The sequence below is a fragment of the Achromobacter sp. Root565 genome, assembly GCF_001427425.1.
Classification (GTDB): Bacteria; Pseudomonadota; Gammaproteobacteria; order Burkholderiales; family Burkholderiaceae_B; genus Achromobacter; species Achromobacter spanius_D.
In genome coordinates this window covers 57,672-167,270 of record NZ_LMGO01000006.1, presented here as the reverse complement: position 1 = coordinate 167,270, position 109,599 = coordinate 57,672, and the positions used below count along the sequence as shown (strand labels likewise).

General features: G+C 66.7%; 115 protein-coding genes, 1 tRNA gene and 1 pseudogene (2 of these 117 running past the window's edge). 61 read left to right on the top strand and 56 right to left on the bottom strand.

Translation table 11 applies throughout. From position 1 onward, the window contains the following. A protein-coding gene (locus ASD71_RS22205; RefSeq protein ID WP_056569865.1) for an SDR family oxidoreductase crosses the window boundary here: on the bottom strand, positions 1-552 show its 5' portion. 360 nt of this gene lie to the left of the window's left edge; only the first 552 of its 912 coding nucleotides appear in the window; it begins with the start codon at positions 550-552; the stop codon falls past the left edge of the window. 139 nt (positions 553-691) lie between these two features. Between ASD71_RS22205 and ASD71_RS22200 the strand changes: the two genes are divergently transcribed. The 5 genes from ASD71_RS22200 (at position 692) to ASD71_RS22180 (ending at position 5,628) form a co-directional block, all read left to right on the top strand. Continuing rightward, positions 692-1,486 carry an enoyl-CoA hydratase/isomerase family protein gene (locus ASD71_RS22200; RefSeq protein ID WP_056569864.1) on the top strand — a complete coding sequence of 265 codons (795 nt, stop codon included), beginning with the start codon at positions 692-694 and terminating at the stop codon, positions 1,484-1,486. Positions 1,487-1,548: 62 nt separating this feature from the next. Continuing rightward, entirely contained in the window at positions 1,549-2,826 is a 1,278-nt protein-coding gene (locus ASD71_RS22195; protein ID WP_056569863.1) for a Zn-dependent hydrolase, read from the top strand. Between the two features lie 13 nt (positions 2,827-2,839). Continuing rightward, complete coding sequence (locus tag ASD71_RS22190; protein ID WP_056569860.1) at positions 2,840-3,175, top strand: co-chaperone YbbN; 336 nt, start codon at positions 2,840-2,842, stop codon at positions 3,173-3,175. A 2-nt stretch (positions 3,176-3,177) separates the two neighbouring features. Further along, positions 3,178-4,146: a DMT family transporter gene (locus tag ASD71_RS22185; RefSeq protein ID WP_056570563.1), complete on the top strand. Its 969-nt coding sequence runs from the start codon at positions 3,178-3,180 to the stop codon at positions 4,144-4,146. Between the two features lie 117 nt (positions 4,147-4,263). Beyond that, positions 4,264-5,628: a carotenoid oxygenase family protein gene (locus ASD71_RS22180; protein WP_056569859.1), complete on the top strand. Its 1,365-nt coding sequence runs from the start codon at positions 4,264-4,266 to the stop codon at positions 5,626-5,628. Here ASD71_RS22180 and ASD71_RS22175 read toward each other — a convergent pair. Beyond that, positions 5,613-6,497, bottom strand: a complete 885-nt coding sequence (locus tag ASD71_RS22175; RefSeq protein ID WP_056569858.1) for a DMT family transporter — start codon at positions 6,495-6,497, stop codon at positions 5,613-5,615. The genes ASD71_RS22180 and ASD71_RS22175 overlap by 16 nt on opposite strands. Next, entirely contained in the window at positions 6,488-7,240 is a 753-nt protein-coding gene (locus ASD71_RS22170; RefSeq protein WP_056569856.1) for a GNAT family N-acetyltransferase, read from the bottom strand. The genes ASD71_RS22175 and ASD71_RS22170 overlap by 10 nt, the downstream gene beginning before the upstream one ends. 127 nt (positions 7,241-7,367) lie before the next feature. On the opposite strand from ASD71_RS22170, the pseudogene ASD71_RS22165 reads away from it, so the two are divergent. Continuing rightward, positions 7,368-8,809, top strand: a pseudogene (locus ASD71_RS22165) (PLP-dependent aminotransferase family protein). A 6-nt stretch (positions 8,810-8,815) separates the two neighbouring features. Here ASD71_RS22165 and ASD71_RS22160 read toward each other — a convergent pair. Continuing rightward, the gene (locus ASD71_RS22160) at positions 8,816-9,112 is read right to left on the bottom strand and encodes a hypothetical protein (protein WP_056569854.1); all 297 of its coding nucleotides are present in this window, start codon (positions 9,110-9,112) and stop codon (positions 8,816-8,818) included. Next, positions 9,112-9,744 carry a LysE family translocator gene (locus ASD71_RS22155; protein ID WP_056569853.1) on the bottom strand — a complete coding sequence of 211 codons (633 nt, stop codon included), beginning with the start codon at positions 9,742-9,744 and terminating at the stop codon, positions 9,112-9,114. The genes ASD71_RS22160 and ASD71_RS22155 overlap by 1 nt, the downstream gene beginning before the upstream one ends. Positions 9,745-9,896: 152 nt before the next feature. Between ASD71_RS22155 and ASD71_RS22150 the strand changes: the two genes are divergently transcribed. After that, a complete protein-coding gene (locus tag ASD71_RS22150; protein WP_082579021.1) occupies positions 9,897-10,718 on the top strand; it encodes a DUF72 domain-containing protein in 822 nt (273 codons plus the stop codon). 12 nt (positions 10,719-10,730) lie between these two features. Here ASD71_RS22150 and gorA read toward each other — a convergent pair whose 3' ends face one another. Continuing rightward, positions 10,731-12,089, bottom strand: coding sequence for a glutathione-disulfide reductase (gene gorA / locus ASD71_RS22145; protein ID WP_056569849.1), 1,359 nt, complete (start codon positions 12,087-12,089; stop codon positions 10,731-10,733). 222 nt (positions 12,090-12,311) lie between these two features. Here gorA and ASD71_RS22140 point away from each other — a divergent pair, with 222 nt between their 5' ends. Beyond that, on the top strand, positions 12,312-12,935 hold the full coding sequence (locus ASD71_RS22140) for a LysE family translocator (RefSeq protein ID WP_056569847.1): 624 nt from the start codon (positions 12,312-12,314) through the stop codon (positions 12,933-12,935). Positions 12,936-12,993: 58 nt separating this feature from the next. Here the strand turns inward: ASD71_RS22140 and ASD71_RS22135 are convergent, their stop codons facing one another. From ASD71_RS22135 to ASD71_RS28435, 3 genes are all read right to left on the bottom strand, one after another. Beyond that, positions 12,994-13,320, bottom strand: a complete 327-nt coding sequence (locus ASD71_RS22135) for a cytochrome c5 family protein (RefSeq protein ID WP_056569845.1) — start codon at positions 13,318-13,320, stop codon at positions 12,994-12,996. A gap of 72 nt (positions 13,321-13,392) precedes the next feature. Further along, a complete protein-coding gene (gene nirK, locus ASD71_RS22130) occupies positions 13,393-14,475 on the bottom strand; it encodes a copper-containing nitrite reductase (protein ID WP_056569843.1) in 1,083 nt (360 codons plus the stop codon). A 204-nt stretch (positions 14,476-14,679) separates the two neighbouring features. Further along, positions 14,680-14,838: a hypothetical protein gene (locus ASD71_RS28435; protein WP_235512321.1), complete on the bottom strand. Its 159-nt coding sequence runs from the start codon at positions 14,836-14,838 to the stop codon at positions 14,680-14,682. On the opposite strand from ASD71_RS28435, the gene ASD71_RS22125 reads away from it, so the two are divergent. Further along, a complete protein-coding gene (locus ASD71_RS22125) occupies positions 14,827-15,492 on the top strand; it encodes a Crp/Fnr family transcriptional regulator (RefSeq protein WP_235512311.1) in 666 nt (221 codons plus the stop codon). The genes ASD71_RS28435 and ASD71_RS22125 overlap by 12 nt on opposite strands. Before the next feature lie 22 nt (positions 15,493-15,514). Here ASD71_RS22125 and ASD71_RS22120 read toward each other — a convergent pair whose 3' ends face one another. Both ASD71_RS22120 and ASD71_RS22115 read right to left on the bottom strand, forming a co-directional pair. Continuing rightward, a complete protein-coding gene (locus ASD71_RS22120) occupies positions 15,515-16,351 on the bottom strand; it encodes an SUMF1/EgtB/PvdO family nonheme iron enzyme (RefSeq protein WP_056569842.1) in 837 nt (278 codons plus the stop codon). Positions 16,352-16,462: 111 nt separating this feature from the next. Next, on the bottom strand, positions 16,463-18,748 hold the full coding sequence (locus ASD71_RS22115; protein ID WP_056569841.1) for a nitric-oxide reductase large subunit: 2,286 nt from the start codon (positions 18,746-18,748) through the stop codon (positions 16,463-16,465). A gap of 256 nt (positions 18,749-19,004) precedes the next feature. Between ASD71_RS22115 and ASD71_RS22110 the strand changes: the two genes are divergently transcribed. Then, the gene (locus ASD71_RS22110) at positions 19,005-19,739 is read left to right on the top strand and encodes an aspartate/glutamate racemase family protein (protein WP_056569839.1); all 735 of its coding nucleotides are present in this window, start codon (positions 19,005-19,007) and stop codon (positions 19,737-19,739) included. A gap of 6 nt (positions 19,740-19,745) precedes the next feature. On the opposite strand, the gene ASD71_RS22105 is transcribed toward ASD71_RS22110, so the two are convergent. Further along, entirely contained in the window at positions 19,746-20,456 is a 711-nt protein-coding gene (locus ASD71_RS22105) for a Crp/Fnr family transcriptional regulator (protein WP_056569837.1), read from the bottom strand. Between the two features lie 160 nt (positions 20,457-20,616). Between ASD71_RS22105 and ASD71_RS22100 the strand changes: the two genes are divergently transcribed. Continuing rightward, the gene (locus tag ASD71_RS22100; RefSeq protein WP_056569836.1) at positions 20,617-22,272 is read left to right on the top strand and encodes an acyl-CoA synthetase; all 1,656 of its coding nucleotides are present in this window, start codon (positions 20,617-20,619) and stop codon (positions 22,270-22,272) included. Positions 22,273-22,307: 35 nt separating this feature from the next. Further along, on the top strand, positions 22,308-24,077 hold the full coding sequence (locus ASD71_RS22095) for an acyl-CoA dehydrogenase (RefSeq protein ID WP_056569835.1): 1,770 nt from the start codon (positions 22,308-22,310) through the stop codon (positions 24,075-24,077). A gap of 33 nt (positions 24,078-24,110) precedes the next feature. Here the strand turns inward: ASD71_RS22095 and ASD71_RS22090 are convergent, their stop codons facing one another. Continuing rightward, positions 24,111-25,007: a LysR substrate-binding domain-containing protein gene (locus ASD71_RS22090; RefSeq protein ID WP_056569834.1), complete on the bottom strand. Its 897-nt coding sequence runs from the start codon at positions 25,005-25,007 to the stop codon at positions 24,111-24,113. 125 nt (positions 25,008-25,132) lie between these two features. On the opposite strand from ASD71_RS22090, the gene ASD71_RS22085 reads away from it, so the two are divergent. The 6 genes from ASD71_RS22085 (at position 25,133) to ASD71_RS22060 (ending at position 30,685) form a co-directional block, all read left to right on the top strand. After that, positions 25,133-25,882: an SDR family NAD(P)-dependent oxidoreductase gene (locus tag ASD71_RS22085; protein WP_056569833.1), complete on the top strand. Its 750-nt coding sequence runs from the start codon at positions 25,133-25,135 to the stop codon at positions 25,880-25,882. A 35-nt stretch (positions 25,883-25,917) separates the two neighbouring features. Next, complete coding sequence (locus ASD71_RS22080; RefSeq protein ID WP_056569831.1) at positions 25,918-26,907, top strand: TRAP transporter substrate-binding protein; 990 nt, start codon at positions 25,918-25,920, stop codon at positions 26,905-26,907. A gap of 75 nt (positions 26,908-26,982) precedes the next feature. Continuing rightward, positions 26,983-27,513: a TRAP transporter small permease gene (locus ASD71_RS22075; protein WP_056569829.1), complete on the top strand. Its 531-nt coding sequence runs from the start codon at positions 26,983-26,985 to the stop codon at positions 27,511-27,513. A gap of 13 nt (positions 27,514-27,526) precedes the next feature. Then, a complete protein-coding gene (locus tag ASD71_RS22070) occupies positions 27,527-28,786 on the top strand; it encodes a TRAP transporter large permease (protein ID WP_056569827.1) in 1,260 nt (419 codons plus the stop codon). Positions 28,787-28,814: 28 nt separating this feature from the next. Continuing rightward, on the top strand, positions 28,815-29,678 hold the full coding sequence (locus ASD71_RS22065) for a transketolase (protein WP_056569825.1): 864 nt from the start codon (positions 28,815-28,817) through the stop codon (positions 29,676-29,678). Then, the gene (locus ASD71_RS22060; protein ID WP_056569824.1) at positions 29,675-30,685 is read left to right on the top strand and encodes a transketolase family protein; all 1,011 of its coding nucleotides are present in this window, start codon (positions 29,675-29,677) and stop codon (positions 30,683-30,685) included. The genes ASD71_RS22065 and ASD71_RS22060 overlap by 4 nt, the downstream gene beginning before the upstream one ends. A gap of 24 nt (positions 30,686-30,709) precedes the next feature. Here the strand turns inward: ASD71_RS22060 and ASD71_RS22055 are convergent, their stop codons facing one another. Continuing rightward, positions 30,710-31,906: an MFS transporter gene (locus ASD71_RS22055; RefSeq protein ID WP_056569823.1), complete on the bottom strand. Its 1,197-nt coding sequence runs from the start codon at positions 31,904-31,906 to the stop codon at positions 30,710-30,712. A 173-nt stretch (positions 31,907-32,079) separates the two neighbouring features. On the opposite strand from ASD71_RS22055, the gene ASD71_RS22050 reads away from it, so the two are divergent. Next, positions 32,080-32,532 (top strand): helix-turn-helix domain-containing protein, encoded by a 453-nt coding sequence (locus ASD71_RS22050; RefSeq protein ID WP_056569821.1) that lies wholly within the window; start codon positions 32,080-32,082, stop codon positions 32,530-32,532. Between the two features lie 2 nt (positions 32,533-32,534). Here ASD71_RS22050 and ASD71_RS22045 read toward each other — a convergent pair whose 3' ends face one another. From ASD71_RS22045 to ASD71_RS22035, 3 genes are all read right to left on the bottom strand, one after another. Then, positions 32,535-33,485 (bottom strand): pyridoxamine 5'-phosphate oxidase family protein, encoded by a 951-nt coding sequence (locus tag ASD71_RS22045; protein ID WP_056569819.1) that lies wholly within the window; start codon positions 33,483-33,485, stop codon positions 32,535-32,537. Between the two features lie 156 nt (positions 33,486-33,641). After that, positions 33,642-34,547 (bottom strand): LysR family transcriptional regulator, encoded by a 906-nt coding sequence (locus ASD71_RS22040; protein ID WP_056570561.1) that lies wholly within the window; start codon positions 34,545-34,547, stop codon positions 33,642-33,644. Between the two features lie 156 nt (positions 34,548-34,703). After that, entirely contained in the window at positions 34,704-35,588 is an 885-nt protein-coding gene (locus ASD71_RS22035) for a LysR substrate-binding domain-containing protein (RefSeq protein ID WP_056569817.1), read from the bottom strand. Positions 35,589-35,705: 117 nt separating this feature from the next. Here ASD71_RS22035 and ASD71_RS22030 point away from each other — a divergent pair, with 117 nt between their 5' ends. Beyond that, complete coding sequence (locus tag ASD71_RS22030) at positions 35,706-36,380, top strand: flavodoxin family protein (RefSeq protein WP_056569815.1); 675 nt, start codon at positions 35,706-35,708, stop codon at positions 36,378-36,380. On the opposite strand, the gene ASD71_RS22025 is transcribed toward ASD71_RS22030, so the two are convergent. Continuing rightward, positions 36,320-36,778 (bottom strand): helix-turn-helix transcriptional regulator, encoded by a 459-nt coding sequence (locus ASD71_RS22025; protein WP_235512290.1) that lies wholly within the window; start codon positions 36,776-36,778, stop codon positions 36,320-36,322. The two genes, ASD71_RS22030 and ASD71_RS22025, sit on opposite strands and share 61 nt — an antisense overlap. 121 nt (positions 36,779-36,899) lie before the next feature. Between ASD71_RS22025 and ASD71_RS28065 the strand changes: the two genes are divergently transcribed. After that, the gene (locus tag ASD71_RS28065; protein WP_056569813.1) at positions 36,900-37,124 is read left to right on the top strand and encodes a hypothetical protein; all 225 of its coding nucleotides are present in this window, start codon (positions 36,900-36,902) and stop codon (positions 37,122-37,124) included. A gap of 70 nt (positions 37,125-37,194) precedes the next feature. Here ASD71_RS28065 and ASD71_RS22015 read toward each other — a convergent pair whose 3' ends face one another. The 5 genes from ASD71_RS22015 to ASD71_RS21995 all read right to left on the bottom strand — a co-directional run bounded on the left by ASD71_RS22015 (position 37,195) and on the right by ASD71_RS21995 (position 42,089). Beyond that, on the bottom strand, positions 37,195-38,103 hold the full coding sequence (locus ASD71_RS22015; RefSeq protein ID WP_056569811.1) for a DMT family transporter: 909 nt from the start codon (positions 38,101-38,103) through the stop codon (positions 37,195-37,197). 157 nt (positions 38,104-38,260) lie between these two features. Next, on the bottom strand, positions 38,261-39,508 hold the full coding sequence (locus ASD71_RS22010; RefSeq protein WP_056569809.1) for a D-amino acid dehydrogenase: 1,248 nt from the start codon (positions 39,506-39,508) through the stop codon (positions 38,261-38,263). A gap of 112 nt (positions 39,509-39,620) precedes the next feature. Then, positions 39,621-40,058 (bottom strand): Rrf2 family transcriptional regulator, encoded by a 438-nt coding sequence (locus ASD71_RS22005; RefSeq protein WP_056569807.1) that lies wholly within the window; start codon positions 40,056-40,058, stop codon positions 39,621-39,623. A gap of 59 nt (positions 40,059-40,117) precedes the next feature. After that, positions 40,118-41,335, bottom strand: coding sequence for an NO-inducible flavohemoprotein (gene hmpA, locus ASD71_RS22000; protein ID WP_056569805.1), 1,218 nt, complete (start codon positions 41,333-41,335; stop codon positions 40,118-40,120). Positions 41,336-41,423: 88 nt separating this feature from the next. After that, positions 41,424-42,089, bottom strand: a complete 666-nt coding sequence (locus ASD71_RS21995) for a 4'-phosphopantetheinyl transferase superfamily protein (protein ID WP_056569803.1) — start codon at positions 42,087-42,089, stop codon at positions 41,424-41,426. Between the two features lie 109 nt (positions 42,090-42,198). Here ASD71_RS21995 and ASD71_RS21990 point away from each other — a divergent pair, with 109 nt between their 5' ends. The 19 genes from ASD71_RS21990 (at position 42,199) to ASD71_RS21900 (ending at position 58,133) form a co-directional block, all read left to right on the top strand. Next, on the top strand, positions 42,199-42,921 hold the full coding sequence (locus tag ASD71_RS21990) for a beta-ketoacyl synthase chain length factor (protein ID WP_056569802.1): 723 nt from the start codon (positions 42,199-42,201) through the stop codon (positions 42,919-42,921). Next, entirely contained in the window at positions 42,918-43,781 is an 864-nt protein-coding gene (locus tag ASD71_RS21985) for a 1-acyl-sn-glycerol-3-phosphate acyltransferase (protein WP_156395259.1), read from the top strand. The genes ASD71_RS21990 and ASD71_RS21985 overlap by 4 nt, the downstream gene beginning before the upstream one ends. Beyond that, the gene (locus ASD71_RS21980; RefSeq protein WP_056316022.1) at positions 43,762-44,022 is read left to right on the top strand and encodes a phosphopantetheine-binding protein; all 261 of its coding nucleotides are present in this window, start codon (positions 43,762-43,764) and stop codon (positions 44,020-44,022) included. The genes ASD71_RS21985 and ASD71_RS21980 overlap by 20 nt, the downstream gene beginning before the upstream one ends. A 16-nt stretch (positions 44,023-44,038) precedes the next feature. Next, positions 44,039-44,293, top strand: a complete 255-nt coding sequence (locus ASD71_RS21975) for an acyl carrier protein (RefSeq protein ID WP_056569797.1) — start codon at positions 44,039-44,041, stop codon at positions 44,291-44,293. Next, entirely contained in the window at positions 44,290-44,838 is a 549-nt protein-coding gene (locus ASD71_RS21970) for a hypothetical protein (protein WP_056569795.1), read from the top strand. The genes ASD71_RS21975 and ASD71_RS21970 overlap by 4 nt, the downstream gene beginning before the upstream one ends. A 3-nt stretch (positions 44,839-44,841) precedes the next feature. Continuing rightward, the gene (locus ASD71_RS21965; RefSeq protein WP_056569793.1) at positions 44,842-46,548 is read left to right on the top strand and encodes an AMP-binding protein; all 1,707 of its coding nucleotides are present in this window, start codon (positions 44,842-44,844) and stop codon (positions 46,546-46,548) included. Next, positions 46,535-47,287, top strand: coding sequence for a glycosyltransferase family 2 protein (locus ASD71_RS21960; RefSeq protein ID WP_056569791.1), 753 nt, complete (start codon positions 46,535-46,537; stop codon positions 47,285-47,287). Before ASD71_RS21965 ends, ASD71_RS21960 begins: the two co-directional genes overlap by 14 nt. After that, the gene (locus tag ASD71_RS21955) at positions 47,284-48,207 is read left to right on the top strand and encodes a glycosyl transferase (RefSeq protein ID WP_056569789.1); all 924 of its coding nucleotides are present in this window, start codon (positions 47,284-47,286) and stop codon (positions 48,205-48,207) included. Before ASD71_RS21960 ends, ASD71_RS21955 begins: the two co-directional genes overlap by 4 nt. Continuing rightward, positions 48,200-48,652 (top strand): thioesterase family protein, encoded by a 453-nt coding sequence (locus ASD71_RS21950; protein WP_056569787.1) that lies wholly within the window; start codon positions 48,200-48,202, stop codon positions 48,650-48,652. Before ASD71_RS21955 ends, ASD71_RS21950 begins: the two co-directional genes overlap by 8 nt. Next, on the top strand, positions 48,640-49,263 hold the full coding sequence (locus ASD71_RS21945; protein WP_082579020.1) for an outer membrane lipoprotein carrier protein LolA: 624 nt from the start codon (positions 48,640-48,642) through the stop codon (positions 49,261-49,263). Before ASD71_RS21950 ends, ASD71_RS21945 begins: the two co-directional genes overlap by 13 nt. Next, positions 49,247-51,589 carry an MMPL family transporter gene (locus ASD71_RS21940; RefSeq protein ID WP_056569786.1) on the top strand — a complete coding sequence of 781 codons (2,343 nt, stop codon included), beginning with the start codon at positions 49,247-49,249 and terminating at the stop codon, positions 51,587-51,589. Before ASD71_RS21945 ends, ASD71_RS21940 begins: the two co-directional genes overlap by 17 nt. A gap of 25 nt (positions 51,590-51,614) precedes the next feature. Further along, the gene (locus ASD71_RS21935; protein WP_056569784.1) at positions 51,615-52,877 is read left to right on the top strand and encodes an NAD(P)/FAD-dependent oxidoreductase; all 1,263 of its coding nucleotides are present in this window, start codon (positions 51,615-51,617) and stop codon (positions 52,875-52,877) included. 37 nt (positions 52,878-52,914) lie between these two features. Continuing rightward, positions 52,915-53,472 (top strand): DUF3261 domain-containing protein, encoded by a 558-nt coding sequence (locus ASD71_RS21930; RefSeq protein ID WP_056569782.1) that lies wholly within the window; start codon positions 52,915-52,917, stop codon positions 53,470-53,472. Then, on the top strand, positions 53,469-54,668 hold the full coding sequence (locus tag ASD71_RS21925) for a beta-ketoacyl-[acyl-carrier-protein] synthase family protein (protein ID WP_056569780.1): 1,200 nt from the start codon (positions 53,469-53,471) through the stop codon (positions 54,666-54,668). Before ASD71_RS21930 ends, ASD71_RS21925 begins: the two co-directional genes overlap by 4 nt. Further along, a complete protein-coding gene (locus ASD71_RS21920; RefSeq protein WP_056569778.1) occupies positions 54,665-55,120 on the top strand; it encodes a hotdog family protein in 456 nt (151 codons plus the stop codon). Before ASD71_RS21925 ends, ASD71_RS21920 begins: the two co-directional genes overlap by 4 nt. Then, positions 55,117-55,848, top strand: coding sequence for a 3-oxoacyl-ACP reductase FabG (gene fabG / locus ASD71_RS21915; protein ID WP_056569776.1), 732 nt, complete (start codon positions 55,117-55,119; stop codon positions 55,846-55,848). Before ASD71_RS21920 ends, fabG begins: the two co-directional genes overlap by 4 nt. After that, a complete protein-coding gene (locus ASD71_RS21910; RefSeq protein WP_056569774.1) occupies positions 55,848-57,074 on the top strand; it encodes a beta-ketoacyl-ACP synthase in 1,227 nt (408 codons plus the stop codon). The genes fabG and ASD71_RS21910 overlap by 1 nt, the downstream gene beginning before the upstream one ends. 65 nt (positions 57,075-57,139) lie before the next feature. After that, positions 57,140-57,580 (top strand): hypothetical protein, encoded by a 441-nt coding sequence (locus tag ASD71_RS21905; protein WP_056570558.1) that lies wholly within the window; start codon positions 57,140-57,142, stop codon positions 57,578-57,580. 94 nt (positions 57,581-57,674) lie between these two features. Continuing rightward, a complete protein-coding gene (locus ASD71_RS21900; protein ID WP_056569773.1) occupies positions 57,675-58,133 on the top strand; it encodes a GatB/YqeY domain-containing protein in 459 nt (152 codons plus the stop codon). 2 nt (positions 58,134-58,135) lie between these two features. Here ASD71_RS21900 and dinB read toward each other — a convergent pair whose 3' ends face one another. Next, positions 58,136-59,233, bottom strand: coding sequence for a DNA polymerase IV (gene dinB, locus ASD71_RS21895; RefSeq protein WP_056569771.1), 1,098 nt, complete (start codon positions 59,231-59,233; stop codon positions 58,136-58,138). A gap of 75 nt (positions 59,234-59,308) precedes the next feature. Here dinB and ASD71_RS21890 point away from each other — a divergent pair, with 75 nt between their 5' ends. Next, positions 59,309-59,731 (top strand): PaaI family thioesterase, encoded by a 423-nt coding sequence (locus tag ASD71_RS21890; RefSeq protein WP_056570556.1) that lies wholly within the window; start codon positions 59,309-59,311, stop codon positions 59,729-59,731. Between the two features lie 32 nt (positions 59,732-59,763). Here ASD71_RS21890 and ASD71_RS21885 read toward each other — a convergent pair whose 3' ends face one another. Beyond that, on the bottom strand, positions 59,764-60,219 hold the full coding sequence (locus tag ASD71_RS21885; RefSeq protein ID WP_056569769.1) for a BPTD_2524 family lipoprotein: 456 nt from the start codon (positions 60,217-60,219) through the stop codon (positions 59,764-59,766). Between the two features lie 154 nt (positions 60,220-60,373). On the opposite strand from ASD71_RS21885, the gene ASD71_RS21880 reads away from it, so the two are divergent. Further along, positions 60,374-62,290, top strand: a complete 1,917-nt coding sequence (locus ASD71_RS21880) for a S9 family peptidase (protein ID WP_056569767.1) — start codon at positions 60,374-60,376, stop codon at positions 62,288-62,290. Here ASD71_RS21880 and ASD71_RS21875 read toward each other — a convergent pair. Next, positions 62,280-63,509 carry a GGDEF domain-containing protein gene (locus ASD71_RS21875; RefSeq protein WP_056569765.1) on the bottom strand — a complete coding sequence of 410 codons (1,230 nt, stop codon included), beginning with the start codon at positions 63,507-63,509 and terminating at the stop codon, positions 62,280-62,282. The genes ASD71_RS21880 and ASD71_RS21875 overlap by 11 nt on opposite strands. A 544-nt stretch (positions 63,510-64,053) precedes the next feature. On the opposite strand from ASD71_RS21875, the gene pgaA reads away from it, so the two are divergent. The 4 genes from pgaA to pgaD are packed head-to-tail and all read left to right on the top strand — an operon-like array spanning position 64,054 to position 70,219. Beyond that, positions 64,054-66,387, top strand: a complete 2,334-nt coding sequence (gene pgaA, locus ASD71_RS21870) for a poly-beta-1,6 N-acetyl-D-glucosamine export porin PgaA (protein WP_056569763.1) — start codon at positions 64,054-64,056, stop codon at positions 66,385-66,387. A 21-nt stretch (positions 66,388-66,408) separates the two neighbouring features. Further along, entirely contained in the window at positions 66,409-68,442 is a 2,034-nt protein-coding gene (pgaB, locus tag ASD71_RS21865) for a poly-beta-1,6-N-acetyl-D-glucosamine N-deacetylase PgaB (protein WP_056569761.1), read from the top strand. After that, positions 68,439-69,776, top strand: a complete 1,338-nt coding sequence (gene pgaC, locus ASD71_RS21860; RefSeq protein WP_056569759.1) for a poly-beta-1,6-N-acetyl-D-glucosamine synthase — start codon at positions 68,439-68,441, stop codon at positions 69,774-69,776. Before pgaB ends, pgaC begins: the two co-directional genes overlap by 4 nt. Continuing rightward, entirely contained in the window at positions 69,773-70,219 is a 447-nt protein-coding gene (pgaD, locus tag ASD71_RS21855) for a poly-beta-1,6-N-acetyl-D-glucosamine biosynthesis protein PgaD (protein ID WP_056569758.1), read from the top strand. Before pgaC ends, pgaD begins: the two co-directional genes overlap by 4 nt. A gap of 54 nt (positions 70,220-70,273) precedes the next feature. On the opposite strand, the gene ASD71_RS21850 is transcribed toward pgaD, so the two are convergent. Further along, the gene (locus ASD71_RS21850; protein WP_056570554.1) at positions 70,274-71,536 is read right to left on the bottom strand and encodes an MFS transporter; all 1,263 of its coding nucleotides are present in this window, start codon (positions 71,534-71,536) and stop codon (positions 70,274-70,276) included. A gap of 184 nt (positions 71,537-71,720) precedes the next feature. On the opposite strand from ASD71_RS21850, the gene ASD71_RS21845 reads away from it, so the two are divergent. Then, positions 71,721-72,536: a helix-turn-helix domain-containing protein gene (locus tag ASD71_RS21845; protein ID WP_056569757.1), complete on the top strand. Its 816-nt coding sequence runs from the start codon at positions 71,721-71,723 to the stop codon at positions 72,534-72,536. A gap of 97 nt (positions 72,537-72,633) precedes the next feature. Then, positions 72,634-75,258 carry a penicillin-binding protein 1A gene (locus ASD71_RS21840; protein ID WP_056569756.1) on the top strand — a complete coding sequence of 875 codons (2,625 nt, stop codon included), beginning with the start codon at positions 72,634-72,636 and terminating at the stop codon, positions 75,256-75,258. A gap of 68 nt (positions 75,259-75,326) precedes the next feature. Here ASD71_RS21840 and ASD71_RS21835 read toward each other — a convergent pair whose 3' ends face one another. Next, entirely contained in the window at positions 75,327-76,040 is a 714-nt protein-coding gene (locus ASD71_RS21835) for a metallophosphoesterase (protein WP_056569753.1), read from the bottom strand. 190 nt (positions 76,041-76,230) lie between these two features. Between ASD71_RS21835 and ASD71_RS21830 the strand changes: the two genes are divergently transcribed. Then, on the top strand, positions 76,231-77,406 hold the full coding sequence (locus ASD71_RS21830; protein ID WP_056569751.1) for a PepSY domain-containing protein: 1,176 nt from the start codon (positions 76,231-76,233) through the stop codon (positions 77,404-77,406). Beyond that, positions 77,403-77,600, top strand: a complete 198-nt coding sequence (locus ASD71_RS21825; RefSeq protein WP_056569749.1) for a hypothetical protein — start codon at positions 77,403-77,405, stop codon at positions 77,598-77,600. The genes ASD71_RS21830 and ASD71_RS21825 overlap by 4 nt, the downstream gene beginning before the upstream one ends. 50 nt (positions 77,601-77,650) lie before the next feature. Here the strand turns inward: ASD71_RS21825 and ASD71_RS21820 are convergent, their stop codons facing one another. Then, entirely contained in the window at positions 77,651-78,475 is an 825-nt protein-coding gene (locus tag ASD71_RS21820; RefSeq protein WP_056569747.1) for an aldo/keto reductase, read from the bottom strand. A 270-nt stretch (positions 78,476-78,745) separates the two neighbouring features. On the opposite strand from ASD71_RS21820, the gene ASD71_RS21815 reads away from it, so the two are divergent. Both ASD71_RS21815 and ASD71_RS21810 read left to right on the top strand, forming a co-directional pair. Next, positions 78,746-80,551: an ABC transporter ATP-binding protein/permease gene (locus ASD71_RS21815; RefSeq protein WP_056569745.1), complete on the top strand. Its 1,806-nt coding sequence runs from the start codon at positions 78,746-78,748 to the stop codon at positions 80,549-80,551. Between the two features lie 51 nt (positions 80,552-80,602). Next, on the top strand, positions 80,603-80,989 hold the full coding sequence (locus ASD71_RS21810; RefSeq protein WP_056569743.1) for a Rieske (2Fe-2S) protein: 387 nt from the start codon (positions 80,603-80,605) through the stop codon (positions 80,987-80,989). A gap of 42 nt (positions 80,990-81,031) precedes the next feature. Here ASD71_RS21810 and ASD71_RS21805 read toward each other — a convergent pair whose 3' ends face one another. Further along, positions 81,032-82,015 (bottom strand): bile acid:sodium symporter family protein, encoded by a 984-nt coding sequence (locus ASD71_RS21805; protein ID WP_056569741.1) that lies wholly within the window; start codon positions 82,013-82,015, stop codon positions 81,032-81,034. A gap of 111 nt (positions 82,016-82,126) precedes the next feature. Here ASD71_RS21805 and ASD71_RS21800 point away from each other — a divergent pair, with 111 nt between their 5' ends. After that, positions 82,127-82,969, top strand: a complete 843-nt coding sequence (locus tag ASD71_RS21800; RefSeq protein WP_056569739.1) for a LysR substrate-binding domain-containing protein — start codon at positions 82,127-82,129, stop codon at positions 82,967-82,969. A 7-nt stretch (positions 82,970-82,976) separates the two neighbouring features. Here the strand turns inward: ASD71_RS21800 and ASD71_RS21795 are convergent, their stop codons facing one another. The 12 genes from ASD71_RS21795 to ASD71_RS21740 form a co-directional block, all read right to left on the bottom strand. Beyond that, a complete protein-coding gene (locus ASD71_RS21795; protein ID WP_056569738.1) occupies positions 82,977-83,510 on the bottom strand; it encodes an OsmC family protein in 534 nt (177 codons plus the stop codon). Between the two features lie 44 nt (positions 83,511-83,554). Beyond that, a complete protein-coding gene (locus ASD71_RS21790; protein WP_235512288.1) occupies positions 83,555-84,967 on the bottom strand; it encodes a cytochrome c in 1,413 nt (470 codons plus the stop codon). 17 nt (positions 84,968-84,984) lie between these two features. After that, positions 84,985-85,788, bottom strand: coding sequence for an ABC transporter ATP-binding protein (locus ASD71_RS21785; protein WP_056569734.1), 804 nt, complete (start codon positions 85,786-85,788; stop codon positions 84,985-84,987). After that, on the bottom strand, positions 85,782-86,798 hold the full coding sequence (locus ASD71_RS21780; protein ID WP_056569732.1) for an ABC transporter permease: 1,017 nt from the start codon (positions 86,796-86,798) through the stop codon (positions 85,782-85,784). The genes ASD71_RS21785 and ASD71_RS21780 overlap by 7 nt, the downstream gene beginning before the upstream one ends. Then, positions 86,785-87,816: an ABC transporter substrate-binding protein gene (locus tag ASD71_RS21775; protein ID WP_056569730.1), complete on the bottom strand. Its 1,032-nt coding sequence runs from the start codon at positions 87,814-87,816 to the stop codon at positions 86,785-86,787. The genes ASD71_RS21780 and ASD71_RS21775 overlap by 14 nt, the downstream gene beginning before the upstream one ends. Before the next feature lie 127 nt (positions 87,817-87,943). Continuing rightward, the gene (locus tag ASD71_RS21770; RefSeq protein ID WP_056569728.1) at positions 87,944-88,270 is read right to left on the bottom strand and encodes a hypothetical protein; all 327 of its coding nucleotides are present in this window, start codon (positions 88,268-88,270) and stop codon (positions 87,944-87,946) included. Positions 88,271-88,581: 311 nt separating this feature from the next. Further along, a complete protein-coding gene (locus tag ASD71_RS28655; protein ID WP_006388022.1) occupies positions 88,582-88,797 on the bottom strand; it encodes a hypothetical protein in 216 nt (71 codons plus the stop codon). A 99-nt stretch (positions 88,798-88,896) separates the two neighbouring features. After that, positions 88,897-90,003: an AGE family epimerase/isomerase gene (locus ASD71_RS21760; protein ID WP_056569726.1), complete on the bottom strand. Its 1,107-nt coding sequence runs from the start codon at positions 90,001-90,003 to the stop codon at positions 88,897-88,899. Between the two features lie 147 nt (positions 90,004-90,150). Next, on the bottom strand, positions 90,151-90,363 hold the full coding sequence (locus ASD71_RS21755; RefSeq protein WP_006218759.1) for a hypothetical protein: 213 nt from the start codon (positions 90,361-90,363) through the stop codon (positions 90,151-90,153). A 326-nt stretch (positions 90,364-90,689) separates the two neighbouring features. Continuing rightward, positions 90,690-90,914, bottom strand: a complete 225-nt coding sequence (locus ASD71_RS21750) for a hypothetical protein (RefSeq protein WP_056569723.1) — start codon at positions 90,912-90,914, stop codon at positions 90,690-90,692. Between the two features lie 70 nt (positions 90,915-90,984). Next, positions 90,985-91,731, bottom strand: a complete 747-nt coding sequence (locus ASD71_RS21745; RefSeq protein ID WP_056570551.1) for a sulfite exporter TauE/SafE family protein — start codon at positions 91,729-91,731, stop codon at positions 90,985-90,987. A 63-nt stretch (positions 91,732-91,794) separates the two neighbouring features. After that, positions 91,795-92,709, bottom strand: a complete 915-nt coding sequence (locus ASD71_RS21740) for a DMT family transporter (protein WP_056569722.1) — start codon at positions 92,707-92,709, stop codon at positions 91,795-91,797. Between the two features lie 160 nt (positions 92,710-92,869). Here ASD71_RS21740 and ASD71_RS21735 point away from each other — a divergent pair, with 160 nt between their 5' ends. Both ASD71_RS21735 and ASD71_RS21730 read left to right on the top strand, forming a co-directional pair. Continuing rightward, the gene (locus ASD71_RS21735; RefSeq protein ID WP_006226939.1) at positions 92,870-93,340 is read left to right on the top strand and encodes an Lrp/AsnC family transcriptional regulator; all 471 of its coding nucleotides are present in this window, start codon (positions 92,870-92,872) and stop codon (positions 93,338-93,340) included. A 126-nt stretch (positions 93,341-93,466) separates the two neighbouring features. Beyond that, positions 93,467-93,700, top strand: coding sequence for a hypothetical protein (locus tag ASD71_RS21730; RefSeq protein WP_056569720.1), 234 nt, complete (start codon positions 93,467-93,469; stop codon positions 93,698-93,700). A 97-nt stretch (positions 93,701-93,797) separates the two neighbouring features. Here the strand turns inward: ASD71_RS21730 and ASD71_RS21725 are convergent, their stop codons facing one another. Together ASD71_RS21725 and ASD71_RS21720 are read right to left on the bottom strand one after the other, a co-directional pair. Continuing rightward, complete coding sequence (locus ASD71_RS21725; protein ID WP_056569718.1) at positions 93,798-94,394, bottom strand: YSC84-related protein; 597 nt, start codon at positions 94,392-94,394, stop codon at positions 93,798-93,800. A gap of 100 nt (positions 94,395-94,494) precedes the next feature. Beyond that, complete coding sequence (locus tag ASD71_RS21720) at positions 94,495-94,749, bottom strand: hypothetical protein (RefSeq protein ID WP_056569716.1); 255 nt, start codon at positions 94,747-94,749, stop codon at positions 94,495-94,497. A 207-nt stretch (positions 94,750-94,956) separates the two neighbouring features. Between ASD71_RS21720 and ASD71_RS21715 the strand changes: the two genes are divergently transcribed. Further along, positions 94,957-95,910, top strand: a complete 954-nt coding sequence (locus ASD71_RS21715) for a succinylglutamate desuccinylase/aspartoacylase family protein (RefSeq protein ID WP_056569713.1) — start codon at positions 94,957-94,959, stop codon at positions 95,908-95,910. Between the two features lie 39 nt (positions 95,911-95,949). On the opposite strand, the gene ASD71_RS21710 is transcribed toward ASD71_RS21715, so the two are convergent. Beyond that, complete coding sequence (locus tag ASD71_RS21710) at positions 95,950-96,384, bottom strand: GNAT family acetyltransferase (RefSeq protein WP_056569710.1); 435 nt, start codon at positions 96,382-96,384, stop codon at positions 95,950-95,952. A gap of 259 nt (positions 96,385-96,643) precedes the next feature. Beyond that, entirely contained in the window at positions 96,644-97,558 is a 915-nt protein-coding gene (locus ASD71_RS21705; RefSeq protein ID WP_056569707.1) for a PhzF family phenazine biosynthesis protein, read from the bottom strand. Between the two features lie 250 nt (positions 97,559-97,808). On the opposite strand from ASD71_RS21705, the gene ASD71_RS21700 reads away from it, so the two are divergent. The 3 genes from ASD71_RS21700 (at position 97,809) to ASD71_RS28060 (ending at position 98,846) form a co-directional block, all read left to right on the top strand. Next, complete coding sequence (locus tag ASD71_RS21700; RefSeq protein WP_056570549.1) at positions 97,809-98,051, top strand: CrpP-related protein; 243 nt, start codon at positions 97,809-97,811, stop codon at positions 98,049-98,051. 134 nt (positions 98,052-98,185) lie between these two features. After that, positions 98,186-98,494 (top strand): hypothetical protein, encoded by a 309-nt coding sequence (locus tag ASD71_RS21695; RefSeq protein ID WP_235512287.1) that lies wholly within the window; start codon positions 98,186-98,188, stop codon positions 98,492-98,494. A 127-nt stretch (positions 98,495-98,621) separates the two neighbouring features. Further along, positions 98,622-98,846 carry a CrpP-related protein gene (locus ASD71_RS28060; RefSeq protein ID WP_156395258.1) on the top strand — a complete coding sequence of 75 codons (225 nt, stop codon included), beginning with the start codon at positions 98,622-98,624 and terminating at the stop codon, positions 98,844-98,846. 570 nt (positions 98,847-99,416) lie between these two features. Here the strand turns inward: ASD71_RS28060 and ASD71_RS21690 are convergent. The 9 genes from ASD71_RS21690 to ASD71_RS21650 all read right to left on the bottom strand — a co-directional run bounded on the left by ASD71_RS21690 (position 99,417) and on the right by ASD71_RS21650 (position 106,875). Next, positions 99,417-99,493, bottom strand: a tRNA-Pro gene (locus tag ASD71_RS21690). A gap of 241 nt (positions 99,494-99,734) precedes the next feature. Further along, positions 99,735-100,169 carry a MerR family transcriptional regulator gene (locus ASD71_RS21685; RefSeq protein WP_056569705.1) on the bottom strand — a complete coding sequence of 145 codons (435 nt, stop codon included), beginning with the start codon at positions 100,167-100,169 and terminating at the stop codon, positions 99,735-99,737. A 58-nt stretch (positions 100,170-100,227) separates the two neighbouring features. Continuing rightward, on the bottom strand, positions 100,228-100,566 hold the full coding sequence (locus ASD71_RS21680; RefSeq protein WP_082579019.1) for an integration host factor subunit alpha: 339 nt from the start codon (positions 100,564-100,566) through the stop codon (positions 100,228-100,230). 2 nt (positions 100,567-100,568) lie between these two features. Then, the gene (gene pheT, locus ASD71_RS21675) at positions 100,569-102,986 is read right to left on the bottom strand and encodes a phenylalanine--tRNA ligase subunit beta (RefSeq protein WP_056569699.1); all 2,418 of its coding nucleotides are present in this window, start codon (positions 102,984-102,986) and stop codon (positions 100,569-100,571) included. A gap of 13 nt (positions 102,987-102,999) precedes the next feature. Further along, on the bottom strand, positions 103,000-104,022 hold the full coding sequence (pheS, locus tag ASD71_RS21670; RefSeq protein WP_056569696.1) for a phenylalanine--tRNA ligase subunit alpha: 1,023 nt from the start codon (positions 104,020-104,022) through the stop codon (positions 103,000-103,002). A 77-nt stretch (positions 104,023-104,099) separates the two neighbouring features. Further along, on the bottom strand, positions 104,100-104,459 hold the full coding sequence (gene rplT / locus ASD71_RS21665) for a 50S ribosomal protein L20 (RefSeq protein WP_006218741.1): 360 nt from the start codon (positions 104,457-104,459) through the stop codon (positions 104,100-104,102). Positions 104,460-104,476: 17 nt separating this feature from the next. Beyond that, positions 104,477-104,674, bottom strand: coding sequence for a 50S ribosomal protein L35 (gene rpmI, locus ASD71_RS21660; RefSeq protein ID WP_008159912.1), 198 nt, complete (start codon positions 104,672-104,674; stop codon positions 104,477-104,479). Between the two features lie 263 nt (positions 104,675-104,937). Beyond that, positions 104,938-106,479, bottom strand: a complete 1,542-nt coding sequence (locus ASD71_RS21655; protein WP_056569693.1) for a YifB family Mg chelatase-like AAA ATPase — start codon at positions 106,477-106,479, stop codon at positions 104,938-104,940. 120 nt (positions 106,480-106,599) lie between these two features. Beyond that, positions 106,600-106,875 carry an accessory factor UbiK family protein gene (locus tag ASD71_RS21650; RefSeq protein ID WP_056315890.1) on the bottom strand — a complete coding sequence of 92 codons (276 nt, stop codon included), beginning with the start codon at positions 106,873-106,875 and terminating at the stop codon, positions 106,600-106,602. A gap of 675 nt (positions 106,876-107,550) precedes the next feature. On the opposite strand from ASD71_RS21650, the gene ASD71_RS21645 reads away from it, so the two are divergent. Both ASD71_RS21645 and amt read left to right on the top strand, forming a co-directional pair. Next, complete coding sequence (locus tag ASD71_RS21645) at positions 107,551-107,889, top strand: P-II family nitrogen regulator (protein ID WP_006218735.1); 339 nt, start codon at positions 107,551-107,553, stop codon at positions 107,887-107,889. Between the two features lie 28 nt (positions 107,890-107,917). After that, positions 107,918-109,156, top strand: coding sequence for an ammonium transporter (gene amt / locus ASD71_RS21640; RefSeq protein WP_056569690.1), 1,239 nt, complete (start codon positions 107,918-107,920; stop codon positions 109,154-109,156). A gap of 221 nt (positions 109,157-109,377) precedes the next feature. Here amt and ptsP read toward each other — a convergent pair whose 3' ends face one another. Beyond that, positions 109,378-109,599, bottom strand: the final stretch of a protein-coding gene (gene ptsP / locus ASD71_RS21635) for a phosphoenolpyruvate--protein phosphotransferase (RefSeq protein WP_056570544.1). Its footprint extends 1,488 nt past the window's final position; the window shows 222 of its 1,710 coding nt (coding positions 1,489-1,710); the start codon falls outside the window, past its right edge — the gene reads right to left on this strand; it ends in the stop codon at positions 109,378-109,380.

The window sequence follows — 109,599 nt, the reverse complement described above, 5'->3', positions numbered from 1 at the left end:
CACCCCCGCGCGCGCCGCGCCCGAATGCCCCATTCCCGGCATGCCGCCCCAGATATCGGCCAGCATGTTGACGATGGCGCCGCCGTGCTGGCGCATGTGCTGCGTGTAGATCTCGCGCGACACGAGGAACGTGCCATGCAGGTTGTTCTGCACCACGGCGTTCCAGCCATTGAGGCTGATGCGGTCCAGCGGGGCGGGAAACTGGCCGCCGGCGCAGTTGAAAAGGCCATGGATGGCGCCGTGCGCGCTCAGCGCGTCGGTGACCGCGCCGCGCACCCCGGCTTCGTCGCGGATGTCGCAGGGGTGTTGGCTGATCCGATCGGCTGCCTCGGGATAGACGCGGACGATTTCCTCGGCGGCCATGCGCAGCTTGTCGGGGTTGCGCCCCACCAGCGCCAGGCCCGCGCCCAGCGCGGCCAGCTCATGGGCGGTGCAACGGCCCAGGCCGCTGCCGCCGCCGGTCACCATGACTGTCTTGCCGTCAAACAATCCCGGCCGGAATACCGATGCGTAGCGCTGATCGGCGGCGCTGCTGCCCGCGTGCTGGTTCATGTCTGCCTCCAAAATTTTTTGTTGAGGATAACTCAATCTATCGGAAACAAGCATCGCGAAACCGCGCTTTTACCAATAGAATCAGCCGGACTGATCGACATATCTGTTGAGCCACCATCAACAACACCGGAGACCGTGCATGACGCTGAACGCACCGCTGGACCTGGCCCTTGACGGCCCCCTCGCCCGCCTGACGCTGAACCGGCCGGACATGCGCAACGCGTTCGACGAGACGCTGATTGCCGCGCTGACGGGGGCGGTCAAGACGGCGGCCGACGATCCGCAGGTGCGGGTCCTATTGCTGACGGGCGCGGGGAAAGCCTTTTGCGCCGGCGGCGACCTGAACTGGATGCGCAAAATGGGCACGCTGACCGACGCGGACAACCGCCAGGACGCCACGCGGCTGGCGGACATGCTGCACGCGGTCTGGACCTGCCCGAAGCCCATCGTCGCCTGCGTCAACGGCGACGCCTACGCGGGCGGCATGGGACTGCTGGCTGCTTGCGACATGGCGGTCGCGGCGGACAGCGCGCACTTCTGCCTGTCCGAAACGCGCCTGGGCCTGCTGCCCGCCACCATCAGCCCCTACGTGATCCGCGCGCTGGGCGAGCGCGCGTCCAACCGCTATTTCCTGACCGCCGAGCGCTTCGACGCCGCCACCGCGCTGCGGCTGGGGCTGGTGCACGAAGTGGTCCCCGCGGCGCAGGCGCTGGAAGCCGCCGAAGCGCTCTGCCGCACGCTGTGCGCGAATGGTCCGGGCGCCGTGCAGGCCAGCAAGCGGCTGGTGCGCGACTTTGCCGGCCGGCCGCTGGACGCCGCCTTGATTGCTGACTCGGTCGAACGCATCGCGGCCATCCGCAGCACCGAGGAAGCGCGCGAGGGCGTGACAGCTTTCCTGGAAAAGCGCGAGCCCGCCTGGCGCCGCACGACGTAAGCAGCCGGCGGGGACGCCGCGCCATTGATGCCATAATCCAGGGCGGATCTTTTGGAAGTCTCATGCCGCAAGCCACACCGCCCGCTTTTCCCCCGCTGAACGCCGAACGCCTCTGGTCGCGCGTCGACACCCTGTCCAAGTTCACCCTGCCCGACGTCCCCTGGACGCGCCGCGCCTTTTCGCCGCTGTTCGATGACGCGCGCGCCTGGCTGCGCGGCGAGTTCGAAGCCGCGGGCCTGACGACGCGCCTGGACGCGGGCGGCAATCTGGTCGGCACGAGGGCGGGACGCGATGCGTCGCGCAAGCCGATTTCCACGGGCTCGCACTGCGACACCGTCATGGCCGGCGGCCGCTTCGACGGCATCATCGGCGTGCTGGCGGGCATTGAGGTCGCGCACACGATGCAGGAACACGGCATCACGCTCGATCACCCCTTCGAAGTCATCGACTTCCTGTCCGAAGAACCCAGCGACTACGGCATTTCGTGTGTGGGCAGCCGCGCGCTGTGCGGCCATCTCAGCGCCGACATGCTGGACGCGCGCAATCCGCAGGGCGAGACGCTGGCGCAGGGCATCGCGCGCATCGGCGGCGACCCGTCGGCGCTCAACGCCCCGCTGCGCCGCGCGGGCGAAACCGCCGCCTTCGTCGAATTGCACATCGAACAAGGCCCCGTGCTGGAAAGCCGCCAGTTGCCGATCGGGGTGGTCACCAATATCGTTGGCATCCGCCGCGTGCAGATCGTGGTCGAAGGCCAGCCCGACCACGCCGGCACCACGCCCATGGACATCCGGCGCGACGCGCTGGTGGGCGCGGCGCGCATCATCGACGCCGCCAACCGCCAGGCCAGCGCCGCCAGCGGCAATCCGCATTACGTCGTCGCCACCGTCGGCCGGCTGGCCATGACGCCCAACGCGGCCAACGCCGTGCCGGGCCGGGTCGAGATGACGCTGGAAGTGCGCAGCGACAGCAACGCGGTGCTGGACGCCTTTCCCGAAATCCTGATGGCCGGCGTGGCCGACGACCTGAAGGCGCTGCGCCTGACCGCCGGCTTCACGCAGCTCAGCCGCGCGCAGCCCACGGACTGTTCGCCGCTGGTCATGGACGCTGTCAAGGCGGCCGCCGACCAGTTGGGCTACGCGTCGATGCGGCTGCCCAGCGGCGCCGGCCACGACGCCGTGTACATGGCGCCCACCGGTCCCATCGGCATGATCTTCATCCCCTGCCTGAACGGGCGCAGCCATTGCCCCGAAGAATGGATCGAACCCGCGCAACTGCTGGACGGCACCCGCGTGCTGTACCAGTCGGTGCTGGAACTGGACCGCGTGCTGCGCGGCGCTTGAGAAACCGGACCCCATGGAACAGATAACCCTCGACGACAGCACCGCCGACCGCTTCCTCCTGGACGCGCGCGGCCTGTCGCTCATCGTTTTTCATAGCCGCACCTGCGGCACCTGCCGCGTGGCGCGCGAGCAGCTTCCCGCCGTGGAACTGCCGGTCGAGCGTATCTGCTGGATCGACGCCGGCGACAACCGCGGCCTGGTCGAGCGTTACGAGGTCTTCCACCTGCCCGCCATGTTCGTCGCCCGCGACGGCGCCTTTTACGGACCGGTGCAATCCACGCTGGCCGAATGGGACCTGCGCCAGCAGATCGGCCTCGCGCTGGACAGCTACCCCGCCGAACTGCCGTGAGCATCGCCGCCGCCAAACCTCTGCGTCTGCCGCTGGACACGCTGGCCACCGGCGCCATGCTGGCGCTATGCGTGTGCTGGGGCTTCCAGCAGATCGCCATCAAGCTGGTCGCGGACGATATCGCGCCCATCATGCAGATCGGGCTGCGTTCTACCTTCGCGGCGCTGGTGCTGGCCGCGGTCGTGTGGCGCAGCGAGGGGCTGCGGGCATTCACCGACGGCACGTTCCTGCCCGGCCTGATCGTGGGCCTGCTGTTTGCCGGCGAGTTCCTCTTCGTCGCACAAGGGCTGGTCTACACCACGGCCTCGCACATGTCGGTGTTCCTGTACACGGCGCCCATTTTCGCGGCGCTGGGCCTGCACTGGCTGTTGCCCGAAGAACGCCTGAAGCCGCTGCAATGGGCAGGCGTGGCGCTGGCCTTCTGCGGCATCGCGGTCGCGTTCCTGGTCAAGGGCGGCCAGCCGTTGGCGCACGACGGCGCGCGCAACATGCTGCTGGGCGACGCGATGGGGTTGCTGGCCGGGCTGCTATGGGGCGCAACGACGGTGGCGATCCGCAAGACATCGCTGTCCGAAGCCGCGCCGGCCAAGACGCTTTTCTATCAGATGGCCGTGGCCTCGGTGGGCCTGCTGGCCTTCGCGGCCGCCACCGGCCATCAGGGCATCCGCTACACCCAGGCGGCCGTGCTCAGCGTCGCGTTCCAGTCGGTCGTCGTCGCGCTGACCAGCTATCTGGTCTGGTTCTGGCTGCTGCGCCGGTATCTGGCGTCCCGCCTGTCCATCCTGTCGTTCATGACGCCGCTATTTGGCGTCAGCTTCGGCGTGCTGATTCTTGATGAACCGCTGGATGCGGGCTTCGTGATCGGCGCGGTGATGGTGCTGGCCGGAATCACCCTGGTCAGCGGCGCCGAAATGGTGCGGGAACGGCTGCGCAAGCGTCAGGCGCGGCGCGGCGGTCCTCATCATGGTTAACTCGCCTTTTTCAGGACGGCCCGGGCGGATATAACGGACTTTTGCCGCCGCCTGCCTGCCGGATCTATGTGCAGGCCGTCGTTTCCACCCGGCGCGCGGCCTCGGCCCGGAGGTCACATGCAACCCTGGCACAGCGACAACCCCGCCCTGTCCCGCGCATTCGCGCCGGTCTTTGACGAACGCGACGACGCCGATCTGCCCGTGGAAGGCACCCTGCCCCCCGGCCTGTCCGGCGTCTTCATGCGCAACGGACCCAATCCGCAATTCGAACCTGGCCCCGGCTACGCCTATCCCTTCGACGGCACGGGCATGGTCCACGCGCTCTACCTGGACGGCGGCCGCGCGCGCTACCGCAACCGCTGGGTGCTGACCGCAGAACTGCAGGAAGAGCAGGCCGCCGGCCACCGCATTTACAACCCGACGTTCGGTCCGCCGCCGTATGCCAACCTGGCCAACACAAACGTGCTGCGCCACGCCGGCCGCATCCACGCGCTGTATGAAGGCGGCTGCCCGTACGAACTGGATGACGCGCTGGGCACGGTGGGCGCCAACACGTTCCAGGGCAAGCTCACGGGCGCGTTCTCCGCGCATCCCAAGGTCGATCCGCTGACCGGGGAAATGCTGGCGATCAATTACGACCTCATGGCGGGCACGCTTGAGTACATGCGGTTGGACGCCGCCGGCCGGGTGGACCGGCAGGTGGCGTTTGCATCACCCTGGCCGGCGCTGGTCCACGACATCGGCCTGACCGCCACCCACGTGGTGGCGTTTGTGTGCCCCCTGGTGTTCGACTTCAGCCGCGGACCGGCGGCGCCCGCCTGGGAGCCGCAACGCGGCACGCAGGTGCTGCTGGTGCCGCGCGACTGTACCGACGCGGCGCAGATCCGGTGGATCGAAGCCGCCCCCTTCTTCAATTGGCACGTCGCCAATGCCTACGCGGACGGCGACGTGATCGAGGCGGTGCTGCCCTGGCACGATGGCTACGGGCCCACGTCCCGCAAGCGGCTTGAAATGCACCGGCTGCGCATCGATATGGCAAGCGGACGCGTGGACGACGAGACGCTGGACGACCAGCCCTGTGAGTTCGGCCGGGTCAACGACGCGTGGCTGGGCCGGCGCACGCGGTTCTGTTATGCCGGGCTGCGAGATCCGCGTCCGGGCGAAACGCCGCAGCCTGGCGCCTTCGAGGCCTTTGCACGCTACGACGTGCAGACGAACGAGAAGACCGTGTACCGCCTGCCCGCCGGGCAGACCGCATGCGAACCGGTGTTCGCCGCCGATCCCGCCGGCGCGGGTGAAGCGGACGGCTACATCCTGAGCTTCGTGCACGCGGAAGACGACGCCGGCGGCCGGTTCATCGTGCTGGACGCGCGCGATCTGGCCGCCGGGCCGCTTGCTCAGGTGCGCCTGCCGCGCCGCGTACCGGCCGGGCTTCACGGCTCGTGGCTGCCGTCGGCGGCGGCCGCTCAGGATCGCCGCTGACCCAGGTTCAGAACGATCAGCCCCGCTCCGGCCATGACGAAGGCGAAGCCCCACCAGTCCGCCGGGGCCGGCCGGTCGCCCACCAGCGCCATCGCACCCAGCACGCCCACGACCGGCACCATCAGCGTGGTCAGCGCGGCGACGGTGGCGCTGACGCGTTCGCTCAGCACGAACCACAACCAATACGCGACAGCAGTGCCCAGGATGATGTGAAACGAGAGCGCCCCCGCGACGCTGGCGGTCCAACCGTGCGTGGGAAAGGATTCACCGGCGATCAGCGCGCCAGCCAAGGCGCAGGTAGCGCCGACGACAAGCTGCCAGGCCGTGATCACGATGCGGTTGCCCGCGACGGGCCAGCGCTTCAGATACACGGTGCCGGCCGCCCACCCGAAGGCCGCCACCAGCGGAAACACCAGCCCCTTCGCAGCGGCCACGTCGTTGCCGCCGAATACCGCCTGCAGCACCGGCCAGGCCAGCACGGCGACGCCGCACGCGCCCAGCAGCAGCGCCAGGCCGCGGCGGCGGTCCAGGCGTTCGCCCAGCACCAGCCACGCCAGCAGCGCCGACATCATCGGCATGGTGAAAGTCAGCACCGCCGCGCGCGATGTGCTGGTGCTGAGCTGCGCCCAGGCCACGGCCAGATTGAAGACGGCCACGGCCAGCACGCCGCCCACCGCAATGCCCGGCCACGCGCTGCGCGGCGGCAAGAGCGGCAGCCGCTTGGCGCCCGCCAGCAGCAACAGCAGCAGCGCGCCGCTGCCCAAGCCAAGCACGCGCAAGGTGAACGGCGGGAAGATCGACAGAATGATCTTCACCGCCGGCCAGTTCAGGCCCCAGAACAGGGCCAATGCCACCGGAATCAGGCGCACGCCGCGTGGTCTCCCCCGGCGTTGCCACCGCGCTCGGCGGCGATCAGCGCCGCCAGCCCCTGGCGCTGGTTGCCTTCGGCATCGAAGTTGTCCGGGCTGAGCCAGCGCTCGTAGGCGACGCGCAGCGCGGGCCATTCGCTGTCGATGATCGAGAACCACGCCGTGTCGCGGCTGCGGCCCTTGTAGACCGTGGCCTGCCGGAAGATGCCCTCAAAGGTGAAGCCCAGGCGCAGCGCGGCGGCGCGCGACGGCGCGTTCAGGCTGTCGCACTTCCATTCGTAGCGGCGGTAGCCCAGCTCGTCGAAGGCGCGGCGCATCAGCAGGAACTGCGCCTCGGTGGCGATGCGGGTGCGCTTGAGCTGACGCGAATAGGACACGAAGCCGACCTCGATGACGCCGTTGGGCGGGTCGATGCGCATCAGCGCCAGCGTGCCGACGGCCCGGCCAGTCGCGAGATCGATGATGGCGTGGTGCATCGGGTCGGGGCTGGTCTGCGCGTTGGCGGCGAACGTCCGGTAGGCCGCCTCGTCGGCAAACGGCCCGACGCCCATGTAGGTCCAGTCGCTGTCGTCGGGCGCCTGGCTGAACGCCTGGTACAGGTCTGCCGCGTGGCGCTCGGCCGACAGCGGCTCCAGGCGGCAGTAACGGCCAATGGCGGGCTCGGCCGGCGGACGCGGACGAGTGGTCCAGCCGGGCAGCGCCGGGCCGATGGGTTGCTGAAAATCATTGGTGCGGGGTTGCATGCGAGCGGTGCCTCGGGAGTCAGTTCAGGGCGCGCCGCCGACGGTGGCGGGCGCAACACCCAGGGCCTCACGATATCGGAACCGTGGCATCATAAAAAGCGCCACGAACCTTGAACTTAATAGGGCCATGACAGAGACTTCCTTGCGCGATGCCGCCAATGCCCCGCTATTGTCCAGTCCGCTCGCGCGCGGCCCCGGTTCGCTGCCGCGCCAGCGTCAGCTTATCCAGCGTCTCAAGCAGGCCATTCTTGCCGGCCAGCTTCCCGCGGGCGGCAAGCTGCCGTCGTCCCGCGCGCTGTCCGAGGAACTGGATATCTCGCGCAATACGGTGCTGATCGCCTACGAGCAATTGACGGCCGAAGGCTACGTGATTGCCGACCGCCAGGGCACTCGCGTGGCGCCGCTGTCGGCCGCCGCCCGCAGCGCCGCGCGCGAGGCGGCTCCCCTTCCCGCACAGCCGCCGGCCACGGCGCAGCGCCTGACCCGCATCGTCTCCACGCGCTATACCCACGACGGCTCCCTGCCGATGACGCCGGGCACGCCCGCGCTGACACAGTTTCCCCTTAACGCGTGGCGCCGCGCGCAGGACCGCGCCCTGCAGGCGGCGCCCGCCACCGCGCTGGGCTACGGCCATCCGGCGGGCGAGCCCGCCTTGCGCGAGGCCATCGCCCAATACCTGCGCGTGTCGCGCGGGGTGCATTGCGACGCCTCGCGCATCGTCATCACCGAAGGTGCGCAGGGCGGACTGGCGTTGTGCGTGCAATTGCTGACCAATCCCGGCGACACCGCCTGGCTGGAAGACCCGGGTTACCGCGGCGCCAAGGCCGCCTTCCATGCGGGAGACCTGAACGTCGTGGCCATGCGGGTCGACGCCGACGGCATCGTCATCCCGGAAAGCGCCTGGACCCGCCAGCCGCCCCGCCTGATCCAGACGACGCCGTCGCACCAGTACCCGACCGGCGCGGTGCTGTCGCTGACGAAGACGATTACGACAGCGAATTCCGCCACCAGGGCGAACCGATCGCCGCCATGCAGGGGCTGCTGCCGGACGCGCCGGTGCTGTATGTGGGCACGTTCAGCAAGACCATGTTCCCGGCCCTGCGTCTGGGTTTTCTGGTGCTGCCCGAAGCCATCGCGCACGAGGCCATGCCGTCCATCATCGAGATGCAGCGCGGCGGCCACCGGCTGGAGCAGCTCACCATGGCCGCGTTCATTGAAAACGGTCAGTTCTCACGCCATCTGGGCCGCATGCGGCGCCTGTACCGCGAACGCCAGGCGGCGCTGCGCGAGGCGCTGGCCTTGCATCTGGGCATCGAGCACGAAGTGTTGGGCGGGCACTGCGGCCTGCATCTGACCGTGCGGCTGCCGCCCCCCTACGCCGATACGGCGATCGTGGCCGAGGCGCGCAAGCTGGGCATGAATCCGGGCGCGCTGTCGTCGTTTGCGCTGACGCCGCGCTTTGATGACAACGGCCTGGTGATCGGCTACGGCAACACGGGCGCGGAACGGTTTCCGGCTTTGGTGCGCCGGCTGCGGGACGTGGCGCTGGCGGTGGCGCAGGCGGTTTAGAACGCGCTAGTCGACCAGTCCGCCCAGCACCAGCAGCGTCATGAACAGCCAGAACAGGAAGCCCAGAATGGACCGCCGCAGCAGCGCCTTGATCGCGCCCCACAGGAACATGAGGCCCAGCGCCAGCAGCACCAGATTGAAGATCGACGGGCTCATGCCCATCGCGCCGGCCAGGCCGGCATAGAAATCCGCCAGCGCGCCACCCAACCCGCCCAGCAGCCATTTGATCCCTGCAACGATGGCGCGCAGGCCCTCGCCAAGCATGCCGCCCAGCGTCGCGAAAAATCCGTCTTCGGCCGGCATCAGCGGCGCGTATCCACAAGCATGCGGACGGCCAAGCCGGCCAGCACGGTGCCCATCAGCCAGCGCTGCACCACCATCCACAGCGGACGGCCCGCCAGGAAACCGGCAATGGAGCCGGCCATGATGGCGATCAGGGCATTCACCGACAGGCTGATCACAACTTGCGTCATGCCCAGCGCCAGCGACTGGGTGAAGACGCTGCCGTGGTCGGGCTGGATGAACTGCGGCAGCAACGACACGTACATGACGGCGATCTTGGGATTGAGCAGATTGGTCAAGAGGCCCATCGTGAACAACTGCCGCGGGCTGCTCTTGGGCAGGTCATGCACCTGGAACGGCGAGCGGCCGCCCGGCCGAATGGCCTGCCACGCCATGTACAGCAGATAGAGCGCCCCGCCGATGCGCAGCGCGTCGTAGGCATAGGGCACGGCCATCAGCAACGCGGTGATGCCGAACGCCGCACAGGCGACATAGAAGATGAATCCCACCGCCACGCCGCCCAGTGAAATCAGGCCGGCCTGCGGCCCTTGCGAGATGGAGCGCGACACCAGGTAGATCATGTTGGGCCCGGGTGTGAGCACCATGCCCAGCGCAACCAGGGCGAAAGTCAGCAGATGTGTCAGGTCAGGCATGGGGAGCCGGCGCGCGCCGGTCGAAAGTCGGGACGTGACTGCACACCTTAGCCGAAAACTGTATCGGAACAGCGGAATTTTCGGGCGGGGTTGGCGGCTCGTCGCGCCGGCGATACAGTGGACCGCTCGACCCTTCCCGTGGAGCGCAGCCCATGCCGAAACGTCATCCGTCCCCGGCAGATAGCCCCGCCGCCATCCGCGTTGGCATCGGCGGCTGGACCTTCGAGCCATGGCGCGGCGTCTTCTATCCCGACGACCTGCCCCATGCGCGCGAGCTGGAATACGCCAGCCGGCAGGTCACGGCCATCGAGATCAACGGCACCTATTACGGCACGCAAAAGCCCGCCACCTTCGCCAAGTGGCGCGACGAGACGCCCGGCGATTTCGTGTTTTCGCTGAAGGCGTCGCGGTATTCGACCAACCGGCGCGAGCTGGCGGGCGCCAAGGAGTCGATTGATCGCTTCGTGAACAGCGGCATCGCCGAGCTGGGTCCGAAGCTGGGGCCCATCGTGTGGCAGTTCGCGCCAACCAAACAGTTCGACGCCAAGGATTTTGGCGCCTTCCTGGAATTGCTGCCGGACAAGGTGGACGGTCTGCCGTTGCGGCACGCGCTGGACGTGCGCCATGCCAGTTTCGCCTGCGAGGAATATGTGGCCCTTGCGCGCCGCCATCGCGCGGCGACCGTGTACACCGACAGCGACGAGTTTCCCGCTATCGCCGACCGGACGGCGGACTTCGTCTACGCGCGGCTGATGCGCGCCAGCACGGCCTACAAGGCCGGTTACGCGCCCAAAGCGCTGGACGCCTGGGCGGAGCGGTTGCGGGTCTGGGCACGCGGCGCCGATCCGGATGACCTGCCCCTGGTTGGCAAACCGCTTGCCGGGAAAAAGGCGCAGGACGTCTTCGCGTACTTCATCAATGGCGCAAAAGAACGCGCGCCGGAAGCGGCGCGCGCCATGATCAAACGCCTGTAGCGTCCGGCGGTTTTATTCCGCGACAGGCGTGCGCATCGTCACGAACTCTTCGGCCGCCGTGGGATGGATGCCGATGGTGTCGTCGAACACGGCCTTGGTCGCGCCGGCCTTCAGCGCCACGGCCAGGCCCTGCACGATCTCGCCCGCCTCCGGACCCACCATGTGCACGCCCAGCACGCGATCGGTCTGCGCGTCGACGATCACCTTCATCAGCGTGCGTTCCTGCGATTCGGTCAGCGTCAGCTTCATGGGCCGGAACCGGCTTTCGAAAAGCTGCACCTCGTAGCCCGCTTCGCGCGCTTCTTCGGTGGTCAGGCCGACCGTGCCGATGTTGGGCAGGCTGAACACCGCGGTCGGGATCAGCTTGTAGTCGACCTTGCGGTATTCGTTCGGGCGGAACAGACGGCGTGCCACCGCCATGCCTTCGGCCAGCGCCACGGGCGTCAGCGGCACGCGGCCGATCACGTCGCCGAGGGCCAGGATGGACGGCTCCGCGGTGCGGTATTCGTCATCGACCTCGATGAAGCCGTCTTCGCGCAGCTTCACGCCGGTGTTTTCCAGCCCCAGGTTGTCGAGCATCGGACGACGGCCCGTGGCGTAGAACACGCAATCGGTCTCGATGACGGAACCATCCTTGCAGGTGGCGGCGAGCGATCCGTCCGCGCGCTTGTCGATGCGCGCGACCTCGGTGTTCATGCGCAGGTCGATGCCCTTCTTGACCAATTCATCGCGCAGGTGCTCGCGCACGCCCAGGTCAAAGCCGCGCAGGAACAGCGGGCCGCGATAGGACTGAACTGTCTGCGCGCCCATGCCGTTAAAGATGGACGCGAACTCCACGGCGATATAACCGCCGCCCACGACCAGCACGCGGCGCGGCAGGTCCTTCAGGAAGAAGGCCTCGTTGGAGGTGATGGCGAGTTCCTTGCCCGGAATGTCGGGCACCTGCGGCCAGCCGCCGGTTGCCACCAGGATGTGTTCGGCGCTGTAGGTCTTGCCGTTGATTTCAACCTTGTGCGGATCGACGATGCGCGCGTGGCCTTCCAGCAGCGTCACGCCGCTGTTGACCAGCAGGTTGCGGTAGATGCCGTTCAGGCGTTCGATTTCACGGTTCTTGTTGGCGATCAGCGTGGACCAGTCGAATTTGGGCGCTTCCGCGGACCAGCCGAAGCCGTGCGCCTGCTCGAAGTCTTCGCTGTAGTGCGCGCCGTAAACCAGCAGCTTCTTAGGCACGCAGCCCACATTCACACACGTGCCTCCCAGGTAGCGGCTTTCCGCCACCGCCACACGCGCGCCGAAACTGGCGGAAAAGCGGGCCGCGCGTACGCCGCCCGAGCCCGCGCCGATCACAAACAGGTCAAAGTCAAATGCCATGGAGTTTCCTTCGCGCGGCCTCGCAGCCGGCGTTCACTGTCCGGGAAAGCTGTATTTAACACCACTGCGGGGTGGGCTGCCGGGTGCGCCATGCCGGTTTCGCGGCCGACGGGGCCACGCGGAGGCGGCCGCCTGGCCGGCCCCGGTGTTCACGCCACCACAGTTGAGATACATTGGCCGCAGCCGGCCCCGCGCGCCGGCCCTTCAAACGGAGTTCCTTCCATGTCGCTCGAAACCTGGCTGGCCTTCCTGGGTGCTTCCGCCCTGCTCGTCATGCTGCCCGGCCCCACCATCCTCACCGTCATCAGCTATTCGCTTACGCACGGCAAGCGCGCCCGCCTGCCGTTGGTGCTGGCCGTGGCGCTGGGCGATTCCACCGCCTTGGTGCTGTCGCTGCTGGGCCTGGGCGCGCTGCTGGCCGCGTCCGCGTTCTGGTTCACGGTGGTCAAGACCGTTGGCGGCCTGTACCTGCTGTATCTCGGTTACCGGCTGCTGCGCGCCGGCGTGTCGCCCGCCACGCTGCCCGTCGCAACGGCGGCGGGTTCGCGCTGGAAGCTGTTTGCCAATACATACCTGGTGACCGCACTGAACCCGAAGGGCATGATCTTCTTCGTGGCCTTCCTGCCGCAGTTCATTGATCCGGCGCGAGATGTGACGCAGCAGTTATGGATGTTGTCGGCGACTTTTGTCGCCTGCGCCGGCATCAACGCCGCGGCCTATGCGATCTTTGCCGGGTCGGCCCGGCGCATGCTGGCGTCGCCGCGCGCGCAGCGCGGCTTCAATCTGGGTGGCGGTGCCCTGCTGTCGGCTGCCGGCGTATGGGCCTTGCTGGCCCGCCGCGCGTAGCGCGGCGAAAAGTGCGGCGGGTATCCCACCCGCGTCAGTCCGCGCCACGGGTTGCGCGTTACTTTGCCGCAGCCATCATGTATTCCACTGCGGCACGCAGCGTGGCGTCGTCTGCGGCCGAGCCGCCGCGCGGCGGCATGGCGCCCTTGCCCTTGAGCACGGTGACCATCAGCGCGTCCGTGCCCTGCGCCAGGAACGGCGTCCAGGCCTGCTTGTCGCCCAGTTTGGGCGCATTGGCCACGCCGCTGGCATGGCACACCACACAGGCGGACTTGTAGAGTTTTTCGCCGGCGGGATTGACCGCGGCAATAGTGTCGGCCGCGGCATGCTGCACGGGCAGGCCCGTCAGTGCAAGGGCAAACAAGAATCGAGCAAATTTGGGCATGGCGGGAATTCCAGGCTTGAGGAAGGGAAACAAACCGGCAAGACGCGCGGCGCGCGCCTTGCCGTCCGGCCATTACTGCGGGATGGGGCCCGGCGCCTTGATCTGCTTCATCAGGTCGTCGTTCCACTTGCCCTCGACCTTGATGTGCCCGGCCGCGCCCAGCTCGAAGGCTTCGATCAGGTTGTGGTTCAGGTAGGCATATACGCCGGGCTGCTTGAACGTGTACAGCGCCGCGCCCGCGGAACCGCCGCGGATGAACCAGGTTTCCAGGTCCTTTTCGGGCGGGTTGTTGAACTTGCCGGTTTCCCAGACCCAGTCGCCGTGGCCGCCGATCAGGTGCGGGCGCGTGTCGCGGTTGGCTTGCGAATGGATCAGCAGCACGGTTTCGCCGACCTTGGCCGTGAGCGCGTTGTCGCCGGTCAGCGCGCCGACCTTGCCATTGAAGACGATGTGCGACGGGGTCAGCTTGCGCATGACTTCCACCGTGTCGCCGTAGCTTTCGGCGAGGGTCGCGTAGTCTTTGTACTTGCCGTTGGCGTCCTTGGGGATGTACAGGTCGAACTCGCCGATCGTGTAGGCGCGGTCGTACTTGAGCGGCTTGCCCTGCGGGTCCTTCAGGCCTTCGCGCGGCAGCACCATGATCGTGCCGCTCATGCCGGACACCACGTGCCACGGCACCATGCCTTCAGGCGCACAGTGATAGACGAAGGTCCCGGCGCGGTCGGCCTTGAAACGCAGCGTAGCCTGTTCGCCGGGGTTCACGTTGGTGAGCTTGGCGCCGCCCAGCGCGCCCGTCGCGGCGTGGAAGTCGACGTTGTGCGGCATTGCATTGGTCTTGGGATTGACCAGGGTCAATTCCACGTAGTCGCCCTCGTGCACGACCATCGTGGGGCCGGGCATGGATCCGTTGAAAGTCATGGCCTGCAGCGTGGTGCCCTTGCCGTCGATGACCATCTTCTTTTCTTCGATGGTCATGGTGAATTCGACGACCTTGGGACCCGACTTGGCCACCTGCTCATGCGGGTGAACCATGGGCGGGGCAACCAGCGTGACCTTGGCGCGCGGCAGCGTGTCCGCATTCTGGGCGGAAGCCAGACCGCCTGCCATCGTGAACATCAGGGCGGCGGCAAGCAAGGTGGGGCGCAACGCGTTCATGTGCAACTCCTCTTTCGGTTTCTTCAAAGCCGAGTCTGTCGGCACCTCCATTGAAGAACCGCGAGCGATCGCGTTCTTTGCTGTAGCGCAAATTCGGGATAACCCTGCGGTCGCACGCACGTTGTCAGGGTGCCCCCCCAGGTGTCACCATCGACGCGTGGAAAATTTCTCCACGCCCATAAGCGGACCGCCATGCCATCGCCTTTATGCCATGCCTTGCTCCGAAACCTGGATCTGTTCAGGCCGTTGTCCGATTCGCAGCTTGATGCCGCGCTGAAGGACGCCGTTCCATGCCGACTTGAGGCCGGCGAAGCCGCCTACCGGCAAGGCGCCGAAGGCGCGCATTTTTTCGTGTTGCTGCACGGCTGCCTCAAGGTCACACAAATTACATCGGAAGGCGACCAAGTTGTCGTGAGATATGTCAACCCGGGCGATATGTTTGGCCTGGCATGCGCCATGCGGCAGTCCTGTTACCCCGCCAGCGTGCTGGCCGTGCAGGAAAGCGTGTGCCTGGCGTGGCCGGCGGCAGCCTGGGAAGGATTCATGACCAGCCATCCGCAATTGGGCGCGATTGCGCTGCAGACCATGGGGCAGCGCCTGCAGGATGCGCACGTGCGAATCCAGGAACTATCCACCGACGAGGTCGAACAACGCGTCGCGCGTGCCATCCTGCGGCTGGTGCAGCAATCCGGCCAGCCCACGCATGACGGCATCGGCATCGGCTTTCCGATCACCCGCCAGGACGTCGCCGAAATGACCGGCACCACGTTGCACACCGTCAGCCGGCTGCTTAGCGACTGGAAGCAACGCGGCATCGTCAGCAGCGGCCGCAAGCGCATCGTGCTGCGGTCGCCCGCGGCCCTGGCCCGCCTGTCCGAAAACGCGCAGCCCGCCATGGACTGCGCGTCCTGCCTGTCGTGCCGCAGCGGCTCGCCGGCCACGGGTGCCGAGGCTGGCGATGCCGACCTGAAACGCACCACCGCCGACCGCGCGGCCGCCGAACTGGCCGCGCACTAGTGTTGACGGGGCACGCGCCGCCCTAGCCCTCTTCCAGCACCAGACGCACGCCCAGGTTAGCGGGCGGCACGCCGACCGAACAGGCCCCGCTCTTGGGGTCGCGAATGAAATCGGGCAGATACGCGATGTGCCGCCCCGCCGCGACGCGGATGCCGCAGTTGCGGCTGAGGTCGGCGTCTTCCGGCGACTCCGCCCCCGCCGCGTCCAGCACGCGACGCGAGTGGCAGTCGGAAGTCCAGTCCCACACGCTGCCCGCCATGTCTTTGACGCCCGCCGCATTGGCGCCGTACTGGCCGAACGGCAGCACCGCGGTTTCGGCGCCCTGCCCGCTGCGGCGGCTTTCCTGTTCGTATTCCGCCAGCCAACGCTGCGCGGGGTCGGTGGGATCCTGGCTGTTGTCCTGCAGCGCCGCGGGCGGCGCTTCTTCGCGATAGGCCTCGCCCGCGGCGTAGATCCATTCGGCGTAGCGCGGCAAGCGATAGCGCTGGCCGGTCGACCCCGACAGCCATGCCGCGTAGGCCGAGGCATCGGACCAACTGACGCCCGTGGCGGGCAGATCCGGAGAATTGTCCTTGCGGTGTTCCGCGTCCAGCGGTTTGCAGGCGCTGGCGGCCACGCACGCCGCGTATTCGGCCTGGCTGACTTGCCGTGTCATGATCGCGACGCCGCGTGTATGCCGCGTGGTGACGGGTGCGGGCGTGACGGGATAACCGTTGCGCAAGGCGTCGCCGGGAGGCTGATGGGTGACCTCGCCGGGCGGCAGCCGCGTGAGTTCCGGCAATGCAAAACGGGCCCGGTCTGCGGGCCCGCAAGCGGTCAACAACAAAGAAATGGCGGCGGCGATCGGCAGGAAGCGCATGCGGAGTTTCTCCGAAGCGCCCGCGCCGAACCGGCGCAGGCTTGGCTTCCATTGGACCGGGAGGCGGCCTTCGCAACGTTGCGCTGGCGCAAAGTCGCGAAGGTGCCTGGATCAGCCGCGCGCGGCCTTGGGGGTCAGCCGGGGTTCAACCAGCGCGGGCTTGCTGCTGAGCAGGCCCAGGATCACTTGCATGACCATGGCCAGCGCACCCAGCAGGAACACCACGTCGCCGAACGTGCGGCCCCAGCGCAGGGTCTTGAGCAGGTCCTGCTGCATGAAGGCTTCGCTGCGGGCGTACCACATGCCTTCGCTGACGCTGGCATGGAACTGGATCAGGCCCACCGGCAACAGGCTGGTGAAGATCATCAGCACGAGACCGATATTCATGCCCCAGAACGCCAGCTTCATCAGGCCCGGGTTCAACGCGTACTGCGGACGGATGTAGCGCAGCACCAGCAGCGTGAAGCCCAGCGCCAGGAATCCGTACACCCCGAACAGCGCAGCATGCGCGTGCACCGGCGTGGTGTTCAGGCCCTGGATGTAATACAGCGAGATCGGCGGGTTGATCATGAAACCGAAGACGCCCGCGCCCAGCATGTTCCAGAAGGCCACGGCCACAAAGCACATCAGCGGCCACTTCAGGTTGTCCATCCAGGCGGCGCGCGTCTTCAGGCGCCAGTTTTCCCAGGCTTCGTAGCCCAGCACGATCAGCGGCACCACTTCCAGCGCAGAGAAGCTGGCGCCGACGGCCATCACGGGCGTGGTCGTGCCCGCGAAGTACAGATGGTGGAACGTGCCGGGAATACCGCCCAGCATGAAGAGCGATGCCGAGGCCAGACTGGCGGTCGTTGCCATGCGGCGCGACACCAGACCGAGGGTGGAAAAGATGAAGGCCAGCGCCGTGGTGGCGAACACTTCGAAGAAGCCTTCGACCCACAGGTGGACGATCCACCAGCGCCAGTACTCCATGATCGTCAGGTGGGTGCGTTCTCCGTAGAAGAAACCGGCGCCGTAGAAGAGACCAATGGCGCCGACGGAAGCCGTCAGCAGCGCCAGCAGGTTCTTGTCGCCGCCCGGCGTGCGCAGCGCGGGCACGATGCCGCGCAGCATCAGCACCAGCCAGAAGCAGATGCCCGCAAACTTGCCGATCTGCCACAGGCGGCCCAGGTCGACGTATTCATAGCCTTGGTGACCCAGCCAGAAATTCAGCTCGGGCGGCATGATCTGCGCGATGGCCAGGTAGTTGCCGGTAAACGAGCCGACCACGACCAGCACCAGCGCCCAGAACAGGATGTCGACACCGACCTTCTGGAACTTGGGATCGCGTCCGCCGTTGATCAGCGGGGCAAGGAACAGGCCGGCGGCCAGAAAGCCCGTTGCGATCCAGAACAGGGCGCTCTGGATATGCCAGGTGCGCACCAGCGAATACGGGAACCACTGCGAGACGTCGATGCCATAGAACTTCTGTCCTTCAACGGTGTAGTGCGCGGTGAAACCGCCCAGCAGCACCTGAAAGCCGAACAGCGCCACGACCAGGAACAGGTATTTGCCCAGGGCGCGCTGCGAGGGCGTCAGGGCAAAGGCGGTGAGCGGATCGCGCGCGGGCGCTTGCGGCTCTTCTTCTTCCTGGCCGCGCATGAAGGCCCAGGCCCAGACCAGGAAGCCGATGCCCGCCAGCAGCACGACGACGCTGATGATGGACCACATGACGTTTTCGGCGCTGGGCTGGTTGCCGATCAGCGGTTCGTGCGGCCAGTTGTTGGTGTAGGTGACCGGCATGCCTTCGCGCTCGGTGGCCGCGGCCCAGGCCGTCCAGAAGAAGAAGTGCGTGAGCTGCGTGCGGCGCGTGGCGTCCGGCAGCGTGTTTTCCTTCATGGCGAAGCTTTCGCGGCTGCCTTGCAAGGCGGGCGCGTCGGAGAACAGCTGGTCGTAGTAGGCCGCCGTCTGTTCGATGGCCTTCGCGCGGCGCGGCGTGATGGTCAGCGTGTCGGTCGCGGCGTCGCTGCGATTGGCGCGGTATTCGGCCTTGAGCGCTTCGCGCAGCGCGGCCTGCTGCGGCGCGGGCAGTTGGGCGTAGGCCTGGCCGTGTTCGTCGCGCGCGGCCAGGTCCAGCCAGGCCATCAGTTCGCGGTGCAGCCAGTCGGCCGTCCAGTCGGGCGCCTGGTAAGCGCCGTGGCCCCAGATCGAGCCAAGCTGCATGCCCCCCACGGATTGCCAGGCAGTCTGCCCGTCCAGGATGTCTTCGCGGCCGAACAGCGCGCGGCCGTCGGACGTCACCACCTGCCCGGGAATGGGCGGCGCCTGGCGGTAGACCTCGCCGCCGTAGAAGCCGAGCAGCGCAAATGTGATCGCCACCACGGCGATCAACGTGAACCATAATTTCCGATACGGACCCATGATGGGAACGCCCTCCTGTGTTGCGGTTGGTTGGGTACGTGTCCTCATGCGAAATCCGTGCCAGAAAAAAATCACGCCGAATCAATGCGTTGGAATCCGCGTGGTGTTTTTTACTGTTGGCCGGATGGGTATAAATAACCGCCACGGGGTGAAATTCACCCGGCGATACCGTAACCGCCGCCGCCCCTACAATCGATCGCGCCTGACCTGTTCCCCGCCGTCCGGCTGCCCGGACGCTGAAGAAGGAATCGACTGGATGAACGCCACGCCGCTGCACATCGGCATCGTCGCCTGCTCTGCCGAGGGCGCCTCGCTCTGCTACCGGACCTTGTGCGCCGAAGGCGCGCAGCGCATGGGCCCGCATGCGCATCCCGAGATTTCGCTGCACACTCATTCGCTGGCGGATTACGTCGCCTGCCTGGACGCCCGCGACCTGGACGGCGTTGCCGCCCTGATGTTGTCGTCGGCGAACAAGCTGGCCCGCGCCGGCGCGGATTTCCTGATCTGCCCGGACAACACCATCCACCAGGCGCTGGACCGCGTCGTGGCGGACTCGCCGCGGCCGTGGCTGCATATCGCGCAGGAGGCCGCCGCCGTGGCGGCGGCGCGCGGTTACCGGCGGGTCGGCATCCTGGGCACGCACTGGCTGGTGGACAGCGACGTCTACCCCGCGGCCTTTGGCGCACACGGCCTGGACTACGCGCGGCCGCCGCAGGACGACCGCCTGCTGCTGGGCCGCATCATCATGGACGAGCTGGTCTATGGGGTGATCAAGCCCGCGTCGGTGGCGCAGTTGCAAGGGATCGTCGAACGCCTGAAAGCCGACAGCTGCGATGCGGTTGTGCTGGGCTGCACCGAACTGCCGCTGGTGCTGAACGACGGCAACTGCGCCCTGCCCACGCTGGATTCGACCCGCATTCTGGCGCGCGCCGCGCTGGACCGTGCGCTGGGCCCCGCTTTTGACCCGACGCGAGGCGGCACGACGCCCTGATTCCCGTCAGATCTGATCCAGCCCGTATTGCCGCAATCGGGCCAGCGCCAGCACCTTGATCTGGTTGTAGGCCAGCGCCAGGATCCCTTGGTCGGCCAGCGTCTGCAGCGCCTGGTTGACCCGCTGGCGCGACAGGCCGGTCAGGTAGCCCAGTTCTTCCTGCGAAATCGCCAGGGTCAGGTCGGTGGAGGGATACAGCTGCGGATTGAAGAGCTGCGCCAGCGATTGCGCCACGCGCGCGTCGGCGTCGAGCAAACGGTGGTTCTGGATGGACGCGATGAACTCGCCCATGCGGTCGTTCAACTGGCCGATGACAAAGTGCGAAAACGGCAGGCTCGCCGACAACAGCGCATGGAATGTCGCGGTGGGCACCAGCATCACCAGCGACGGCTGGATTGCGACCACATCGTACTTGCGCAGCTCGCGCTTGATCGCGCTGCCCTCTCCGAACCACCCGCCCGGCGGCACGCCGGAGAACGTGCAACTGCGGCCGGACTCGTTATAGATCGCCAGCTTGAGAAGCCCGCGGCTGACCCCCAGCCAGTAGTCCGACGGCGCATTGCGCCGCGCAATCCACGCGCCGCTGCCGACGTGCTCCGCGCGCGAGGTCGCCAGCACCAGGTCCTGGTGCCGCGAATCCAGCGCGCCGAACCACGGACAGGCACGGAACAGCGCCGGCAGTTCGTCTGAGGAAACTATGTTTGAAACATCGGACATGGGAAGAACCGTGTAAAACTTGGGGATCGCGCCGCCGGCCGGCGGTCTGTCATGCAGGCGACAGACGCCATTTTCCGGCCGGCCATAAGCTAGGGCAAGCGACGGGGATCAAACCCCGCAGACCTGGATAAGGGGCCACCCTGCCCCATTGGAGACAAGCATGACCGGCATGTTCGATCACGGCCTCGCACGCCGCGAAGCCAATCACGAAGCCCTGACCCCCGTGGATTTCATCGCCCGCGCGGCGCAGGTCTACGGCCACAAACTGGCCGTCGTGCACGGCAAGGTCCGCCGCACGTGGGCGCAAACGTACGAACGCGCCCAGCGCCTGGCCGGCGCGCTGGCGCAGGCCGGCATCCAGCGCGGCGACACGGTTGCCGTCATGCTGCCCAACATTCCCGCCATGGTGGAAGCGCACTTCGGGGTGCCCATGCTGGGCGCCGTGCTGAACACGTTGAACACGCGCCTGGACGCACCCAGCGTGCTGTTCATGCTGGGCCACGGCGAAGCCCGGGCGCTCATCATCGACACCGAATACGCCGACGTCGCGCAGCGCGCCCGCGCTGAGTTTCCGCATCTGAAGATCGTCTCGGTGCACGATCTGGACGGCGCCCCTGCCACGCTGCCGGGCGCCGCCGATTACGAAGATTTTCTGGCCGCCGCGCCCGCCACCTATGACTGGAAGCCGCCCGCCGATGAATGGGACGCCATCGCGCTGAACTACACGTCCGGCACCACGGGCGATCCGAAGGGCGTGGTCTATCACTACCGCGGCGCCTACCTGAACGCGGTCAGCAACATCCTCGAATGGGACATGCCCAAGCATCCCGTCTACCTGTGGACGCTGCCGCTTTTTCATTGCAACGGCTGGTGCTTCGCCTGGACCATCGCGGCGCGCGCGGGCGTGAACGTGTGCCTGCGCCAGTTCGACCCCAAGACGGTGTTCGACCTGATCCGCGACGAAGGCGTCACCCACTACTGCGGCGCGCCCATCGTGCAAAGCGCGCTGGCCAACGCGCCGGCCGAGCTGCGCGCGGGCATTACCCATACCGTGCGCACCATGGTGGCGGGCGCCGCGCCTGCGCCGGCGGTGATCGACAAGATGCGCGAGATCGGCTTTGAGCTGACCCACGTATATGGCCTGACCGAAGTCTATGGCCCAGCCGCCGTCTGCGCGCATCAGGACGCGTGGGACGCGCTGGACCCCGAACGCCGCGCGCTGCTGACCGCGCGACAGGGCGTGCGCTATCACCTGCAGGCTGGCGTGTCGGTGCGCAACCCGGAAACGATGGCTGAAGTGCCGCGCGATGAGGAAACCATCGGCGAGGTCATGTTCCGCGGCAACATCTGCATGAAAGGCTATTTGAAGAACGCGCGCGCGACCGAGGACGCCTTTGCCGGCGGCTGGTTCCACACCGGTGACCTGGGCGTGATGACGGCCGATGGCTATGTCCGCATCAAGGACCGCAGCAAGGACATCATCATCTCGGGCGGCGAAAACATCTCCAGCATCGAGGTCGAGGACGCGCTGTACCGGCATCCAGCCGTGGCGGCCGTGGCCGTGGTGGCCATGCCCGACCCCAAATGGGGCGAGACGCCCTGCGCCTTCGTCGAGCTCAAGCCCGGCTGCACCGCCACCGCCGAAGAAATCATCGCGCACTGCAAGATGCTTTTGTCCGGCTTCAAGGTGCCGCGCGCGGTACGCTTCGGTGACCTGCCCAAGACGTCCACCGGCAAGATTCAGAAATTCGAACTGCGCGCCGCCGTCGGCGCTACGTCCGCCATCGACGTGGCCGGCCCCGGCAAGCCGGCCTGATCCGCTTAACCCATAAAACCAGGAGCGCCTACGCCATGACGTACCAAGCCCCCGTGAAAGACATGCTGTTCGTGTTGAACCATCTGGCCGGTCTGCCGCAGGTGGCCGCCCTGCCCGGGTTCGAGGAGGCCACGCCCGACACCGCGCAAGCCGTGCTGGAAGAATCCGCCCATTTCGCCGCCGAGGTCCTGGCGCCGCTGAACCACCCCGCGGACGAGGCGCCCAGCGCCTGGCACGACGGCACGGTGACCACCGCCCCCGGCTTCAAGCAGGCCTTCCGCCAATATGCAGATGCCGGCTGGCAGGGCCTGTCCCACCCCGTCGAATACGGCGGCCAGGGGCTGCCCGGGCTGATCGGCTCGCCCTGCTCTGAAATGCTGAACGCCGCAAACCTGTCGTTCGCGCTATGCCCGCTGCTGACCAACGGCGCCATCGAGGCCCTGATGACGGCCGGCTCGCCCGAGCTGCGCGAGCGCTTCATCGGCCCCATGATCTCCGGCCAATGGACCGGCACCATGAACCTGACCGAGCCGCAGGCCGGCTCGGACCTTGCCATGGTCCGCACGCGCGCCCAGCCGATGGGCGATGGCACGTATCGCCTGTCCGGCACCAAGATCTTCATCACCTATGGCGAGCACGACCTTGCCGAGAACATCCTGCATCTGGTGCTGGCCCGCCTGCCCGATGCGCCCGACGGCGTGAAGGGCATTTCGCTTTTCCTGGTGCCCAAGTTCCTGGTCAACGAAGACGGCTCGCTGGGCGAGCGTAACGACGTCGCCTGCGTGTCCATCGAGCACAAGCTGGGCATCAAGGCCAGCCCCACGTGCACGCTGCAGTTTGGCGACGCCGGCGGCGCGCTGGGTTACCTGGTCGGCCAGGAAAACCGCGGCCTGGACGCCATGTTCATCATGATGAACGCCGCCCGCTACGCGGTGGGCGTGCAGGGCATCGCCATTGCCGACCGCGCCTACCAGCACGCGCTAGCCTATGCCGCCGAGCGCGTCCAGAGCCGCCCGGTGGACGGCTCGTCGCGCGACGCCGTGCCCATCATCCAGCACCCCGACGTGCGCCGCATGCTGGGCACCATGCGCGCCCTGACCGAAGCGGGCCGCGCGCTGGCCTACGTGACTGCCGGCCATGCCGATCTGGCCCATGCCAGCCCCGACGCCGACACGCGCAAGCGCCACCTGGCAATCCAGGAATACCTGGTGCCGATCGTCAAGGGCTGGTGCACCGAGATGTCGATCGACGTCGCGAGCCTGGGCGTGCAGGTGCATGGCGGCATGGGTTTCATCGAAGAGACCGGCGCCGCGCAGTTCTACCGCGACGCCCGCATCCTGACCATCTACGAAGGCACCACCGCAATCCAGGCCAACGACCTCGTCGGCCGCAAGACGCTGCGCGACGGCGGCGCCGTGGCGCGCGCCCTGCTGGACGCGGTGCGCCAGACCGAAGCCGACCTCGAAGCCCGCAGCGAGCCGGCCGCCGGCCGCATGCTCAAGCCGCTGCGCGAGGCCCGCGAAGCGCTGGCCAGCGCCATCGAGTTCGTTCTTGCCAATGCCGCCGGCAACCCCAACGCGGTCTTTGGCGCCGCGGTGCCCTACCTGCTCCTGGCGGGGACGACGTTCGCCGGTTGGCAGATGGCCCGCGCCCTGCTTGCCAGCCTGGACCTGCAGGCCGAAGACCCGGCCTTCCACAACGCCAAGATCGCCACCGCGCAAGCCTTTGCGCTGCACAAACTGACGCAGGCGCCGGGCCTGGCGGCAGTCGTGCTGGGCACGGCGGACTACGAAGTCCAGCCCTGACGCGAACGCCCGGTCTGCTCCCGCGGGCCGGGCTTAGGGTTTGACCGCCGCCGCAGCGGCCTCGGCGTGGATCCAGGCAAGAAAGGCCTCCACGGACGGACGCTTGGCGTGCCGTGCGGGGTACACAAGAAAGTGCGCCTTCACCGTGACGGCCTTGGCCATGCCAAAGACCGGCTGCAAGCTGCCCTGGGCGAGGTGCATGCCAGCAATGGTGGCGCTTTCCAGCGCCACGCCCAAACCCTGTGCCGCCGCGTCCAGCGACATCTGCGCGCGGTCAAAGCGGATCGTGAAGTGATCCGGCGCGCGCCGTTCCGAATAACGCCCAAACCAGTCGGACCACTGGATGACGCTGACGTTGCTCTGGATCAGCGGCACGTCCAGCAGCTGGTCGATGCGCTTGATGCCGTGCTCGCGGACGAACGCCGCGCTGGCCAGCGGCAGGATGCGCTCCTCGAACAACGGTTCCACCACCACATCGTCCCAATGCGGCACGCCGTAGCGGATGTCGATGTCCGACTGGCCCAGCGCAAAATCGCTGTGCGAATGCGCGGCCGACAGGTTCAGCGCCACATGCGGATGTGCCTCGGCAAACCGCCGCAGCCGGGGCATCAGCCACAGGCTCGCAATGCTGGGCGCGGAGTGCACGTACAAGCTGTTGCTGACGCCCTGGCGCAGGTCTTCGGTGGCCGATGAGATCGCCGCAAGCGCCCCGCCGATCCGCACCAGATATTGCTCGCCCGCGCTGCTCAGCCGCACCCCGTGCGCGCTGCGCTCGAACAGGCGCACGCCCAGGTCCGATTCCAGCCGTGAAATCTGGTGGCTGACCGCCGACGCGGTCAGGTGCAGCTCGGTGGCGGCGATGGCAAAGCTGCGCCGGCGCGCGACGGCTTCGAACGCCAGCAAGTTGACGATGGGCGGCAGCGCAGGCATGGGGTTGTCCCTGACTTCAGATGACAATTCGTCATCTTAGACTGATGACACATCGTTTGTCTTAATGCTAGACGGCGTCCAGAATGGTCCGCACCAATTCCATAACAAGGACAGGAGGACGACAGATGTTGCTCAAGGACAAGGTGGCCGTGATTTCGGGCGGCGCAGGTATCAACGGACTGGGATTTGCCACCGCGCGCCAGATGGCCGCGCACGGTGCGCGCGTGGTGATCCTGGACCTGGAACGCGCCGCGCCCGCCAGCGCCGCCGCCCGGCTGGGCGACGGTCATCTGGGGCTGGTCGCGGACGTGACCGACAAGGCGGCCTGCATCGCGGCCATCGAACAGGCCGTCAAGACCTTCGGCAGGATCGACATCCTGGTGAACAACGCCGGGATCACGCAGCCGGTCAAGACGCTGGAGATCACCGGCGCCGACTACGACCGCATTCTGGACGTGAGCCTGCGCGGCACGCTCTACCTGTCGCAGGCCGTCCTGCCCGCCATGCAGGCGCAGCGATCAGGTTCCATCGTCTGCATTTCGTCGGTATCGGCCCAACGCGGCGGCGGCATCTTCGGCGGACCGCACTACTCCGCGGCAAAGGCCGGCGTGCTGGGCCTGGCGCGCGCCATGGCGCGTGAATTCGGCGCCGACGGCATCCGGATCAACTGCATCACGCCCGGCCTGATCGAAACCGACATCACGCAAGGCAAGCTGTCCGCCGAGCGCAAGGCCGACATCGAAGGCACCATCCCGCTGGCGCGCCTGGGCCGGGCGGACGACGTGGCGGGCGCATGCGTGTTCCTGGCGAGCGACCTGTCGGCGTACTGCACGGGCATCACGCTGGACGTCAACGGAGGCATGTTGATTCACTGATCCGCAGCACCCCAAAAAATTGGAGGAGACAAATCATGAAAAGCAGAAAAATGCTTCAAGCGAGCCTGACCTTGGCCGCTGCCACCCTGCTGCCGCTGGCGGCGCAGGCGCAAAACCTCAAGCTGACCCTGGGCCATGGCGCGGCCGTGGGTAACCCCCGCCACGACGCGTCGATGAAGTTTGCCGAAGTGCTCAAAGCCAAGACGGGCGGACGCATCGAAGTCCAGGTCGCGCCGTCGGCCCAATTGGGCGACGACGCCGCCATGGTCACCGCGCTACGCACGGGCGCCCTGGACATGAGCGCCAATTCCCAAGGCGCCGTCGCCGCCGCCGTGCCGGAGTACGCCGCCTTCGGCATGCCATTCCTGTTCCCGGACGCCAGCGCGGCCTTCAAGCTGCTCGACGGGCCGCTGGGCAAGGAGCTGGCCGAGAAGTCCGCGGGCAAGAACCTGATCCTCCTGGGCACCTGGGACAACGGCATCCGCCAGATGACCAACAGCAAGCACCCCATCAACAAGGTCGAGGACATGAAGGGCCTGAAGATGCGGGTGCCGCCCGACGCAACGCTGGTCGACATCATGACCGCCCTGGGCGCGCAGGCGCAGCAGATCAAGTTCGCCGAACTGTATGTGGCGTTGCAGCAAGGCGTGGTGGACGGCCAGGAAAACCCGCTGATGAACTTCGAGGCCAGCAAGCTGTACGAAGTGCAGAAGCACCTGGCGATGACCAACCATCAGTTCCAGATGACGCCGTTCCTGATGAGCAAGCGCACCTGGGACCGCCTTAGCGAAGCCGACCGCAAGGCCGTGCAGGAGGCCGCCGACGAAGCGTCAGCGCTCCAGCGCAAGCTGAGCAAGGATGCCGACGCGCGCCTGCTGGCCGAGCTGAAGGCCAAGGGGGTGCAGGTTACGACGCCCGACACCGCCGCCTTCGCCAAGGCCACCGCGCCAGTGGACGAGAAATGGCTGGCCGGTCCCATCGGCCCGTACGTGAAGAAGGTCCTGGCCGCGGCGCGCGGCAACTGATACGTCCTTCGGTCACCCCGTGCCCGCCCCACGCGGCGGGCACGGCGGCGGTCCGGCTACAAGGCAGGAGACAACATGAATACCGATCGACATGGACTGGTCGGCAGGGTCATCGACGGCATTTGCCGCGTGGTCCTGTGGCTGTCCACCACGGTGATCTTCCTGATCCTCGTCATCAATACCGCCTTGCGGTATGCGACGGGTTCAAGCCTGGAATGGGCCAACGAGATCCCCGAGCTGCTCTTTCCCTGGCTCGTCATGTCCGGGGTCGTGCTGGCCGCGCTGCACAACGCGCACATCGCCACCACGTTCCTGATGGATGCCGTGCCCGCCCGCATCCGCCGCGTGGTTGCGACCGCGTCCTGGAGCGTCGTGGCCGGGCTGTACGCCACCTTGTCCTGGGCGACGTTCAACATGCTTGAGATCGTCCACGACGAAAAGTCCCCGATTCTGCAGATGCCTGGCTCGCTGACCTATGCGTGCGTGATGGGCGGCATGCTGCTGCTCGCCGTCCTGGCGGCGCAGTCGGCCTGGCAGAGCTGGCATTGCCGCGAGACCGCGGCGCAGCCCGACGGCGAGCCGCAAGCGCCCGCCGTGCACTGGTGATGGGAGAGCAGCCATGAGTGCATTGATTCTGGTCGTCTTCATGGGCGCCGCCGTCGTGGCCATGCCCATCGCACACGCCCTGCTCGTCGCCGCGATGGCGGCGGTGGCCAGCACGGACCGCGTGCCGCTGGACGTGGTGGTCCAGCAGATGGTCGCGCAGGTGCAGAGCTTTCCCCTGATCGCCATTCCGTTCTTCATGCTGACCGGCTCGCTGATGATGGGCGGCAAGCTCGGCGAAGCACTGGTGGGCGTGCTGTCTGCCCTGATCGGCCGCTATCACGGCGGTCCGGCGCAGGTCGGCGTGCTGTCGTCCACGCTGTTCGGCGGCGTGTCGGGCTCGGCGGTGGCGGATGCGTCTGCCATCGGCTCGCTGATGATTCCGTGGCACAAGCGGCTGGGTTACCCAGCTGCATTCTCCGCCGCCACGCTGGCCGCCGCCGCCACGATCGACATCCTGATTCCGCCGTCGATCCCGATGATCCTGTTTGCCCTGACGGCCAACGCGTCGATCGCGTCGCTGTTCGTCGCCGGGGTGCTGCCGGGCCTGCTGCTTTGCGCCGGCTTCATGCTGGCCTGCTGGTGGGTGGGCCGCCGCCGCAACTTCCCCCGGGACACGTCGCCCTTCAACGGCGCCGCGTTCCGCCGGCACCTGCTGTACGCCCTGCCCGCCGTGATCCTGCCGCTATTGATCATCGTGTTCCTGCGTTTTGGCATCGCCACGCCGACCGAGGTCGCGGTCCTGTCCACGTTCTACGCGGGCCTGGTCTCGGCCGTGATGTATCGCGACCTGACGTGGTCACGGCTCAATGCCGCCATCGTCCAGGCCGGGTTGGCAACCGGCGTTGTCCTGCTGGTGATCATGGCGTCTTCGGCCATCGGCTGGCTGCTGACCTTCGACCAGACCCCGCAGGGCATCGCGAATTGGGTCCAGGAAAACGTGCATGCCAAATGGCTGGTCATCCTGATGATGAATCTGATGATGCTGTTTCTGGGCATGTTCATCGACCTGCCTGCCGCTGTGCTGCTGCTGGCGCCGGTCTTCGTTCCGCTGGCGCAGAGCATCGGCATGGACATGACACAGCTGGGCGTGATGATGGTCGTGAACCTGGCCATCGGCCTGTATACGCCACCCGTCGGCACCACGCTCTTCATCACCAGCGCGCTCGCCAAAGTGAAGGTGGGCCAGACCGTGCGCGAGCTCGCGCCCTTCTATCTGGTCGCCTTTTCGGTGCTGGGGCTGGTGTCGTACGTGCCCGCCAGCATCCTGAAATGAACCCCTCACCATGAATAGGGAGCTTCGAATGGAGCAGTCCAAATCTTTGAACGAACTAGCATCCGCCGCGTGGCGCATCCGCCGCTACGCGGTGCGCATGGGCGAAGTCCAGGGCCAGGGCTACATTGGCCAGGCGCTCGGCTGGGCCGACGTGCTGGCCGTGGCCTACCGCCACGCCATGAACGTGCAGCCCGGCGATGCGCAATGGGAGGGCCGCGACCGCTTTCTCCTGTCGCACGGCCACTACGCCATTGCCCACTACGCGGCACTGATGGAGGCCGGCGTCATTCCGGAAAGCGAGCTCGACACCTATGGCAGCGACGACAGCCGCCTGCCCATGTCGGGCATGGCGACCTACACGCCGGGCATGGAGATTTCGGGCGGATCGCTGGGTCAGGGCTTGTCCATCGGCGTCGGCATCGCATTGGGGCTGAAGCACAAGCGCAATCCGGCCTTCGTCTACAACTCCATGTCCGATGGCGAACTGGACGAGGGCTCGACCTGGGAAGCGGCAATGGGCGCGGCGCACCACGAACTGGACAACCTCATCTGCCTGGTCGACATCAACAACCAGCAGGCGGACGGCCCGTCCGGCAAGGTGATGGGATTTGAGCCGTTGGCCGACAAGTGGGCGGCCTTCGGCTGGCACGTTCAGCGGGTGGACGGCAACGACCTGGCCGCCGTCGTGCAGGCATTCGATACCGCGCGCACCCTGCCCGACGCCAAGCCGCGAGTCATCCTGTTTGATACCCGGATGGGCAAGGGCATCCCGTTTCTTGAGCAGCGCGAGAAAAACCATTTCATCCGCGTCGATCCGCCGGAATGGCAACAGGCACTCGACATCCTGGACCAGAACCGCCCCACCCCCACGACCGAAGGAGCCTGGTCATGAGCAGCGCCAGCACCCAGCAAAAGCCCCGCCTCACCACGTCCGCGATGATCGCGTCGATTGCCTCGGAGGGGCAGCGCGTCCGCGCGGCGCCCTTTGGCAAAGCGCTGGTCGCGTACGCGGAATCGCGTCCGGACGTCGTGGGCCTGACGGCGGATCTGGCTAAATACACCGACCTGCACCTGTTCGCCCAGGCGTACCCCGAGCGCTTCTACCAGATGGGCATGGCCGAGCAGCTGCTGATGGGCGCGGCCGGCGGCATGGCCAAGGAAGGGCTGGTACCGTTTGCCACGACCTATGCGGTGTTCGGCACGCGGCGCGCCTACGACTTCATCCATCAGGTGATCGCGGAAGAAAACCTCAACGTCAAGATCTGCTGCGCGCTGCCCGGGCTGACGACCGGCTACGGCCCCAGCCACCAGGCCACCGAGGACCTGGCGATGATGCGCGGCATCCCCGGCCTGACCATCGTCGACCCCTGCGACGCGCTGGACATCGAACAGGCCGTGCCGCAGATCGCCGAGCACCAGGGCCCGGTCTATATGCGCCTGCTGCGCGGCCAGGTGCCACTGGTGCTGGACGAGATCGAGGGCTACCGGTTTGAGCTGGGCAAGGCGAAGATGCTGCGCGAAGGCAGCGACGTGCTCATCATCTCTAGCGGCATCATGACGATGCGCGCGCTGGAGGCCGCCGAGGACCTGGCGCGCGACAACATCGGGGTGGCGGTGATGCACAGTCCGACCATCAAGCCGCTGGACGAGGCCAGCCTGGTCGAGGCGGTGCGCTACAAACACCGGCTGGTGGTCGTGGCCGAGAACCATTCGGTGATCGGTGGGCTGGGTGAGGCCGTGGCCAGCGCATTGCTGCGCCATCGCGTGCAGCCTGCCGGATTTCAACTGGCCGGGCTGCCGGACGCGTTTCTTGATGCCGGCGCCCTGCCCACGCTGCATGACCGCTACGGCATCAGCCGTGAAGCGCTGGCCGGCCGCATCAAGCGCTGGCTGGCGTGACTGGACAATGACGGGCGCACGCAACTAGCTGTGCGCCCGCCCGTCTCCCGGACAAACCGCGCGTGCCCCGCGCGGCACGGTCGCCGCCCAGAACAACAACGCCGCCACGCTGATGCCCGCGCCCAGGGCGCACACGCCCAGCCAGCCGGCTTGCGCGTACACGGCGGTGGCGGCAATCGAGCCCAGGCCGCTGCCGACCGCATAGAACATCATGTATCCCGCCACCAATCGGCTATGCGCCTGCGCGCCAATGCTGAAAATCATCGCCTGATTCGTCACGTGCAGCGCCTGCAGCGCCAGGTCCAGCGCCAGCACGCCGAGCGCCAGCAGCCACAGGCTGTGGTCCAGCAAGGCAATCGGCGCCCAGGCCACGCACAGCAGCGCCAAGCCGATCGCGGTGGTGCGCTGGCCGTGTCCGGCGTCGGCCAGGCGGCCGGCCTGCGCCGCCATCAGCACGCCCACCACCCCCACCAGTCCGAACGCGCCCACCGCCGTGTGCGACAGCGAATGCGGCGGCGCGCTGAGCGGCAGCACCAGCGCGGTCCAGAACGCGCTGAACGCGGCGAACATCAAGAGCGCGATCATGCCGCGCACTTGCAGCACGCGCTCGGTCGCGAGCAACGTGAAGACGGAACGCAACAGCGCGCCATAGCGCAGCGCGGCTGCGGGCAGGCGCCGGCGCGGCAGCCAGCGAGCCAGCACCAGCGCCAGCACCGCCGACAGAATGGCCGACGCCACATACACCGCACGCCAGCCCCATAAATCCGCCAGCGCGCCGGCCAGCGTGCGCGCCAGCAAAAGGCCGATCACCACCCCGCCCTGCGCCGCCCCCAGCACGCGCCCGCGTTCGGCCGGGGCGGCCAGCGCCGCCGACAGCGCGAGCAGGCCCTGCGTCATCGCGGTGCCCAGCAATCCCAATGCGACCATGCCCGCCAGCAGCCAAGGCGCGTTTGCCGCAGCCGCCACCGCTGTCAATGCCAGCACCAGCAGCGCCAATTGCCCCAGCATCAGCCGCCGCCGGTCGAGCAGGTCGCCCAGCGGCACCACGAAGAACAGCGCCAGCGCGCAGCCCAATTGCGTGGCGGTGACGACGATGCCCACCGCCGCCTCGTCCAGATGGAATTCGCGGCCGATGGCGTCGAGCAGCGGCTGCGCGTAATACACGTTGGCAACACTGAGTGCGCAGGACGCTGCCAGCAGGAACACCAGCGCGGGCGGCATCGGGCGGGGCGCGTCGTCTTCGGGTGCGTCGTCTCTCGGTGTTTCGTATTCGGGTGCGACGGATCGGCTAGTCGGGTTCATGATCTATCTAGTTTTATTACGAAACCAGAATGCTAGTTCACAAGGTTTTATAATGCAACCAACTTCATCCTGAGAATCGGCAAGGAGTCCACATGGTCAAACGCACCAGCCTTGAAGGCGCCGCCTGCCCGGTGGCGCGCTCGCTCGACGCCATCGGCGATTGGTGGTCGCTGCTTATCGTGCGGGACGCCTTCGATGGCCTGCGCCGGTTTGGCGAATTTCAGAAGAACCTGGGCATGGCAAAGAACATCCTGAGCGACCGGCTGCGCACGCTGGTCGCGCACGGCATTCTTGCCGTGGCGCCGGCGTCCGACGGCAGCGCTTACCAGGAATACGTCCTGACCGAAAAAGGCGAGGCGCTGTTTCCGGTGATCGTCGGACTGCGCCAATGGGGCGAGGACCACTACTACGGCTCTGACGAGGCGCATTCCACGCTGATCGACCGCCAGCGCGGGCAGCCGGTGCAACGGATGGAGATCCGCGCACAGGACGGCCGGCTGCTGAACCCGGGCGACACGGTCGTGCGCAAGGTGGCCGACGCCTGACGCTAGGCCGCGGCCGGCCACCGCCCGGTCGCCAGCGCGGTGGGCGACCACGCATCGAAGCGCCAGCGCAGGGCCAGCGCGCCCGGCCGCCTGACCACGCGGCGCACGTGCACGCGCCACAGGCGTTCGGCGCCCGCGAAGGCGGCGATGTCGGGGCTGTCCAGAATCACCTCGGCGCGCCCCGTCAGTTGCAGCAGGTCGCCGCGTTCAAAGTCGATAAACAGCAGACCCGCGACGGGGTTGGCGGCCAGGTTGCCCAGGGTGTTGAAAAACCGATTGCCCGAGAAGTCCGGAATGGTCAGCACATCACCGTCCACCCGCACGAAGCCCGGCTTGCCGCCCCGGTGCGACACATCGACGGCGACGCCGGCATAGCTGGCGACAAAGAAAGTGTCAGACGCCAAAATCAGTGCGCGCGCCGCGTCGTCCAGTCCGCCGCGTTCCGGCAATGCGGCGGCAAAGCGCATCGACGGCGAGCGCGAGAAAAAGAAATCGCGCGACTGGATGTACTGCGGACAATTGCCGAAGGACTGGGCCACCGTCACGTCGAAGCGCTTGCCATCCCAGGCCGCGATGCGGCCGTTCATGCGGTTGCGCCGGCGGGTGTGCAGCTCGATGCCCAGCAACCCCACCGGCCGGCCCACCCCCAATCCGGCGCGCAGCGGGTCGTCTTCGTCCGGCATGGCCGCGATGCGCAGCGTATGCGGGTCCGGCGACACGGCAAAGCCTGGCAGCCCTTCCAGAATGCCGGCCCAGGGATCGCCCTGCGCGTCCACCGCGCCAGCCACCACGAACGGCAGCTGCGCGAAGAATTCGCGATGCGGGTCGGGCATGAAGTCGCGGATGACCTTGCGGCCGATCATGTCAATGCGCGCGGCAACGCCGGCGTGCGCCTGCAGTTGCACTTCGCCTGCATGCCAGGGCGACGGTCCGGTGTATTCGGGGAGGTTCATGACGGTGTCCTTGCGGGGACCAGCGCCGGGTCGGCTTGCATCCGGACGCTCGCTGGCGGGTTCGAGACTCCATGGTGGGGCCGGCGGCGCAATTCCGGAACGGCCGGCGCCGGCAAGACACTCTTGCGATAGATGAAACAAACCCAAATAAACCCGTCAGGCCGGCAGCGCCGCCAGGTCGCCGCGCAGCGCATCCACGCAGAAATCCACGAAGCTGCGCACCTTGGCCGAGCTTTTGCGCCCTTCCGGATACACGAGGTGGACAGGCACCGGCGGCATCTCGAAGTCGCGCAGCACCACCTGCAAGGCTCCGCTGGCTAGGTGCGGCGCCACCTGATAGGACATCACCTGCGTCAGGCCCCAGCCTTCGCGGGCCGCGGCCACCGCCGCCTGGAACGATGTCACCGTCAACTGCGATTGCATGTGCAGACGCAAGGTCTGGCCTGCCTGCGAGAAACGCCAGTGCGGCGCGCGGCCTTCCATCGCGGCAGTGATGGTGCAGAAGCGATGCAGCGACTCGGGGTCGGCCGGTGCGCCGTGGTCGCGCAGGAAATCGGGCGCGGCGCACACCACGCGGCGCACATGCCCCACCGGCACCGCCGTCAACGAGGAATCCGGCAGCGCGCCGATCCGCACCGCGACGTCGATGTCCTCGTCCACCAGGTTCACGACCCGATCCACCAGCAGCGCACGCACCGACACCTGGCGATGCGCCCGCAGGTAGCCCAGCACCGCCGGCATGACGTGCAGCTCGCCAAACAGCGCCGGCGCGGTGATGGCGAGCGCCCCGCGCGCCACCGCCATCGCGCCGGCGGCGGCGTCATCGGCCTGCTCGACCTCTTCCAGAATGCGGCGGCAGTCGGCGGCATAGCGCTGGCCGGCTTCGGTCAGCCGCAGGCTGCGCGTGGTGCGCACCAGCAGCAAGGCGCCCAGCCGGCGTTCCAGCGCCGCCACGCTGCGCGTGACGGTGGGCGCGGACATTTCCAGGCGCCGGGCTGCGCCGGAAAAACTGCCCGCGTCGGCCACAGCCAGGAATACCGTCATTTCTTGGAATTGGTTCACAGCGGGGCGCACTCCATAGTCCGAAAACGCCGCGCCGCCCGACATGAGACAGGCCGTCGCGGCAGCGATGACGCGGCGACGTCAATGTACCCGCTGGCGTTCGGGCTGTCTCGCCGCATCTGCGGCAAACCGTCGCGCCGTCCACCCGCGCCAGACCTACGCGCGGAATTCCTGGCGCAGCCACGACAGGAAAGCCTTGACCGGCGGGTGGCGTTCGCGCCCTGGCGCGCACAGCGCCGTGTAGACCGAGCCTGCCACCCGGATCTCCGGCCGATAGGAAACCAGTGTTCCCGCGGCCACGCTGTCGGAAACCATCACCGAGCTGGCCAGCACCAGGCCCTGCCCCGCAATCGCCGCCTGCATCGCATAGTGTTCTTCAGTGTAGGCGTGCTGCGCCGCTGGCCGCCGCCATGCGGGCAACCCGGCCGCTTCGCACCACGCCTGCCAGCCTTGCTCATACAGGTCCGAATCACGCCAGCGCACCGTCACCAGCGCAGGCGCGCGGCGTCCGGCACGGGCGACCTGCGACGGCGCTCCATACACCCCGAACCACTCGGGCAGCGCGCAGGCCGCGTGCAAGGCGGGATAGCGCTGGCGGCTGTAGCGGATGGCGACGTCCACGCTGGCGTCCTGCAACAGGTCCACGGGATCGGGCGACGTGTCCAGGCGCAATTGATACTGCGGAGATGCCGCGTAAAAGCGGCCCAGACGCGGCACCAGCCACAAGGCCGCGAAGGAATGGGTCGTGGAAACGGTCAGCGCGCCGGACTCGGGCGCGGGCCGCAAGGCATCCAGCGTCTGCGCCACGTCCAGCAACGCGCCATGCACGCCGGCAAACAGGCGCGCGCCCTTGTCGGTCAGCCGAACGCCGCGCGGCACGCGATCGAACAACGCGCAGCCCACATGCCGCTCAAGCGCCTTGATCTGATGGGACACCGCCGTGGGCGTGACCGACAGCTCGGCCGCAGCCAGCTTGAAACTGCGCAGCCGGGCCGCGGCCTCGAACGTGCGCAGCGCAGTAACGGGAAGCGAGGCAAACATGGCCGGAATCCTTGGATGAATTGTATTCATCTTAGTGAAGGAATGGTCAGTTGTCGCCGGCACCCATTCGATACCAACATCACGCTTCGCATCGTTAATTCTTGAGAGGAGCTTGGCATGAATTCAACTCATCGCCCCGAACGCCTGCTGATCCTGGTTGGCAGTCCCCGCCGCGATGGCAACAGCGCGGCGCTGGCCGAATCCGCCCGCCGGGGCGCTGAAACGGCCGGTATCGTGGCATCGGTGTTTTTCCTGGACGACTACATCCAGGGCCTGCTGCCCGATCTGCGCCACGCCAAGCCGCCCGCCGACCGCTACGCCGAACTTTTCCTTGAACATTTTCTGCCGGCCGGCGGCGTGCTGTTCTGCACGCCCATCTACTGGTATGGCATGTCCGCGCAGACCAAGGCGTTCTTTGACCGGTCGTTCAGCCACTACGCGGGATCCGGGCCAGAACCGGAACGCGTCAAGGCCGGCATGGCGGGCAAGCGGCTGGGGCTGGCGGTGGCCTCGGAGGAAACCTATCCGGGCGCGGCGCTCGGCATCGTGCATCAGGTCCAGGAATTTGCGCGCTATACGCATTCCAGCTTTGTGGGCTTTGTGCACGGCGCCGGCAACCGGCGCGGCGAGATTGCGCTCGATCCCCGGCGGCCGCTTGCCGCGGCGCATGCGCTAGGCGCGAAATTCTTCACGCGCAAATACTCGGATTACCGGCTTGAGACGCCCCGCCCTCACAACGTCTGGGAGCCGCCCGCCCCGGCCTTGAGCAGCACGCCCGGCGGGCTGCCGTAGATCTGCTTGAACACCCGGGTCAGGTGCGCCTGGTCGGCGAAGCCCACCGCCTGCGCCGCATCCGCCAACGGCAAGCCGGCGCGCAGCAGCACCCGGGCGCGCGCCACCCGCCAGTTACGCAGCCACGCCTGCGGCGGCAACCCGTAGCGCCGGGCGAACTGTTTGACCAGCGTGGTCCGGTGACGGTCCTGGGCTTGCGCCAGCGCCTCGAGGTCGGGCGCGCAGGACGGATCCGCCGCCATGCGCTCGCGCAGCAAGGCACACACGTCGGTGATGCAGGCGGGGTCCTTGAGACTGACCGAGGCAGACGTGCCGCCGTCTTCCAGCGCCTGGGCATGCGCGGCCAGCGTGCCGAACAAGGCCGCCGAAATCCGTGCACTGCGCGCGGCGGGCGTCATGCACGTCCAGGCCGGCGCCGGCCAGTGCCCGGCACGCGTCGAAGGCCTGGTTGACGTTATGGTCGATGGCGGCGCGGTCTGCCACGTACTCGCCTAAATAGAAGAGCGAGGCGCGAATGCCATGCGCCTCGCGCAGCCTTACGGCGGTCCGCACGGCTTCGTCCACATCGGCGCCGCCGACGAACCGGCGCGCCAGCGAGGTCCGGGCGGCCATCGCCCGCATTGCCTGACCGACCGCTGGGCTGCGAGCCAGCGCAGTCGTGGTTTTCTGGAAAATGCTCATCGCCTCACCGCGCAAAGCGGCCACTATGCGGCGATGGCGGGCGCCTGTCTTGAACGCCCGTGAATGCGCGGCCAGGCCTTGCTCACCTCCCACGCAAGGTGCGCGCCGGACTTGAGCGCCCATGCATACCCGGCTAGGCCCTGCCCGCCGCCGCCACGCGCCCGGCGCGGAACAGCGGCCGCTGCACGGTCTGCGCCAGCAGCACTCCCGCCAGCGTGACCGCGCCGCCCAGCAGGTGATAACTGTGCAGGCGTTCGCGCAGCATCACAAAAGCGGCCAGCGCGGTAAAGAGCGGCAACAGGTTGATGAAGATGCTGCAGCGGTTGGGCCCCAGCCGCTGCACGCCTTCGATCCACAGGTACGACAGCAGCACCGACGAGAAAATGCCGGCGTACAGGATAAGCGGCACCGTGTTGGCATCCAGCGCGGCTTGCGCCGCCGGCACGCGCAGGTACAGCGGGAACATGTAGATCAGCGCAAAGATGGACTGCACGAAGGTGGACTGCCAGGCGGGCACCGGCAACTTCCAGTGGCGCAGCAGCACGCCGTACAGCGCGTACGACAAGGCGGCCAGCAGCATCAGGCCGTCGCCCACGTGCACGCCATGCTGGAACACGCTGAGCATGTCGCCCTGCCCCACCAGGTACAACAGGCCGAGGAAAGACAGCGCGCCGCCCGCGGCCATGCCCAGCGTCAGCGGATCCCGCAGGATCACCACGCTGAGCAGCATGCTGAGCAGCGGAATCAGCGCCGTCAGGATGGCCATGTTGGTGGCGGTGGTGGTCTCGGCCGCCCGATAGGACAGCGCCTGGAACACGGCTGCGGACAGCGCGCCATACAGCGCCAGCTTTGGCCAGTGCCGCAGGATGACCCGCCGGTTGCGCCACGCCGGACGGGCTGTGAACAGCCCCATCAGGAACAGCGCCAGCAGCAGGCGGTAGAAGGTGATCGCGGTGGGCGAGATGGCGCTGGCGGCCATCTTGGAGACGATGACGTTGCCCGCCCAGAACAGAATGGCGAACAACGGAAAGAGAAAGGACATGGCGATGGACTCGAAGGATGGATCGGCGCCTTCGCGGCCGCCGAATGCGGCGGCGTGCGAAGGTTGATCGCTATCCTATTGAGCCGGCATCAGCCCGTCTGCCGATGAAATGGCATCGGCTATCGCGAAATGGACATGGCCCATCGGGGCGGCGGCGTCAGGGCTTGAACGGCGCCGGATCCAGCGGCAATTCCATCTCACCCATCTGCGCGGTCAGCAGCGCCGCGCTGCCGCAGGCCAAGGTGAATCCCAGCGCCCCCTGGCCGACGTTCAGCCAAAGATTGTCGGCCGCGGGGCTGCGGCCGATCAGCGGCTTGCCGGTGGGTGTGGCCGGACGCAAACCCGCCCACGGAATGGCCTGCCGCAGGTCAAGCTGCGGAAAGGCTTCAAGCACTTGTTGCTTGAGCAGGCCGATGCGCGCGGGGTCGATGTCGGCATTGTTGCTGCCGATGTCCACCATGGCCGCGATCCGCAGCACGCCGCCCACGCGGGCGTAGACGATGCGCCGTTCGTAGTCGGTCACGCTGATGCGCGGCGCCACAGTGTCGTCTTGCGCCAGCGGCACGGTCAGGCTGTAGCCCTTCAGGGGATACAGCGGCACATCGTGGCCCAGCGGACCGAGCAAGGCGCGAGTGCCGATGCCCGTGGCCAGCACCACGGCGTCGGCGCCAATGTCGCCATCGCGCGTGTTGACCGCAACAATGCGGCGGCCTTCGCGCTGCAGTCCGGAAACCGGGTTGGACATGGCGCACTGCACGTTGCCCAGCGTTTGCAGGCGGTCGAACAGCGCTTCGGTGAACTGGCGGCAGTCGCCGGCTTCTTCGCTGGGGGTGTAGATGGCGCCCGCCAGGCTTGTGCCCATGCCGGCCAGCGCGGGTTCGCGCGCGACGGTCTGCGCGGCGTCCAGCACCTGTTGGTCCGCGCCGTGCGCGGCCTGGTAAGCCACCAGCGCGCGCGCCTTTTCCAGCAGGTCGGGGCTGCGGTAGGCAATGAGTTTGCCGTTTTTCAGATGGCCGAACGCCAGGTCTTCCTGTTCCAGCAGCGAGTGCATGACGTCGCGGCTGAGGTAGGACAGCGTCAGCATCTGGGCCGTTGAGGCCTTGGCCACCGACGCGCGGCAGGCCAGCGCAAACTGCAGGCACCAGCGCCATTGATGCGGGTCCAGCCGGGGCTGGAAACGCAGCGGCGAGTCGTGGCGCAGCAGCCAGCCGGGCACACTGGGCAGCACGCCGGGTCCGGCCAGCGGCGCCACATAGCTGTAGCTGAGCTGGCCACCGTTGGCATAGCTGGAGACTTCCGCCGGGCGGGGCTGGCTGTCGACCAGCACCACGTCATGACCCTGGCGCGCCAGGAAATAGGCCGACGTCACACCGACGACGCCGGCGCCGATCACGCAAACGCGCATACCGTTATCCAAGAAGACCGCGAACGGGCCCATTCTGTAACGGCCGCCCCCGCGCGGGCAAATGCCAAACGCCGCAGGGGCCATAACCAAACTTCATGCCCCTGCCCGGGCTTCAGGCCACCCGGTGCAGCTTGATGATGGCGGCGGCGGTCGGTTCGCGGACCAGATCGGCCAAGGTGTAGCTGTTGAGCGTGTCGTAAAACGCCTGCAGGGTCTGCGCCAGCACGCCGGACAGCCGGCACACGCCGTCCAGGGCACAGGGCGGTTCGTGGCAATCGATAAGGGGGCCCTGCTGCTCGAGTTCCCGCACCAGGTCGCCGACCCGGTACTCCGTGGCGGGACGGGCGAGGCTGAGACCGCCACCCTTGCCGCGCGTGGTGCTGACCCAGCCGCGCTGCGACATGAAGTGCACCACCTTCACCAGATGATTGCGAGACAGGCCAAAGCGGTCCGCGATCTCGGGAATCGTGACGGCCACGGACCGGTCGCGGCATTGCGTCAGGTACATCAGGACGCGCAGGCCGAAGTCGGTGAATCGGTTCAGTTGCATGGTGGGTGGGGTGCGTGGACCGGGCGGCCCGGAAACATCAGGCCGCCAGGATACACCGCTCAGGCGCCAGGGCCGCCGGTGCCGAACGCCTCGGCGTGGATGCGGTCTTCGGCCACCCCCAGCCCCACCAGCGCTTCACGCTGTGCGCGCATGAAGGCCGCCGGTCCACACAAGTAGTAATCGGCGCCCGGCACGATGGCCTCGTCGCGGATCGCGTGAAGATCGACGCGTCCCGTGTGATCGTAGTCGCGGCCGGCCTGGTCGCCGTGGCCCACCTCTTCGTAGAACACCGCCTTGCGCACGTTGGCGCGCGATGCTGCGATGTCGTTCACGTGCTCGCGCATGGCATGCACCGAGCGGTTGCGGCAGCCGTGCACAAAACGGATCTGGCGCTCGTCGTTGGCGCGCACCAAATGGTTCAAGATCGACACCATCGGCGTCAGGCCCACGCCGCCGCTCAGCAGCACGACGGGGGCATCGCCGTCCTCACGCAAGTGGAAATCACCCTGCGGCGGCGCCACGTCCAGCACACCGCCCTCTTCCAGGCGGTCGTGCAGCGCGTTGGACACGCGGCCCATCGGCGTCTGGACGCCAGCCGGTTCACGCTTGACCGAGATGCGCAGGCGATCCTGTCCCGGCGCGTCCGACAGGCTGTACTGGCGCGGTTGCATCAGACCCAGTTCCGGCACGAACACGCGCACGGACACGTACTGCCCGGGCCGGTAGGCCGGCACGGTGCCGCCGTCTGCGGGGGCCAGGTAGAAAGAAGTGATTTCGGCGCTTTCGGGCTGCTTGCCCACGACGCGGAACGCGCGCCAGCCTGTCCAGCCGCCCGGCTTGTTGGCCGATTCCGCATACAGGCGCGCCTCTTCGGCAATCAGCAGGTCCGCCAGTTGGCCGTAGGCCGCGCCCCACGCACCGACCAGTTCGTCGGTGGCGGCGTCGCCCAGCACTTCACGGATGGAAGCCAGCAGATGCTTGCCCACGATGGCGTAGTGTTCCGGACGGATGCCCAGGCTGACGTGCTTGTGCACGATGCGCGTCACCACCGGCATCAGCACCGAGGGGTCGTCGATGTGCTCGGCATAGGCAGTCACCGCGCCGGCCAACGCGTGCTGCTGCGCGCCGCCCGCCTGGTGGGCCTGGTTGAACACATGCTTGAGTTCCGGATTGTGCTGGAACATGCGCGCGTAAAAGTGCTTGGTCAGGGCGACGCCATGAACCTTCAGGACAGGGGCCGTGGCCTTGACCAGCTCGCGGATTTTGGGGCTCAACATCAACTGCTCCTTGAATGGCGAACGGGCTCGCCTTTAAACATATATTTATAATACATCTTTAAATGCGAACGGCGAAATCGCCCGGGCATCAAGCGGAATCGGTGCGCCACTGCCCGGCCAGTTCCACCTCGGGCAACGCGCAGCCGGCCGCGCCGTGCCAAGCTGGTTCCATCGGGCCGCGGGCGGATGCATCAGGGGCCTGCCACACCACCGACGCCATCCAACCGGCGCCGGCCCGATAAGAGCACGCGGACCAGCGCCCGGCCGGCGGCCGTAGCGCCAGGCCTGTCGAAATGGGATTCAGCCCCACCGACGCCATGTCCGCGGGAAAATCCAGGCCCGCAGCCTTGATGAAAGCCTCTTTCAACGTCCATAACTGATAGAAACGAAGCAGCCGGGCCTCCTCAGGCAGCGAGGCCAGCAGGTCGCGCTCCGCCCGAGAGCACACCCATTGCGCCAGCCCGTCAACGTTGCGTGGCCGGGTGGCCTCCAGGTCGACGCCAACCTTCCAGCCCGGCGGCGCGGTGGCCAACAGGGCATGCCCGCTGCTGTGACTCAGCGACGTGGCCCCGGATCCGGGCCGCGCGGCGCGCCCGTGCTGCAGCAGCGCGCGGCTGACTTGCCAGTCGCGCTGGGCCTTGCCGCTGCGGATCGCGGGCGCCCTGAGGGCGTCATCCGCGGACAGGTGTTCGACACCATATAGAGAGGCGGCGCTTGGATCGGCCCACCAGATTAAAAGTTCCTGAACGCCCACAAGTGAAAGTAACTATTCGAAAAAAATACCGTAAAAATGGATTATTTTGTGTAATTTGTAACTGTTCAAAACAAGTCAGTCGCAGTTTGCCATAGTAGAATCGCGCGCTATGTTGACGTTCTCCATCGCGCAATGGCAAGGTTGGACACAAGGATTTCAAGACCCGAGCAGTTGGCAGGACTGGGCTGAACAGCCGTACTGCCCCCTCGGAGATCAGGCCGCCCCCCGCCTCGACTTCTTGCCCCCCATGCAACGACGCCGCCTCAGCCCCCTGGCTCGCGGCGTATTTGCCTGCGCGTGGCCATTAGCGGACGGCTACCCGGACATGCCCTTCGTGTTTGCCTCGCGGCACGGGGAAACCACGCGCAACTTCGGGCTGCTGGACTCGCTGGCGGCCGACGAGCCGCTGTCGCCCACGGCCTTCGGCCTGTCGGTCCACAACTCGATCGCCGCGCAATGGTCGATCATACGCCGTGAAACGGCAGAGTCCGTTGCGTTGTCCGTCGAGGACGACGGCCTGGAACACGCCTTCATCGAAGCCGCGCTGCTGTTCGATCAAGGGCACGACAACGTGCTGGTCGTGCTGGCCGAAGAATCGCCGCCGGCCCCCTACGCGCCGTGGGTGGACGACGTGCCGTTCTCGTATGCCGCCGCCTTCCGCCTGCGTCCGGGCACGGACTGGGCGCTGACGATGGATCCCGCCGGCGGTGACGACGCGGCGCCGCAGGTCTGGCCCAATCCCTTGAACCTCGTGCGCCACCTTGCGCTGCAGACCCAAAGCTGGCGGCATGCCAACCGCAGCCGCCAATGGACCTGGACCCGAACCGCATGACGACTCCGGCTCAAATCCGTCAAGATTTCTGGCTGTGGCGCCTGTTCGCCACCGGCATGGCCTTCACCATGTTCGGCGTGGGCGGGGTGCTGCTGCGCCTGATGGTGTTTCCGCCCCAGCGCCTGCTGCCCGGCGATCGCCAAGACCGCCAGCGCCGGGCGCGCTGGGCCCTGAACGGCACCTTCCGGCTATTCATCCGCTTCATGGTGCGCGTGGGCATCCTGACCGTGGAATTCAAGGGCGCCGAGCGTCTGGGCCGCCCGGGCCAGATGATTCTTGCCAATCACCCGTCGCTGCTGGACGTGGTGTTTCTGGTCGGGCACGTCAAGAACGCCAACTGCATCGTCAAACACGGCCTGGCCACCAATCCTTTCACGCGCGGTCCCGTCGCGAACGCCGGCTACATCACCAACGACGAAAGCTTCGACATGTTCGACCGCGCCGCCGACGTGCTGCGCAACGGCGAAACGCTGATCGTCTTTCCGGAAGGCACGCGCACGCCGCCCGACGCCATGCCCCAATTCCATCGCGGTGCATGCGCCATTGCGCTGCGCGGCGCGCAGGTCGTGACGCCGGTCGTGATCCGGATGAATCCTCGCAGCCTGACCAAGGGCGAGCCCTGGTACCGGATTCCGCCTTCGCGCATGCGATATGTCATCGAGGTCGGTGAAGACATCGACCCAACCACGTGGAGCCGCGTGCATCCGCTGCCCATCGCGGGCCGCAAGATGAACGCCCACCTTCACGCCTATTTCGAAGCCGAGCTGGCGCGCAGCGCGCCGGCCGGCGCACCAATGAATGCGCTGTCGCCCAAGACGGCGCAAGTGGAGTCAAAGCAGGATGAATCAACTGGAACTTGAGCTGAAAACGCTCGTCATCGAGTCCCTTGGGCTCGAAGACATCACGCCCGATGACATTGACCGCGAAGCCGCGCTGTTCGGAGACGGACTGGGCCTGGATTCGGTCGATGCGCTGGAGCTGGGCCTGGCGCTGCAAAAGCGCTATGCGATCACCATCGATCCCGAAACGCGCAACATGCGCGAGCATTTCGCCAGCATCGCCAGCTTGGCGGCATTTGTCACTGCGCAACGCCGCGACTGACGCATACGGAGTCCCCATGCACACCCGCGACGAAATCTTCAACACGCTGCGCGGCGCCCTGGTCGAACTGTTCGAAATCGAACCGGAACGGATCACGCCCGACGCGCATTTGTACACCGACCTGGAAATCGACAGCATCGACGCGATCGACCTCATCGACCACGTGCGCCGGCAGACCGGCCGCAAGCTTGACGCCAACGATTTCCGCACGGTCCGCACCGTCGAGGACGTGGTGCAAGCCATGATGCAAAAGCAGGATCCGGCCGCATGAGCCGTGGCGTCGCGGCCGCCTTGGCCGCCGCCGCCGTGGCCTACCCGTTCATCGTTTACGCGACGCTGGAACACGTAAGCGCCGCGTGGCTGGCCTTGCCGCTGGCGCTCTTGTGGCTAGCCCGCGGTTTGACCGCGCGCGCCGCGCAGCCGGGCGACAGACTGTTGCCCGCCGCCGCGCTCGTCTTCTGCCTGATCCTGGCCGTGTCCAATTCCGAGAACTGGCTGCGCTGGTATCCCGTGCTGGTCAACGGAATGATGCTGGCCATCTTCGGCATGAGCCTGCGCACCGGCATGCCCGTCGTGGAACGCCTGGCCCGATTGCGCCATCCCGATCTGCCGTCCGAGGGCGTGCGCTACACCCGGAACGTGACGCGCGCCTGGTGCGTGTTCTTCGCCCTGAACGGCACGATCGCCGCCGCGCTCGCGGCCTGGGCGCCGTGGAGCTGGTGGGTGGCCTACAACGGCTGCGCCAGCTATGTCCTGATGGGCCTGATGGCCGCCGGCGAATGGCTGATGCGCCCCGCCGCCGCAAAGGCGGCCTGAGCCATGGCCTGGACACCCCTGCCCCAACTGCTATTGCCCGCCGTCGGCGCGCTAGCGAACGCCGTGATCGCGGATAGCCCGCTGATTGTCCGCGACGTTTTCGCACAGGACAGCCTGCGCATCGCGGGCGCCTTGCGGGCGCGTTCGGTGAAGCGCGCCGCGCTCTGGTTCGACGACGCCGTGGACCTGGCGTGCGCGCTGTTCGCGTGCTGGCGCGCGGGCGTCGTGGCCGTCCTGCCCGGAGACAACCAGGCGCAGACCTGCAACGGCCTGGACGCAGCCGTCGACGCGTGGCTGACGGATGCCGACCTGCCCGTGCCTTCGGCGCGGCGGTGGCGCCTGGCTGACCTGCACGGCCACCCGGCGCTTGACGCCGCGGAGCTGGATGAATCCTTGACGCTGGTGCTGTGCACATCCGGCTCCAGCGGCACGCCAAAGCACATCGTCAAGCAATGGCGTCAGCTCGCGCAAGAAGTGCAGGCGCTGCAGCACCAATGGCCCGACACGCACACGCCCGTGCTGGGCAGCGTGTCAGCGCAGCATATGTACGGCCTGCCCTTTCGCGTGCTGTGGCCGCTTTGCGCGGGCCGTCAGATCGACCGGCGCCAGCGGCTCTACCCCGAAGACCTGCAGCAGGCCAGTCTGCGCTATCCCACCTTTGCCTGGATTGCCAGCCCCGCGCTGTTGCGGCGTCTGGGCCAGCGCCTGGACTGGGCGCAATTGCGCGGACGGCTGACCCGCATCCATTCCTCGGGCGGCGCGCTGCCGCCCGAGGTCTCCGACGATATCGAACGGTCGCTCGGGCTGCGTCCCACCGAGATCTATGGCAGTTCGGAAACGGGCGCGGTCGCCTGGCGCACCGGCGACGCCGACTGGCAGCCGCTGCCGGGCGTTGCCGTTGATCTGAATGAAGCAGGCGCCCTGCGCGTGTCGTCGCCCTGGGTGCAAGCTGACGAGCAGCAGACGGCGGATGGCGCCGAGGTCACCCCGAACGGTTTCAGGCTGCTGGGCCGCCTGGACCGCATCATGAAGATCGAGGACAAGCGCGTGTCGCTGCCCATGGTGGAGCGGGCGCTGATGGAACATGCGTATGTAACGGACGTCCGCCTGGGCAAGGCCGCCGGCGCCCCGCGCCTGGCCGCGCTGGTGGCGCTGTCGGCACACGGTCTTCATGCCCTGCGCAACCAGGGCCGCAAGGCTGTCGTGGACGCGCTGCGCGGCCATCTGGCCGCGCGCGTGGAATCGCTGGCGGTGCCGCGCACCTGGCGGCTGCTGCGGCATCTGCCCGTCAATGCCCAAGGAAAATTGCCGCAAGCGGATTTCGAGGCGGCTGCCGGCCCGCGCCCCGTGGCCCCCGCTGCCATCCCGGCCGACGCGCCCGAGCAGCCCGGCAACGAGCGGCGCTACACGTTGGACATTCCCTACGACCTTGCCTATTTCAGCGGCCACTTCCCCACGGCGCCGGTCGTGCCGGGCGTGGCGCAGATCACCTGGGCCATGTCGCTTGCGCAGCGCGACCTGCATCCCGGACTGCACTTTGCGGGCATGGAAGCGCTGAAGTTCCAGCGCCTGCTGCGTCCCGGCGACACCGCCGTCCTGGCGCTGAAATGGGATGCCGCCAAACAGAAGCTGTACTTCGCGTTCACGGTGAATGATTCGCCGTGTTCGTCCGGACGCGTTCTTCACGGGGCAAGCCATGACGCCGCATAAGCTGTGCGCCGTCATCCCCGTGTACAACCACGGCGGCACCGTCGCGGCAGTCGTTGCGCAGCTTGCCGCGCACGGCCTGCCCTGCGTGCTGGTGGACGACGGCTCCGAGCCCGCCTGCGCCGCCGTGCTGGACGAGCTGGCCGCGCACGCTGATACGCAACTGGTACGCCGCGCCGTCAACGGCGGAAAAGGCGCGGCGGTGCAGGACGGCCTGCGCGCCGCAATAAAGCTGGGCTACACCCACGCGCTGCAAGTGGACGCCGACGGCCAGCACGCGCTGCACGACATTCCGATGTTTGCGCGGATGTCGCGCGAACAGCCGGATGCCGTCATCTGCGGCGCCCCCGTGTACGGCGACGACGTGCCGCGCAGCCGCCTCTATGGCCGCTGGCTGACCCGCATCTGGGTCTGGATCAATACGCTGTCGTTCGACATCCCCGACGCCATGTGCGGCTTTCGCGTCTATCCGCTGGCCAAAGTCGTGCCCGTGATCGACGGGACGCACGTCGGGCGGCGCATGGACTTCGACATCGCCGTCCTGGTGCGGCTGCATTGGAAGGGTGTGCGCATGGCATGGTTGCCGACGCGCGTGGCCTATCCCGAGGGCGGCATCTCGCATTTCAAGGGTCTGCAGGACAACGTGCTGATCAGCCGCATGCACGCGCGGCTGTTTTTCGGCATGCTGGCCCGATCGCCGGTGCTGTTGTGGCGCAGGCTGGCCCGGAGCGCCCCGCGATGAGCGCGGCCGATCCGCATTGGGCCGGGCAGCGCGAACGCGGCAGTCCCGTGCTGATGCGCCTGACGGCCTGGGCCGCGCGCACACTGGGACGACGCGTGGTCGCTCCCGTGGTCTGGCTGGTGGTGCTGTATTTCTATGCGTTCGGCCCGCGCGCGCGCCGCGCGATTGCCGCGTACCAAGCGCGCGTGACCCGCGCCGGCGGCCTTGCCGCGCCCCTGCCCCGCGCCTTTCCCGTGTACCGGCAGTACCTGGCCTTTGCCGTCGCCATGCTGGACAAGCTGGACGTATGGCAGGGCAAGATCACGATGGCGCGCCTGGACATGGCGGACCCGGACGGCCTGCACGCCCAGATGGGCCATGGCCGCGGCCAGATCCTGGTGGGCTCGCATCTGGGCAATATCGAAGTCTGCCGCGCGCTTGCCGAACAGACGGGCGCGCTGCGGCTCAATGTGCTGGTCCACAGCAAGCACGCCGTTCACTTCAACCGCCTGCTCGACGAAGCCGGCGGCGGGCTGCGCATGATCCAGGTCAGCGAGCTGGATGCCGCCGTCATGCTGGATCTGGCGGAGCGCCTGGACCGCGGGGAATGGCTGGCCATCGCCGGCGACCGCGTGCCCCTGCGCGGCGACCGCACGGTGCCCGTGCAATTCCTGGGCGCCACGGCGCTGTTTCCGCAAGGCCCGTGGCTGCTGGCCGGCCTGCTGGGCTGCCCCGTGAACCTGCTGTTGTGCACCCGGCACGGCGGCCGCTACCGTGTGTCGATGGAGCGCCTGACCGCGCGCATCGAATGGACGCGCGCCACCCGGCAGACGCAAATCGCCGCCTGGACCCAGCGCTATGCCGACCGCCTGGCCGCGCATTGCCGCGAGGCGCCGCTGCAGTGGTTCAACTTCTACCCATTCTGGAAAGACGATGCGTAAACGTGGCGCGATCGGCGCGGAAGTCGAAATCCGTGTGCCCTTCTTCGATGTCGATTCGATCAACGTCGTATGGCATGGCCATTACGTGAAATACCTGGAGCAGGCGCGCTGCGAGCTGCTGGACCGGATCGGCCACAACTACGACGCGATGCGCGCCAGCGGCTACGCCTGGCCGGTGATCGACCTGCACCTGCGCTATGCCCAGCCCGCGCAGTTCGGCCAGCGCCTCATCGTGCGCGCCGAACTGGTGGAATGGGAACATCGGCTCAAGATCAACTACCTGATCCAGGATGCGGAAACCGGCCAACGGCTCACGCGGGCCACGTCCGAACAGGTGGCCGTCTGCATCGCCACCCGCGAAATGCAACTGGCCTCGCCCGCCGTCTTCGTCGCCGCGGTGCAAGGCGCGCTTCAATCCCAGGAGGCTGGCGCATGTCCTGCCTGAACGTCTTTTCGCGCTTTAACCACTTTCTGTGCCTCTTGGCGCTCACCCTGCTGCCCTTGACCGCCAGCGCGTTCGACCTGAACGACCTGCAGCAACAACTGCGCGCCACGCCGATCGTGCGCGGCCAGTTCATCCAGCAGAAATTCCTGCGTTCGCTGCCCCAAGCGCTCACCAGCCGGGGCGACTTCACGCTCGCGGCCGGCAAGGGCCTGTTGTGGCTGCTGCGCACGCCCATCGCGCAGGACCTGCGCATCAACGCCGACGGCATATCGCGCCGCGACGAATCGGGTGCGTGGCAAGCGCTGCCGCAGCACACCGGCGCGGGTCGTGAGAACCAGCTTTTCCTGTCGGTGCTGGCGGGCGATACCCGCGGGCTTCAAGAAAACTTCGACCTGACGCTGACAGGCGAGGCCAACGTCTGGCAACTGACGCTGACGCCACGCTCGGCGCTGCTCAAGCAGATCTTCACCGCCATCCAGATCGACGGCGGCGCCCTGGTCGACCGCATCGAACTGCGCGAGACGCAAGGCGACCGCAGCGTCCTGCAGATGACCGGCGCGGTCGCGGCTGATGCCCTGACGCCTGAGGAACAGCGTGCATTCGCGGACTGAACGCTGGCTGCCCCGCCTTTTCAAGCTGGGGCTGCTGCTTGTGCTGCTGGCCGGCGCCTGGCAATGCCGCCATGGCTGGCCGGTGTCGGCCAACCTGATGGAACTGGTGCCGCAGAGCGCCAATGACGCCACGCGCCAACTGGCCGAGGATCGCATCCAGGAGCCGTTGTCGCGCCAGCTCATCGCGCTGGTCGCCACCCAGGACGGCGCCACCCCCAAGGGCGCCGTCCCCGCGCAACCGGCGCGGCTGCTCGCCCAGCGGTGGACGGACAGCGGGCTCTTTTCCGTCGTGCAGGTGGAACTGAACGTGGACCTGGCCGCCGTGCGCGAGCAGCTGCTGGCCGGCCGCCTGGCCATGCTGCCGCTGGCGGACCGCCGGCGGCTGGACTCGGACCCTGCCGCGTATGCACAGCGCCGGGCGCGCGAGCTGTCCGATCCCTTCTCGTCATCGGGCCTGGTTCCGGCCGACCAAGACTGGCTGGGCCTGACGCGCCGCGCCGAACAATCGCTGCGGCCCGGCGGAAGCGTGCAGTACGACATGGGATCGGGCACCCTGCAGGCGCAGCAGGCCGGCCGCCGCTGGGTGCTCGTGCGCGCCGAGACCCGTGGTGACGCGTTCGATGCGGACGCGCCGCAACGCATCGCCGCGCAGATCGACCAGGATCGGGCGGCCTTGCAGGCCGATGGCGCGCAGATGCTGGTCGCGGGCGGTGCGCTGTACGCCGCGGCCGGCAAGGCGCAGGCCGTCGCGGAAGGCAGCTGGATCGGATCCGGCGCCACGATCGGCATCGTGCTCGTACTATTGCTGGCGCTGCGCCGCTGGCGCGTGCTGCTGGCGTTCGTGCCGGTGGCTGTCGGGCTGGTGACAGGCGCGGTCGCCTGCGTCGCGGTGTTCGGCTCGATCCACGTGTTGACGCTCGTCATCGGCGCCAGCCTCATCGGCGTGGCGGTCGACTTTCCCATGCACTGGCTCGGCAAGAGCTTCGGGATGCCGGACTGGCAGGCCTGGCCCGCGCTGCGCCGGGTTCTGCCCGGCCTCACGATCAGCCTGGCCGCCAGCCTGGTCGGTTATGTTGCTCTCGCATTCACCCCGTTCCCCGCGCTGACGCAGACGGCCGTGTTCTCGGCGGCGGGTCTGCTTGGCGCGTACGCCTGCACCGTCTGCCAACTGCCGGCATGGATGCGCGGCTGGCAACCGCGTCCGTGGCTGCCCCTGCTGCATGTTGCGCAAGCCGCGCTCAAGATGCGCGAACGGCTGGGCAACCGGCGCGGCGTGCGGTGGGCCGGCGTGGTCGTCATGGCAGCCGTCACGGTTGGCGGCATCGCGCGGCTGGGCATCCAGGACGATCTGCGCCAATGGCTGAGCCTGCCCGCGCCCCTGATGCAGCAGGCCCGGCAGATCGGCGAGATCACCGGCTACGTGCCGACGAGCCAGTTTTTCCTGGTGCGCGCCCCCGATCCCGATGAACTGCTGCGGCGCCAGGCGTTGGTCGCACAGCAGCTCGACACGCTGGTCCAGCGTCGCGGCCTTGCCGCCTACAACGCGCTGAGCCAGCTTGTCTCCCCCGCCGCCGACCAGCAGGCGCTGGCCCGCCGCCTGGCCGAGCTGGCCGGCGAACCGCTGGCGTGGAAGCCCATGACGGACCTGGGCATTCCGTTCGAGGCCGTGGCAGCGGAGCTGCGGTCGCTCGCGGCGTTGCCGGTCGTCACCATCGACGGCGCGTTGCAAGGCCCGCAGGCCGAACGCTGGCGCACGCTGTGGCTGGGCCAGCATGGCGGCGAATACGCCGGCATGATCTCGCTGCTGGGTCTCAGCGACCCGGTCGCGCTGCAAGCCATTGCGCAGGCTGCGCCCGGCGTCACGCTCGTCGATCGCAGCGGCGAACTCAATCGCATGTTCGCCGCCACCCGCATCGAGGCCGCCGAACTCAAGCTCCTGTCCTATGTGGCCGCGGCCGTGCTGCTGCTGCTGACGCTGGGACGCGCCGCCACCTGGCGCATTCTGGCCGTACCGCTTGCGGCCACCGTCTGCAGCCTGGCCGCGCTGGGTTATCTGGGCCAGCCGTTGACGCTGTTCAGCCTCTTCGGCCTGCTGCTGGTGTCGGCCATCGGCGTGGACTACGCCATCTTCATGTACGAGCGTGTCGCCGGCGCCGCCGCCAGCCTCGTCGGCATCCTGCTGGGCGCGGTCACGACGCTGCTGTCGTTCGGCCTGCTTGCCCTCAGCCACACGCCCGCCATCGCCAACTTCGGACTGGCCGTGGCGCTGGGCGTCGCGTTTTCGCTCTTGTGGGCGCCCTGGGTCGGTCCGCCGCGACGCGCCTGAAACCAGCCTCTTTCATCAAGGAATCATGGAAACATCCAGCATGGAACATCGGGAAGTTGTGGTTATCGGGGCCGGCCCCGCCGGCGCGGTTGCTGCCGCGCTGCTGAAGCGGCAAGGACATGACGTCCTGATGCTGGAACGCCAGCAGTTCCCCCGGTTCTCCATCGGGGAAAGCCTGCTGGCGCATTGCCTGGAATTCGTGGAAGAGGCCGGCATGCTGCCCGCCGTCGAGGCCGCGGGCTTCCAGGTCAAGAACGGCGCCGCGTTCGCGTGCGGCGACGCCTACACCTACTTCGACTTCCGCGACAAGTTCACCGCCGGCCCGGGCACGACCTTCCAGGTGCAGCGCGCGCAGTTCGACAAGGTGCTGGCCGACGACGCGGCCCGCCAAGGCGTTGAAGTGCGCTACCAGCAGGAAGTCACCGCCGCCGACTTCGGCGATGCAGGTCCCCTGCTGGACGTGCGCCGCGCCGACGGCAGCGCCTATCAGGTCAAGAGCCAGTTCGTGCTGGACGCCAGCGGTTACGGCCGCGTGCTGGCCCGCCTGCTGGACCTGGAACGCCCCTCGGCGATGCCGCCCCGCAAGGCGATCTTCACGCACATCGAAGACCGCATCGACGATCCGGGCTTTGACCGCGAGAAGATCCTGATCACCGTCCATCCCGAACAGCGCGGCATCTGGTATTGGCTGATCCCCTTCTCCAACGGCCGCTGCTCGTTCGGCGTGGTCGGCGGCGAAGACCTGTTCGGCGGTCCCGGCGAGGATCTGATGACCACCCTGCGCGCCATGGCCGATGCCGCGCCCAATCTGAAGCGCGTCTTGAAGAACGCCGTCTGGGACACCCCCGCCAACACGATCGGCGGCTACTCCGCCAGCGTGACGCGCCTGCACGGTCCCGGCTACGCCCTGCTGGGCAACGCCGCGGAGTTCCTGGATCCGGTGTTCTCGTCGGGCGTCACCATCGCGTTGCGCTCGTCCAAGCTGGCTGCGGACGCCTTGCACCGGCAGCTCGGCGGCGCCCAGGTCGACTGGCAAAGCGAATTCGCCGACCCGCTGATGATCGGCGTGGAAACGTTCCGCGCGTATGTGCAGGGCTGGTACACCGGCGAGTTCCAGGACGTCGTCTTCTACCAGCAGGCGCAGCCGGAAATCCGCCGCATGATCAGCTCGATCCTGGCGGGCTACGCCTGGGACACGAGCAATCCCTTCGTGGCCAACCCGCAGCGGCGCCTGCGCGTGCTGAGCGAACTGTGCCGCGCCGGCAGTGCGGTCGCCCAGCCGGCCTGAACCCGCACTGAACGGCATTAACCCCCAGCAACCCGTCATGACCGCCATTCCCGCCCCGTTCCTGTCCACCCGCCGCGCCCTCGTGGCTACGTTGGCGCTGCTGGCCCTGGCCGGCTGCGCCGGCGCGCCGCCCCTGCCCGCGCGCGACGCCGCTTTTTCGCTGCCGCGCCAGTTGCATGTGGTGCAGACGGCGCCGGGCCAACCCGCCCTGGACCTGCTGCTGGTGGTCCAGCGCGAAGACGCCGCCTTGCGGTGGTCGCTCTTCGACCCGATGGGCGTGCCGCAGGCGCGGCAGATGCTGGAAGGCGGGACATGGCGTAATGACGGGTTCATGCGGCCCAACGCGCAGGCCCGCGATCTATTTGCCGCGCTGATGTTCGCCTGGACGCCGGCAGCGGACCTTGACGCGGCCTATGGCGAGGCGTCGTGGCGCACGGCGTCATCACAAGCCGGGGCGGCGCAACGCCTGCTGCTCGACGGCGGCCAGGTGCGCTGGACCGTCACGTATCCCGCCGACGCGCAAAGCCAGGCATTGTCGATCCGCACTAACAGCGACGTGACGTGGCGGATCACCCCCCTGAAGGAGCAGCCATGACGACCTGGCTTGGCACCCCCGGCGTCGTATGCGCGCTGGGCGCCGGCGTGGACGACGTTGCCCGCGCCGCCTTCGCCGGCGATACCTCCGGCATGCGCGCCCAGGATGGCTGGGTGAACGGCCGCACGTTGACGCTGGGCGCCTGCACCGGCGCGCTGCCGCCGCTGCCTCAGGAATTGCCCGCGCATCACCACAGCCGGAACAACCAGTTGCTGCTTGCGGCCGCCCTCCAAATCGAAGACCGCCTGCGCAGCGCGATTGCCCGATACGGCGCCGGCCGGGTCGCTGTGGTGCTGGGCACCAGCACGTCGGGCGTGAACGACAACGCGCCCGCGTTCCGCCATCTGCGCGCGCAGGGCGCCTGGCCCGGCGGCTACGACTACCGCCGTCAGACGCTGTCCTCGCCCGCCGACTTCCTGGCGCAATGGCTGGGCGCAACGGGCCCGGCCTACACGCTGTCCACCGCCTGCACGTCCAGCGCCCGCGCGCTGCTGTCCGCGCGCAGGCTGCTGGAGCTTGGCCTGTGCGACGCGGTGGTCTGCGGCGGCGCCGATACGCTCTGCCGCCTGACCATCAACGGCTTCGCCACCCTTGAAGCGGTCGACGAAGCGCTGTGCGCGCCCTTCTCGGCCAATCGCCGCGGCATCAACATCGGTGAGGCCGGCGTCCTGTTCCTGATGGAACGCGACCCGGCCGATGCCAACGCCGTGGCGCTGCTGGGCGGCGGCGCCAGTTCCGACGCCTGGCACATGTCCGCGCCCGATCCCACCGGCGAAGGCGCGCGCCGCGCCATGCAGGCCGCGCTGCGCTCGGCGGACGTCGACGCCGCCAGCATCGGCTGGCTGAATCTGCACGGCACCGGCACCCCGCACAACGACGCCATGGAAAGCCACGCCACGCACGCCGTGTTTCCGCAGGGCGTGCCCTGCGCATCGACCAAGGCGCTGACCGGCCACACACTGGGCGCGGCTGGCGCGCTGGAAGCGGTCCTGGCCTGGATCACGTTGTCCGCGGCGAACGCCCACGGTGCACTGATGCCGCACGTCTGGGACGGCCAGCCGGATCCGGCGCTGCCGGCGCTGGATTTCAGCACGTCCGCGCACCGCTATGCGACGGGCCGTCGGCGGCTGGCAATGAGCAACTCGTTCGCCTTCGGCGGCAACAATGCCAGCCTGGTGCTGGGAGGCCAGTCATGACGACGTGGCCCATCGCCAGCCTGCTGCCGCACGCGGGCGACATGATCCTGCTCGATACCGTGATCCGCTACGACGCGGACAGCCTCACCGCCCGTGCCGTCATCCGGCCCGGCCCCTATTCGCTGCCGGACGGCTCGCTGCCGCCCTGGCTGGGAATGGAACTGATGGCGCAGGCCGTGGGCGCGTGGGCAGGCTGCCAGGCGCGCCAGGCGAACGAAGCCGTCAAGCTCGGTTTCCTGCTTGGCACGCGCCGCTACGAATGCCATGACGCCTCATTGCCCGCGGGCGCCGAGCTCACCGTCCATGTTGAACGCGGCCTGATCGACGCCAGCGGCATGAGCGTCTTCGAATGCGTGCTGCGCGATGACGCGCGCGTCGTGGCCCGCGCCCGGCTCAACGTCTATCAGCCCAGCGATCCCACAATTCTTATGCAGGAAGAAGCCCCCCAATGAGCGCCGACCCCATTCTTGTCACCGGCTCGAGCCGCGGCATCGGCCGCGCCATCGCGCTGGCCCTGGCCGACGCCGGCCACGATCTGGTGCTGCATTGCCGCCAGCAGCGGGCGCAGGCCGAGGCCGTCCAAACCGACGTGCAGGCTCGCGGCCGCCAGGCACGCATCCTGCAATTCGACGTGGCCGACCGCGCCCAGTGCGCCGCCGTGCTGCAGGCGGACGTCGAGACGCATGGCGCCTATTACGGCGTCGTGCTGAACGCCGGGCTGACCCGCGACGGCGCGTTTCCCGCCCTGACCGGCGACGACTGGGACCAAGTGCTGCGCACCAACCTGGACGGCTTCTACAACGTGATGAGCCCGCTGGCGATGCCCATGATCCGGCGCCGCGCGGCGGGCCGCGTGGTGTGCATGACCTCGGTCTCCGGACTGGTCGGCAACCGCGGGCAGGTCAATTACAGCGCGTCCAAGGCCGGCCTCATCGGCGCCGCCAAGGCCCTGGCCGTGGAACTGGCCAAGCGCCACATCACCGTGAACTGCGTGGCCCCCGGCCTGATCGACACCGACATGATTGACGAGCAAGTACCCGTGGAAGAAATCCTGAAGGCCATCCCGGCGCAGCGCATGGGCCGCCCCGAAGAAGTCGCCGCCACCGTGGCGTTCCTGATGTCGCCGGGCGCCGCGTACATCACGCGCCAGGTCATCGCCGTGAATGGAGGGCTTTGCTGATGAAACGGGTTGTCGTCACCGGCATGGCCGGCATCAGCGCGCTGGGATCGGAATGGCAGGCCATCCAGCAGGCCTTCCAGGAAGGCCGCAGCGCCATTCGCGTCATGCCCGACTGGGCGCGCTACGTGGAACTGAATACCCGCCTGGGCGGTCCGGTCGAAAACTTCCAGACGCCGGCGCACTGGACACGCAAGCAGCTGCGCAGCATGGGACGCGTGTCGCAGCTTGCCGTGCGGGCCGCGGAAATCGCGTTGAACGATGCCGGCCTGCTGGGCGAGCGCAGCATCACCGACGGACGCATGGGCGTGGCGTGCGGATCGTCCGTGGGCAGCACGGCGGAAATCCGCGCCTTCGGCAACATGCTGCTCAACGGCGTCACGGACGACCTGAACGCAAACTCCTACGTGCGCATGATGCCGCACACGACCGCGGCAAACATCGGCATCTTCTTCGAACTGAAGGGCCGCATCATCCCGACCTCCAGCGCCTGCACGTCCGGCAGCCAGGGGATCGGCTACGCCTATGAGGCCATCCGCTACGGCCGGCAGGACCTGATGCTGGCCGGCGGCGCCGAAGAGCTGTGTCCCAGCGAGGCGCTGGTGTTCGACGCACTGTACGCGACCAGCCAGAAGAACGACACGCCCGAACTGACGCCCCGCCCCTACGACCGCGATCGCGACGGACTGGTCATCGGCGAAGGCAGCGGCATGCTGGTGCTGGAATCGCTGGAACACGCCCAGGCCCGCGGCGCGCACATCCACGCGGAAATCGTTGGTTTTGGCAGCAACTCGGACGGCACGCACATCACGCGGCCCGAAGCGGCCACCATGCGCGTCGCGATGGAAATGGCGCTGGCCGACGCCGGCCTGCCGCCCGAGGCAATCGGCTACGTGAACGGCCACGGTACCGCGACCGAACAGGGCGATGTGGCCGAAACGCAGGCCACGTCCCGCCTCTTTGGCAGCCGCATGCCCATCAGCTCGCAGAAAAGCTACCTGGGCCACACGCTGGGCGCGTGCGGCGCGCTGGAGTCCTGGTTCAGCATCGAAATGCTCAGGAACGACTGGTACGCGCCCACGCTGAACCTGCAGAATGTCGACCCGCTGTGCGGCGAGCTCGATTATCTGGCCGGCGACGGGCGGCGCATGAGCAACGAGTATGTGATGAACAACAACTTCGCGTTCGGCGGCATCAACACCTCCCTGATCTTCAAGCGCTGGCCGTGATGCCGGCCGGCGCCACGCATCTGCGCTTTCCCGCTTTTCCAACGTATGAACAAGGAATGCAAATCATGATCCTCCCTTGCAAGCTCGCCGGCGCGCTGACCGTGTCGTTTGCCCTGTCCGCCCCGGTCCTGGCCGCGGATCGCACCGTCCACCTGCCCATCGCGGCCGCCATCAAGGCCGCGCAGGACGCCGGAAAGATCGACGGCAGCGTCAAGTTCTACCTGGCCGGCACGGGTCCCAAGGGCAAGGTGGTGGAGGCCGGCGTGGTCACCAACCGCAAGACCAACGCGTTTGCCAAGAAGGACGAAGAGGCTTGCCTGTGGGTCGCCCAGTCCGCCCTGATCTCCCTGCATGAAGCCGCCAAGAAGGCCGGCGCCAATGCCGTCACCAATATCGTCAGCTACTACCGCAAGAACGAGTACCGCAGCACCACCGACTACGAATGCCACGCGGGCGCCATGGTCGCCGGCGTCGCCTTGCGCGGCGACCTCGCCACGGTGAAGTGATCCACGATGATGTGATCCCCGGGCCGGCGCGCGCCCGGTGCGTCCCGGCCCGGTTTACACTTCCCGATTACCGCAACACCACAAAGGTTTACCGATGAGCACTGCTACGCTCAAGACCCGCCTGTCCGACGCCGTCAAGGACGCGATGCGCGCCAAGGCCAGCGAGCGCCTGACCACGCTGCGTTTCCTGCTGGCTGCCGTCAAGCAGAAGGAAGTTGACGAACGTCGCGACCTGTCCGACGCCGAAATCACCGCCATCATCGAAAAGCAGGTCAAGCAGCGCCGCGAGTCGATCGCCGCGTTCGAGCAGGCCGGCCGCACGGAAACCGCCGAGCAGGAGAAGGGCGAACTGGCCGTGCTGCAGGAATTCCTGCCCCAGGCCGCCACCCCCGAGGAAGTCGCCGCCGCCATCGACGCCGCGCTGGCCGAAGTCGCCGCGCAAGGCGTGACGGGCGCGCCCGCGATGGGCAAGGTGATGGCGATCCTGAAGCAGAAGCTGGCCGGCCGCGCCGACATGACTGCCCTTTCGCAGCAAGTAAAAGCGCGTCTATAGCGCTAGAAAGCCCCTCCAAACAGATCCGGCTGGCGCGACTGCTCGCCCGGATCTGCGAAGTTGCTCATGCCCACGCCCGCCAGCCGGTACAACGTGTCCGGCGGCAGTTCCACGCGTTCGCATAGCAGCCGGGCCAGGGCGGCCAGTTCCATGGCCGACGCGGGCGGCTGGGCGCAGGTCTGGCTGCGCGTCAGGATGCGGAAACGGTCGGTTTTCAGCTTGAGCACCACCGTGCGTCCCAAGGCGCCCTTCTTCAGCGCCTGATCCCACACCTTTTCCGCCATGCGGTCCAGGGCGTCGCCCACGGCCTCCAGCCGGACATCGTTGGAGAACGTGGTTTCGGCCGACACCTGTTGCAGCGGCTGGTCGGTTTGCACCTCGCGTTCGTCGATGCCCCGCGCCAATTCATAAAGCCGCCGCCCGTAGCGGCCGAAATAGTGCTCCAGTTCCTGCGCGCTGTGCGTGGCCAGGTCGCCCACCGTCTGGATGCCAAGCTGCTCCAGGCGTGACTGCGTGACCTTGCCCACGCCTGGCACCTTGCGCACGGGCAAGGGTTCCAGGAACGCCAGCACCTTGCCGGGCCGCACGACAAAAATGCCGTCTGGCTTGTTCCAGTCCGACGCGATCTTGGCCAGGAATTTGTTCGGGGCCACGCCGGCCGAAGCGGTCAGTCCGGTTTCCTCTCGGATCTGCTGGCGGATCACCTGGGCGACCTCGGTGGCCGAAGGCAGTCCGCACTTGTTGACCGTCACATCCAGGTAGGCCTCGTCGAGCGACAAGGGCTCGATCAGGTCGGTATGGCGGGCGAAGATCTGCCGGACCTGGCGCGATACGTCGCGGTATCGGTTGAAATCGGGCGGCACGTAGATCGCGTGCGGACAGAGGCGCTCTGCCTTGATGGCGGACATCGCGGAATGGATGCCGTAGCGCCGCGCTTCATAGGACGCCGCGCACACGACCGAGCGCGGTCCGGTCCAGGCCACGACCACCGGCTTGCCGCGCAGGTCGGGATTGTCGCGCTGCTCCACGGACGCATAGAACGCATCCATGTCCACATGCACGATCTTGCGCGCAGACTGCACTGACGCCTGCCCCGTCATAGCCTCAATCCCGTGGCAAAAACATATATTATGACCGGCGGCAATCCGCTATTCCTTCTCGCCCACGACGGTTCCATGACTGCACCTGCTTGCCCCAAAACCGACTACTTCGGCCTGACCATTCCCTTCATGAGTTTCATCGGACTGGTGCCGGAAAGCATCGCGCCCGCCTATGCCCGCACCACGCTGCCGTGGCGCGAAGACCTGACCAACAGCCGCGGCGACGTGCACGGCGGCACGCTGATGAGCGTGCTGGACTTCACGCTGTCGGCCGCCGCGCGCGGGTCCGCGGACGGCACCGAGGGCATGGCCACCATCGACATGAACACTACGTTCCTGTCTCCCGCCACGGGCGATCTGGTCATCGAAGCGCGCTGCCTGCGCCGCGGCGCGTCCATCGCCTTCTGTGAGGGCGACATCCGGCGGGCCGATGGCGAACTGGTGGCGCGCGCCACCGCCACGTTCAAGATCATCCGCCGCCGCCCGGGCGGCGACTGACCTTCTTTCGTCCCGCCTTCCGTCGTCCTGCCTCAGTTCGGCAGGTCGCGCGACGGCTTGACGGGCGGGCGCGGATCCAGCGGCATGTACGTGCTGCACGACACCAGCCCGTAATACACCGCATCCTGCATTGCGCGCATGGCGGCGGCATCCCACGTGCCCTTGCCCCACATCACGATGCGCACGTCCGTGGACTTCGGGCCCTCGGATTTCAGGTCGACGCGCGACATCTCGCGATCGGAATACGGCGCCAGCACGCGCACGACGCCGCTTTGCGCGCTCTCGTTCAGGTCGGACACGACGCGGTAGGCGTTGTCGGTGCTGCGCAGGCACGCGTTGGACTGGCGGATGACCGCGTCATAGGCGTCCTTGAAGGCCACCGGCGCCTTGAATTCGCTGTGCGGCGACGCGCCATCCGGCGAAATGCCGAACGAGCAGCCGGCCAGTCCCAAGACCAGCGCCGAGGCCGCGACCAGATTCCTGTACATGTAAATCTCCAGAAGAATTGCCGCGATTATCCCGCAAACCGTCCGGCGGCATAAGTGGTGGCGGATCTGAGGAGCCGGTTCGACACCCCTCGCGCGGCTATGGCATTATCGACCAGCCTATTTGCAACGCGGATCGACATCACGGAGGTTTCCCTTGTTCTCATTTCTGCGCACCGTCCTGGCAGCCGGCATCGTCGGCGCCTCCCTGGGTGCCTGCGCCACGCAGCCGCCTCCCCGCGCCTATCCCCTGAGAGATTTCTTCCGCAATCCTGAGCGCGGCTATTTCCGCCTGTCGGACGACGGCCAGACGCTCTCGTTCATGCAGCCCACCAGCGTGGACGGCAACCCCGCCCGCATGAACATCTACGTGCAGCCGCTGCAAGGCAGCCAGCTCGTGGGCGAACCCCGCCAGCTCACCAGCGAGACCGCGCGCGACATCAGCGGCTATTTCTGGAAAGGCCCGGACGTGGTGCTGTACCAGAAGGACTTTGGCGGCGACGAGAATTTCCATGTCCTGGCCGTCAATGCCAAGACCGGCACGATCACCGACCTGACACCCTATGAGGGCGTGCGCGCCGGTATCGAGGACGACCTGGAAGACGATCCCGACCACGTGCTGATCAGCCACAACCAGCGCAACCCCGAGGTCTTCGACGTCTACCGCGTCAACGTCCACACCGGCGCGGCCGTGCTGGTGGCGCAGAATCCGGGCAACATCGTCGGCTGGCAGACCGACCACGCCGGCAAGGTGCGCGCCGCCGTCGCCAGCGACGGGCTGAACACCACCCTGCTCTACCGCGACGACGAAGCGTCCGACTTCCGTCCCCTCATCACCACCGACTACCGCACCAGCGTCAGCCCGGCGTTCTTCACGTTCGACGACAAGAAGTTCTATGCGCTGAGCAACCGCGGCCGCGACAAGCTGTCGCTGGTCGTCATCGACCCGGCCACGCCGGATGCCGAAGACGTCATCTTCACGCCCGACACCGTCGACCTGGACGGCGCGGCATTCTCGCGCAAGCGCCGCGTGCTGACCGTGGCGTCCTACCAGACCGACAAGCCGCAATACAAGTTCTTCGACGCGGAAACCGAAGCGCTGTACAAGACGCTTGCCGAGCGCCTGCCGGGCTATGACGTCGTCATCCAGGGCGGCAACCGCGACGAGAACAAGTTCATCGTGGCCGCCTACAACGACCGCACGGCCGGCTCGCGCTACATCTACGACGCGGTGGCCGGCACGCTGACCAAGCTGGCGGACCTGAATCCGGCCATCCCCGAGGCCGACATGTCGCGGGTGCAGCCCATCAGCTACCAGAGCCGCGACGGCAGGACCATCCATGGTTATCTGACCCTGCCCGCCGGCCGATCGCCCAAGAACCTGGCCTGCGTCGTCAATCCGCACGGCGGCCCGTGGGCGCGCGACGGCTGGGGCTACAACCCCGAAGTGCAATTTCTGGCCAACCGCGGTTTCTGCGTGCTGCAGATGAACTTCCGCGGGTCCACCGGCTATGGCCGCGACTTCTGGGAAGCGGGCTTCGGGCAATGGGGCCTGAAGATGCAGGACGACATCACCGACGGCGTGCAGTGGCTGGTCGAGCAAGGCATCGCCGACCCCAAGCGTATCGGCATCTACGGCGCCAGCTACGGCGGCTATGCCACGCTGGCCGGCGTGGCCTTCACGCCCGACCTGTATGCCGCGGCCGTGGACTACGTGGGCGTGTCCAACCTCTTCACGTTCATGAAGTCCATTCCGCCCTACTGGAAGCCCATGCTGGACAAGATGCAGGACATGGTGGGCGACCCGGTGCGCGATCTCGACCGTCTGACCGCAACCTCGCCAGCGCTGCATGCGGACAAGATCAAGACGCCGCTGTTCGTCGCGCAGGGCGCCAAGGATCCGCGCGTGAACAAGGACGAGAGCGACCAGATGGTGTCGGCGCTCAGGGCGCGCGGCGTGGACGTGGAATACATGGTCAAGGACAACGAAGGCCACGGCTTCCACAACGACGAGAACAAGTTCGAGTTCTACGAGGCCATGGAGAAGTTCCTGACGGAACACCTCAAGCCGTAGTCCCTGCGGTTTCCGTTTCCAGAGCATTCGCGGCGGCCGGCAGGCCGCCGCTTGTTTTGACGACGCCGCGGCCGCTCCAGGCCATTTCCACGCGGTCCCGCCCCTGCTCCTTGGCCCGGTACAACGCCACGTCGGCCCGCGCCAGGATGACGTCGGCGCTGTCGCCCGGCTGGTAGGACGCCAGCCCCCCGCTGGTGGTCATCTGCACTTCCAGCCCTTGCAGATAGAGCGGCATGTCGCGCAGGGCGTCACAGACGCGCTGCGCCTGCACCAGCGCGCTCGCCGGATCGCAGTCGTACATCAGCAGCACGAATTCCTCGCCGCCCAGGCGGCCGAAGCGGTCGCTCGACCGCACCGCGTTCTGCACCACGCGCGCGAAGTGGCGCAGCGCGGTGTCGCCGCCCGCATGGCCATAGCGGTCGTTGATGGATTTGAAGTGGTCGATGTCCAGCACCAGCACCGCCAGCTTGCCGCCGGTGCGCTCGCAGCGCTGCAGCTCGTGGTCCAGTTCATCCATGATGCTGCGCCGCGAATACGCCTGCGTCAGGCTGTCGAACGTCAGCGCCGCCTGCATCTTTTCCGCCTGGCTGCTCTGGATCATGAAGAGCAGCGCAAGAAAGAGTCCGGGCACCGTGACGGAGCCGCAAACAATGAAGAACAGGCCCCACGCCGACGGCTGCAGCAGCGACACCGGCGCCTCCACGCCCGCGCCGTACACATATCCGCGCAACGCATGCAGCGCCACCACCCCGAAGAACGCCAGCAGCAGGTACAGCACGACGCCCCGCGTCTTGATCCGCTTGCGCTGCCTGAAGATGACGAAGCCCGTCGCTGCCATCAGCACGCAGGTGTAGACGGAATACAGCACCATGCGCGACACCAGGCTGTCGCTGCGGTACAGCAGCAGGGCAAAGCCGAATGTGCACAGCGAGCACAGCACGGTCGTGCGCAGGATATGCGGATGCATGCCGAAGAACTGCCGCACGCCGATGTACACCAGCGCGGCGGAACAGGCCCAGGCGGCGTTGGACACCATCACATAGGCGGCGGGCGGGATCATCTCGGCCGACGCATAGGCCAGCAGGGACAGCACGGCCAGCGCGTTGGCCGCCATGAACGCGGGCACGCCGTCGACGCCGCGAACGTGAAAGGGCAGCAGCAACGGCAACGCCAACGCCGTGGCCAGGCCCCACATCAGGAAAAACAGGCTAGTCGTCATGGTTCACTCCGGCTCAGGCCTGTCGGCCTGCCGCGCCGTTGGGACTGCAGTTGCACTGGGTTCGCGCTAGAGACGCGCGTTACACGTCAGCATTCTTGATGCTTTTTGTTACGAGAATGGCGAAAGGACGCGCATGACGTTCGCCCTGTTGGGCAACGCGCGTCCGTCCGTCCAGAACCTTTACCGCCGCGCCAAGACGATTGCACGGCCTGCGACGAGAGAATACGCCAAGGCGCCTTCGCCGTGACGCCCCCTTTGCAGTAATTGACAGTTAACTTGGGCAATTTTCCGTAAAGTTCCACCCGTCGACGGCGCAGCATAAGCGTCGCGATCACGCCCCACGGGCGTGGCGCGTACTAGCCATGCACTCCGATTACGCGAGTGCGAAGGTCCCCGTAGCGGGCGCCGCGCAAGTCCCAATCAAACGTTCATCTCCGCGCTGCCGGCGCCTTGTGCGCCTGCGGCCGCCTTTGCCGGGTGCTCGCGCCCGTCCGGCGCGGCGGAGCCATGGACGCCCCGAATTGCCACTGCGGATGTCATACAGATGCCAATCGAACGACCCAGGCGGCCAAACGCCGTTGGACCCAGACTGAACCTGATCGCGGCCGGCGCCATGTTGGCGCCCGTGCTGGCGCTTGCCGGCCCGTCGAGCAACCACGACGCGCCGATCGAGCGGCCCCGCGCCGGCGGCTACGCACCTTCGGCCGACGTCCAGTTGGCCGAGGCGCGGGCGTACCGCGACGCGCAGCGCTGGCCGCAGGCGCTCGCCAGCTTCCGCACGGGCCTGCGCCGCCATCCGGGCGAAGGCGCCTTCGCGGCCGGCGAGATCATGACGCTGGCCGATGCCGGGCAATTCCCGGCCGCCATCGCCGCGGGCGAGAAGCGCATCGCCCGATACCCGCGCGACGCCGACGCCCGGCTCGCGCTCAGCTACGTCTATGCGCGGCAATCCCTGCCCTTTGAAGCCTTGCATCAGGCCGATCAGGCCCTGGCGCTGGCGCCCGCCACGTCCTACGTGCTGCGCGAATACATCCAGGCGCTTCAGGGCGCGCGCATGGCCGACGTGGCGCTGGACTGGGCGCGCCGTCATGAAACGCTGTTTACCCCCGCTCAGATGCGCACCCTGCAGGCCGACGCGTTGGCGCAGGAAACGCGGCTGGCGGCCATGCCGGGGCGCGGCGAGGCCGAACGGTTTGCCGTCGCCGACCGCGCGCTGGCGGGCTACGACGCCGCGATCGCGGATTGGCGCCAACTGGGCGACGAGGCCCGCGCCGACGTGCTGCGCGCCCGGATCGACCGCCTGCACGCCCTGCACGCCCGGGTGCAGATGCAGGCGCTGATCCAGGAATACGAGGCTTTGGTGGCCGAGGGCGTCGATGTGCCGCGCTACGCGCTCAGCGACGTGGCCTCCGCCTATCTGTACCTGCGCCAGCCCGAGCGCGCCCGCGACCTGTACCGGCAGGTGGCCGCCAGCGACAGCGCGCCCGGCGACGATCCGGCGCAGCGCCTGGCCACGCAGACCGGCCTGTATTACGCGCTGGCCGAAGGCGAACAGTTCGACGAGACGCCCCCGGTCACGGACGCCGTCCAGTCCGGCTACGCCCCCTGGCTGTACTACAAGGGCCAGGCCACGCGCATGCCCAACGACCTGAACCTGGAAAGCCGCCAGACCCTGGCCGCCACGCACCTTCAGGCCGACGACACGGTCCAGGCCCACCAGCGCCTGTCGCAGATGGTGCGGCAGGCGCCCAACAATTCCGCGCTGCGCAGCGACCTGGCTACCGTTCACCGCGCCCGCTCGCAGCCCCGCGCCTCGGAGATCGAACTGAAGCTGGCCGAAACGCTGGCGCCGCGCGACCTGGCGGTGGAGAACGGCCAAGGCTTCACCGCCCTGGACCTGCAGGAATGGCGGCAGGCCGAGGCGCTGTCCGCCGACACGCTGGCCCGCTCGCCGGAAAACCTGACCAGCCGGCGCCTGGCCCGCGAATGGGAGGTCCACCGCAAGGCCGAACTGCGCATCACCGGATATCGCGGCCTGGCCTCGGACAGTCCGGTCACGGGCAATGGCGATTTCGGCATCGACGCCGTGCTGTATTCGCCGCCCATGGGCTACGACTGGCGCGCCTTTGGCGGCGGCGGCCACGCATCGGGAGACTTCGAGGAAGGCCACGGCATCTACCGCTGGCTGCGCACCGGCGTGGAATGGCGCGTGCGCGACCTGACGCTGGAAGGCGAAGTCTCCACCAACGACTACGGCCACGGCATCAAGCCCGGCGCGCGGCTGTCCGCCGCCTACGACCTGAACGACCACTGGCAGGTAGGCGGCTCGGCCGAAATCCTGTCGCGCGACACGCCGCTGCGCGCGCTGACCAACGACATCTCGTCCAACGGCCTGTCAATGTACGTGCGCTGGCGTGCCGACGAGCGGCGCGAATGGACGCTATCGGCCGCCCCGTCGCATTTCAGCGACGGCAACACGCGCTGGGCATTCGGGCTGGCCGGCCGCGAGCGCGTCTACACCGCGCCGCACCTGAAGGCCGACCTGGAGCTGGGCCTGTCGACCCAGCGCAACAACCGCGACGATGCGCCCTACTTCAACCCCAGCGCCGACTTCCTGGCCCTGCCCGGCGTGCGGCTGACGCACACGCTGCACCGCCGTTACGAAACCGCGTGGGAGCAGATCGGCACGCTGGGGGCCGGCACTTACAGCCAGCAGGGCTACGGCACGGGCGGCGTCCTGGCGCTGGGCTATGGCCAGCGCTACCGCGCCAACGACGTCCTGGACATGGGCTTCATGGTCACCGGCACCAGCCGGCCCTACGACGGCGAGCGCGAGCGTGAACTGCGCGTCGTCTTCGACCTTGCCTACCGCTTCTGACCCGGTTTTTTCGGACACGATATGATGCTCAAACTTCATATCCGGCTGTTGTTCGCCGGCATGCTGTTCCTTTTGATTCTGGCGCTGACTGCCTGCGCCAAGGACATCCCCGTCTACACGCCGCCCGCCGAACGTCCGGTCGCGGCCGCCGATCGGCCCTGGGTCAATGGCCAGTTCCTGGCCCTGGCGTATCACGATGTCGAAGACGACGACCCCGACCAGGCCTTTCTCAGCGTGCGCACGGACCGGCTGACGGAACAGCTGGCCTGGCTGCGCGCCAACGGTTATCAGGCCGTGTCGGTGGATCAGATCCTGACGGCCCGGCAAGGCGGCAAGCCGCTGCCCGACCGCGCCGTGCTGCTGTCGTTCGACGACGGCTACCGCAGCTTCCACACCCGCGTGTTGCCCATCCTGAAGGCCTACGGCTGGCCGGCCCTGCTGGCGCCCGTGGGCGCGTGGATGGACACTCCGTCCGACCGTCCGGTGGATTTCGGCGGCACGCCCGAGGCCCGCCAACGCTTCCTGAACTGGAATGAGGTCCGCGAGATCTCGCGTTCCGGGCTGGTCGAAATCGCCGCCCACACGGACGCTTCGCACTACGGCGCGCTGGCCAATCCGCAGGGCAACACCGAGCCGGCCGCTGCGATCCGCGCCTTTGATGCGCGCACCGGCCAGTACGAGACCGAGGCGCAGTTCGACGCCCGCATGGGCCGCGACGTGGCCGCCATCACGGAAAAGATCCGCAAGGCCGCCGGCAAGAAACCCCGCGTGTGGGTCTGGCCGTATGGCGCGGAAGGCGGCTCCACGCTGCGCATCACCGCCGAGAACGGCTACGAGATGGCGCTGACGCTGGAAGACGGACCCGGGCGCCTGTCCCGCCTGATGTCCACGCCGCGCATGCTGCTGGCCAGCGATCCGGCGCTCAAGTCGTTCGCCAACAGCGTGGTGGGCATGGAGGCCGACCCCTTCATGCGCGTCGCACACATCGACCTCGATTACGTCTACGACCCGGACCCGGAACAGACCGACCGCAATCTGGGGGTGCTGGTGCAGCGCATCCTGGACATGCAGATCAACACGGTATTCCTGCAGGCCTATTCCGACCCGCAGGGCGATGGGCTGGTGAAGTCGCTGTACTTCCCCAACCGCTGGCTGCCGATGCGCGCCGACCTCTTCAACCGCGCGGCGTGGCAACTGCACAACCGCGCCAACGTGATGGTCTACGCATGGATGCCCGTGCTGGCCTTCGACATGGACCCGGCCTTGCCCCGTGTTGAGCGCTGGGATCCGGACAGCGGACAGGTGGCGCCGGGCCCGGACCAGTACCGCCGCCTGTCGCCGTTTGACGCCACCGTGCGCGCGCGCATCGGCGACCTGTACGAAGATCTGGCTCGCCAAGCGATCTTCGACGGCATCCTGTTCCACGACGACGCGCTGCTGTCGGATTTCGAGGACGCCAGCCCCGGCGCGCTGGCCGCGTACCGCGCGGCGGGGTTGCCGGGCAGCATCGCGGCGTTGCGCGCGGATCCGGAGACGATGCAGCGCTGGACCCGCTACAAGAGCCGCTATCTGGTGGACTTCACGGCGGCGCTCGCGGAAAAGGTGCGCGCCGTGCGCGGGCCGCAGATCAAGACGGCGCGCAACATCTACGCCCAGCCCATCCTGAATCCCGAAAGCGAAACCTGGTTCGCGCAGAACCTGGACGACTTTCTGGCCGCGTACGACTGGACCGCGCCGATGGCGATGCCGCTGATGGAGAACGTGGCGCCCGGCAAGGAAAACGCGTGGCTGGACGAGCTGGTCGACACCGTCGCCCGCCGGCCCGGCGCACTGTCCAGGACCGTTTTCGAACTGCAAAGCCGCGACTGGCGCACCGGCCCCGGCCGGCCCGACGCCACACCGGTGGACACCGACGTGCTGGCCGGCTGGATGCACCGCCTGCAACTGCGCGGCGCCCGCAGCTTCGGCTACTACCCCGACGATTTCTCGCAAGACCAGCCCCGGTTGCAAGGCATCCGGCCCGCCATCTCCGAAGCCTGGTATCCCCTCCAATGACTGATCGATTGATTGCCCTGCTGATTCTTTGCGCGGTGCTCGGCGCGCCGTTCGGCTTCACCCTGATGCTGACCGGCGAAGCACTGTTGGGCTTCGTGTTCTTCTATCCGCTGTTCATGTCCGGCATGTGGATGGCGGGCGGCATCTACTTCTGGTGGCATTGGGAGCGCCACTGGGCATGGGGCGCCGAACGCACCCCGCCCGAACTGGCCGGCTCGCCGCTGGTGTCGATTCTGGTGCCGTGCTTCAACGAAGCCGACAACGGAGAAGAAACCCTGCTGGCCGCCCTGAACCAGCACTATCCGCACATCGAGGTCATCGCCATCAACGACGGGTCGACCGATGGCACGGCCGCGCTGCTGGACCGCATGGCCGCCGAACATCCGCGCCTGCGCGTGGTGCATCTGGCGCAGAACCAGGGCAAGGCCATGGCACTGCGCATGGGCGCGCTGGCGGCCCGCAGCGAATACCTGGTGTGCATCGACGGCGACGCCCTGCTCGACCCCGACGCCGCCGCGTATCTGGTGGCGCCGCTGATCGACAATCCGCGCGTGGGCGCCGTCACCGGCAACCCGCGCATCCGCACCCGCTCCACGCTGATCGGGCGTATCCAGGTCGGGGAGTTCTCTTCGATCATCGGGCTCATCAAGCGCACGCAGCGCGTGTATGGCCAAGTCTTCACGGTGTCGGGTGTCGTCGCGGCCTTCCGCCGCGTTGCGCTGGACCGCGCGGGCTACTGGAGCCTGGACATGATCACCGAAGACATCGACATCAGCTGGAAGCTGCAGCGCGACCACTGGTCCATCTTCTATGAACCGCGCGGGCTGTGCTGGATCCTGATGCCCGAGACGCTGCGCGGATTGTGGAAGCAGCGGCTGCGCTGGTCGCAGGGCGGCGCGGAGGTGTTCCTGAAGAACCTGCGCTCGATCTGGAACTGGCGCCACCGCCGGCTGTGGCCGCTGATGGCCGAGTTCTGCCTGTCGACGGCCTGGGCGTTCGCGTTCGCGCTGTCGGTGGTGCTGTGGCTGGTCAGCCAGATCGTCGCGCTGCCCAACAACATGCAGATCGCCAGCCTGCTGCCGCCGGCCTTCACCGGCATGATGCTGGCGGTCGTCTGCCTGCTGCAGTTCGGCGTCAGCATCCTGATCGACCGCCGCTACGAACCGGGCCTGGCGCGCTCGCTGTATTGGGTCATCTGGTATCCGCTGGCCTACTGGATGGTGAGTCTCTTCACCACGCTCGTCAGTTTCCCCAAGGTCATGCTGCGCAAGCAGGCCCAGCGCGCCCGCTGGACCAGCCCCGACCGCGGCATCAAATCACCGGACGCATCATGATCATCACCACGCAACGCTCGCGCGCGGGCTACCTGTTCGACTTCGCGCTGACCGCCTTCGGCTGGTTCGCTTTCGTCTACCTCTTTGGCGCCGGCATTCTGGCGATCCTGCGCGGGGCCGCCAGCGGCCCGGATGCGCCGCTGCTGCCCGTCTTTCTGCCGACGGTGCAGACCTTGTGGGGCTATGTCGTTCTAGCCGTGGTCAACGCCGCGGTGCTGGTGGCGTGGGCCGTGTACAACCATCGCCGCTTCGGCGGCAAGGACCGCCGCAAGCCGATCCGCCCGCTCACCGATCAGCGCCTGGCCAAGAGCTTTGACGTCAGCGCGGAGGAATTGGCGCAACTGCGCGCCACCCGCGTGACCGTCATTCACCACGGCAGCGCCGGGCAGATCGACGGCATCGAACACCGCCTGCCGCGCCTGCGATCGCTGCGGGCGGGCTGATGCCAGAGGGGGCCGGGGCAGCGGAAAGCCTGTCCCGCCCCGTGCCGCCTACGCCTACACCCGACGCATCTTCGGCAACAGGATCGCCACCACGCCCAACAGCGGCAGATAGGCGCACACCTGGTAGACGTAGCCGATGCTGGTGGCGTCGGCCACCCGGCCCAGCACCGCGGCGCCCAGGCCGCCCATGCCGAAGGCAAAGCCGAAGAACAACCCCGCGATCATGCCCACCTTGCCCGGGACCAGCTCCTGCGCATAGACCACGATCGCGGAGAAGGCCGAGGCCAGCACCATGCCGATGATCACCACCAGCACGCCCGTCCAGAACAGGTCCGCGTGCGGCAGCAGCAGCGTGAAAGGCGCCACGCCCAGGATCGACACCCAGATCACGATCTTGCGGCCGATGCGGTCGCCGACCGGCCCGCCCACCACGGTGCCCACCGCGACGGCGGCCAGGAACAGAAAGAGATACAGCTGCGCCTCGCGCACCGACAGCCCGAACTTGTCGATCAGGTAGAAGGTGAAGTAGCTGTTCAGGCTGGCCAGGTAGAAATACTTTGAGAACACCAGCACGCCCAGCACCGCCAGCGCGCCCAGCACCTGATTGCGCGACAACCCGTTTCCCGCGCCCTCGCGCCGCACCCGCGGCTTAAGGAGCACGCGGTTGGCGCTGTACCAGCGTCCGATCCACATCAGCACCCCGATGCCGAACAGCGCCGCCAGCGAAAACCACGCCACGCTGCCCTGCCCGTGCGGAATGATGAAAAGCGCCGCCAAGAGCGGCCCGAGCGCCGATCCCACGTTGCCGCCCACCTGGAACAGCGACTGCGCCAATCCGTGGCGGCCGCCCGACGCCATGCGCGCCACGCGCGACGATTCGGGATGAAACACCGACGAGCCCGTGCCCACCAGCACCGCCGCCACCAGCAGCCAGCCAAACGACGGCGCCATCGACAGCATCAACAGGCCCACCAGCGTGAAGCCCATGCCCACGGGCAGCGAATACGGCTTGGGGTTGCGGTCGGTATAAAAGCCGATGAACGGCTGCAGCAGCGACGCGGCAAGCTGGTAGACCAGCGTGATCAACCCGATCTGCGTGAACGTCAGGCTGAACGAGTCCTTGAGCATGGGATAGATGGCGAGCAGGATCGACTGGATCATGTCGTTCATCAGATGCGCCACGCTGATCGCGCCCAGCACCTTGAAGGCGGTGGAGGGATCGGAGGCAACGGCCGGTGCTGCGGCGGCAGGCGCAGCACCGGGTGCGGCAGAGGTCGAGGCAGACAGGCCGACAGCGGGATTCTGGGCGGAGTTCATGGGTCGCACGAAGGAAATGGACAAGCCGGCCAAGCGCCGGAACCAGGCATCAGTGTAGGAATCCGGCGCCGGCGCAATCTGCCAATTTTCGTCGAGAAAGTGACAACCACCGTGGCAACACAGTGACAAAATAGACGCACCGCGCTTTCGGGCGCCCCCTCATCCTTTTGCCGGAAGTGACACCATGGTCGTCCGCCCTGTCCCCGATCCCGCCCGCAGCATCAACGCCCAGGACTACCAGCACCGTCCTCGCGTCGTCACCGCGATGGCCAAGGAATTCTCCGCCGGCGCGCAGACGGGTCCCCATACCCACCCGCGCGCCCAGCTCATCTATGCCGTCGAAGGCGTGATGCGCGTGACCACGCCCAGCGGCTTCTGGGCCCTGCCGCCGCTGCGCGCGCTGTGGGTGCCGGCGGGCGTGCCGCACGGCGTCGACATGGTGGGCGCGGTCTCGATGCGTTCCCTTTACATCCATGCCGACGCGGCCCGGGACTATTGGCCCGAGTGCCAGGTGATCGAGGTCAGCGGCCTGCTGCGCGAATTGATCCTGGCGCTGACCGCCGAGCCCATCGACTACCCGCTCGGGGGACGGGTCGAACAGATCGCGGCGTTGATCCTGGCCGAGCTGGCCGCCGCGCGCATCGTGCCGATCCAGATTCCGTGGCCGCGCGACCGGCGCCTGCAGGCCATCTGCACGGCCATCCTGGACCGGCCCGGCCTGCAGCGCGGCATCGAGGACTGGGGCAGCGAAGTCGGCGCCAGCGCGCGCACGCTGATCCGGTTGTTTCAATCCGAACTAGGACTGAATTACCGGCAGTGGGTGCAGCAGGTGCGGCTGGCCGACGCAGTATGCCGGCTGTCGCTGGGGGTGCCGGTGGCGCGCATCGCGGCAGACCTTGGTTACCGCAGCGCCAGCGCCTTCTCGGCCATGTTCCACCGCGCGCTTGGCGCCCCGCCCCAGCGCTATCTAGAATCCGTCCCCGGCGCTCCACGCACCTGAATAAAAGCTGAATAACCGCTCGCATGGGCAGATTTCGTTACCGAAACCTTATTGCGCCCTGGGCGGTCTATAGCGTTCTGCCCTAGAATCGCCTGCAATGAGCAATCCCCAGCAATCCTCCGCCAACCCGGGCGGCAAATCGGGCCTCTCCTGGAAACCTCTCCTGGTCAAAGCGGGCATCGCCGCCGCCGGCGCAGCCGTGTGCGGCGCCGTCGTGCTCGGCCTTGCGCTGGCCCTGGCGTGGCCCAGCCTGCCCGATCTGCACGCGATGACCGACTACCGGCCACGCGTCCCCCTGCGCATCTACACCGCGGACAAGGTACTCATCGGCGAATACGGCGAAGAGCACCGTAATGTGCTGCGTTTCGACGAGATCCCCCCGGTGATGCGGCAGGCAGTGCTGGCGGCCGAGGACGACCGTTTCTACAGCCACGGCGGCGTCGACTGGATGGGCGTCGCACGCGCCGTGCTGACCAACATCGTCAAGGGCTCCAAGTCCCAGGGCGGCAGCACGATCACCATGCAGGTCGCGCGCAACTTCTATCTGTCGTCGGAAAAAACGTATTCGCGCAAGTTCTATGAACTGCTGCTGACGTTCAAGATCGAATCCGAGCTCACCAAGGACCAGATCCTCGAGCTCTACATGAACCAGATCTACCTGGGCCATCGCGCCTATGGTTTCGCGGCCGCCTCGCGCACGTATCTGGGCAAGCCGCTATCCGAAGTCACGCCCGCCGAGGCCGCCATGCTGGCCGGTATTCCGAAGGCGCCCTCGCGGTTCAATCCCATCACCAATTACCCGCGCGCCGAGATCCGCCAGCATTACGTGCTGGGCCGCATGAAGACGCTGGGCTACCTGACCCCCGAGCAGACCGACGAAGCCCTGAAACAGCGCCTCACGATCCGCGGCTCGGACGGCAGCAGCACGCGCGGGTTCGCGGTGCATGGCGACTATCCGGCCGAGCTGGCCCGCCAGCTGATGTACGGCGTGTTCCAGGAGAACACCTACTCGTCCGGCATCGACGTCTACACCACGATCGATTCCAAGGCACAGGAAGCCGCCTACCGCGCCGTGCGCGACGGCATCATCGACTACACGCGCCGCGCCGTCTATCCGGGCCCGGAAGACCAGGTCGAGCTGCCCGCCGACGTGGAAAAGGACGCCCAGGCGCTCGACGAGATCCTGGACGGCGTGCAGGAAAAGTCGCCCGACAGCGAAGACCTGCTTGCCGCCGTCGTGCTGGCCGCCAGCCCCACCGAAGTCACCGTGGCGCGCAGCGGGCGCGACATCATCACGATTTCGGACAAGAAGGCCCTGGCGGTTGTGGCCCGCGCGCTCAATCCCAAGGCCAGCGACAGCCAGCGCATCCGCCGCGGTTCCGTCGTCTACATCCACAAGAACGGCGACAACTGGGAAATCATCAACATGCCCGCGCTGCAGGCCGCGCTGGTGTCGATGGTGCCGCAGGATGGCGCCATCCGCGCCATGATCGGCGGCTTCGACTTCAACCGCGGTCACTTCAACCGCGTCACGCAGGCATGGCGCCAGCCGGGCTCGAACATCAAGCCGTTCGTCTACGCGGCCGCCCTGGAACGGGGCCTGACACCCGCCACGCAGATCTCCGACCAGCCCTTCATGCTGACGGCCGAGCAAACCGGTTCCAAGGCCTGGCAGCCCAAGAACGACGGCAACAAGTACGAGCCCATGCTCACCCTGCGCCAGGGTCTGATGCGGTCCAAGAACATGGTGTCGATCCGCATCCTGCAGGCGATTTCGCCGCAGTACGCGCAGGACTACCTGACGCGTTTCGGTTTCGACAAAGAGCGTTGGCCCGCCGTGCTGCCGCTCGCGCTGGGCGCGGGCGGCGCCACGCCGCTGCAGGTCGTCAATGGCTATAGCGTGTTTGCCAACGGCGGCTACCGCGTCACGCCCTACCTCATCGACCACGTCACGGACCGCTCCGGCAACGTGCTGATGAAGACCCAGCCCGTCGTTGCGGGCGACGCGCAGGCACGCGCCATCGACCCGCGCACCGCCTGGGTCATGGACGACATCCTGCGCGACGTCACGGTCAACGGCACCGCCGCCCGCGCGCATCAGGTGCTCAAGCGCAACGACATCGGCGGCAAGACCGGCACCACGAACGATGCCGTGGACGTCTGGTTCTCGGGCTTCACACAAACGCTGGCCACCACCGTCTGGATGGGCTTTGACCAGCCCAAGTCGCTGGGCACCAACGAGTTCGGCAGCGGCCTGGCGCTCTCCACCTGGCTGGACTACATGCAGCCGGTCTTGAAGGACGTGCCGCAGGCCAAGCCGGCGCCGCGTCCCGACGGCCTGCTGGTCGACAACGGCGAGTACTACTTCTCCGAATTCCCGCCCGGCCAGGCGGTGGCCTCGCTGGACCTGTCTTCCGGCGACGCGCTGACCGACTTCCTGAACAACAACCGCTCGACCGACGGCGTCGACACCTCGGTCAAGCCGTTGCCCCCCGGCGGCGCCATGGCCCCCCAAGACAGTCCCATCCAGCCGCCGCTGATGCCGATCCCCGTGCCCCGTGCCGACGCCGCGCCGGTCCCCGTCCCGCAGGCGCAGGCCATGCCCGCCGCGGGCGGCGTGCAGACGCCGGCCGTCCCTGCCGCGGCTACGCCGGCCGACTCAGCCGGCGTAAGCGCCAGCGCCGTCACCAGCCCCGGCGCCGTGACCGCCCGGCCGCTGTAAGAGGGGCCACGCAGCACGCAAAACGGGCGCCTGACGGCGCCCGTTTTTCTTTTCGGTCCGGCCCCGCGCTACTCGGCGGCCGCAGCCTCGGTCACGACCTCACGCGGCCACGCCTGCAAGGATTCCAGATTCAGAAAGGTGAAGTAGCCGGCGTTCCAGCCTTCGGTGTCGATGTGGTACACGTTGCCCAGCGCCAGCGGCGACGCCACCGGGGTGTGTCCCGCCACCACCGCCCTCACGCCCAGAATGCCGGTGCGGTCCATTTGGCGCAGGCGGTCGCGCGACCACTGGCATGCCGCGCTGGTGCGTTTGTAGCGGTCCTGCAACGCGGACTCCAGCCGGGGCCAGAACAGCACTGGGCAGTCGGCATGCAGCAGCCCGACCGCGCCCGACGACGTTTCCACCTCGATGGCGATCGGCAGCCGCGTAAAGGCCTCGGCAAACACCTCTTGCCGCTCGGCTGGCAGATCCAGAAACCAGCCGCCGCCGTAGCCCCGCCAGTTCTTCACGTCCACCTGCCCCGTGCGCACGTGGCGAATAGCGTAGTCCTCGTGGTTGCCTTGCACCGCATAGAACCAGGGCTTCGCCAGCCAGTCCAGCGCGGCCTCGTTCTCGGGCCCGCGATCCACCAGATCGCCCACGGAAAAGAGTCGGTCGCGGGTGGGGTCGAACCCCAATTCGTCCAGCGCCTGTTGCAAGCGCGAAAAATGTCCATGTACATCGCCTACCGCGAAATCGCGGCCGGACGCGTTGCGCGGGACCTTGAGAAAACGCTGCTCCATGATGATTCGGGAATACCGCAAGGAAAAATCTGACCCCTCTTTTTAACCCGCTTTGATCCGTCCCCGCGGCCAGCCTCGTTACCGAAAGGGTCAAATAGCGTTACGAGAATCGGTCTTGTTCGTGATAATGTTTTCTCCTTTCCCGCACTGCCCTGAAAGGAGCGGCGCCAAGCCGCTTCCCGCCGTCACCATGACCGCCGCGTCCACCATCAAAACCTGGTATCTGGTCCACAAATGGACCAGTCTGGTTTGCACCATTTTCCTGCTCATCATCTGTCTGACCGGGTTGCCGCTCGTGTTCCATCACGAGATCGAGCATTGGCTCGACGACGGCAAACCGCTGTCGCAGGTGCCCGCCGGCACACCGCCCGCCAACCTCGACAAGCTCGTGGCCAACGCCCAGGCGATGTACCCGAACGAAGTCGTAGACTACCTGTCCTTCGACCCGGACGAGCCGCAGGTCTTCGTCGGCATGGCGAAGACGCCGGGTGACGGGCTGGCCTCGGGCCACGCGATCCGCATGGATGCCCGCACGGGCGACGTGCTGCTCGATGGCCCGCTTTATACCGAAGACAAGTTTTCGTTCATGGGCATCATGCTGGCGCTGCACGTGGACCTGTTCGCGGGCCTGACCGGCGAGTTGTTCCTCGGTTTCATGGGGCTGCTGTTCTGTGTCGCCATCGTGTCAGGCGTCGTGCTGTACGGCCCCTTCATGAAGAAGCTGGAATTCGGCACGGTGCGCGCCACGCGCTCGACACGCCTGAAATGGCTGGACCTGCACAACCTGCTGGGCATCGTGACGCTGGTCTGGGCACTGGTCGTGGGCTTGACCGGCGTCATCAACGAGCTGTCCACGCCGCTCTTCCGCCTGTGGCAGTCCACCGAATTGCCGCGCGTGCTGGAACCCTACAAGGGCCAGCCCATCCCCACGCAACTCGCGTCGGCGCAATTGGTGGCCGACACCGCGCGCAAAGCCATGCCCGGCAACGAAGTGTCGTTCATCTCCTTCCCCGGCAACGCATTCGGCAGCCCGCAACACTTCATCGCCTGGATGCGCGGCGACTCGCCCCTGACGTCCAAGCTGAACACGCCCGTGCTGATCGACGGCCGGACTGGCGCGCTGACGACCGTGGCGAAAATGCCGTGGTACCTGACCGCGCTGGAAGTCTCGCGTCCGCTGCATTTCGGCGATTACGGCGGCCTGCCGCTCAAGATCATCTGGGCGCTGCTGGACCTCGTCACCATCGTCGTGCTGGTGAGCGGACTGTATCTGTGGCTGGCCCGCCGCCGCGCCACCGAAGCGCGCATCAACGAACTCATCAAGAAACACCAGGCCGCCGCGGCCCCGCAAAGGACACCCGCATGAGCCATTCGACGGGTAAAGGCAGCCGCGGCTTCCTGTTCGTGTGGGGCGTGCCGATCCTGCTGGGCGCGCTCAGCATCTTTGGCCTGCTGGCGGCCCTGCTGGGCACCGGCGCGTGGCACTGGGCGTCCTGGACCGCCCTGAGCATCCTGCTCGTGGTCATCGTGCGGTACTGGGTGTTCCCGCTCAGGCACTAGCCAGGGACGTCACGGCCGGCCGCAGCTCGCCGGCCGCCGTCCATTCTGCGCTACGCGAACTTCTCGGGGGCCGGGCCCAGGCGCGGGCCTTCCTTGATGCCGTCGATCGCGGCCATGTCCGCCGGCGACAGTTCGAAGTCGAACACGTCGATGTTCTCGCGGATGCGCTCCGGCGTGACGGACTTCGGAATCACGACCAGGTTGTGCTGCAAATGCCAGCGCAGCGTCACCTGCGCCGGCGACTTGCCGTGCTTTTGCGCCAGGTCCAGGATCACCTTTTCCTTCGTGATGTTGCCCTGCGCCAGCGGGCTCCAGGACTCGGTCACGATGCCATGCCGCGCGTGAAATGCCCGCAGCGCGTTCTGCGTGAACCCCGGATGCAGCTCGATCTGGTTGACCGCGGGCGTGACGCCGGACGCGTCGATCAGGCGTTCCAGGTTGGCCTGCGTGAAGTTCGATACGCCAATCGCGCGCGCGCGGCCGTCTTCCTTCATCTCGATCATCGCCCGCCAGGCGTCCAGAAACTTCTCGCTGCCCGCGACCGGCCAATGGATGAGGTACAGGTCCACGTACGCCAGCCCCAGCTTCTCCAGGCTTTCGTCGATCGCCTTGTGCGCGTCGTCGTAGCCGTGCTTGTCGTTCCAGAGCTTGGTGGTGATGAACAGGTCCTTGCGCGCCACGCCCGCCGATCGCAAGCCCGCGCCCACGCCCGCTTCGTTGCCATAGATGGCCGCGGTGTCCACCGACCGGTAACCAGCCGCCAGCGCTTCCTTCACGCTGGAGGCTGCCTGATCGTCCGGCACTTGCCAGACGCCCAGGCCCAACTGCGGAATCTTGCCTCCGTCGTTCAATTTCACTGCGGGTACCTTCGCCATAAGACCCTCCGTAGCAAGCGACGCGACTCCGGCGCGGCGAAAACGTGCCCGGTCGCGCAACCAGGGGAGCAGCCGGCCGGACCCCCGATTGGAAGAGAAAGAAACGGGCCCGACGTGCTGCGCCCGTATCGCCAAACCAACTTGAAGCCCCTGGTTCAGGCCCGCCCGAACCAGGGGTTATCCCTCAAATAGTACCGCTGGTGCCCCATAATGCCCTGCAAACGGCTTAGCTCCCCAGGCGGAGCCGGCCTCAACCACTGCATCCAGAACATGAATTCTCCTGAAACGCGGCCCGGCAAGGGCGGCGGCCTTGCCACGCTTCGCACCCTGTTTCCCTACCTGTGGCCGCCCGGCAGGACCGGCCTGAAGGTCCGCGTCGTGGCGGCGTTGCTGTGCCTGTTCGCCGCCAAGGCCGCAACCGTCTACGTGCCCCTGCTGTACAAACAGGCGGTGGACGAACTGGGCAAGGGCGCGCCCGGCACGGTGACCGTGCCGCTGGGCCTGATCCTGGCCTACGGCACCGCCCGCGTGCTCTCGCTGCTGTTCTCCGAACTGCGCGACGCCATCTTCGCGCGCGTCGGCCAGCATGCGATCCGCTCGGTCGGCATGCAGATCTTCCGGCACCTGCACGGCCTGGCGCTGCGCTTTCACCTGGCGCGGCAGACCGGCGGACTGAACCGCGCCATCGAACGCGGCACCAAGGGCATCCAGACCCTGCTGTCGTTCCTGCTCTTCAACATCCTGCCCACGTTCTTCGAAATCAGCCTGGTCTGCATCGTGCTGTGGAAGATGTTCGACGGCTGGCTGGCGCTGGCCACCGGCGCCACCGTCGTGCTCTACATGGCCTACACGCTTGCCGTGACGGAATGGCGCGCCAAGTTCCGGCGCCAGATGAACGAAACCGACTCCGAAGCCAACACCAAAGCCATCGAGAGCCTGCTGAACTACGAGACCGTCAAGTATTTCGGCAACGAAGAACACGAGGCCCGCCGGTACGACGCCTCACTCACCCGGTACGAACGCGCCGCCGTGCGCAGCCAGGTGAGCCTGTCGATCCTGAACGTCGGTCAGGCCCTCATCATTTCCTCGGGGCTGACGCTGGTGATGTGGATGGCGGCCAACGGCATCGCCGAGGGCCGCTACACGCTGGGCGACTTCGTGCTGGTCAACACCTACCTGTTGCAGCTCTACACCCCGCTCAGTTTCTTCGGCTTCATCTACCGTGAAATCAAGCAGGCGCTGATCGACATGGAGCGCATGTTCGAGCTGCTGGGCCAGGACCGCGAAGTCGCGGACCGTCCCGGCGCCACGCCGCTGCAGGTCTCCGGCGGCGCGGTCGAATTCCGCGACGTGCACTTCGGCTATGACCCGCGGCGCGCCATCCTGAAGGGCGTCAGCTTCTCGATTCCCGCCGGCAAGACGGTGGCCGTGGTGGGCACGTCGGGCGCGGGCAAGTCTACGATTTCGCGCCTGCTGTTCCGCTTCTATGACACCGACAGCGGCGCCATCCTGATCGACGGCCAGGACGTGCGCGACGTCACGCAGGCCAGCGTGCGGGCTGCCATCGGCGTCGTGCCGCAGGACACCGTGCTGTTTAACGACACCATCCGCTACAACATCGGTTACGGCCGGCCGGGCGCCACGGACGCCGAAATCGAGGCCGCGGCCAGGCTCGCGCACATCCACGACCTGATCCTGACCATGCCGGACGGCTACGGCACGATGGTCGGCGAGCGCGGCCTGAAGCTGTCGGGCGGCGAAAAGCAGCGCGTGGCAATTGCCCGCACCATCCTCAAGAATCCGGCCATCTTCCTGTTCGACGAGGCCACCAGCGCGCTCGACACCCACACGGAACGCGAGATCCAGGCCAACCTGCGCGAAGTCAGCCAGGGCCGTAGTACGCTGATCATCGCGCACCGCCTGTCCACGGTGGCGGACGCGGACGAGATCATCGTGCTGGCCGATGGCCGCATTGTCGAACGCGGCCGCCATCCGCAACTGCTGGCCCAAGGCGGCATCTACGCCGGCATGTGGGCCCGCCAGCAGGAAAGCGCCCTGTCGGCGCCGGCGGATTGACAAGCCGCGCCCCCTGTCCGAACATCGCACCCTTTGATTTCCAGGCCTCCCATGCAGGATTCCCCCACCCTCCCCGAAGTCCGCGTCTGCGCGGCCGGCGACCTGGTCAACGGCGGCCTGGGCGTCAAGGTGCCCGTAACCGATGGCGCGGGCCGCACCACCGCCTTCTTCGTGCGCTACCAGGACCGGGTGCACGGCTACCTGAACCGCTGCGCCCACGTCGGCGTCGAACTGGACTGGGAAGGCAGCTTCTTCACGCGCGCCGGCGACCTCATCATGTGCGCCCGCCACGGCGCCACCTACCAGCCCGACACGGGCCTGTGCGTGGGTGGCCCCTGTAGAAACGGACGCCTGACGGCGCTGGACGTGACCGAGCGCGACGGCAGCGTCTACTGGCAGCCCGCGGGCAAGATCCGTCCGGCGGACGCCAACGCCTGATCGATTCCGGCGCGGCGCCATGCGCCGGATTTGCGCCCGGCGTTACGCCCGCGCCGCCACCACCTGCCCCGGCTCTGCCCGCTCGGCATAACGCCGCGCCAGCACCGCGCAAACCATCAGCTGCATCTGGTGAAAGATCATCAGCGGCAACACCACCACGCCCATCTGCGACGTGCCGAACAGCACGGTCGCAAGCGGAATGCCGGACGCCAGCGACTTCTTCGACCCGCAGAACACCAGCGTGATCTCGTTCTCCTTGCTCAGCCCCAGCTTGCGGCTGCCCCACGTCGTGATCCCCAGCACCGCCCCCAGCAACACCGCGTTCACCAGCACCATGGTCGCCAGGTCGATGGCGGGGAACGCATGCCAGATGCCCTGCGCGACGGCCTCGCTGAACGCGGTGTAGACGGCCAGCAGGATCGAGCTGCGATCCACCTTGGACAGCGTGCGGCTGTTGCGCAGCGCCCATGCCCCGATCCATGGCCGCAGCAAGCTGCCCACCGCGAACGGCAGCAGAAGCTGCAGCAGGATGCGGCCGGCGTCGGCCAGCCCATGACCGCCGCCCTGGCGATGCAGCAGCACCGCCACCAGCAGCGGCGTCAGCACGGTGCCCAGCAGATTGGAGGCTGTCGCCGCGCAGATCGCGCCTGGCACGTTGCCACGCGCCATGGACGTGAACGCAATCGACGACTGCACGGTGGACGACAGCGTGCAGACGAACAACACGCCGATCCACAGCGACGGCGTCAGCAGCCCGGGAAACAGCGCGCGCAGGCCCAGGCCCAGTGCGGGAAACAGCAGAAAGGTGCAGGCCAGGATCAGCCCGTGCAGGCGCACATCCTTCACGCCGGACACGATGGCGTCCGTGGACAGCCGCGCGCCGTGCAGGAAGAACAGCAGCGAAATCGCCACGTTGCTCGCCACCATCATGAAGGTGGCGCCCTTGCCCACGGCCGGGAAAAAGCTGGCGAACGCCACGGTGGCGATCAGGATGAGCGTGAACTGGTCGGGCAGGAAGCGGCGCATGGCAAAGGCAAATCCAGAAAATTTCGCCCACTATAGGCGCGGCCCTTGCCATCGTGAAGGCCACTGGGTACTTTAACTGTCATCGGAAATTCCTATGACAGCGTCCCAACCATGCTCAATCCCCTCTGGCTCAAGACCTTCGCGGCAGCCGCCGGCGCGCCCAGCTTCACCGAAGCCGCGCGCCGGCTGGGGTTGACCCAGCCCACCGTCAGCGAACACATCCGCCAGCTGGAACAGGCCGTGAATCGGCGCCTGTTCCAGCGCGATACCCATTCGCTCGCGCTGACCAGCGATGGACGCAGCCTGCTCGTGCATGCCGAGATCATCCTAACCGCGCACGAAAAGGCCGAGCGCCTCTTCGACGCGCCCCGCCTGCGCGGCCGGATCCGGCTGGGCACCTCGGACGATCTGGCGATGGGTCCCCTGCCCGATGTCCTGGCGGCGTTTCGCCTGGCGCATCCCGAAGTCGAGCTGGACCTGACCATCGGCGTCACCAGCGACCTCTATAAGCTACTGGACGACAATCGCCTGGACGTGATGATCGGCAAGCGCCGGCGCGGCGACCGCCGCGGCCAGACGTTGCACAAGGAAGCGCTGCTGTGGCGCGCCAAGGAGGGCCTGCGCGTCGTTCCCGACGAGCCCCTTCCGTTGATCCTGTTGCGCGAGCCCAGCGTGACGCGCACGCTGGCGCTCGACGCGCTGGCCCGTGCGGGCCGCAGCTGGCAGATCGTCTGCACCAGCACCAGTTACGCGGGCTGCCAGGCGGCCGCGCGCGCGGGATTGGGCATCACCGTGCAGCCCTCGCACCTGTCCACCGCAGGCCTGTCGGCGCCCGCGGGCGCGGCCAACCTGCCGGCCCTGCCGCCCGTGGAATTCATCGTCATCTCGGCCCCCGCGCCGGGCAAACCCACTCGCGCGCTGACCGAGATCCTGATGCGCAGCACCCTGACCTGACGGACCTCTATTGCGACGCGGACCGCGTGTGCTCGACGCTGCCGTGCAGCGCCTGCGGCTGCTTGAGCAGGTTCAGGATCGGGCACCACGCCTCCACCGCCTCGTGCACGGCGCGCACCGCGTGCTCGTCCGCCGGCGACACGATGTGCGCCGTGTAGCGGATGTTGTGCGGAAAGAACGGCACCGCCTCGTAACCCGGCTTGCCGCCGCGCGGGTCCAGGTCGCCTTCGATCGACACCTCCAGCGATTCCAGCGGCAGTTCCAGCTCCGCCGCCTTGATGAGAAAGATGTGCGTCAGGCAACTGCCCAGTGATCCCAGCAGCAGTTCGGGCGAACTCGGCCCCAGGTCGTACCCCGCGAAATCGGCGGGGCTGTCGCTCACCACCTGATGATCGCGGATGCGGATGCGCCGCACGCCGCTGCGCCCTTCCGCGCTGACGTGCGCGCGCAGCTTCACCGGCTCGACGGTCTTCGGGTCGCGCCCGTTGCGCAGCAATACGGCGGCGCGCTTCTGGTCCAGATACTCGTTCAACGTACTCATCTTGCAGACCTCGCTTGGAAGAAAACGTGCGAAGGACGCGCGGCTCAGTGGCGCCGCAGGTCGGTCACGGCGATGGGTGCACGGTCCATCGCCAGCAGAATCTCGCCCAGGCCGTTCGCGTTGCCGGCCTCCATGCGCCCGCCCGGCCCGCAGACGTCGTCGGCGCTAGTCCACGCCGGCGCGGCGTGCGGCAGCAGGCGCGCGCGCAGCCAGCCGCGGCGGTCCACCAGGAACTGCGCGCCCGCCAGGCCATCCGGCGGCACGCCCGCAGCCAAGGCATAGGCGTCCCACGCCGCGGGGTCCGCCGCCACGCAATCGGCATCCGTTGCGCCCGTGCGGCCACGCGTCAGCGCCACCGTCAACAGGCGCGGATCCTGCGGTTCGGCCGGCGCACCTGCCGCCTGCGCCACGACGCGCACGGGCAAGCCGCGCAGACCGGTGAGCCGGCTCGCGCGGCCGTCCCTGCAGGTCAGCGCCACGACCGGCGCGGAAATCGCCGGCATGCCCGCGCCACCGCTCGTCCCATAGGCATGCAGGCGCAGGAAGTCCAGCACCTGCCAGGTCTCGTCCGGCCGCAGCGCGGCGTCCAAGCCGTGCACGGCGGGTTCGCCCGGCGCATACCCGCCGTGGGCCAGCCGCCAATACAGCTCGCCTTCCAGCCGGTTGTCGAACAGCGCCGCGCCCAGCACGCTCGGCCACACGGGCAAACTGGCCGCGAGCGGCCCACGCCCATCCGCCGCCGCGCCGTGGCACGACGCGCAATGCTGCGCGTACAGCCGGCCGCCTTGCAGCACGTTCGCGTCAGAAAACGCCAACGGCGAACGTTGATAAGACGTGTCCCGCGCCTCGGTCAGCAGCATGCGCGGCGGTGGCCAGTTCGTCGCCAGCGCCAGCGCGGCGGCAACCGCCAGCAGCGCCAGGCGCCATCGCCGCGCGAACAGGGCGGCCACCAGCAATGCCACTGCCACTGCGCTCTGCGCCAGCGCCTGCCACAGCCGGTTCCAGGTGTGCGGACTAACAGGCAGGTCCGGGTCGTACCGCCAGGCAAACGGCCAGGACACCAGCGCCAGCGCCTCCGCAGGCTGGCGCCAGATCGACAGAGCAAGCAGCGAAACCAGCAGCCCCAACGCGCCCATCGCGGCCGCGACGCCGCGCCGCCACGCCGGTCTGGCGGCCGCAGCCACCTCGCCCGCGCGGCTGTGCAGCCATGCCGCGGCCAGGCCTGCCAAGAGCAGGATGGCCGCCAGCCCCAGCGCCAGATGTCCCACGCGCGAACCCAGCAATCCAGGCAGCCCCGGCACCGCGTGCCAAGCCAAGGCCAGCAGCACGGCGCACGCCACGAGCGCCCCCGCCGCGACCCACGGCAGGCGCAGGGCAGCGCCCCGCCCTGCCCCGGCCGCATTGCCCGCCACCGCCGACCACACCATCAATGCGCCGCCCGCCACGGCGGCTGCCATCGCAAGCCCCGCCGCGCTCACCACGTCGCATCCAGCCCCAAGAGGGCCAGCGCGCGATGCCGCAACGCCGCCAACCGCGGATCGCCCCGATGGCGCGGGTACGGCAGGTCATTGACGATCTCGTCCTTGATGCGCGCGGGCCGTTCGCTCAGCACCACGATGCGCGACGCCATGAACAGGGCCTCCTCGACGTCGTGAGTGACCAGCAAGGCGGTAAAGCCCGATCGCTGCCACAGCTCCACCAGCTCCGACTGCATGGCGATGCGCGTCAGCGAATCCAGCTTGCCCAAGGGTTCGTCCAGGATCAGGATGCGCGGGTCGTTCACCAGCGCGCGCGCCAGCGCCGCGCGCTGCGCCATGCCGCCCGACAGCTGATGCGGATAGGCCTGGCTGAACGCCGCCAGTCCCACCCGTTGCAGGGCATCGTCCACACGGTGCCGCTGCGTCTTCAACAGGCCCCGCGCCTGCAGGCCCAGCGCCACGTTGTTCCAGACCGTGCGCCACGGATACAGCGTCGGGTCCTGGAAGACCACGATGCGCGATGGCGACGGCCCCGCAATCGCCGCGCCGTCGGCCAGCAGGTCTCCGTGCGCCGGCGGTTCCAGCCCCGCCACCAGCCTCAGCAGCGTCGACTTGCCGCACCCACTGGGACCCAGCAACGCGACGAATTCGCCGGGTTTGACATCCAGGTCGATGCCGTCGAGCACTGGCAGCGCCGCGCCGTCCAGATCGAAATGATGATCCACGCCACGCACCGCCAGCGCGGCCCCGCGCGCGCCGGCAGACGGGGCGCTGGCGTGCGCCGTTGCAGTAGCTACCATTTCACGACTCCCTTCTGCCAGGCCAGGAGACGGTCGCGGCCCAGGAACAGCAACGTGATCAGCCCGGAGAACACCAGCGCCATCACGATCAGCGCGCCGTACATGTTGGCGTACGAGGCCCAGCCCTGCGCCCAGGACAGATACCATCCCAGTCCCGACTTCACGCCCATCATCTCGGCCGCCACCAGCACCGAGAACGACGCGCCCAGCCCCATGAACAGGCCCACGAACACCTGTGGCAAAGCCGCCGGGATCGCCACGCGCAGCACCAGAAACCATTCATTGGCGCCCATCGTGCGCGCCACGTCGTAATACGCGCGGTTCACACCCGCCACGCCGGACCACGTCAGCACGGTCACCGGAAACCACGTCGCCAGCGCAATCAGGAACACGGCCGCGGACCAACTGGAGGGAAAGAAGAAGAACGCCATCGGCAGCAGCGCCGTCGACGGCACGGGTCCCAGAAACCGCAGCACGGGATGCACCCAATACCCCAGCCCGCGCGACCAGCCGATCGCGACACCTGTCAGAAACCCGGCCGCCGCGCCCAGCACGAAGCCGTTTGCCAGCAGCCACAGCGAATTGACGAGGCTATCGGCCAGGCGCTTATAGTCCGACACATAGACCTCGATCAGCGACTGCGGCGGCGCGAAGAACGGGCTGGGCAGCAGCGCAAGCTTGGCCGTCGCCACCTCCCATGCGCCCACCGCCACCGCCAGCGCCAGCAGCCACGGCCCGGCCCGGTGCAGCGCGCGGATCGGCCGCAGCCGCGCCGCGCCCGACACGGCGGCCAGCAGCAACAGAATGGCCAGCGCCAGAGCCGCCACGCCGAACTCCCGCGTGTATCCCCACGACGTGAAGCCGACCTCCACGTTGGGCCACGCGAGCGTGATGCCGCCCACGGCTGCCCACAACGCCGCGGCGGCCACGCCCGTCTTCCATAGCCGCCAACCCACGGCGCCGGGCGCATGGCCCGCAGCGCCCACCGTCAACACATCAGCCGAGGACATTGGGCACCACCGCTTGCGCGTACTTGTTGATGTCCAGGCTGGCGCTGAGAACCTTGATGGTCTTCAGGTCCTTGGCGTACCCCACGATCTCCTCGCGCAGCGCCGCGCCGGTCGAGGCGTGGCCGTGGCTATGGCTGCGCAGGATCGCGGCCACGCGCTCGGGCGGCACCTTGCCGGGCACATACGGCGCAAAGATGCGCGCGGTCTCGTCGGGATTCGATGCCGTCCAGCGCTGCGCGTCGATCACCGCGCGCGCGATGGCCGCCGCCGACTCGGGATCCTTGCGCACCAGGTCGCCGCGCAGGCCCAGCACGCAGCAGGTGCGGTTCTCGTAATCGCCCTCGATGTTGGTGGCCACCTCGCGCAGCTTGTTGTCCTCGCGCAGGGTGTAGATCAGCGGATCGTCGCCCGCAATGGCATCCACCTCGCCCTTTCTCAGCACCTCGCCAAACAGGTCCTGCGGATACTGGCGCCAATCCACCGATTCGGGATCAATGCCCAATTGCGCCACACGGATCGCGAAGAAATTCTTCACGGGGCTGGCCTGATCGGACACGGCCACGCGGCGGCCCTTCAGATCGTTGACGGATTTGATGGGTGAATCCTCGGCCGTGAGCAGCCGCATGCAGCCGCCGTGCGTGCCCACCGCCAGCTTCACGTCAAAGCCCTGCTCCAGCGGCTTGAGCCAGCGCAGCGCCATGCCGATGCCGCCATCGGCGTGACCCGTTGCAATCGCTTCCAGCAACTGGTCCGTGGACCCGCTGAAATTGATGCGTTCGACCTTGAGGTTGTATTTGTCGAAGAAGCCGCGCTCCAGTGCCACCGACACCGGCGACTGGCACACGGCGGTCTGGCTCCACGCGATCTTGAACGTGCGCGGCGCGGCATTGGCCGCCAGCACGCGCGAGCCCAGCATGCCCAGCGGCGCGGCCAACCCCGCGGCGCCAGCCGCGCGCAGCAGCGCGCGGCGAGAAATCCCGTGCGCCGCGGCGGCGCCCGAATGGACTTTCGTATTCATCAACCTTCCTTTTGAGAGACCCAGAATGGCGACGATTGCCAGGAGGCATCATCGGCCTGGGCTCAGGCGTTAGACAAATACAAAGTCGGGATAACAATATGGGCGCGCGCTCCCGGCGCGCGCGGGTCTACTCGGGCATCGGGTCCGGCACGCCGTCCGCATCGACGGACTTCACGCGGTCCAGCGCGTTGCGCGCAGCCGACATCGCTTCGATCGTGCTGCGAAAACGCCGGCTCACGAAAATCTCGAACGCCAGGCTTTCCGGCTCGGGCGCGGCCTGCTCCGCAGCGGGCTCCGCATCTTCGGCGGACGTCGCAGTTGCGGTGGTTATCGCAGGCACGGCGGCCTTCACGGGTAGACGCCGCGTCTCCAGAAACGCACGCGGGGGGATGCGCCCCTCGGGCTGGGTCGCATACGCGACCACTGAAAATCCATTGATGATCTTCTCGGACATTGCGGTTTCCTTGGGCGCGTTCATGCAGGCGCACCGACACGTCCCACAACGGCCTGCCGCAAGAAAACTTAAGTGTGAAACGGCCGCGAAATCCAGCTCTTCACACCGTTATGCAAGCGACTCTATTTTGTCGACGCAAGCGCCTGCGCGCGCACGCGCACGCATGCCGCCACCTGCTCCAGACGTGCGACAGATCGGCGTGCAGCGATTGGAAACCAGCATTGCGTTCGCGCGTCGCCTCGTCCATTGCCCGAAAAAAACAACGGGCCCCATGAAGGGGCCCGTGTCGTACGAGTGCCGCTGAAATCCGATCAGGGCGCGAGCTTGAAGCCCAGGTCCACGCCCCACTTGTCGGTCTCGCGCAGCCATTTCGCGCCGCAATTCAGGCAGCGGAAGTGGTCTTCGCGGCTTTCCTCCCGGCCCTTCTGCGTTGGGTTGGTAAATCCTTGATGTCCCAGGTGCGAATGCGGCGCAACGCCTGCAAGTCCTGGATTAATGCGTTGGCAAGCCAAACACATAACGCTCATTGATGCTTCCCCACAAACAGTGTTAGCAAATTGTAAGGGATTTCACCAATGTCTTTCTATCAAATCGGCGACATAGCAGGAACTAAATTGTTAACGTGATTAGCAAACAACGTTTTGTAACGCCGTCAGGCATGTGTCCAGGTGATAAGGCGAAGTTGACGGCATATCGGCGCGCGTCACATTTCCATTTGTATCCAGACACTCATGCCAGCCGCCAGGGTGCAGGAAGCGGCTGCGAAAGCCGGCCAACGCCGTCTGCAGCGCGGGCAGATCGCCCATCACCGCCAGCGCCCGCAAGTATTCCGTCTGCGCCCAGATCCGGCGCGTAGCGTCGACCACGTTGCCGGACTCATCCAGCGATGCAATCACGCCTGCGGTATCGACACCATGATCGCGCGACCACTGCACGGCGCGCGGCAGCGACTCCGCAAGGTCCAGGCCTTCAAAAACCTGCGCAGATTCATGCACCAGCGACAGCCATTCAAACTGATGGCCGGGCTCCAGCCGGTTCCCGGCGCTGCCCTGCAAAGCTTCCGACACGCATTGCGTCGGCGCATGCACGAAGAACTGGCTGATGCCTTGGGCAAGCTCGCGCAGATGCTGCGCGAACCAGGCGGGCTCGGCCACCTGCGCCGCGGCCAGATAGGCTTCGGTCAGGTGCATCATCGGATTTTGCGCCGGCGGTTTCAGCGGCTGCGAGAAGTCCGCGCTAAGCGCCGCGTGATACAGCGAATCGTCCGTCTTGAAACGCGCCTCGATCGTGCGCGCCGTGGCCAGCATCAGCTTGCGCGCCGATGCGTTGCGGCTGCGCCTGAAATACGCGGAAGCGGCCAGCACAATGAACGCGTGCGTATACAGGTCCTGGGTATCGTCCAACGGCTGCCCTTGCGCGTCAACGCTGTAGCGCCAGCCGCCGTGCTGGTCCTGGAACACGCGCCGCAGGGATTCGAACAACCGGTCCGCATGCTGCGCGGCGGCCTCGCCGGGCGCCTGCGCAAAGACATACAACTGGCGCGCACAGGCCATCGCGCGATAACGCGTCGCGGGCAGCGGTTCACCGCTGGCAGGATTTAGAGATTCGTAAGGCAGGCCGAGCGACTCGTTGAATCCGCGGCCCAACCACATGGGCAACACGACCGAATCAAAATGCGCCCGCAGCGCGCGGATATCATCCGCAAGAAAGGAATTGGTCTGTGCGGCAGTCATCTTGGAACGACGCATACCCGATGAGGGCCCCAGGTTTTGGAGCAGCAACGATAACCGAAATCGTCGTCGCCATCTCGAGAGTATCCGCCACGTGCTCATGCACACACAGACCGGTCGTGCCGATCAGCTCCGTCCAGGGTGCAAGCCCTATCGGAAGATATTTTCCTCTACCCAGTTTTGCGCGAAGATTTCCGCGCGATCACGAGCTTCGTCCAACGAAGCGCAGTTGCCCAAGTGGGAAAATGCGGCATCCACTTCGGTGCCGCCCTCAGCCGTAACCGTCAGCAATACGCCATATCCGCCGGTATCCATGGCCGCTGTGGAAACGTCGATCAGTACTTCCTGGTCACGATGCTGCATGTGCTACCTCCCAGTCGGTTACCTAAACGCGCGAACCACGCGTGACGTGCGAAGGGACAAAATTTCCCGCGCAAGACAATAGACCTGCAACCGTCACGCAAAGTTCATCTTACTGGCCGGACGCGGGGCCGGATACGTCCGAAAGATGTCAATTCGCACATTCCGTCTCAGGATATGCCTTGCCGCCCAGTGGCGAAGGCATCGAGCACGAAATACTGCGAAAACATTCGCAACCTTGCAGCAATCAGGCTGAAGTGGTCTGAATGAAGAATCTCGTGACTTGCGTAAAGCGGCGATTGCCGTACGGCCGCGATAATCGCAAAGGCCTAGCGCAAATGGATGGCGCCCGGCTCTTCCATGCGAAGCGAGAGCCTGCCCTTGTCGGTGATGAGCCAGCGGCCGTCGGGGCCGGACTCGATGCAGCGCAAGGTCTCCAGTGCTTGGGCGACGTGCGCCGGCACGTCGGTCTGGACCGCGCCGGGCTCGTTATTGTCGGCCACGACGCGCAGCCAATGTCCCAGTTCGCCCTTTTCGAAACGATGCAATGCCATGCGTGGTTCTCTCTTGAATTGCTCAACGATAGCATGCCGGTCAAGCCCCGCCGCCGCGTATCGCAGGCACTCAGGCCAGCAGGCGGGGCACTGACGACGCAAGCAGCGCAACGCCGGATATCGTCAACAGACCCAGTACAACGCGGCGAAACGCGACATCGCTGATGCCCACATAAACGCGCGTGCCCCATAGTGTCGGCACCAGCATCGCGGGCACGATCAGCGCGAACAGCGGCAGCATGTCGCGCGTGACCACACCGGTCAGCACATAACTCGCCATCGTGACCATCAGCATCGACAGGTTGAAGTTCTGGATCACTGCGCGCTGCACGTCGCGATCGAAGCCGCGCAAGGTGCACCACAACGTGGGAATCACGCCGGTAAAGCCGCCCAGTCCGCCCATGACGCCGCCAATGGCGCCGGCCACGCCATCGGCCACCTTGCCGCCCACCGTGATGCGCGGAATGCGCGCGGCGAACAGCATGATCGGGCACCAGATGGCGAGCAGCCCGCCGATGAAGGCCTTGAACACCAAGGGATCGAGATGCGGCAACACCTTCACACCCAGCGGAATGCCGAACAAACCGCCGACGATGAACGGCAGCAGATGCGCCATCGCAAAGCCCCGGCGCACGGTGAAGGCCGCCAGCAACTGCCCGGTCAGCGCGCCGAACACCGCCATCGCCGCGGCAAGCCGCGGGTCCACGGTCCAGGCCCAGAACGACATGGCCACCATGCCGAAGCCAAAGCCCGACAGGCCTTGCACAAAGCCCGCGGCCATTGCTCCGACCACGACCACTACATATAACGAGTCCATATCTGCAGCGCGTTCCGCATCACCGGCCGGCACCATTTCCGGCGCACGCCATTCTAGTGCGTTCTAGGAAGGACGCAGCGCAAGCGGCGAACGCCGCAGACGCGTGGCCAGCGCGGAGGCCGCCACGCTGGCGGCGATCAGGGCAAGACCGAGCGCGAGGTCCGCCGAGATGTGCTCGTGGAACACGACCGACGACACGATCAATCCGATCACCGGCACGCACAGCATCGCGATGGAGGTCGCGGCGGGCGGCAGCTTCTGCGTCATGCCCAGCACCACGATGAACGTCAGCGCCGTGGCGAGCGGTCCGGTGTACAGGATCAGCGGCCAGGCCTGCGCATCGCCCAGAAAGGTTGGCGCGCCGTCGCGCATCCATGCCAGCGCGGCCAGCGGGATCGTGGCCATCGCGGTTTGCCACGGAATCATGTCGGCGCCCAGGCGCACGTGGCGGTTGGCGCGCAACTGGATGATGTTGCAGGCCCAGGCAAACGACGCGCCCAGCAGCATCACGAGACCGATGACGGTATGCGCCTGCCACGGACTGAATGCGGGCGCCACGATGACGCCGATGCCGGCGTAGCTGAGCGCTGTCGCCAGCCATTGGCCTAACGACAGGCGTTCCTTCAGGATCAGCGATGACAGCGGGATCACCCAAATGGACGTCGCGTAGGCGATGACCGAGGCGCGGCCGGGCGCCACATACTGCAACGCCCACAGTGCGAGCGCGGTGAACGCGCCCATCTGCAGCAGGGCCACGCCCGCCACCAGCGGCCATTCCTGGCGCGTCGGCAGACGCAGGCGTCCCAGCACCGCAAGCACCAGCACGCTGATCAGCGCGGCGGATCCGAATCGGCTGGCGGCAAGCCATAACGGGCTCATGTGCGCCAAGCCCAGCTTCATGACGGGCCAGTTTCCGCCCCAGATGGCAACCGCCCCCGCGAGCGGGAGGAACTTGCGAAGACTGCCTTGCTGACTCATTACCACCCTGCTCTGCCGCTGATTATTCTGCGTTTCGGCCGTATGACCGAAGGACGGAACAGTCTATAGGGTAAACCCCAGCATTTTTCACCGCTTTCTGCGCTCATAACCGGCATACTCGGCACAGATGCACTGCCAACCCGCCGCCACAAGGTGACTTATGCCGGAAATCAACCTGGATGCCACCGACATCCGTATCCTCAACGAACTTCAGCGCGACGCGCGGCTCACGAACGTTGAGCTGGCCGCTCGTGTGAACCTGTCCGCATCGCCGTGCCTGGCGCGCGTGCGTCGACTGGAAACGGAAGGGCTCATCGATCGGCGGGTCACGCTGCTGAACGCGCGCAAACTGGGTCTGAAGGTCAACGTCTTCATCCAGATCTCGCTGGACAAGCAGCGCAAGGCCGCGCTGGACGTGTTTGAACGCGAGATCGCAGTGCTTCCCGAAATCATGGAGTGCTACCTGATGTCCGGCGACGCGGACTACCTGATCCGCGCGCTGGTACCCGATGTCGATGCGCTGGAAAGACTGATCGTCGAACACATCACGCGCATCCCCGGGGTGGCAAGCATCCGTTCGAGCTTTGCCCTCAAGCAGGTGCTCTACACCACCGCCGTGCCGCTTGCCTGACGCCGCATCTGGTATCCATCCGACGCTTGCGGGATTGCGGCGGCAAGCCCACAATGAAAACGCCTGACGCCGGCTTTTTCCCGATCGGCGCCAGCATCCCTCCCATCGCTTAGCAAGGAGCAAACCATGCCCGAAACCGAATGGTTCCCCGGCAATTCGCTACCCGATCGTCAGGGTTACTTTGAAGTGGAGTTCGCCACCGGCGAAACCGAAATCACGCGCTATGGCATGTTGGGCTGGGAGCCCGAAGAAGAGCGCGGCCACATCCTGCGCTGGCGCGGGCTGGATCCGAACATCGAGCAAGCCGAGATCGATCGCGAAGCAGCCTTGCGCAATAACAGCGACAACGTGATCGGCTGACCAGCCGGCACAACCTGCGCGGCGGGTCCATCCCGCCCCACAGCAAAACAAAACGCCGCGGAAGAATCCGCGGCGTTTTGACTGGGCGCTTACCCGATCAGCGGTCGAGTTTCGAGATCTTCGTGCCCGCGAGCGACACGCCGGCCATTAGGCCACCGTTGTTCATCACGAAGCCCACCACCGGCTGCTGAGCCGTGTTGGTGTCGATGCGGCCATTGGCGCCGATGTTGACCACCGCCACCGTCGCGTCCGCACCCACGGTCCAGCCGCTGCTGTTGCGGAACTTGTTCAAGGCGTCATCCGTCATGAAGAGCAAAACCATGGCCTTCGACTGCGCGCCGGCCTGGAAGCCGATCGAGCCCGCCGTCGTGCTGTAGTAGCCCGCATTCTGGCCACCCACGCGCAGCACGCCCTTGCCGTGTTCGGCGCCGACGATGAAGCTGCCGCTCAGCACGTCGGGAAATACCAGCACGCCCTTGGCGCGCGCCACCAGATCCTTGGATTGGGGAGCGGCTTCGTACAGCTTGGCGAGCGTGGCGTTGGCCGCGCTGTTCATCGACTGCCGTTGTTCGGACGTCGAGGCGGCCGGCGACTTGCTAGGCGTGGTCGTAGTGCAACCCGCAAAAACCAAGCCGGCGGCGCCGATGGCGATGGCCATGCCGGTGCGGCGCAGAACAGGAAAAGTGTCGAACATGGAGCTCTCCTTTTGTTGTCATACAGGGACAACTGTACCGGGCATTCCAGATCCGACAAGTCAAACGAATGTGATAAACGAAACAAAACACTAGCGGGCGCTAGAGAATTCCGTAGCGAGGTTCACCGGTGTGCTCGTCCACCGACAGGATGCCGGAGAGCACCAGCTCGGCATGGCGCCGCGCAATGGCGGGATCGTTGAAGGTCACGAACCGGGGCAGCGACCATCGCCGCGCAGCCGCCTCACTGCCGTTGCGGCACACCAGTATCTCGATGGCCAGCACGCCGGTCTTCAAGTCGACGACTTCGCATTGCACTTGAAAACCATCGATATGACGCTGTGGCCACCCACTCATGCTGCACCTATGAATTACGACTACCCGGCCGCAATATGCCCCAAAGAAAAAGGCTTGAAAAGCAGTGTTTTTCAGGGGTAAAAACGTACTAATCCACATAGTGCCGAGGCATCTTGAAGTTCGTAAAAATGCGATCAAAAGCGGCCGTTTTCGCACCCTGCCTTCAAACCGGCAATCGCCGGACATTCCACCCCTCCACCGACGCTCATGACCACACCTGTCTTCGAACCCGATACCGCTCCACTGGAAGTCCTGCCTCGTGATCTGTCCGCCTACCGCGAAGGCAACACCGGCATTCCCTACGTGCACCGCTTCGAATCCGGCAAGCCCGGGCCGCACGTGCTCATCAACGCCATCACGCACGGCAACGAGATCTGTGGCATGGTCGCCGCCACGCATCTGCTGGACACAGGCGTGCGCCCGAAGATCGGCACGCTGACGGTCAGCTTTGCCCACGTCGAGGCCTACGAGGCTTTCGACATTGACCGTCCTTACGACAACCGCCAGCTCGTCCACAACCTGAACCGCATCTGGTCCGCTGCCATGCTCGACGGCGCTGAAGACAGCCCCGAACTGCGCCGCGCCCGCGAAATGCGCCCCATCCTGGACGCCGCGGACTTCGTGCTGGACATCCATTCCACGCGCGCACCCGTGCAACCATTCTGGGTCTACAACGAGATGGACCGCAACACCGCGCTGGCCGCGGCCGTCGGTTCGCCGCAGGTCCATCTGGTCATGCCGCAAGACAAGTTTCCAGGCACCGGCGTCATGGGCTACGGGCATCACGGTGATCCGCTCTCGAACAGCGGCGGCGCGCTCGTTGTTGAATGCGGCCAGCATTTCGCCCGTTCCGCCGCCGAGCTGGCCACCGACGTCACCCTGCGCTTTCTGGCGCATCTGGGATTGATCGACACGCCGGCCGGCACGCCGGCCCCGCCCACGCCGCAACGCTATCGCCTGCTGGAGGTCCACATGGTGAAGTCCGAAGACTTCACCTTCACGCGCCCCGTCATCGGCTTCGAAACCTTTGACAAGGGCGAGTTGATCGCGATGAACGGCACGGAAGAAATCCGCTCCCCGTGCGATGCATGCACGATCTTCATGCCCACGCGCATGCCGATCGTCGGTCGCGAAGCTGTGTACCTGACGCAGGCGATTTGACGTAGAGGATTCGAGGCGGGTGAGTCGAACCCGCCGTCTTCAAAGATCCGGTATCAGGCGCTTGCCCATGCTGACGACCGCGTCCTCCTGAAACCCCATGCTGTCGTAGAAGCGCTTCACCGCGATGTTGTCGGATCGGATCAGCAGGTTGATCTTCGGACACCCCATCTCCAGCAGCTTGCGCTCAACGGCCCGCATCAGCGCCGTGGCGAAACGATGCCGCCGATGTACGGGCGAAACGGCCAGGTAATTGATCCAGCCGCGGTGACCGTCGTAGCCCCCCATCAACGTAGCCACGATCTCGCCGTCCAGCACGCCCACCAGAAACAGATCGGATTGCACCGTCATCTTGCGCGCAATGTCCTTGCGCGGATCGTTCCACGGACGCGTCAGCCCGCAGGCTTGCCACAGCGCGATCAGCGCCGTCTCGTCGGATGGATGAAAAGGCCGGATGGCGAGGTCTTGATGAGACATGCTTCATTCCTTGTGATGAAAGAACGAAGGCCTTGCGATACGCCTCGGACGCGGGAAATCCTGAAAACAAAAAAGCCACGAGGGTATCGTGGCCTTCTGAAATAAGCGCCGGACAATCGGCGCCCGAACACGGCTAGCCACTCAACGTAGACGTCGAGTGATTCGTCGGAAATCTGCACGCGTTGCGGCAGCGATAGGCGATGTGTTCATGCGCAGCAGCATACACGAGGCACGCTTGCGCCGGCAACGCGCAACGAGGTCAATCCACCTCGGGAGCAGGCAGCGTGCCCTCCATCACTACCACGGCCTGCCCCGCCACGCTCGCCCATACGCCATCCTCGCGCGGCTCGGCATGCGCCAGCAACAAGCTTGCGCGTCCCATGTCCACGCCCTGTCCCACCCGTAGCCGCAAGACGCCCTTGCCCGCAAGCAATGCGCGCAGCGCCGTGACCGCAGCCGTCGCGCTGCCCGTGGCGGGATCCTCGGTCATCCGGCCTGTGAGCATGCGCGCCTGCAGATCGGTGGGCGCGTCCATCGCCTCGCCCGCCGTGTCGGTGGTGTAGATATAGATAGACTTGGCGCCAAGCTGCGGCATCAGGGCCGCGTAACCGCTCGAGTCCGGCACCGCGCGCCGCAACGCGTCGCGATTGGCAAGCTGCACCACCAGAAACGGCAGGCCCACCGACGCCACCATCGGTGCGTGCGTCGACACGTCAATGTCCGCGGCGTCCAGCCGCAGCGCGCTTGCCACCGCATCCACCGGCGCCTCGCTGCCGCGCGACAGCGGCTGCGGCGCGCGCAACTCCGCGCCCTGCAGCCCGTGTTCGCCATATGCCAACGCAATCCGCACCAGGCCGGCTTCTTCTTCGAACACGAAGGCCTGCGGCGCAGGCAGCCCCGCCGCGATCTGCTCGCGCGCCAGCACGACCGCAGTGCCGACATTCGGGTGACCGGCAAACGGCACCTCACGGTCCGGCGTGAAGATACGCACGCGCGCCGTATGGGCCCGGTCCCGCGCCGGCATGACGAAACTGGTTTCCGAATAATTGAATTCGCGCGCGATCCGCTGCATCTGCCGGGTATCCAGACCCTGCGCATCCAACACAACAGCCAGCGGATTGCCTTGATAGGCATGGCCGGTGAACACATCCGCGGTGACGTAACGGTAGCGCATGCAAGCATCCTCAAGAGCCGCCTGAAGCTGGCGGGAAGCGGAAATTGTGCGTGCTCCAGTCCGGACGCGAAAGACACAGAGCCGCGAATTTGTCCGCATAACAGACAAGGCGCGAGGCCCACGCCGCCGTCACGAGCCAGGTCACGCATGACGCCGGCACCGCCTCGGCTGGTGCGCCCTCACTATTGAAAATCGCTGGGGGCTGGGGAATACTTTGCGTCCCGTGCATCTACTTTTGGAGGGCATTGCCATGCAACGCGAAGACATCCAAAAGCTGGGCGCTCAAGCGGCCCGCGACGGATTGAGCTTGTGGGACTGCCCGTACTATCGGGCGGCCGCCATGCCGGGACACACCGGCGAATCGATCTCGCAATGGCGCGTCAAGGTCGAGGCTTGGGAAGCCGGATGGTTGGAAGCCACCGGCGGTGGCCAGGCCCCGCCCGGAATACGAACACGCTTCTTGCCGCGCGCTATGTCGCGGCTGGTCATTTGATGCGGTGAACGGCGCGGGGCGCATTGCACGGGCGACGGTGACGCCCTCGTCAAACAAGAAAAGCTTGACCTGAAGATCCGGCCCCGTTTTTGCCGGCATATACTGTATATTCATACAGTATTTTCCGCTTCACCATGCGATGCACCGTCATCCGAACCCACTACCTTGGCCGCAAACGCCACGACAACGACCCGGCGCACGCGGTCACGGGGACGGTCCGCATGTACTCGATCATGCGCGACGACCTGCGTCGCTACATCAGCGTCATGACGCTCGACACCTTGGCCAAGTTCGGCGCCTCACAAAAAGGCCCCATCCCCGATCTGCTGGAACCCGAACTCCTCACGTTCGGATCGGACCGCGGAATGATGGTGTGCGGCTTTGAAGAAATTGACGGTCAGCGCTATTACCAGGGCTGGTGGATGCAATGGGTGGAGCTCTGAATGCATCGCGTCCACCGGCCCTCGACGCGCTGATCCATCCCGCTATTTCTTCGCGTAACTTTTCTGGACACGAATCGTGATCGCGCTCATCTTTTGGCTTAGGACCTTTCCCTGCAGGAGGCGCGAAATGGATGACCCCGTCCACAGAGCCGGCCAGGAAGCCGCCAGATATGGCGTGCCGCTTTCTGCTTGCCCCCTCATGAAAGAAGCAAACATGCCCGGCCATACCGGCGAATCGCTGCCAATCTGGCGCGCCAGATTGGCCCTATGGGAAGCCGGCTGGCACGAAGAAACCAAAGCCCGCCTCGCTGAACTGCATCGCCGCCGGCTATTGCAACAATCGTTTGATTGAAGGCGCCCGCGCTGCCGCGTGTCCGCCACCTTCGGGAACGCGGTTTGCTGCACGGTAGTCACCGCAGCGGCGTGGTTGTTTTTTCGATCAAGCAGAGGGCGGTTCCGCACACTCCCTCCCTCTTGCCGCTGCGGCCCTGCTGCTTCTTCCTGCAGCTTCTCCCTTCTGCTTCGTACCCCCGCGCGCTTCAAAATTCCTTGATGATCCTGTAGCCGAAACGGGTGCAGACGTGGCCCGTATAGACACGATCACCCATCAACCAGATCGCCCGCACGAAATCCCTTTCAATTGATCAACCCGTCAATATCGAGAATTGTGATCGGTCTGACGATAGGCTCATTCCGATACGCGGGCATCACGCGCTTCGGTGACACTTATTAAGCGGATCGAGTATGCAAATCGCATTGCAGCAAGCGGCACACGCAGTCCGGTGCTGACGATGCTGAAGTGTCGGGCGGCTTATAACGATGCTGAAAGTGTCGGGTGGCTTGAATGGGAAGTGCCCACAAAAGCCGGCCGCAATGAGAAAGGGGGTTAGTGATTATTATCACTAACCCCCTAGGGTATTGCTGGTCGGGACGGCGGGATTCGAACTCGCGACCCCTTGCACCCCATGCAAGTGCGCTACCAGGCTGCGCTACGCCCCGAAAGAAAAAGAGTATAGCAGAACTAAAAAATGTTTGCACGCATTGGTGCAAAAAAAGTGCTGAATACTCAAAAAATTTTGCGCTCTGCGTTCGCTGTTCATCACACTGCATGTGATGAACCAGCGGCGCGAAGCGCTTAGGCATTACGGTGAGCAGCGTGCGTGGCCAAGAAGGCCAGCGCGCGCTGCAGGTACTGATATCAAGCGTTGGATTTCAAGCGATGAGTCGCGGGGAAAGCGGCTCAGGCGGCAGGCGCCGTGTGCGTCGCGTTAACCGCAGCGGGCGTGGTGGCCGCAGTGCCCAATGCATCAGCGAGCATCGCGGACACGTTGCCGAGTTCGGTGCGCAGCGATTGCATCTCGGTGCCCGACAGGCGCACGGCGGCGTCCTGGTCGTGCGGCACATCGCGCGCGTCGCCGAGGCGATTACGCGCGCCGCTGATCGTGAAGCCTTGTTCGTAAAGCAACGAACGGATGCGGCGGATGAGCAGCACTTCGTGATGCTGGTAATAGCGGCGGTTGCCGCGGCGCTTCACGGGTTTGAGCTGCGTGAATTCCTGTTCCCAGTACCGCAACACATGAGGCTTGACGCCACACAGGTCGCTGACTTCGCCAATGGTGAAGTAACGCTTGGCGGGAATGGGCGGTAGGGTAACGGTGGATTCAGTACGTGTCATAAGCGGATTTTATGCGCGCGATGCGGAGGGCGCCGATAACAATTACCGACAAAGCGTATCACTCCGCGGCTTCGGGTGCTGCGGGGACGGCCTGCTCCACCACACTCTTGAGTTTCTGGCTGGCGTGGAACGTGACCACGCGCCGCGCCGCGATGGGAATGGTCTCTCCGGTCTTGGGGTTGCGGCCAGGGCGCGGCGGTTTATCGCGCACCTGGAAGTTGCCGAAACCCGAAAGCTTGACGGAATCACCGCGCGCCAGAGCGTCGCGGATTTCCTCGAAGAACGTATCGACGATGTCCTTGGCTTCGCGCTTATTCAGGCCGACCCGCTCGAAGAGCAGTTCGGCTAGCTCGGCCTTGGTGAGGGTGCGTTGCTCGGCAAGCATACTGGTCCCCATGTTCAGCCACGTTGGCGCGCGCCGTGCGCGGCAACCAGGGCTTCCTTGATGCGCGCGAGGCAATCCGCCACGCGGGCTTCGTCCAAAGTGACCTCAGTGTCCTGTAGCCAGAAACGGAACGCAAGGCTTTTCTCGGCGACCGGTTCGCTACCTTGCGCCTTGTCACGCCACACGTCGAACACGCGCGCATCCTGCACGACGGCCAGCTGTGCGTCGGCCTTGACGGCTGCGGCAACGGTGTCGAGCATGGACTGTACGGTCACGTCTTCATCGACCCACAGCGCCAGGTCGCGCACCACCACGGGCTGACGCGACAGCTCGCGCACCTGCGGCAATTCGCCTTCGGACAATGCGTCCACATCCAGTTCAAACACCACCGGCGCATGCGCCAGGTCGGCCTGCTGCGCCCAGCGCGGATGCAGTTCGCCGACCCAACCGACCTGCTTGCCGTCGAGGATGACGCGCGCGCCACGGCCGGGATGCAGGGCGGGATGTGCCGCTGCCTCGAAACGCAGGCGGCGGCCGCGTGCGCCGAACAGCGACTCGACGTCCATCTTCACGTCGAAGAAATCGACGTGGCGCGTGGGCACGCCCCACTGCTCTTCCACGGCCGGGCCCCATGCAGCGCCCGCGAGCTTCATGGGCTGGCGCACGCCGGCCACTTGCAGCGGACCGTCCTCGGCCGAGGCATCGCGGAAAAACACGCGCCCCAGTTCGAACAAACGCACGCGCGATTGCTTGCGGTTGGCGTTATGGCGGATGTTGGCGACCAGGCCGCCGATCAGGCTGGAACGCATGACCGACAGATGACTGGCGATCGGATTCACGAGGCGCACGGGGTTGTCGTTGCCCGCGAAATCGCGTTCCCAGTCGGCTTCGACGAAGCTGTAGTTGACGACTTCCTGGTAGTCCTGGGCGGCCGTCAGGCGGCGCAGCGCATGCGCGCCGCGGCGCACTTCGGGCTGCGAGAACATCTTGGCGCGGGCCATCGGCGGCACGTCGGGAATGCTTTCGAAGCCGTAGATGCGAGCCACTTCCTCGATCAGGTCTTCTTCGATTTCCAGGTCGAAACGGAACGACGGCGGATTAACGATGAAGTCATCGCCCTCGACCGAGTAGTCCAGGCCCAGGCTGCCGAAGATCGTGGCGACCTGCTCGCGCGTGACCGGCACACCCAGCACGCGATGGCAACGCGCCAGGCGCATGCGCACCGGAGGACGCTGGGGCAGATTGACGATCTGGTCGTCGATGGGCCCCACCTGGCCGCCGCAGATGTCGACGATGAGGCGGGTGATGAATTCCAGGTGCTCGGGAATGCTGGCGTAGTCGACGCCGCGTTCGAAGCGGTGGCTGGCTTCGGAGCTGAACTTGAAGCGGCGCGCGCGGCCGGCAATGGCTTGCGGCCACCAGAACGCGGCTTCGAGGTAGATGTTCTGTGTGTCCAGCGTCACGGAGGTGGCTTCGCCGCCCATGATGCCGGCCAGGCTTTCGACCTGCTCGCCGGCGACGACCACGCCGACCTTCGGGTCCAGCTTGACGGTCTGGCCGTTCAGCAATTCCAGCGTTTCGCCTTCACGCGCCCAGCGCACGGCGATGTCGCCGCCGATCTTGTCCAGATCGAAAACATGCGACGGGCGGCCCAGTTCGAGCATGACGTAGTTGGAGATGTCGACCAGCGCGGACAGCGAACGCTGGCCGGCGCGCTCCAGGCGCGTCTTCATCCATTCGGGCGTCGCCGCGCGGGCGTTCACGCCGCGGATGACGCGGCCGCCGAAACGGCCGCAGAGGTCGGGCGCCTCGATCTTGACGGGCAGGCGCTCGTCGAGCGTGACGGGCACGGCGGCTGCCGTAGGCACCGACAGCGGCGCGCCGGTCAACGCGGCCACTTCGCGCGCAACGCCAAGGATCGACAGGCAGTCGGCACGGTTGGGCGTCAGCTTGAGCGTGAACAGCGTGTCGTCCAGGTCCAGCGCTTCACGGATGGATTGGCCGGGGACCATATCCGCGGGCAGCTCGAGGAGCCCCGCGTGGTCTTGCGACAGGCCCAGTTCGCGCGCCGAGCACAGCATGCCGGAAGACTGGACGCCGCGCATCTTGGCGACGCCGATCTTCATGCCGCCAGGCAGTTCCGCGCCCACGCGGGCAAGCGGCACCTTCAGGCCGGCGGCCGCGTTAGGCGCGCCGCACACGATCTGCAGGCGTTCGCCGGAGCCGTCGTCAACCTGGCAGACGCGCAGTTTGTCGGCGTCGGGGTGCGGGGCGATCTCGACGATATGCGCAACGACCACGCCGGTGAATGCGGGCGCGGCGGGCTCGGTTTCTTCGACTTCCAGGCCGGCCATCGTGAGCCGGTGCGCGAGTTCATCGGTTGCGATCGGAGGATTGACCAGCGTACGCAGCCAGGATTCGGGAAATTGCATGATCAGCCGTCTGTTATTCGTTGAACTGGCGCAGGAAGCGCAAATCGCCTTCGTAGAACTGGCGCAGATCGTTGACGCCGTAGCGCAACATGGTCAGGCGCTCGAGCCCGGAGCCGAAGGCAAAGCCGATGTAGCGCTCGGGATCCAGCCCGAAGTTGCGCACCACCTGCGGATGCACCTGGCCGGATCCGGAGATCTCCAGCCAGCGGCCGCGGTTGGGACCCGAGGTGAACATCATGTCGATCTCGGCGGACGGTTCCGTGAACGGGAAGAACGACGGACGGAAGCGCACGACCAGATCGTCGCTTTCAAAGAAGCAACGCAGAAAATCGGTGTACACGCCCTTCAGGTCGGCAAACGAGATGTCCTCGGCGATCCAGAGCCCTTCCACCTGGTGGAACATGGGCGAGTGCGTGGCGTCGCTGTCGACGCGATAGGTGCGCCCGGGCGCGATGACCTTGATGGGCGGCTTGTTCATGCGGGCATAACGCACCTGCATGGGGCTGGTGTGCGTGCGCAGCAGCAGCGGCAGGCCGTCCGCGTCGTTCATGTCGACGTAGAACGTGTCCTGCATGGAACGCGCCGGATGATCCAGCGGGTTGTTCAAGGCGGTGAAATTGGTCCAGTCGTTTTCCACTTCGGGGCCGTCGGCCACGTCGAAGCCAATGGAACGGAAGATCTCTTCCACGCGTTCCCAGGTCCGGATCACCGGATGGATGCGGCCCGGCGCGCGACCGCGGCCCGGCAGGGTGACGTCAATGGTTTCGGATGCCAGACGGGCATCCAGCTCCGCCTGCGCCAGTTCGGCGCGGCGCGAGGTCAGAAGCTCTTCGATCTTCTGCTTGGCCTGGTTGATCCGCGCGCCCGCTTCTCGTTTCTGCTCGGGATCGAGCTTGCCCAGGCCTTTGAGCAGCACCGTCAAGGCGCCTTCCTTGCCCAGGAAACGAGCTTTTGCGTTCTCAAGCGCGGCGGCATCGGTAGCCGCGGCGAACCGTTCTTGCGCCTGGGCTACCAGGTCGTCAACCAATCGAGTCATGAAATCCAGCCTTCAAAACGCAAACGGGGCTATTACAGCCCCGTTTGCAGCGATGCGCGATGAGTTAAAGCGCGCGATCAGGCAGCCAAGGCAGCCTTGGCTTGCTGCACGATGGCGGCGAAGCCGGCCTTGTCGCGCACGGCCAGATCGGCCAGGACCTTACGGTCGAGTTCGATCGAAGCCTTCTTCAGGCCAGCGATGAACACGCTGTAGCTGACGCCATGCTCGCGGACGGCCGCGTTGATACGCGTGATCCACAGAGCGCGGAACGTGCGCTTCTTGTTACGGCGGTCGCGGTAGGCGTATTGGCCAGCGCGCATGACTGCTTGCTTGGCAATACGGAACACATTACCGCGGCGGCCACGGTAACCCTTGGCGGCGGCAATGACTTTCTTGTGACGTGCGCGGGCAGTTACGCCGCGTTTGACGCGAGGCATAGTAGATCTCCCTTAGATCAAGCGAAAGGCATCATGGCCTTGACGGAGGCCACGTTGGAGTCATGAACCGCCGCAGAGCCGCGCAATTGACGCTTGGCCTTGGTGGTCTTCTTGGTCAGGATGTGACGCTTGAACGCCTGACCACGCTTGATGGAGCCGCTGCCGCGCACCTTAAAGCGCTTCGAAGCGCTTTTCTTGGTTTTCATCTTGGGCATGATGATTCCCTAAACTAAAACACGCATTGTTGATTTACATGACGCCAGGTGCTTGACGCCAAAGACGCCAAAACTTGTAGACCTGTTGCCACTTCTGGGGGTCGCAACCAACGATCTTTAAAGCACATCGTTGTTCCGCGAGTCTTTCCCGAAGGCGGACAAAAAGCTACCCACATCCGGAAAAGCCTTTGATTATATGGTGATTTCCTGAACTTTGTCGAGTCGGCGAGTGCTTCAGCAACAACGGGCACGGGAGGACGGGATCATACCCCCGTACGCCGGTACTGCACTGCCTGGGCGACGTGGCTGGCCGCCAACATCGCCTGGCCATCCAGATCTGCGATCGTGCGGGCCACCCGAAGCGCCCGGTGCATGGCGCGGGCGGAGCCGGTCAGGCGCCGCATGGCCTGATGCAGCAGCGCCTGCGCGTCGGCATCCATGACGCAGAATTCGTCCAGTTCCGCCCCAGCCAGCGCGGCGTTGATCTTGCCCTGCCGGGCAAGCTGGCGCTCGCGGCAACGGATCACGCGCTCCCGGACAGCCTGAGACGCTTCGCCCGGCGGCGCGGTCATCCAGGCGGGATCGGAAGGCGGCAAGGCCACGTGCAGGTCGATCCTGTCCAGCAGCGGCCCCGAGATCTTGCCTGCGTAGCGCGCCACCTGGTCCGGCGTGCAGGCGCACGCGCGCCCCGGATGGCCTCGCCAGCCGCAAGGACAGGGGTTCATGGCGGCGACCAGCTGGAAACGGGCCGGAAACTGCGCGGCGTGCAGCGCCCGGGAGATGACCACCCTGCCCGCCTCCAGCGGCTCTCGCAGCGCCTCGAGCGAGCGGCGGCTGAATTCGGGAAGTTCGTCCAGGAACAGGACACCGTGGTGGGCCAGACTGATTTCACCGGGACGCGGCCGCCCGCCCCCGCCGACTAGCGCCGCCACCGACGCCGAATGATGCGGCGCCCGGAAAGGCGGCTGGCCAGTGAGCGTGTCGGGCATGCCGGCCATGGCCGCGACGGCCGCAGCCTCAAGCGCCTGGCCACGCTCGAGCGGCGGCAGCAGGCCCGGCAGGCGCGCGGCCAGCATGCTCTTGCCCGCGCCAGGCGGGCCCAGCATGAGCAGACTGTGGCCGCCTGCCGCCGCGACTTCCAGCGCACGCCGTGCGCCCGGCTGACCGCGCACGTCCGACAGGCAAGGAACGGGCGCGGCGGGCGGCCAAGGCGAGGGCACGGCATTAGGCAGCAAGGACGCGCCCGCCGCATGGGACGCCACGTCCGCCAGGCAACGCGCCGACAGGACGCGCAACCCGGGGACCCAGGCCGCTTGCTCGGCGCTGCCGGCAGGCAGGATGAGCGTCGCGTCGGGCGCGTCGCGGGCGACGCTCAGCGCGATCACCAGCGGCGCGGCGACCGGCACGAGCGCGCCGGTCAAGGACAGTTCGCCGGCCAGCACCAGGCGAGACAACGCGGGGTCGGGCGCCCGGGGGTGAGCTTCGGGGTGTTGCGCACTATCCTGCGCTGGCGCCGCCAATTGACCCGAGGCCAGCAACACCCCCAGCGCAATGGGCAGATCGAATCGGCCGGACTCCTTGGGCATGTCTGCCGGCGACAGATTGACGGTGATGCGCCCTGCTGGAAACTCAAAGCCGCTGTTGATGATGGCCGCCCTGACCCGCTCGCGGCTTTCCCGGACTTCGGTGTCAACGAGCCCGACCACGTTGAATCCCGGCAAGCCAGGCCCCAGGTGCGTTTCGACGCGGACCGCATGGGCGTGCATGCCGCTAAGGGCCCTGCTGGCGAGTACGGCAAGCGTCACGGGGGGTCTCCGGGATGAGTTCGAGACGCCAGTATCCGCAAAAAACAAACGGCCGCGGAGAGCGGCCGTGACAAAACGATCTCGCACACGGCCCGCGCGGAGCGGGCACGCGGCGTTTGCTTACTTATCGAGTCCCGTCGCCGGGCCCTTGTCCAGACCCGTCAGGCGCTGTTCCATCTGCTGCACCTGGGCCGCCAGTTGATCGACCCGGGCGCGGGTGCGAGCAAGCAGGTCGGCCTGCACGTCGAACTCTTCGCGGGTCACCAGATCCAGTTTGGAAAACGCCTGCGTCATCATGGCGCGGACGTTGCGCTCGACATCTGCCGCGGGGCTGCGCGCGATCAGGTCGGAAATGTTCTTCTGAAGGTCTTCCATCCACTGGGTGCGATTGTTCATATAGGCCTCTCAATGTGCTTGATGGCTCAAGTGTAGTGCGTCGGATGGGTGGTTTCAGGCGGGGCCGGTTGTGCCGCCGCAAAAAAAAGGGCGGGCCGCATGCGGTGACCGCCCTTCAAAGCACAGGAGAAAACCGGGCTGCCTGACGGCAACCCCCTACCAACACCACTAGCCTTGCCGCCGGTCGATCCGACCGCGCAGTGCATCGTCCAAATGCCCGATACACGTCCTGAATCCGATTCAACTCGAGCCCACTCCGGTCAACAAGCCGACCCGTGTAAACCCTCGTATCACGGTCGCACCCCAATTTAGGCAAATTTGAACGCGTTCCCGGCGGGGACCGGAGAGCCGTCCTGGAACACAGAACCGCAGCCTGCAAGGCTAAGCGGCCGATAAAGAGTTCTGCAACCGCGACTACACGCACGCCGAGGCAGGCCTTCGCATCAGCGAAGCCCGCATTAAATGGCTACAAATCCTTCTCGAGGAACACAAGTGGTTGCAAGTGCCTGCTACGCGTTGTTGCGCACCAAATTGAGGCCGCGCTGCGGTGCATCACGCACCACAACGGTGCCGACCCGCACAATTTTTGCGCCTTTCCCGGGCATCGCCGGCCCAGACCAACATGGCATGGATATTGCTTTAACCACGGAGCGTGCAACCAAGAGAGGAAATGCCATGAAACTCATCATCGCCATCATCAAGCCCTTCAAGCTCGACGAAGTGCGGGTGGCTCTATCCGGAATCGGGGTCCAGGGCCTGACCGTCACCGAAGTCAAAGGCTTTGGCCGCCAGAAGGGCCACACCGAACTCTATCGCGGCGCCGAATACGCCGTGGACTTCCTGCCCAAGCTGCGAGTCGAGGCCGCTGTGCCCGACCACCTTGTCGATCAGGTCATCGAAGCGATCGAACAAGCCGCCCGCACCGGCAAGATCGGTGACGGCAAGATCTTTGCCGCGCCCCTTGAACAAGTCATCCGTATCAGAACTGGCGAAGCCGGCGAAGCTGCGCTGTAAATAAATAAAGACTCAATGGAGCCTGAAAATGGATAAAGCAGATATCTCCTGGTTGCTCGTCTCTACCCTGCTTGTATTGATGATGGCCGTACCCGGCCTGGCCATGTTCTACGCCGGCCTGGTGCGCAGCAAAAACGTGTTGTCCGTCTTGCTGCAAGTGTTGTGCACGTTCGTGCTGGGCCTGGTTCTCTGGTTCATCTATGGATACTCCCTGGCGTTCACCGAGGGCAACGCCTTCTTCGGCGGCCTCTCGCGCGCCTTCTTCTCTGGCATGTTCAACCCGGCGGACGGCACGTACGCCATGTCGAACACGCTGACCGAGCTGCTGTTCGCCTCGTTCCAGGCCACGTTCGCCGGCATCACCTGCGCCCTGGTGGTCGGCAGCTTCGCCGAGCGCGCCCGGTTCTCGGCGGTGCTGGTGTTCACGGTGATCTGGTTCACGTTCGCCTACATCCCCATCGCGCACATGGTGTGGTTCGCCTCTGAAACGGCTCCTGGTCTCTTGAACGCCCAAGGCGCGCTGGACTTTGCCGGCGGCACCGTGGTGCACATCAACGCCGGCGTGGCCGGCCTGGTGGGCGCCTATGTGGTTGGCAAGCGCGTGGGCTACGGCCGCGAAGCCATGCAGCCGCACAACCTGCCGATGACCTTCGTGGGCGCCGCGCTGCTGTGGGTGGGCTGGTTCGGTTTCAACGCGGGTTCGGCCCTGGCCGCCAACGAGAACGCCACCCTGGCCTTCTTCAACACCATGATCGCCACGGCAGGCGCTGTCCTGGCCTGGCTGTTCACGGAATGGGCCATCAAGGGCAAGCCCTCGATGCTGGGCGCCGCTTCGGGCGCCATCGCTGGCCTGGTCGGCATCACCCCTGCCGCCGGCCTGGTCGGTCCGGTGGGCGCACTGATCATCGGCGTGGTCGCCGGCGTGGTCTGCGTCTGGGGCGTGAATGGCCTGAAGCGCATGCTGCGCGCCGACGATGCGCTGGACGTGTTCGGCATCCACGGCGTGGGCGGCATTGTGGGCGCCCTGCTCACCGGCGTGTTCAATGCGCAGGTCTTCGGCGGCCCCGGCCTGGCCGAGCCCTCCATGATTGCTCACCAACTGTGGGTCCAGCTGGAAGGCGTGCTGCTGACGATCGTCTGGTCCGGCGTGGTGGCATGGATTGCCTACAAGATCGCCAATGCCCTGTGCGGCCTGCGTGTGCCGGAAGACCAGGAGCGCGAAGGCCTGGACGTCACGAGCCACGGCGAATCCGCCTATCACAGCTAAGTGGTGCAACGCCTCCGCCGTGACCTGTGGCGGGGCGGATTGAAAAATGAAAGAGCCCTTCATCGTGAAGGGCTCTTTTTTATGTCTGCTTGCTTGGGACGGTGTCAGACACCCGGCGGAGAGGATCGTCAGCTTGTAACGGCGACTCAACGGGTGTCAGACACCTTGCATCTTGGCCACGGTGTCAGACACCTGGATCAGCCAATGCCGCGAAGGACGAATCAGGCCGGGCCGAGGGCGTCCAAATCGACGGGCAAGGCGCGGTTCAGCGCCGACGCCACCTTGATGCGAAGCGCGTTGGAGTGCGCCCGGCGCACCTCGCGCTTGACGTCCAGAAGCTGCTGCGGGTGCATGGAGAATTCGGTCAGACCCAGCCCGAGCAGCAGGCGCGTCATGCGCGAATCGCCTGCCATTTCGCCGCAGACGGCCACCGGCTTGCCCGC

Bases quoted from the DNA above. Each gene is read 5' to 3' on its own strand.
- ASD71_RS22200 (WP_056569864.1), top strand. From the start codon at position 692: ATGACGCTGAACGCACCGCTGGACCTGGCCCTTGACGGCCCCCTCGCC.
- ASD71_RS22195 (WP_056569863.1), top strand. From the start codon at position 1,549: ATGCCGCAAGCCACACCGCCCGCTTTTCCCCCGCTGAACGCCGAACGC.
- ASD71_RS22190 (WP_056569860.1), top strand. From the start codon at position 2,840: ATGGAACAGATAACCCTCGACGACAGCACCGCCGACCGCTTCCTCCTG.
- ASD71_RS22180 (WP_056569859.1), top strand. From the start codon at position 4,264: ATGCAACCCTGGCACAGCGACAACCCCGCCCTGTCCCGCGCATTCGCG.
- ASD71_RS22170 (WP_056569856.1), bottom strand. From the start codon at position 7,240: ATGCAACCCCGCACCAATGATTTTCAGCAACCCATCGGCCCGGCGCTG.
- ASD71_RS22160 (WP_056569854.1), bottom strand. From the start codon at position 9,112: ATGCCGGCCGAAGACGGATTTTTCGCGACGCTGGGCGGCATGCTTGGC.
- ASD71_RS22155 (WP_056569853.1), bottom strand. From the start codon at position 9,744: ATGCCTGACCTGACACATCTGCTGACTTTCGCCCTGGTTGCGCTGGGC.
- ASD71_RS22150 (WP_082579021.1), top strand. From the start codon at position 9,897: ATGCCGAAACGTCATCCGTCCCCGGCAGATAGCCCCGCCGCCATCCGC.
- gorA (WP_056569849.1), bottom strand. From the start codon at position 12,089: ATGGCATTTGACTTTGACCTGTTTGTGATCGGCGCGGGCTCGGGCGGC.
- ASD71_RS22140 (WP_056569847.1), top strand. From the start codon at position 12,312: ATGTCGCTCGAAACCTGGCTGGCCTTCCTGGGTGCTTCCGCCCTGCTC.
- ASD71_RS22135 (WP_056569845.1), bottom strand. From the start codon at position 13,320: ATGCCCAAATTTGCTCGATTCTTGTTTGCCCTTGCACTGACGGGCCTG.
- nirK (WP_056569843.1), bottom strand. From the start codon at position 14,475: ATGAACGCGTTGCGCCCCACCTTGCTTGCCGCCGCCCTGATGTTCACG.
- ASD71_RS22120 (WP_056569842.1), bottom strand. From the start codon at position 16,351: ATGCGCTTCCTGCCGATCGCCGCCGCCATTTCTTTGTTGTTGACCGCT.
- ASD71_RS22115 (WP_056569841.1), bottom strand. From the start codon at position 18,748: ATGGGTCCGTATCGGAAATTATGGTTCACGTTGATCGCCGTGGTGGCG.
- ASD71_RS22110 (WP_056569839.1), top strand. From the start codon at position 19,005: ATGAACGCCACGCCGCTGCACATCGGCATCGTCGCCTGCTCTGCCGAG.
- ASD71_RS22105 (WP_056569837.1), bottom strand. From the start codon at position 20,456: ATGTCCGATGTTTCAAACATAGTTTCCTCAGACGAACTGCCGGCGCTG.
- ASD71_RS22100 (WP_056569836.1), top strand. From the start codon at position 20,617: ATGACCGGCATGTTCGATCACGGCCTCGCACGCCGCGAAGCCAATCAC.
- ASD71_RS22095 (WP_056569835.1), top strand. From the start codon at position 22,308: ATGACGTACCAAGCCCCCGTGAAAGACATGCTGTTCGTGTTGAACCAT.
- ASD71_RS22090 (WP_056569834.1), bottom strand. From the start codon at position 25,007: ATGCCTGCGCTGCCGCCCATCGTCAACTTGCTGGCGTTCGAAGCCGTC.
- ASD71_RS22085 (WP_056569833.1), top strand. From the start codon at position 25,133: ATGTTGCTCAAGGACAAGGTGGCCGTGATTTCGGGCGGCGCAGGTATC.
- ASD71_RS22080 (WP_056569831.1), top strand. From the start codon at position 25,918: ATGAAAAGCAGAAAAATGCTTCAAGCGAGCCTGACCTTGGCCGCTGCC.
- ASD71_RS22075 (WP_056569829.1), top strand. From the start codon at position 26,983: ATGAATACCGATCGACATGGACTGGTCGGCAGGGTCATCGACGGCATT.
- ASD71_RS22070 (WP_056569827.1), top strand. From the start codon at position 27,527: ATGAGTGCATTGATTCTGGTCGTCTTCATGGGCGCCGCCGTCGTGGCC.
- ASD71_RS22065 (WP_056569825.1), top strand. From the start codon at position 28,815: ATGGAGCAGTCCAAATCTTTGAACGAACTAGCATCCGCCGCGTGGCGC.
- ASD71_RS22060 (WP_056569824.1), top strand. From the start codon at position 29,675: ATGAGCAGCGCCAGCACCCAGCAAAAGCCCCGCCTCACCACGTCCGCG.
- ASD71_RS22055 (WP_056569823.1), bottom strand. From the start codon at position 31,906: ATGCCGCCCGCGCTGGTGTTCCTGCTGGCAGCGTCCTGCGCACTCAGT.
- ASD71_RS22050 (WP_056569821.1), top strand. From the start codon at position 32,080: ATGGTCAAACGCACCAGCCTTGAAGGCGCCGCCTGCCCGGTGGCGCGC.
- ASD71_RS22045 (WP_056569819.1), bottom strand. From the start codon at position 33,485: ATGAACCTCCCCGAATACACCGGACCGTCGCCCTGGCATGCAGGCGAA.
- ASD71_RS22035 (WP_056569817.1), bottom strand. From the start codon at position 35,588: ATGTTTGCCTCGCTTCCCGTTACTGCGCTGCGCACGTTCGAGGCCGCG.
- ASD71_RS22030 (WP_056569815.1), top strand. From the start codon at position 35,706: ATGAATTCAACTCATCGCCCCGAACGCCTGCTGATCCTGGTTGGCAGT.
- ASD71_RS22025 (WP_235512290.1), bottom strand. From the start codon at position 36,778: ATGACGCCCGCCGCGCGCAGTGCACGGATTTCGGCGGCCTTGTTCGGC.
- ASD71_RS28065 (WP_056569813.1), top strand. From the start codon at position 36,900: ATGCGCCTCGCGCAGCCTTACGGCGGTCCGCACGGCTTCGTCCACATC.
- ASD71_RS22015 (WP_056569811.1), bottom strand. From the start codon at position 38,103: ATGTCCTTTCTCTTTCCGTTGTTCGCCATTCTGTTCTGGGCGGGCAAC.
- ASD71_RS22010 (WP_056569809.1), bottom strand. From the start codon at position 39,508: ATGCGCGTTTGCGTGATCGGCGCCGGCGTCGTCGGTGTGACGTCGGCC.
- ASD71_RS22005 (WP_056569807.1), bottom strand. From the start codon at position 40,058: ATGCAACTGAACCGATTCACCGACTTCGGCCTGCGCGTCCTGATGTAC.
- hmpA (WP_056569805.1), bottom strand. From the start codon at position 41,335: ATGTTGAGCCCCAAAATCCGCGAGCTGGTCAAGGCCACGGCCCCTGTC.
- ASD71_RS21990 (WP_056569802.1), top strand. From the start codon at position 42,199: ATGTTGACGTTCTCCATCGCGCAATGGCAAGGTTGGACACAAGGATTT.
- ASD71_RS21985 (WP_156395259.1), top strand. From the start codon at position 42,918: ATGACGACTCCGGCTCAAATCCGTCAAGATTTCTGGCTGTGGCGCCTG.
- ASD71_RS21980 (WP_056316022.1), top strand. From the start codon at position 43,762: ATGAATCAACTGGAACTTGAGCTGAAAACGCTCGTCATCGAGTCCCTT.
- ASD71_RS21975 (WP_056569797.1), top strand. From the start codon at position 44,039: ATGCACACCCGCGACGAAATCTTCAACACGCTGCGCGGCGCCCTGGTC.
- ASD71_RS21970 (WP_056569795.1), top strand. From the start codon at position 44,290: ATGAGCCGTGGCGTCGCGGCCGCCTTGGCCGCCGCCGCCGTGGCCTAC.
- ASD71_RS21965 (WP_056569793.1), top strand. From the start codon at position 44,842: ATGGCCTGGACACCCCTGCCCCAACTGCTATTGCCCGCCGTCGGCGCG.
- ASD71_RS21960 (WP_056569791.1), top strand. From the start codon at position 46,535: ATGACGCCGCATAAGCTGTGCGCCGTCATCCCCGTGTACAACCACGGC.
- ASD71_RS21955 (WP_056569789.1), top strand. From the start codon at position 47,284: ATGAGCGCGGCCGATCCGCATTGGGCCGGGCAGCGCGAACGCGGCAGT.
- ASD71_RS21950 (WP_056569787.1), top strand. From the start codon at position 48,200: ATGCGTAAACGTGGCGCGATCGGCGCGGAAGTCGAAATCCGTGTGCCC.
- ASD71_RS21945 (WP_082579020.1), top strand. From the start codon at position 48,640: ATGTCCTGCCTGAACGTCTTTTCGCGCTTTAACCACTTTCTGTGCCTC.
- ASD71_RS21935 (WP_056569784.1), top strand. From the start codon at position 51,615: ATGGAAACATCCAGCATGGAACATCGGGAAGTTGTGGTTATCGGGGCC.
- ASD71_RS21930 (WP_056569782.1), top strand. From the start codon at position 52,915: ATGACCGCCATTCCCGCCCCGTTCCTGTCCACCCGCCGCGCCCTCGTG.
- ASD71_RS21925 (WP_056569780.1), top strand. From the start codon at position 53,469: ATGACGACCTGGCTTGGCACCCCCGGCGTCGTATGCGCGCTGGGCGCC.
- ASD71_RS21920 (WP_056569778.1), top strand. From the start codon at position 54,665: ATGACGACGTGGCCCATCGCCAGCCTGCTGCCGCACGCGGGCGACATG.
- fabG (WP_056569776.1), top strand. From the start codon at position 55,117: ATGAGCGCCGACCCCATTCTTGTCACCGGCTCGAGCCGCGGCATCGGC.
- ASD71_RS21910 (WP_056569774.1), top strand. From the start codon at position 55,848: ATGAAACGGGTTGTCGTCACCGGCATGGCCGGCATCAGCGCGCTGGGA.
- ASD71_RS21905 (WP_056570558.1), top strand. From the start codon at position 57,140: ATGATCCTCCCTTGCAAGCTCGCCGGCGCGCTGACCGTGTCGTTTGCC.
- ASD71_RS21900 (WP_056569773.1), top strand. From the start codon at position 57,675: ATGAGCACTGCTACGCTCAAGACCCGCCTGTCCGACGCCGTCAAGGAC.
- dinB (WP_056569771.1), bottom strand. From the start codon at position 59,233: ATGACGGGGCAGGCGTCAGTGCAGTCTGCGCGCAAGATCGTGCATGTG.
- ASD71_RS21890 (WP_056570556.1), top strand. From the start codon at position 59,309: ATGACTGCACCTGCTTGCCCCAAAACCGACTACTTCGGCCTGACCATT.
- ASD71_RS21885 (WP_056569769.1), bottom strand. From the start codon at position 60,219: ATGTACAGGAATCTGGTCGCGGCCTCGGCGCTGGTCTTGGGACTGGCC.
- ASD71_RS21875 (WP_056569765.1), bottom strand. From the start codon at position 63,509: ATGACGACTAGCCTGTTTTTCCTGATGTGGGGCCTGGCCACGGCGTTG.
- pgaA (WP_056569763.1), top strand. From the start codon at position 64,054: ATGCCAATCGAACGACCCAGGCGGCCAAACGCCGTTGGACCCAGACTG.
- pgaB (WP_056569761.1), top strand. From the start codon at position 66,409: ATGATGCTCAAACTTCATATCCGGCTGTTGTTCGCCGGCATGCTGTTC.
- pgaC (WP_056569759.1), top strand. From the start codon at position 68,439: ATGACTGATCGATTGATTGCCCTGCTGATTCTTTGCGCGGTGCTCGGC.
- pgaD (WP_056569758.1), top strand. From the start codon at position 69,773: ATGATCATCACCACGCAACGCTCGCGCGCGGGCTACCTGTTCGACTTC.
- ASD71_RS21850 (WP_056570554.1), bottom strand. From the start codon at position 71,536: ATGAACTCCGCCCAGAATCCCGCTGTCGGCCTGTCTGCCTCGACCTCT.
- ASD71_RS21845 (WP_056569757.1), top strand. From the start codon at position 71,721: ATGGTCGTCCGCCCTGTCCCCGATCCCGCCCGCAGCATCAACGCCCAG.
- ASD71_RS21840 (WP_056569756.1), top strand. From the start codon at position 72,634: ATGAGCAATCCCCAGCAATCCTCCGCCAACCCGGGCGGCAAATCGGGC.
- ASD71_RS21835 (WP_056569753.1), bottom strand. From the start codon at position 76,040: ATGGAGCAGCGTTTTCTCAAGGTCCCGCGCAACGCGTCCGGCCGCGAT.
- ASD71_RS21830 (WP_056569751.1), top strand. From the start codon at position 76,231: ATGACCGCCGCGTCCACCATCAAAACCTGGTATCTGGTCCACAAATGG.
- ASD71_RS21825 (WP_056569749.1), top strand. From the start codon at position 77,403: ATGAGCCATTCGACGGGTAAAGGCAGCCGCGGCTTCCTGTTCGTGTGG.
- ASD71_RS21820 (WP_056569747.1), bottom strand. From the start codon at position 78,475: ATGGCGAAGGTACCCGCAGTGAAATTGAACGACGGAGGCAAGATTCCG.
- ASD71_RS21815 (WP_056569745.1), top strand. From the start codon at position 78,746: ATGAATTCTCCTGAAACGCGGCCCGGCAAGGGCGGCGGCCTTGCCACG.
- ASD71_RS21810 (WP_056569743.1), top strand. From the start codon at position 80,603: ATGCAGGATTCCCCCACCCTCCCCGAAGTCCGCGTCTGCGCGGCCGGC.
- ASD71_RS21805 (WP_056569741.1), bottom strand. From the start codon at position 82,015: ATGCGCCGCTTCCTGCCCGACCAGTTCACGCTCATCCTGATCGCCACC.
- ASD71_RS21800 (WP_056569739.1), top strand. From the start codon at position 82,127: ATGCTCAATCCCCTCTGGCTCAAGACCTTCGCGGCAGCCGCCGGCGCG.
- ASD71_RS21795 (WP_056569738.1), bottom strand. From the start codon at position 83,510: ATGAGTACGTTGAACGAGTATCTGGACCAGAAGCGCGCCGCCGTATTG.
- ASD71_RS21790 (WP_235512288.1), bottom strand. From the start codon at position 84,967: ATGGCAGCCGCCGTGGCGGGCGGCGCATTGATGGTGTGGTCGGCGGTG.
- ASD71_RS21785 (WP_056569734.1), bottom strand. From the start codon at position 85,788: ATGGTAGCTACTGCAACGGCGCACGCCAGCGCCCCGTCTGCCGGCGCG.
- ASD71_RS21780 (WP_056569732.1), bottom strand. From the start codon at position 86,798: ATGTCCTCGGCTGATGTGTTGACGGTGGGCGCTGCGGGCCATGCGCCC.
- ASD71_RS21775 (WP_056569730.1), bottom strand. From the start codon at position 87,816: ATGAATACGAAAGTCCATTCGGGCGCCGCCGCGGCGCACGGGATTTCT.
- ASD71_RS21770 (WP_056569728.1), bottom strand. From the start codon at position 88,270: ATGTCCGAGAAGATCATCAATGGATTTTCAGTGGTCGCGTATGCGACC.
- ASD71_RS28655 (WP_006388022.1), bottom strand. From the start codon at position 88,797: ATGAGCGTTATGTGTTTGGCTTGCCAACGCATTAATCCAGGACTTGCA.
- ASD71_RS21760 (WP_056569726.1), bottom strand. From the start codon at position 90,003: ATGACTGCCGCACAGACCAATTCCTTTCTTGCGGATGATATCCGCGCG.
- ASD71_RS21755 (WP_006218759.1), bottom strand. From the start codon at position 90,363: ATGCAGCATCGTGACCAGGAAGTACTGATCGACGTTTCCACAGCGGCC.
- ASD71_RS21750 (WP_056569723.1), bottom strand. From the start codon at position 90,914: ATGGCATTGCATCGTTTCGAAAAGGGCGAACTGGGACATTGGCTGCGC.
- ASD71_RS21745 (WP_056570551.1), bottom strand. From the start codon at position 91,731: ATGGACTCGTTATATGTAGTGGTCGTGGTCGGAGCAATGGCCGCGGGC.
- ASD71_RS21740 (WP_056569722.1), bottom strand. From the start codon at position 92,709: ATGAGTCAGCAAGGCAGTCTTCGCAAGTTCCTCCCGCTCGCGGGGGCG.
- ASD71_RS21735 (WP_006226939.1), top strand. From the start codon at position 92,870: ATGCCGGAAATCAACCTGGATGCCACCGACATCCGTATCCTCAACGAA.
- ASD71_RS21730 (WP_056569720.1), top strand. From the start codon at position 93,467: ATGCCCGAAACCGAATGGTTCCCCGGCAATTCGCTACCCGATCGTCAG.
- ASD71_RS21725 (WP_056569718.1), bottom strand. From the start codon at position 94,394: ATGTTCGACACTTTTCCTGTTCTGCGCCGCACCGGCATGGCCATCGCC.
- ASD71_RS21720 (WP_056569716.1), bottom strand. From the start codon at position 94,749: ATGAGTGGGTGGCCACAGCGTCATATCGATGGTTTTCAAGTGCAATGC.
- ASD71_RS21715 (WP_056569713.1), top strand. From the start codon at position 94,957: ATGACCACACCTGTCTTCGAACCCGATACCGCTCCACTGGAAGTCCTG.
- ASD71_RS21710 (WP_056569710.1), bottom strand. From the start codon at position 96,384: ATGTCTCATCAAGACCTCGCCATCCGGCCTTTTCATCCATCCGACGAG.
- ASD71_RS21705 (WP_056569707.1), bottom strand. From the start codon at position 97,558: ATGCGCTACCGTTACGTCACCGCGGATGTGTTCACCGGCCATGCCTAT.
- ASD71_RS21700 (WP_056570549.1), top strand. From the start codon at position 97,809: ATGCAACGCGAAGACATCCAAAAGCTGGGCGCTCAAGCGGCCCGCGAC.
- ASD71_RS21695 (WP_235512287.1), top strand. From the start codon at position 98,186: ATGCGATGCACCGTCATCCGAACCCACTACCTTGGCCGCAAACGCCAC.
- ASD71_RS28060 (WP_156395258.1), top strand. From the start codon at position 98,622: ATGGATGACCCCGTCCACAGAGCCGGCCAGGAAGCCGCCAGATATGGC.
- ASD71_RS21685 (WP_056569705.1), bottom strand. From the start codon at position 100,169: ATGACACGTACTGAATCCACCGTTACCCTACCGCCCATTCCCGCCAAG.
- ASD71_RS21680 (WP_082579019.1), bottom strand. From the start codon at position 100,566: ATGGGGACCAGTATGCTTGCCGAGCAACGCACCCTCACCAAGGCCGAG.
- pheT (WP_056569699.1), bottom strand. From the start codon at position 102,986: ATGCAATTTCCCGAATCCTGGCTGCGTACGCTGGTCAATCCTCCGATC.
- pheS (WP_056569696.1), bottom strand. From the start codon at position 104,022: ATGACTCGATTGGTTGACGACCTGGTAGCCCAGGCGCAAGAACGGTTC.
- rplT (WP_006218741.1), bottom strand. From the start codon at position 104,459: ATGCCTCGCGTCAAACGCGGCGTAACTGCCCGCGCACGTCACAAGAAA.
- rpmI (WP_008159912.1), bottom strand. From the start codon at position 104,674: ATGCCCAAGATGAAAACCAAGAAAAGCGCTTCGAAGCGCTTTAAGGTG.
- ASD71_RS21650 (WP_056315890.1), bottom strand. From the start codon at position 106,875: ATGAACAATCGCACCCAGTGGATGGAAGACCTTCAGAAGAACATTTCC.
- ASD71_RS21645 (WP_006218735.1), top strand. From the start codon at position 107,551: ATGAAACTCATCATCGCCATCATCAAGCCCTTCAAGCTCGACGAAGTG.
- amt (WP_056569690.1), top strand. From the start codon at position 107,918: ATGGATAAAGCAGATATCTCCTGGTTGCTCGTCTCTACCCTGCTTGTA.